Source organism: Marinimicrobium sp. C6131 (genome assembly GCF_026153455.1).
In the GTDB taxonomy this organism is placed as follows: domain Bacteria; phylum Pseudomonadota; class Gammaproteobacteria; order Pseudomonadales; family Cellvibrionaceae; genus Marinimicrobium.
On the sequence record NZ_CP110629.1, the window covers coordinates 288358 to 403700 of the forward strand.

Consider the following 115343-nt stretch of genomic DNA (forward strand, 5'->3'; position numbering starts at 1 on the left):
ATTCATATAAGGCAGCAAAATCAACCATTTTTATAATTTTAAAGAATTAAAACTTACGTTTTAATTCTAAATTTGTATTTTATGCTGGTCGAAAAACGGCTTGCTCCGTTGATTATGTATCCGGTTACATATATTCTTAACCTGAATTTGGTTGGTTAGGTAAGAGGGGTGATTACCATCTTTCCTGCCCAAGCAGTTAATTCTCATAAAAATACAGCAGGAGTCTTTAGTATGAGCCGAACAAATAAATACACTCCCCGGCTTTTGAGTTCAGTGATCGCTGCCGTCGTAGCATCCGGCGCTTCCTCTTATTCAAATGCACAAGATCAAGGCTTGCTCGAAGAGGTTGTAGTAACCGGTATCCGGGGTGCGCAAGAACAATCAATTGATATCAAGCGGAACTCTGATGAAGTGGTGGATGCCATTACGTCCGAAGATATCGGCAAACTGCCAGATAGCACGATTGCAGACTCCCTGCAACGAGTAACCGGCATTCAGATCCAGCGGAGCGCGGGTCAAGGTGGCGTCGTTAGTATCCGTGGCTCAAACGAAGTACTGACGACTTTGAATGGTGAGCTGTTTCTAACCGCGCAAAACATTTTAAACAGCAACGCTGATTACCAAGATATACCGGCAAGCTTGATTTCAGGCGTGGTGGTGTCGAAATCCTCCAATGCAAAGCAACTGGAGGGCGGTATTGGTGGTACCGTGGATCTGCAGACCCGCAGGTCACTAATGTTGGATGAGGGGGTGACCTCCGTTGCGCGACTTCAAGCAAGCACTGGGAGCATAACCGAGACGACAGACCCCGAGGTCAACGGTTTGATCGGATTTAACAACGATGATCGATATGGTATGTCGTTGGCGTTTGCTTACGCTGACCAGTCCCTGGCCTCCAATCAAACCCAGACACGTGCGGGAGTTCAGAATCGGGCTGATGCACTAATGATGATGAACTGGGATGGTCCGGTTTCAACAAATTTTATCACTGAACGTGAACGGGTTGGGCTTAGCTACAATTTCAATGCCCAGCTTAGTGACTCGTTAGAGCTGAATATCGATTCGTTCTATAACAGCATGGACGAAAAGTCGGCGGGAAATATGTTCCAGTTTGATCTGGATTCTGTGGGCTGGGACTACGGTCGGATGCAACCAGAAGGAGTCAGGTCTGCGGGAGACGTTCCTGTAGCACAGGGCGCCTATGCGACAGGATGGACGGCAGATATGAACTCTGCAATACGTGCAGGTGTATCTTCCAATTTTCGTGAAACCTCTGCCGTAAATAACAGCGTCGAGCTTAAGTTCGACAATGGCGGTAACTTTACAGGTAGCGTGCGCTATATTAGCTCACAGGCTACGCGGGATGCAGACGTGTTGACTTTGGTTCAGCGTCCCTCGTCTCCGGGTGAAAATGGTCTGTTTGACGATCGAGGCTACGTCTATAACCTTGAGGGAGATTATCGACAGGTAAATCCTGGGTATCTTGGCGGCAATTACACTACTACCTTCCTGACTCATGATGATGGGGTTACTTGGGAATTTGGCCCGACATTTGCTCAAGAAATGACCGATAGCTCTGCTTGGTACATACACTCCAGCTGGCTCGAGGGAGAGCGCCACACAGCTAATCTTGATGTCTTGCGTGCTGACGGTACCTATCGGTTTGGCAATGATGGGATAACCTCTATGGATTTCGGTATTAGGGAGAGTACACGAGGCATAGAACGAGATTCTCATCATTACTTCATGCCTACTGGAATAACTGCGTATGACCCGGCAGATATGCAGCCGTATGACATGCTGGTTAAGTACCATGAAGCAGGTTATGTGTACGGAACCGGTCAGGGTAACGACGGCACCAGTGGTACCTATCTCGTAGAAACTCCGGAAGGCAGCTTGGTTGAGCTGAAAGAAATAGGCCTTGAGCCTGTTCGGGGGCTGAACTTGGATGACTCGGCCTTGCAGGGGTATATCCATCAAGTGTCAGATTTCGGCGAAACCGTAAAATCGTTTAACTCCTCGCTTCCAATGATCAATGTTGACAGGATCGATAACAATCTGACCTTCATCGATGACATCTATGATGCGGATCATGTCAGAAAAAATCGACCTGATCAGTCTTATGTGATCGATGAGGATCGCCAGTCACTGTACTTCAAGTTCAATTTCTACAAGGATCTTACCAGCTTCGTTACCCTGAGTGGTAATGCTGGCGTGCGACGCGTTACGGACACTTTGACTATCAAGCAGAATGTTTACGATAGCAATCGCCTTGGCCGAGATGTTTTTGCGGGAAGCGATCCAAATCACACCTATTATGTAGATTCGGGTGACAAATATACAACAGTTACTCACTCGTCGTTCCTTCCAAGTCTGAACGCAAACGTATCTTTTGGCGACGACTATAAGATCAAAGTTTCATACGATGAAAGAACATCACTTCAGGCGTTAGATCAGTTTGGGCAGGGAACGTTTACCTCTTGGCAGAGTGAGCAGGTGGACCCTAATACAGGAAATCGCTATCAAGCAATTAGTGAAGTTCGGTTGGGGGGGAATCCTAATCTCCAGCCTTGGAGCGCCAAGGTCTATAACGTCGCAGGTGAGTGGTATCCGTCTGATAATGCGTTAATTGGTCTTACTGCATTCTATATGGATATCGGTGGCTTCACTGAGGAGGTAAGAACCACTGATCTTACCCTTCCCGATAGTGATGGCGTAGTTCGCCGCGGCGGAACGGTTATTGAACTTCGCAATGGGTCAAATGCGAGTGTAGAAGGCGTTGAACTTTCATATCAGCAAAGTTTCGATTTCTTGCCTGGGTTTATGAGTAATACAGGTATGACCTGGAACTACACATATTCTCCGAGCACTCGAGAAGGCGTTACCTTTGCCGCTGATGGTGAAGATGTACCATTTAATGCGACTGCAGAAGATCAGTCCAATTTGGTGCTTTGGTATAGCAGTGATCTCTTTGAGCTCCGTGCTGCTGCCAACTACCTCGGCCCGCGTTACAACGGGACTCAAACCGCAGCAATTCAGAGTGATGACGAAAGTGTTCTCGGAGGCCTGCCTGTATGGGATGAAGAGACCCTCTATGTTGATCTGAATGCGGTTTATCACATGAATGACGCTATAGATGTAACGCTAAACTTTCAAAACTTAACTGAAGAGGGCGCGAACAAGTACATGCACTGGAAAAACTTCCGGCAAGAGTACAACGCATTTGAGCGTCGTATCTCAGTAGGAGTTAGCGCGAAGTTCTAAGCCCACCAAAAGGGAGCGCTGCTTGGTAAGTGGCGCTCCCTATCAGCTTTCGGGTCAAAGTTGTTATGAAAAGCCACGGTATAAAATCATTAGTTGTGGTTGGAGGCGGGTCCGCAGGCTGGATGGCTGCTTCCTACTTTGCCAAGAAGTTCATGGGAACTGACCTTGAGATTAGCCTGGTTGAGTCATCTGAAATTGGTTCGGTCGGGGTCGGAGAGGCTACAGTTCCAGCTATCAAGTATTTCCTTTCTGAGCTGGACATTGATGAGAAAGAGTTTGTCCGGTCGACGAACGCTACGTTCAAACTCGGTATCGATTTTAAAGGTTGGTGCAACCAAAAAAGCAGATTCTTTCATCCGTTCGCCAAGTTTGGGTGCCGGATCGGATCTGTCGATTTTATCAATTACTGGACGAAAGCTCGTTTGTCAGGGTGCTTGGAACCCATAGATGCATACTCATTGCCAGCGCAGATTGCCAGGTATGGCCGGTTCGCGATTCCTAAGGCAAATGCGGAAAGTGATGGGATGCTGAACTTCAATTATGCCTACCATTTCGATTCCTCTCTATTTGCAGCCTATTTAAAATCAATTTCCGTGAAAATGGGTGTCAAGTCAATTGATGGAACCATCAAAACGATTGAGAAGTATGAAAGTAATGGGGCGGTAAAAAGTCTGATTTTGGAGGATGGTTCAGAAATATTTGGAGATTTTTATATTGATTGTTCAGGGTTTTCGGGACTGCTCATAAACTCTCTTGATTCCGAGTATGAGGATTGGAGTGACCTCCTTCCGTGTGACAGTGCATGCGTTGCACAAACTAAAACGTGTGATGATCTTGGTGCGTATACTACGTCTACTGCGATGAGTTCAGGCTGGCGCTGGTCGATCCCTTTACAGAACAGAGTCGGAAACGGGTATGTCTACTCCAGTAAATTTATTGATGATGAGCGGGCCAAGAATGAGTTTCTCGACTCTTTGGGAGAGGATCCTATAACTGGTCCAAAGGTAATCAAATTTAGGCCCGGACAGAAGAAAAGAGTTTGGGTTGGAAATGTTTTTTCTGTTGGTCTTTCAAGCGGATTTCTGGAGCCACTCGAATCAACAAGCCTGTATTTGGTGCAATACAGTTTACTGGTTCTCTTCAACAATTTTCCCTCAGATGTCAGAAATGACTATCTCTCAAGGAAAGTCAACGATCAAGTATATCGCCAAGTTTACAATATGCGGGATTTTCTAGTTGCGCACTATTGTAATAATGATAGGAATGGGGAGCCGTTTTGGGATTACTGCCGGAAGAACCGTCTTCCTGAGTCATTGCTTAGTCGAATTGAGGAATTTAGGGAGGGCGGATCAATTGATGTCGGTAAAGATGATTTTTTCAAAGAGAATAGCTGGGTTGCCATTTTAACCGGCATGGGTGTTGTTCCTGAATATTTTCATCCAAAGTTGTCGTTTCTTGGCGGTGAGGCTGTGAGAGCCGAGCTTAGATCTATGAAAGAGGCGATTGATGAGATTGTTCCAAAGCTGCCAACTCACAATGAGTTCCTCAAGAATAACGTTATATTTTAGTTTGGGTTTCAACGTGGATTTCGTTTTGATTCCAGGTTCTTTGATGATCAGTGTTGTGGTTTTAAGACCTTAGAGTGAGTTATATGTTTATTAAAAGTATTCTTAGAATGGTAGTTCTTGTCTCATTTTCAAGTTGCATTGTTGGCTGCTCTTCTTCAGGTGTTCGCTCTGTTTCGTTGGAAGCCACGGAGGTAGATCAGTATGAGCTTTTAGTTGTAGATGTGGATCTTAGGGCTGATTGGGAGTCTCCCTTTTCCTCGTCGGATGTTGCGCTGAATGCGCATATAAGTACTCCGTCGGGCAAAAAAATTGTTCTTCCGGGGTTCTATGTGGACGGGGAGAGTGGCTCCTTATCTAGTTGGCGCATAAACTTCGCACCAAGAGAGGTTGGTCAGTATGAGATGACGGTGGTACTGGAAGGTCAGGGTGTTGGAGGCGACTCAGCCAGGAAAGTGATGTTCGAGTCCCGCGCCGGGGATAGAAAAGGCTACCTTCATGGAAATGACCTTTGGACATTGCAATTTGACAACGGTGAGCTCTTTAGGGGGTTGGGTATCAATTATGGCTGGGAACCAAGAGACGAAGATGACTCCAAGCACTTTTCAGAACTTCATGAAGATTCACGATTTGAATATCAAAATTTCATTCCGAAGATTAAGGGTGAAGGGGTCAATCTGATCCGCACATGGATGATCTACTGGAATTTGCCTGTCGACTGGAAGACTGTCAAGAATGCCTCAAGATATGCAGATTCCTCCGATCGCTTTAATAGGAGCGGTATTGAAAGGATGGATGATTTGATCGGTCTGGCAGAGAGTAATGACATTTATATTATGCTCGTTCTTGATAGTCACGCAGGATTCATCGGTGATGGATGGAGGATCAATCCGTATAACAAGAAGAATGGAGGGGTGGCCGAGACTCCCGAGGAGTTCTTTTCAAGTGAACTGGCGCGAAACCATTACAAAGACAAGCTGCGTTACATGGTCGCACGCTGGGGTTACAGCACGAAGATTGCCGCTTGGGAGCTCTTTAATGAAGTAGACAATATTATCTATGCTGACGAAGAAAATAGAATACCGGACCAAGTAGTGACGGAATGGCACCGTGAGATGAGCGACTACTTGGCCTCAATCGACCCTTACGATCACGTCATCACTACGAGTGTTTCTCACCGTGATGTTTCCGGTTTGAACTCATTGGAGAACATAAATGTAAACCAGCGTCATATGTATAAGGTGACGGATCAAATACCGGACACTTTGCGGAGATATACGGATGATTTTGATAAGCCGTATGTTATTGGAGAGTTTGGGTATGAGTGGGACTGGCAGCTTGACTTTGATGAATTCCGGGATGAGAAGGTACAAGATTTCAAGAAAGGGCTGTGGTATGGCGTATTTTCGCCAACACCCGTTTTGCCTATGTCTTGGTGGTGGGAGTATTTCGATGAGCAGGGCGCCCTTTCATATTTGTCCTGCGTGAAAGAGATTAATGATCATGTTCTCTCTACCGCCAGTGGGTCGTTGAGGTCAGAGAGTGTAAGTGTAGAGAACAAAGCTTTGACTGCTATGGGTATTTCCAATGGCGAGAAAAGATTTGTTTACGTAGGCAATCACTCGGATAGCCGGCAAGAGGTTAGTCTTCGTTCGATTTTGGGGAATAAGGGGAATAGCGATACCGTTCATAGGTATGAATGCCATTCGAACAAAGGGTCGTATAGCCGGATTGATGCTCCCGAGGCAGGCTCGGAGGAAGGATTGTATTTTGGAGCTAATACAAATGTTGTGTTCATTATTGATGACTGAGGTTGAGGAGGTATTACGAATAAATAGTGTCAATTCATTGTATGTGAACAATTTTAATAATGAGGTCTGTCATGAAACGTGTAATTTACTTTTTGCTTTTGACGTCTGTGGCATTTTCTGTAAATGCTAAAGAAGGTCCGCACAAGACGCTGAACCTTCTTTATTCAATCCAAGGGGACTATACCGTCAGCGGGATGCACAATAAGGAGCCAAACTCTGATCCACAGCGGTACACAAGAGATTTGGTTGATATTACGAATCGTTACCCTGGGTTGCACAGTGGTGACTTCCTGTTTGCTTCGGTCGATATAAACAATCGACAGACGATGATCAACGAAATTATTGCGCAATGGAATTCTGGTGCGCTGGTCAATCTGATGTGGCATGCCTGCAGCCCGGTAGGGAGTAGTCCTTGTCAATGGGAAGGAGGTGTTATTGCTGAGCTTTCTGATGGGCAGTGGAATGACCTTATTACAGATGGAACGGTTCTGAATGGCCGCTGGAAAACCAGGGTAGATGAGGTCGCTGGTTTTCTTCAGCAGCTGGAGGACGCCGGCGTCGAAGTTATGTTCAGGCCCTTCCACGAGATGAATCAAGGAAAGTTTTGGTGGGGTGGTCGCCCCGGGGAAAATGGCACCGCCAAACTGTACCAGTTAACTTACGATTATCTAGTTGAAGAGAAAGGACTAGAAAATCTGGTCTGGACCTGGAATCTTCAAGATTTTGATACGTTAGCTTCGGATATTGAGAGCTACGACCCGGGGCCAGAGTACTGGGATGTTCTGTCGTTGGATATGTACTGGAGCGACGGTCAGGGCTATACCGAAGAAAAGTATAACTTGATCCGAGATAAAGCGGATGGTCGGCCCTTTGCGATTGGTGAGGCGGAAGATCTCCCTAGCCCACCTCTGTTTGAAAATGGTCAGAGCGAGTGGACCTTCTTCATGGGATGGAGTGAGCTGGTTTTCAATAACTCGGATTCAAAACTGAACGAGATATACAGTTCGCCGTTGGTTCTCACCAGAGACGAGCTGCCAGGTTGGGATGATGTTTCATCTGAGGTGTTTCAAGCGGAGGATTACACTGGTAACTCTGCTGGAGTTCAGGACCAAACCGTCGAAGGGGCCTCAACGGAAGTGGTGTACATGGATCCTTGGGAGTACACTTCCTACGCGCCCTTCGAGGTTCCGTCAGATGGGGAGTACATCTTATCGTTCAGGGTCTATACCGATGCCGGTACGGTTCTCACTGTTGAAAGGGCTGGCGAGGGAGTGATGGATACTGTTGAGGTTCCCGCGACCGGAGGGAAGTGGATTACGGTGTACAAGGCGTTTGATTTGACTGCAGGTCCGTTAGCGCTAGCACTTAAACCCACGGGGGATAATCCTATTAGCGTTGATTGGTTCGCTGTTCCCTCTCTGATCGAAGTTCTTGAGATTGGCTCATCCAGCTCGTCTTCCAGCTCAGAGAGCAGCTCATCAGTGGGCGCGGTGGGATACCCCTTCACCATTGAGGCCGAGTCTTTTAGCAATATGGACGGAGTTGTTGTTGAAGGCGGTGTCGTCACGATTTCTGAGTGGCAGTGGATGAGCTATCCAGCGGTAGAGCTTCCGGCATCCGGAACGCACGAGATAAGCTACCGCGTAAAAAGCTCGAGTGCTTCGGCTTTGCAGCTTGAGCAAGCCGGTGCCGGCGTTATTGATACAGTAGATATCCCGAATACCGGGGATGAGTGGCAGACAGTTACCCAGCCCGTTGATCTGGATGGGGGTGAAATAGCGTTTGCGCTTAAGGTTCCACCGTCATCGGCGGCGATTTCGATTGATTGGTTCAGTGTTGACTGTTCAGAGTGTTCTTCATCCTCATCCTCAGAGTCGTCAGAGTCCTCCAGCAGCAGTTCATCGTCGGATGAAAGCTCCAGCTCCAGTAGTTCAGAAGCATCGTCTTCTATCGGGGAGCCAGGAGAGTCGGGTGGGGGTTCATCATCGATTCCGTTCATGGTGATGTTGCTACTTCTGCTTTTCAAGCTGGTGCGCATTAAAGACGGATCTCGCTAGCAATTAGTCTGTTGACCAAGAAAGGGAATTCTTGGTCTTACGGTTTCTAAGATCATATTGATCTGCCGGAACACTCTATAGGTGATCACTCTCCCAGGCTACAGCGTTAAGGGTTCCTTGAGCTGCATTTTTCTGAATTTTAGGTTGTATTGCTGCCGATAGATCGACACTGATGATCTGGCGATCATGCTTCGGAAGCTCTAAAAGTAGGAGGTAAGATCTCAGGTAAATTTCACAGCAACAAAAGAGAGGAAAATCATGAAAATAATTAACAATTACTTATGTTTAACGATTTTTTTGTTTCTTTCACTAGTGGCAAGCGGTTCAGTGGCACAGACACAGTTTAAGACGTTAAATTATCTGTACTCTATTCAGGGGCAGAAGACGTTAGGTGGAATGCATAATCGTCAGCCTAATTCAAATCCCAATCAGTATAGTCAGGAGCTTTACAACATAACAGGAGTCTGGCCAGCATTTTATAGTGCAGACTTCCAGTTTGAACCTCAAGAAATTGCCAGCCGTCAAACCATGATTGATCAGGTGGTCACTGAGTGGAACAACGGAGCAATGATCAACCTCATGTGGCATGCCTGCAATCCGGCCCAGTCTAGTCCTTGTTACTGGGATGACAGTGGAGTGCTGAGTCAGATGTCAGATTGGGAGTGGGATCAGTTGTTGACGGATGGCACCCCTATTAATCAATCATGGAAGGCCATGATGGACGACGTCGCATTTTATTTGCAGCAGCTGGAAGATGCCGGTGTTGAGGTCCTTTTTCGGCCGCTGCATGAAATGAATCAGGATATGTTCTGGTGGGGCGGTCGACCAGGTTCAAACGGTACAGCGGAGTTGTATCGGCTCACTCACGATTATTTCACTTATTCGAAGGGGCTGACAAATCTGGTGTGGGTATGGAATCTACAGGACTTCAGTTCGTTGGCGTCAGATCTCGACAACTATGATCCAGGCGGTCAGTACTGGGATGTTCTTACATTGGATATGTACTGGTCTGATGGCCAAGGATACACCCAGAGCAAGTACAATTCCATCTTGAATAAAGCTAACGGGAAGCCTATAGGAATTGGTGAGACCGAAGATTTACCTTCTGTGGCTCTTTTGGAGCAGCAGTCTCAGTGGACGTTCTTTATGGGGTGGTCTGAGTTGACATTTAGTGGTAACTCAAATCAGAAAATTCAGGATATTTACTGGTCAGACCGTGTGTTAACGCTTGGGGAGATGCCCGGCTGGGATAATGTTGAAGGTGGCTCTTCCGGCGGAAACGGAAGCTCCTCTAATGAGCCAACCTATATCCAAGCCGAAAGTTACAGCAATATGAGTGGTATTGTAACGGGACCGGCGAACGATGGTGAGGGGGATGTTTCGGTTGGCTCTATCGATACCAATGATTGGTTGACATATGATGGGATCGAAATCCCGACCACGGGTTCATATACAATAGCGTATCGTGTCGCGAGCCCCAACGGAGGTTCTCTACAGCTTGAAGAGGCTGGTGGAAGTACAATTTATGGTGGCCTTGATATTCCGGCAACAGGCGGGTGGAGCAACTGGACAACGATCTATCACACGGTGAATTTATCCGAGGGTGTGAATGATTTTGGGGTCAAAGCCGTGCAGGGTGGTTGGAACTTCAATTGGTTTTCAATCGTTGCGAATTGAAGTCACCCGGTACTTCGGTGACGATTGCAATTTCAAGGTTTTGTCGGGGGCTTGGCCCCCGATTAGATAACTTGCTCCCACAGCGCAGCAACAATCGGGCTCTGTAGCCGGCGTCTCAGCACGCAGATGCCCGTTTCGAAAGGCCCCAAATCCGGCTGCTGCGGCAGCGGTTTAACCCGCTGGCGCAGGGGGCTGTTTCTGAGCACAATCTCTGGCACCAATCCGACCCCGAAACCGAGGCTCACCATGCTGACGATTGCCTCATTGCCTTTGACCTCGGCGTAAATGTCGGGTGTCAGCTGCTGTGCCCGGCACCAGCCGTCAAAGCGCTCCCGGGCAATACCCTCCTCCGGGATGATGATCGGCCAGTGTCGCCAATCCTGCTCGGAGCCGGCCTGATTGGAGAGTAACGCCGGGTCCTCGGGGCCGATGAACACCAGGGGTGACTCGGCAATGGACTTGAACTCCAGGCTCCCCGGGAGACGGTCGGGGCGAGCGGCAATCGCGATATCCTCCTGTCCCGCCAGAATGCGCTGGACCGCCTGGGCGGGGTCCCCCGTGTGCAGTTTGATGGCGATGCCGGGGTAGCTGCCCCGGAACTGGGTCAACAGGTCGTGCAAAAAGCTGTAGCTGGCGGTCACCGAGCAGTAAATACTCAGTTGGCCGCGCAGCTCGTCGGCGCCCTGGTGCAGAGCTTCCTGAAAGGTTTCCCATTGTTGAAGGCTTTCCCGGGCAAACCGCTGAAATCGTTCGCCCTCGGGCGTCAGGTTCACCGACCGGTTATCCCTCAGCATCAGAGTTACACCCAGTTCCTCTTCAAGCTGCTTCAGGTTGCGGCTGATGGTGGAAGGGCTGACATGACACTGGGTGGCGGCTCGGCCAAAGTGGCGTGTAGCGGCGAGCGCCAGGTAGAGGCGAAGCTTTGTGGCATCCATCGGGATCTCCGGCGGTCGATTGCTGTTGCATTATATGCAATATCAAGTTGCGAATATATCATTTTACGTTATGAATGTTTTTCCTTAAACTGCCGGCCGATATTTAAGTACCCTCTGATCAATTCCCCGCCGTCAGGCGACTATTCAGGAGATGAACATGCACGTTTATTACGACAAAGATTGTGATCTTTCCATCATCAAGGGCAAGAAAGTAGCCATTCTGGGCTACGGCTCCCAGGGCCACGCGCACGCCAACAACCTGAAAGACTCGGGTGTTGAAGTTGTGGTCGGTCTGCGCGAAGGCTCTGGCTCGGTCAAGAAAGCCGAAGGCGCTGGCCTGAAAGTGGCCAATGTGGCCGAGGCGGTGAAAAGTGCCGATATCGTCATGGTTCTGACCCCGGACGAGTTCCAGTCCGCGCTCTATAAAGACGAGATCGAGCCCAATCTGAAGCAGGGAGCCACCCTGGCTTTCGCCCACGGCTTTGCCATCCACTACAACCAGATCGTGCCCCGTCAGGATCTGGATGTCATCATGGTGGCACCCAAGGCTCCGGGTCACACCGTTCGCACCGAGTTCGTCAAAGGCGGCGGTATTCCGGATCTGATCGCGATTTTCCAGGATGCTTCCGGCAAGGCCAAAGACGTGGCACTGTCCTACGCTTCCGCCATCGGCGGCGGTCGTACCGGTATCATTGAAACCACCTTCAAAGACGAAACCGAAACCGACCTGTTCGGTGAGCAGGCGGTGCTGTGTGGCGGTACCGTTGAGCTGGTCAAGGCCGGCTTTGAAACCCTGGTGGAAGCCGGTTATGCCCCGGAAATGGCCTACTTCGAGTGTCTGCATGAGTTGAAGCTGATTGTTGACCTGATGTACGAAGGCGGTATTGCCGACATGAACTACTCCATCTCCAACAACGCGGAGTATGGTGAGTATGTGACCGGTCCCCAGGTCATCAATGACGAGTCCCGCGAAGCCATGCGTCAGGCCCTGCGCAACATCCAGAACGGTGAGTACGCCAAGCGCTTTATCAGCGAAGGCGCTCTGAACTACCCGGAGATGACCGCCCGTCGTCGTCTGAATGCGGCGCACCCGATCGAGCAGGTAGGTGAGCGCCTGCGCGCCATGATGCCCTGGATCGGTTCCAACAAGATCATCGACAAAACCAAGAACTGAGTTCTTGCGCAAAGGCCCGTTGAGGCCCTGAGCATCCGCTCAGCCCGCTGTGGGGTCACCTGCAGCGGGCTTTCGTGTACCATGGGGGCAGGAAATTCAGTGTTGAGGTGGCTATGACGAACAATGATCAGGACTCCCGTCTTCAGGAAGGCGATGAAGGGTTTCTTCCCTTCGATGAGCATGTAGAGGAGGTGTCAGAGAACGGCAAGAAAGTCCGACATCGGGGGGTGTATTTTTTGCCGAACCTGTTCACGACCGGGGCACTCTTTGCCGGGTTCTACGCCATCATCTCCGCTATGCATGGTAATTTTGACAGTGCCGCAATCGCCATTTTCGTTGCCATGGCGCTCGACGGCCTGGATGGGCGGGTTGCCCGCCTCACCAACACTTCAAGCGCCTTCGGCGAACAATATGACAGTCTGTCGGATATGGTGTCGTTTGGCTTGGCTCCGTCTCTGGTCATGTTCAGCTGGGCGCTGTCGGATCTGGGTAAGCTCGGCTGGGCGGCCGCCTTTGTGTTCGCCGTATGCGCCGCCTTGCGTCTGGCCCGGTTCAATACCCAGATAGGGGTGGTCGACAAAAAGTACTTTGTCGGTCTGGCCAGTCCGCCGTCGGCGGCGATTCTCGCTTCCATCGTCTGGACCGGCCATAGCGGCGATGTGTCCGTATCCGTTGCGGTGGCCTCGGCACTGATAACCACCATCGCCGGGCTGTTGATGGTCAGCAACGTCCGCTACTACAGCTTCAAGGATATCGACTTCCGCGGTCGGGTGCCCTTTGTTGTCATGCTTATGGTGGTCGGGGTTTTTGTGGTGGTCAGCATCAACCCGCCGGTGGTGCTGCTCTGCATGTCGGTCACCTACGGTCTATCGGGACCGGTCATCTGGTTGTGGCGTCGTCGCGCCTCCCTGGTGGGATGGGCGAATAACGGTAAAGAGCGTGGCGAGGACTCAGAAAGCCCGGATCAGCGCCCCTCTGAAACAGGCGACTCGGGTGCCTCCGAGGAAGTCCGGCGAGAGCCGTAAAATTTTTTCAAAAAGTACTTGCGCGCCCCGGATCATATCCGTATAGTTCGCGCCTCTTCCGGAGTGAAGGGCAAGCCAAAAGGACGAGGCGCTGCTTGAAAAACTTTTTGAAAATTAAGGGTTTACAAGCAAAAGTTAAAGTGTATAATGCGCAGCTCCTGACGGATGAGGAGCGAATCACGAAGGCCGCGAAGCGGTGTTTGGGTTCGGCGTTTTGAGAAGGTTTTTGAGGCTCTTCGGGGCCGGCAAAAAAGTTTCAAAAAACGCTTGCAGAAACGGATTTGATGCGTATAATTCGCATCCCACGGTTGAGGCGCTGCCCTCGCCGAGAGTTCTTTAAAAGTGAGATCAAGCAATGCGTGTGGGCGCTTGCGAGGCAATCGGCGACACAAGATTGTCAGACGCAAGTGACTCATCAATTCATCAGTAATGATGTTTTAAGGTTAACGAGCGTCTGAGCCAAAATTAAGGTTCTTGAGGTATCCGGTCAGTAGTTTGTAGTTGTCCGGAATAAGAACCGCAGTGATTTAAACTGAAGAGTTTGATCATGGCTCAGATTGAACGCTGGCGGCAGGCCTAACACATGCAAGTCGAGCGAGAAAGCCCTTCGGGGTGAGTACAGCGGCGGACGGGTGAGTAACGCGTGGGAATCTGCCCAGTAGTGGGGGACAACAGCCGGAAACGGCTGCTAATACCGCATACGCCCTACGGGGGAAAGCAGGGGATCTTCGGACCTTGCGCTATTGGATGAGCCCGCGTCAGATTAGCTTGTTGGTGGGGTAATGGCCTACCAAGGCGACGATCTGTAGCTGGTCTGAGAGGATGATCAGCCACATCGGGACTGAGACACGGCCCGAACTCCTACGGGAGGCAGCAGTGGGGAATATTGGACAATGGGGGCAACCCTGATCCAGCCATGCCGCGTGTGTGAAGAAGGCCTTCGGGTTGTAAAGCACTTTCAGCGAGGAGGAAAGCCTGATGGCTAATACCCATCGGGGGTGACGTTACTCGCAGAAGAAGCACCGGCTAACTCCGTGCCAGCAGCCGCGGTAATACGGAGGGTGCAAGCGTTAATCGGAATTACTGGGCGTAAAGCGCACGTAGGCGGCGAGTTAAGCTAGCTGTGAAAGCCCCGGGCTCAACCTGGGAACTGCAGTTAGAACTGGCTGGCTAGAGTACGGTAGAGGAGTGTGGAATTTCCTGTGTAGCGGTGAAATGCGTAGATATAGGAAGGAACATCAGTGGCGAAGGCGACACTCTGGACTGATACTGACGCTGAGGTGCGAAAGCGTGGGGAGCAAACAGGATTAGATACCCTGGTAGTCCACGCCGTAAACGATGTCTACTAGCCGTTGGGAGCCTTGAGCTCTTAGTGGCGCAGCTAACGCACTAAGTAGACCGCCTGGGGAGTACGGCCGCAAGGTTAAAACTCAAATGAATTGACGGGGGCCCGCACAAGCGGTGGAGCATGTGGTTTAATTCGACGCAACGCGAAGAACCTTACCAGGCCTTGACATCCTTGGAACTTAGCAGAGATGCTTTGGTGCCTTCGGGAGCCAAGTGACAGGTGCTGCATGGCTGTCGTCAGCTCGTGTCGTGAGATGTTGGGTTAAGTCCCGTAACGAGCGCAACCCTTGTCCTTAGTTGCCAGCACGTAATGGTGGGAACTCTAAGGAGACTGCCGGTGACAAACCGGAGGAAGGTGGGGACGACGTCAAGTCATCATGGCCCTTACGGCCTGGGCTACACACGTGCTACAATGGGCGGTACAAAGGGTTGCCAATCCGCGAGGTGGAGCTAATCCCGAAAAACCGTTCGTAGTCCGGATTGGAGTCTGCAACTCGACTCCATGAAGTCGGAATCGCTAGTAATCGTGAATCAGAATGTCACGGTGAATACGTTCCCGGGCCTTGTACACACCGCCCGTCACACCATGGGAGTGGGTTGCACCAGAAGTGGCTAGTCTAACCTCGGAGGACGGTCACCACGGTGTGATTCATGACTGGGGTGAAGTCGTAACAAGGTAGCCCTAGGGGAACCTGGGGCTGGATCACCTCCTTAAACGATACGCCGTTTCGCTTCGTAAGCGTCCACACGCATTGCTTGATCGACTGGATTAGCAGTAAGACTCTGCAAGCTACACGCCTCGCTGCAAGTACCAAGGTTTCATGTTGCTTGCAGTATTAAGTTCTAGGCCTGTAGCTCAGCTGGTTAGAGCGCACCCCTGATAAGGGTGAGGTCGGCAGTTCAAGTCTGCCCAGGCCTACCACTTTTCCGCCAGGCGGCGCTGCGCAAAAGCTCACGTGTTGTTAACACGCTACGCTTTCACGCACCACCACCTGACGAAAAAGCCATTTCCTTGCCTGGAAATATTTTGGGGCTATAGCTCAGCTGGGAGAGCGCCTGCCTTGCACGCAGGAGGTCAGCGGTTCGATCCCGCTTAGCTCCACCATTTACAGAGTTGTTTAGGTGGAAAGGTCAGCTGGGAGAGCGCCTGCCTTGCACGCAGGAGGTCAGCCCGGGGTCGCGCACGACTTCGATCCCGCTTAGCTCCACCACTTATTTTTCTTACTGCTAATTGATAGAAGTCAGTCAATTGACTTTTTGTCTGAGCCCGCCAGGGCTTGTTCAAAGAAGTTAACTGACTGGTTTTTACGCCAGATGCTCTTTAACAAGGTGATACAGTAAGTTGTACATTGCTGATTAATTTGACGATTGTGTATCTCTACACAAAAGTCCGGCGATCGCAACGACTTGCATTGAAACGTGACAGTTTACTGTGACGGTTTGATTGAGCGTTGTGATGAATCGTAAAGCAGTCGTTTGTGTTATATGGTCAAGCGACTAAGCGCACACGGTGGATGCCTAGGCAGTTGGAGGCGATGAAGGACGTAGGAGCCTGCGATAAGCGCGGGGGAGCTGGCAAACACGCTATGATCCCGCGATTTCCGAATGGGGAAACCCACCCGTCGTAAGTCGGGTATCCCATACTGAATACATAGGTATGGGAGGCGAACCCGGGGAACTGAAACATCTAAGTACCCGGAGGAAAAGAAATCAACCGAGATTCCCCTAGTAGCGGCGAGCGAACGGGGACCAGCCCTTAAGCAACTTATGTCTTAGTGGAACCTTCTGGAAAGTTGGGCGATACAGGGTGATAGCCCCGTACACGAAAAGGCATTTGTTGTGAAATCGAGTAGGTCGGGACACGTGTTATCCTGACTGAATATGGGGGGACCATCCTCCAAGGCTAAATACTCCCAACTGACCGATAGTGAACCAGTACCGTGAGGGAAAGGCGAAAAGAACCCCTGTGAGGGGAGTGAAATAGATCCTGAAACCGTGTGCGTACAAGCAGTCGGAGCGGACTTGTTCCGTGACGGCGTACCTTTTGTATAATGGGTCAGCGACTTATTGTCTGTGGCAAGGTTAACCGTATAGGGGAGCCGTAGGGAAACCGAGTCTTAATAGGGCGTCCAGTCGCAGGCAATAGACCCGAAACCCGGCGATCTATCCATGGGCAGGTTGAAGGTGCCGTAACAGGCACTGGAGGACCGAACTCACGTATGTTGAAAAATGCGGAGATGACCTGTGGATCGGAGTGAAAGGCTAATCAAGCCGGGAGATAGCTGGTTCTCCCCGAAAGCTATTTAGGTAGCGCGTCATATCTCACCCACGGGGGTAGAGCACTGTTTGGGCTAGGGGGTCATCCCGACTTACCAACCCCATGCAAACTCCGAATACCGTGGAGTGCAATTATGGCAGACAGACGGCGGGTGCTAACGTTCGTCGTCAAGAGGGCAACAACCCAGACCGCCAGCTAAGGTCCCCAATACCAGTTAAGTGGGAAACGATGTGGGAAGGCACAGACAGCTAGGAGGTTGGCTTAGAAGCAGCCATCCTTTAAAGAAAGCGTAATAGCTCACTAGTCGAGTCGGCCTGCGCGGAAGATGTAACGGGGCTCAAACTGGTAACCGAAGCTGCGGATGCAACTTGTTGCATGGTAGGGGAGCGTTCTGTACGCCTGCGAAGGTGAGTCGAGAGGCTTGCTGGAGGTATCAGAAGTGCGAATGCTGACATGAGTAACGATAATGGGAGTGAAAAACTCCCACGCCGGAAGACCAAGGGTTCCTGTCCAACGCTAATCGGGACAGGGTTAGTCGGCCCCTAAGGCGAGGCCGAAAGGCGTAGTCGATGGGAAACAGGTTAACATTCCTGTACTTCTCTTTACTGCGATGGAGGGACGGAGAAGGCTAGGCCAGCACGGCGTTGGTTGTCCGTGTTTAAGGTGGTAGGCTGAGATCTTAGGTAAATCCGGGATCTCAAGGCCGAGAACTGATGACGAGTGCTCTTTTTAGAGCGCGAAGTGGTTGATGCCATGCTTCCAAGAAAAGCTTCTAAGCTTCAGGTAAAGAGGAACCGTACTCGAAACCGACACAGGTGGTCAGGTAGAGAATACCAAGGCGCTTGAGAGAACTCGGGTGAAGGAACTAGGCAAAATGGTACCGTAACTTCGGGAGAAGGTACGCTGCTGATGGTGATGGGACTTGCTCCCTAAGCTGTTGGCAGCCGAAGTGACCAGGTGGCTGCGACTGTTTATTAAAAACATAGCACTCTGCAAACACGTAAGTGGACGTATAGGGTGTGACGCCTGCCCGGTGCCGGAAGGTTAAATGATGGGGTTAGCTTCGGCGAAGCTCTTGATTGAAGCCCCGGTAAACGGCGGCCGTAACTATAACGGTCCTAAGGTAGCGAAATTCCTTGTCGGGTAAGTTCCGACCTGCACGAATGGCGTAACGATGGCCACGCTGTCTCCACCCGAGACTCAGTGAAATTGAAATCGCTGTTAAGATGCAGTGTACCCGCGGCTAGACGGAAAGACCCCGTGAACCTTTACTATAGCTTTACACTGAACTCTGAGCCTATTTGTGTAGGATAGGTGGGAGGCTTTGAAGCGCTAACGCCAGTTAGCGTGGAGCCAACCTTGAAATACCACCCTGGTATGTTTGGGGTTCTAACGCCGGTCCCTTATCGGGATCGCGGACAGTGTATGGTGGGTAGTTTGACTGGGGCGGTCTCCTCCCAAAGAGTAACGGAGGAGCACGAAGGTTGGCTAATCCTGGTCGGAAATCAGGAGGTTAGTGTAATGGCACAAGCCAGCTTAACTGCGAGACTGACACGTCGAGCAGGTACGAAAGTAGGTCATAGTGATCCGGTGGTTCTGTATGGAAGGGCCATCGCTCAACGGATAAAAGGTACTCCGGGGATAACAGGCTGATACCGCCCAAGAGTTCACATCGACGGCGGTGTTTGGCACCTCGATGTCGGCTCATCACATCCTGGGGCTGAAGCCGGTCCCAAGGGTATGGCTGTTCGCCATTTAAAGTGGTACGCGAGCTGGGTTTAGAACGTCGTGAGACAGTTCGGTCCCTATCTGCCGTGGGCGTTGGAGAATTGAGAAGAGCTGCTCCTAGTACGAGAGGACCGGAGTGGACGAACCTCTGGTGTTCGGGTTGTGATGCCAATCGCATTGCCCGGTAGCTACGTTCGGACGGGATAACCGCTGAAAGCATCTAAGCGGGAAGCCTCCTTCAAGATAAGTTCTCCCTGGAGCTTCGAGCTCCCTAAAGGGCCGTGGAAGACTACCACGTTGATAGGCTGGGTGTGGAAGCGCTGCGAGGCGTTGAGCTAACCAGTACTAATTGCCCGTGAGGCTTGACCATATAACAGAGACGACTGAATACGACAGCCGGACTTCTGTGCAGAGACAGACACAATCGACACAGCCTTGTACAACTTACTGTATCACCCCCCTATTTGAGAATGGCGGCGCTCCACCAGTGAGTTAATACTGGCATCGTTCCAGACGATGCTCAGCATACACTCCACCCCTGGAGATAAGACCAACCCGGACTCAAACCAGTTTGCTTGACGATCATAGCGAGTTGGAACCACCTGATCCCATTCCGAACTCAGAAGTGAAACGACTTAGCGCCGATGGTAGTGTGGGGTTTCCCCATGTGAGAGTAGGTCATCGTCAAGCTCTTAAATTAAAACGCCCTGTCGGTAACCCGGCAGGGCGTTTTTCTTGTGTGCCAGAAAAGTTCCTCTCCGCTATACTGATCCCTACACTGATAAAACGTCTTTCAAGGCTGGAGTCTCTATGCAATACGACGTTGTGGTGGTTGGCGGTGGTATTCAGGGGGTGGGCGTTGCGCAGGCGGCGGCGGCTGGCGGCTACTCGGTTTTACTGTTGGAAAAAACCGCCTTGGCGGCCGCCACTTCCAGTGCCTCTTCGAAATTGATCCATGGCGGGCTTCGCTACCTGGAATCGGCCCAATTTGGCTTGGTTCGCGAGAGTCTGAAGGAGCGGGCTTTGCTGCTTGAGCTGGCGCCGGAGTTGGTCAAGCGTATCGATATGCATATCCCGGTCTATCGCTCTTCGTCCCGCTCTTCCGGAAAGATTTCCATCGGCTTGTGGCTCTATCGGATGCTGTCCGGCTTCGATGATGATTCGGAGTTTTCTCGCGTGCATCGCAGTCAGTGGTTAGCACTGGATGGCTTGCGGACGGATGATCTGCTGGCGGTGTTCAGATACCGGGAAGCCCAAACCGACGATGCCGCTTTGACCCGGGCGGTCTGGGCTTCGGCGGAATCTCTGGGCGCGGAGCTGGCCATGCCGGCGGAACTGGTATCGGCGGAGTGTCATCCCGCCGGCTGTGAAATCTTCTATCGCCATGAGGGGAAGGAGGTTTCTGTGGAGGCGGGAGTGCTGGTGAACTGTGCCGGTCCCTGGGGAACAGAGGTCATTAACCGGGTCACGCCTGCCATGACCGGGCCCGAGGTGGACCTGGTTCAGGGAGCCCACCTGCTGCTGCCCCCTGATCTGAAACACCACTTCTATCTGGAAGCCCCGGATGATCGACGGGCGGTTTTCGCTCTGCCCTGGAATAACCGGTTGCTGGTCGGCACCACAGAAACGATGCATAAAGGGGATCCTGCGAAGGCGGCCTGTACGCCCGAGGAGCGTGATTATCTGCTGCGGACGCTTCAGCATTATTTCCCGTCGCTGAACACCCGGACCTCCGATATCGAGTCGTTTGCCGGCTTGCGAGTGCTGCCCAGAGCCGAGGGCAGTGCGTTTGGCCGGTCCAGGGAGGTGCTTTTCCATGCCGACAATGAAGAGCAGCCCAGGTTGTTATCCGTGATGGGAGGAAAACTGACGACGTATCGCGCAACCGCGGAACAGGTCGTTGAACGCCTGGCTCCCAGCTTGCCGCGTCGCCGCCCGGTGGCGAACACTCGGGAGCTGCCGCTCACTCCTTCCTGATTCGGGTAAACTCTATCTCGTATTTACCCGGGATGGGAGCGGCCTGGAATAGTTTGGTTTCCGGATAACGGTCCCGCAAAAGTCCCAGAAGACGCTGACGGGCCTCGCGGGGCATGAAGGCGCCAAAATAGGCGGCTGAAAGGTCGTTTTTCTCAAAGGGGCGGTCGTCGTACCACAGGCTGTCGTCCGCCTCACGGCTGCTGGCCTGGTCCGTTGCATGATAGAACGCGCGCCACTCCTGCTCGGCTTCGGAAATGGATGGCTTAATCAGGAATTTGTCGGGAAAGCGGGATTGGGCATTGACCTTTTCCTGATGCAGGATCGCGTTTATCTGCTCTTTGAAAGTGGTGATTTCCGGCCGGTTGAGACTGTACTCCACCGGTTTTGGGTCGGCCAGGGTGGTGTATTCACCACACCGGAAACGCAGGGCGATACCCCGGTGGCGGTCGGCAAAATGCTGCCAGGAGGGAAGGTTCTCGACCCTGGCACTGAAACAGCAAATCCGAAGCTCCCGTGTAAACTTGCGCCAGTCGGCCATGAGCTCTTCAATGGCGACCTGACGCTGGTCAACCATGCGGGACATCAGTTCCTTGAGAACCTCTTCAGCCTCTTCCGGAGACGCGAAACGCTCCTCATCCCGCCAGCGTCGAATGACGGTGGCCAGTGGGGAGTTGCTGCGAGGTGCCTCGCGGGAAAAAATCATGCTCGTCGCACTGCGAATCACGCCGTCGAGCAAGGTTAAGGGGTCGAAGGACAGCGGGGTCTGGTGTGTCAGCTCGAAAGGGTCGGACAATAAATGAGGAGCGCTCCAGCGCAGGCGCTGGGAGCTGAGAATTTGCTCGGCTGTCTGAGCTGAGCAAAATTTCGCCAATGTGTCAGGATAATCGGCCACAGAGGTTCCTTTGTCTTCGAAGTGGTGGTTCGCAGGCGGAGTATAACCAAAATCCCACCGGCTGATCAGGTTATCGGCCAATTCCCCCATTTTTGAATGGCTCGGGAGGCGCTATACTGAGCGGCAGCTTCAACACACCGCCTAAAGGATCCTCCCGTGAATTTTACCGGTTCGCATATTCTCTCCATCCAACAGTTTGAACGCCCCGATATTGAGCGCATTTTTACCGTGGCGGATGCCATGGCCCCATACGCCCTGCGACGTCGGGTGACTCGCGTGCTGGAGGGCGCCATTCTGGGCAACATGTTCTTTGAACCCAGCACCCGGACACGGATCAGCTTTGGTAGCGCGTTCAATCTGCTCGGGGGGGAGGTGCGTGAAACCACCGGCATCGAGACATCGGCACTCGCCAAAGGGGAGTCGCTGTACGACACGGCGCGTGTGCTCTCGGGTTTCAGTGACGTGATCTGCATGCGCCACCCGCAGTCGGGATCGGTGGCGGAGTTTGCGGAGGCCAGCCGGGTGCCGGTGCTCAACGGAGGGGATGGTGCCAATGAGCACCCGAGTCAGGCGCTACTCGACCTCTATACGATTCGCAAGGAGATGGAGTCCCGCGGGCGGGGCGTGGATGGTCTGCGCATCGCAATGATTGGAGACCTGAAATACGGCCGTACGGTGCACTCACTGTGCAAACTGCTATGTCTGTACAACGGCGTTCACGTGACCCTGGTGTCTCCGCGTGAGCTGGCAATGCCTGAGTCGATCGTCGAGCAACTGCGGGAGGCGGGGCACTCGGTGACCGTGACGGAAGATCTGCCCAGCAGTATCGCCAGCGTTGATATCGCCTACTCTACCCGAATTCAGGAAGAGCGGTTCGATACCAAGGAAGAGGCGGACCTCTACCGGGGGCGTTTCCGGTTGAATCAGGCTATTTATACCCAGTATTGCGAACCCAATACCGTCATCATGCACCCCTTACCGAGAGACTCCCGGCAAGAGGCGAACGAGCTGGATAACGATCTGAATCAGAACCCCAACCTGGCGATCTTCCGTCAGGCGGATAATGGGGTGGTGGTGCGCATGGCGTTGTTTGCGTTGGTTCTGGACGTGGTTGACCAGGTGGACCGGTATTCCCGTGAGGTCAATTGGTTCAATTCGTTGCGTCGCCCCTGACAGATTGGCCGTCAATCCAGAAGCAACTGCATTTTGGTGCGCAGTTCTGCCGTTGTGAATGGACATTGAAGCCAGCCCATCGGGCCCAGGCCTTCCAGGTCCGAGAGGATATCGGGCCGCTCGACGTCTTCCGTCACTACCAGTATCGGAGTGGATGCGGACTTGGAGCTCTGGGCTAAAAGCCGAAACAGTGCGTTATCGCCGGCGAAGGCGCTTGCTCCGTCCGCGATGATCACATCGGGCAGGACGTCGCTGGCGATCTCCAGACACTCCTCCGGGTTGTCCGTCGTCAGGATATTGCAGTGCTGTTGTAGCGGTTCACTGATCTCTCGGGTCTGGTTGGTGCTTTGAGCCACAATCAACACGGTTTTATGCGTGGCGACCTCTTCAATCAGGGCTGCGTCGCGCCCCTTGCGCTTGACCTTGTAGAGCGCTCGATCAGCACATTTGATGACCTCTTCCAGGGTGTGACCCATCGAGTGGTGGCAGGTGGCGCCACCAATGCTCACCGTGACGCAGTCAGCGACCGGCGAGTGTCGGTGCTCAAGCGACAGCTCACGAATCGCCTGGTTGATGCACTGGCCCATGTGACGGGCGCCGGCCAGGTCGGTCTCCGGGAGCAGGGCGATGAATTCTTCGCCTCCATAGCGGCCCAGCAAATCAGAGGGGCGCTGCAGGCAGCTCTTTATCGCCTGCGTGATCTGCTTGAGACAGCGATCGCCGGCCGGATGGCCGTAATGGTCGTTGTAGGGTTTGAAGTGGTCCACATCAATCATCAGCACGCTGGTGGGGGTCTGATGACGCACCGCGAGTCGCCAGTGCTGGTTGGCCTGGTCATTGAAGGTCCGGCGGTTTAGGATCTGGGTCAGACTGTCGAGCTGGCTGAGTGCTTCCAGCTCCGCATTCAGTTGGTTGAGCTGGTCGCGCATCTCGGCAATACGGGCCATGGCCCGTATTTTGGCTTTGATGATGACGGGGCTGACCGGTTTGATCAGGTAGTCGTCACCTCCGGCTTCTATCCCCTCCCGGTAGCTCTCATCTTCGTTCTTTCCGGTCACAAAGATGATCGGTACCCAGTGTCCACCAAGCCACTCCCGGATGAGGCGTGTGGTTTCGAAGCCGTTCAGGCCGGGCATCTCCACATCCATAATGATCAGATCAACCGGCGTATCTTCCAGAAGCTGCAGCGCCTCTTCACCACTACGGGCAATGAGCGGGGTGTGCCCCGCCTCGCTGATGTACTGGGACATGGCGTGACGCAAGGTGGCGCTGTCTTCGACCAGCAAAATTTTCATGAGCTGACGACTATCTCGCTTGTTATTGTTGAATGGACTTTTATGATCCTCTGTCCCGCGAATAAGTTTACGGGTTTACGGCGGCAGGGTCGATCATCTTCGGCGGGAATTTCGACCTGGGTCACGGCCCGGAACTGGCTTTTTAGCGGGGTTTTCGGTATGTTGTGCGACCATTTTCCCCGTTGCCGCTCCGGCCTCGATTCAACCTGATTCTACAAACGGCCTGTGATGAACCAGTTCGACGATATTCGTCCCTACGAAGACCATGAAGTTCGCCCCACCCTGGAGCGATTACTGGCCAACCCCGAGTTGGCAGACGCCGTCGCGCGTCTGAAATACCCTCGAGTGGCGGGCCCACTGGGCTGGCTGATACGGCCACTGGTACAGCATGCCATGCGCCGGCAGATGCGCGGTGTCGATACCGTTCTGGGCTTTCAGGAAGTGGTCAAAGGCTACATGCAGCGGATGATCAACGATACCACCACGGGTTTGACCACCTCGGGACTCGATCGGCTGGATCCGAACGGCGCCTATCTGTTTGTCAGCAACCATCGGGATATCGCCATGGACCCGGCGTTTGTCAACTGGACCCTTTACCATGGTGGCTTCAACACCTTGCGCATCGCCATTGGTGACAACCTGCTCACCAAGGACTATGTGTCGGATCTGATGCGTCTGAACAAGAGCTTCATCGTCAACCGCTCGGCCCGGGCGCCACGGGAGAAACTCAAGGCCGCGAAGAAGCTGTCCGCTTACATTCACCACTCGATCGCCGAAGATCGCGCCAATATATGGATCGCTCAGCGGGAGGGACGCGCCAAAGACGGCAAGGACAGAACCAACTCCGCCGTCGTTGGGATGTTCAGCCTCAGCCGTCCCAAGAGTCAACCCTTTGCCGAGTATGTTCGCGAGCTGAAGATCGTGCCCGTGTCGATTTCCTACGAGTGGGACCCCTGTGACGCCGCCAAGGCCCGTGAACTGTATCAACAGCGTACCAGCGGAGGCTATCAGAAGGCCGAGCACGAGGACGTCAAGAGTATTGCCATGGGTATCGCGGGTCAGAAGGGGCATGTCCATGTCGCGTTCGGGGAGGTCCTCGACGGTGACTTTGAAGACACCGACGCCGTTGTGGCGGAGATCGATCGGCAGATTATGAACAACTATGTCTTGCATGCGACCAACTGTCTGGCCTGGGAGCGCCTCAACGGGGACCTGCCGGCGATCGAATACGGATTTCCGCCCAAGCGCTACTCCCCGGACGCCCTGGGTGAAGTGCGCCAGCGGTTTGAACTGCATCTGGCCAATATTCCGGCGGATCACCGCCCATTGGTGCTGGATATGTACGCCAACCCGGTAGCGGCCAAGCTCAACCGGCGCTGAGTATGCTCACCGACGCGGTCAAACAGCAGATTCAGACGGCCTACCGCCAGTTTCTCCAGAGCCGGGAGCTGAATGCGCGCTACGGCCAGAAGCTGATGATCGCCGAGATTGCCCGCACCCTCGGCGGTATCGAGCTGAATGATGAGGGTGAGCGCGAGAGCCGGGGGCATGTCTGTGTGATTGAGGCCGGCACCGGTACCGGGAAGACGGTGGGCTATCTGTTGCCCGCACTGATCATCGCCAAAGCGTTGGGCAAGAAGCTCGTGGTGTCTACTGCGACGGTGGCGCTGCAGGAGCAGGTGGTCAATAAAGACCTGCCGGAACTCAAACGTCACAGTGGGCTGTCCTTCAGTTTCACACTGGCCAAGGGCCGCGGACGCTACGTCTGCCTGAGCAAGCTCGATAACCTCCTCAGCACCATCCACGAGGGCCTGGACCCGACCCGCCCATTGTACGAAGACGAGCTGCCCGCCGTGGATGAGCGTGCGGTCAAAATCTATGACTCCATGGTCGACGCCCTGGCTCAGAACCGCTGGGATGGTGAGCGCGACAGTTGGCCCGACGGCATTGAGCAGGAGGACTGGCAGCGGGTGACGACCGATCACCGCCAGTGCACCGGGCGTCGCTGCTCCAATGTGTCGGTGTGCAGTTTTTTCCGGGCCCGGGAGGCGCTGCACACTGCCGACTGCATTGTGACCAATCACGATCTGGTGCTGGCCGACCTGGCGCTCGGTGGTGGGGCCATTCTGCCCAGCCCCGAAGACAGCATTTACGTATTTGACGAAGGCCACCAACTGCCCACCAAGGCGCTGAACCACTTTGCCCATCACAGCCGGGTGGTCAGCACCGTGCGCTGGCTGGATCAGTGCAACAAGGCGTTGGGGGCCATGTTCGGCCACATCAGCGGGGCGGGCAATGTCGATCGCTTTGCCGAACAACTGCCGGCGGCCCTGATGGATTGCAAGCAGCGCCTGGAGCAATTGCACCCAGCCCTGGACGCGCTGGCGCAGGAGGTGGCGCTGGATGACCGGCAGAGTCACTACCGTTTTCCCGGCGGGCGGTTGCCGGAATCCCTGGTGTTGCCCTCGGTGGAGCTTTACCGGGGCTTTGACCGACTGGCCGACCTGCTCGACAAAATGGTCGCGGAAATCAGCGAAGCCATGGAGGATGCGCATTGCCCGGTGCCCAAAGTCGACCTCGAACAGCATTACCCGGCACTGGGGGCCTGGCAGGCCCGGGCCGAGGCCAACCGGGAACTCTGGTTCAGCTACGCCACCCCGGATGACAAAGACGAAGTGCCGCGGGCCCGCTGGTTGACCCCGGTGGATGCCGGAACCGGCATCGATATTGAGGTCTGTTCGAGCCCGATTCTGGCGGCGGGTACCCTGGCGAAGAGCCTGTGGTACCGCTGCTGCGGCGCGGTGGTCACTTCGGCCACCCTGGCGGCTCTGGGGCGGTTCGACCGGTTCCAGATGCGCGCTGGCACGCCCGGGGACAGCCAGTATGCCCAGATGCCCAGCCCGTTTGACTTCTCCCAGGCGACCCTGGAAGTGCCCGCCTGTGCGGTGGAGGCCGGCGATGCGCTGAAGCATACCGAGTCGTTAGTGACCGGTTTACCTGAACTCCTCAACCCGGATGAAGCCAGCCTGGTGCTGTTTTCCTCCCGTCGGCAGATGTTGGACGTTTACGATCAGTTACCGAATGCATGGCGAGAGCGCATTCTGGTGCAGGGTGACAAGTCCAAGCAGGCCATGCTCGATACCCACCGGGAGCGCATTGATGCAGGGCAGGGCAGTGTGCTGTTTGGCTTGGCCAGTTTTGCCGAGGGGGTGGACCTGCCGGGCGACTACTGCCGGCACGTGGTGATTGCCAAGCTACCCTTTTCCGTGCCGGATGACCCGATCGAGGCGGCCCTGGCCGAGTGGGTGGAAGCCCGCGGTGGCAACGCTTTTATGGAGATTACCGTTCCGGACGCCTCACTTCGCCTGATTCAGGCCTGTGGGCGACTACTGCGCAGCGAGAGCGACAGTGGCAAAATTACGCTGCTGGACCGGCGCGTGGTCACCAAACGCTATGGCAAAGCACTGCTCAACTCATTACCGCCTTTCAAGCGAGTGATTGCATGACGGATATACACAAAGAATTGGCCGAAGCCCTGTTTGAGTTGGAGCGCGAATTGCGTGCGCTCGCGCTGTGGGATGAGGAACCACCTGCCCCTGACGCACTGGCCAGTACTCAACCGTTTGCCGTGGATACGCTGGAGCTGTACCAGTGGCTCCAGTTCGTCTTTATTCCCCGGCTGTACCGGTTGGTGGAGCATCGGATGGGGCTGCCGGCGAGTTGTTCGGTCTCGCCCATGGCGGAAGAGTATTTCCGGCCTCGCCCGGAGAGCGGCGAGGCCGTGATCGCGGTGCTGGAGCGGATCGATATTCTGGTTACATCTGCTCCATAACGTCAATTCCCAGAAGCTCCAGCCCCTGCGCCAGAGTGCGCGAGACCAGATCGCACAGTCGCAGCCGGCTGGCGCGCAGTTCGGCGGGAACGCCGTCTTTCTGTACCGGACAGGCTTCGTAGAAGCGCATGTACAGGCTGGCCAGGTCGTACAGGTAGGTGCACAGCAGGTGCGGCATCGCATCCCGCGCCACCTGGTCCAGCGCCTCGCTGAATTGCAGCAGCTTGATCGCCAGTGCCCGTTCTTCGGCCTGTGCCAGTTGAATCGCCTCTGACAGGCTACCGGGCTCGACCCCGGCGCGCCGGAAGATGCTGCGCACCCGCGTATAGGCGTACTGAAGGTAGGGCGCGGTGTTGCCGTCAAAGCTGAGCATCGCATCCCAGTTGAAGACGTAGTCATTGGTGCGGGTTTTGCTCAGGTCCGCGTACTTGACCGCTCCAATACCCACTTTCCGGCCGATCTCGGCCATGGCCTCCGGGCTCAATTCGCTGTTTTTCTCCCGGACCAGCGCCGCGGCCCGCTCGGCCGCTTCATCCAGCAGTTCAGCGAGCTTGACCGTGCCGCCGCTCCGGGTTTTGAACGGTTTGCCGTCCGAGCCCATCATGGTGCCGAAGGCGTGATGCTCCAGGCTGACGTTCTCATTGACGAAGCCGGCTTTGCGGGCCACGGTGAACACCTGCTGCATATGCAGGGACTGACGGGCGTCGATGAAATACATCAGCCGGTTGGCACCCAGCTTACCGACGCGAAAACGCAGGGCCGCCAGGTCGGTGGTTGCGTAGAGATAGCCGCCACCCTGTTTCTGGATAATGACCGGTGAGGGGTTACCCTCTTTGTCTGCCAGCTCTTCCAGAAACACGACCTTGGCGCCCTGGTCTTCCACCGCAAGCCCTTTCTCTTCCAGCTCGGCCACCAGGGGAGCCAGGTCGTCGTTGTAGAAGCTCTCGCCGCGCACGTCCTCCGGGCGGAGCGTGACGTTCAATTTCTCGTAAATCTCCTGACTGTGGTCCAGGGATACCGAGCGGAATTGCTCCCACAGCGCCAGCACCTCGCTGTCCCCCGACTGCAGCTTGACCACGTAGTCCCGGGCCTTATCGGCGAACGCCGGGTCCTCGTCGAAGTGCCGTTTGGCCTGTTGATAGAATACTTCCAGGTCGCTCAGAGCCATGGTGGCCTCGCGATTCTCCGCCAGTTGCTCCTCGAGCTCGGCAATCAACATGCCAAACTGGGTACCCCAGTCGCCCACGTGATTTTGGCGGATGACCTTGTGGCCCTGAAAGCTCAACAACCGGGCCAGGGCGTCCCCGATGATGGTAGAGCGCAGGTGGCCCACGTGCATTTCCTTGGCCAGGTTGGGCGAGGAGTAATCCACCACCGCCGTCTGTGGTTCGGCCACGGGGGCAATGCCCAGCCGGCGGTCATCGGCTGCCTTACCAAGCTGTTGGCTCAACCACTCCGGCGCCAGGTGAATATTGATGAACCCGGGGCCGGCAATCTCCACCTTCTCCGCAATACCGTCCAGCTCTAGATGACGCATGATTTCGCCCGCGAGCTCTCGGGGATTGGTTTTCATGGCCTTGGCCGCGCCCATAGCGCCATTGGCCTGATAATCGCCAAAGCCGGGCTTCTTGCTCGGCGCGACCATCGGGGGATGCTGGAAGGGGATATGAGCAGACAGCATGGCCTGCTGGACCTTGTGGTTCAGTAAATCGCGAATATTCATAGTCACTGTGTGTGGTTTGGGCGAACGCGGGATTGTAACCGGCCAGCTCGGCGTGTGTCATCTATTGCTGCTACTATTCAGGCATAAATCGGTGGGTAAGGCATAAACCGGAGGGAGACTCCCGATGACTGAACGAACGACCGGCCAAAAAGGCTGGGCACCCACGGTCCTGGTGGTAGGGGGAACCAGTGGCATCAACCGGGGTATTGCCGAGGGCTTTGCTCGGGATGGGGCGCGTGTCGCCGTGGTCAGCCGCTCCAAAGACAAGGTGCACGCCACCCTGGAGGCGCTGCGAGCATTGGGCGCCGAGGCCGAGGGTTTCACGGCGGATGTCCGTGACCCTGAAGCCCTGCAGCAGGGGATTGCCGGGCTCTGCGACCGGTGGGGGCCTCTGGATGTGGTGGTCTCCGGTGCGGCGGGTAACTTCCCGGCACTGGCCTCGGGTATGTCGGCTAATGCCTTTCGCTCGGTGGTGGAGATTGATCTTCTGGGCAGCTTTCATGTACTTCAGGCGGTCTACCCCCACCTGCGCCGTCCCTCATCGGTGATTCAGATCTCAGCCCCCCAGGCGGTACTGCCCATGGTGGGGCAGTCCCATGTCTGTGCGGCCAAGGCCGGCGTGGATATGTTGACCCGAACCCTGGCCCAGGAGTGGGGGCCGGAAGGAATCCGAGTGAACTCGGTGCTCCCCGGCCCGATTGAACATACCGAAGGCATGAAACGTCTCGCCCCTTCGCCGGCGCTGCAAGACCAGATTAAAGCCTCTGTTCCATTGAAGCGCTTGGGGCAAGCAGAAGATATTTATCGGGCTTGCCGGTTTCTGTCGTCGGCCGATGCCGACTTCATCACCGGCGCGGTGTTGCCGGTCGATGGCGGTTGGTCGCTATCGGGAGCCTCCCGGGTGGGGGATACACTGGCCCAGGCTCTGACGGGCTGAGCGAGTTGTGTCCGCTCCGCTCGCCATGTGAAGATGGAGGCAAATCGCCCGGTCGGCGCAGGAATGCGGGGCCGATGCGGATTAACCACCCCTTTTTAGAGGAGGTATTCAATGAGTGATTTAGCCAACCAGACCTGCGAGGCCTGCCGGGCCGATGCCCCCCGGCTATCCGACGCAGAGATCGCCGAGTTGCGACCTGAGGCACCGGAATGGGAACTGCTGGAAGTGGACGGCGAACGACGTCTCAGAAGGGTATTCAAGTTCAAGAATTTTGCCCAGGCCCTGGCATTTACCCAGCGCGTCGGTGACCTGGCCGAAGCGGCCGATCACCATCCGGCGCTGTTGACCGAGTGGGGCAAGGTCACCGTTGATTGGTGGACCCACAAGATCGGCGGCCTGCACCGCAATGACTTCATCATGGCCGCCAAGACAGATCAGGTTTACCAGTAGCCGGAGGCCGTCAATTAGGCGCCAGACGCCACTTTCCGGGACGGCGGAATTATAGGGGTTCCCCTGCTGATCGGCTTTGCACCGTGATAGTGCACACTTTTGCTCTTGTGTTGTAATATGTGCCACTCAGCCGGTGGCGAGAGCCGGTCCGTTCAATCATGGGGACCTCCGGAGGTCGGCTATGTGGCGAGTTGTGGGGCAAGTGGTCGGTGTGGCGGCACTCTGGGTGAGCCTTGCGGCGCCGTCTCAGGCTCGTGAGTTGCTGCATATGGTGTCCCGCGGTGATCACAATGCCCGCTACACTGAAACCATGATCCGTCTGGCTCTGGATAAAGCCGGTTACGCTTATACGCTGAACATCCACCCCGGTGACCTGACCGCCGCCCGGCAACAGCGGGATACCCGGGAAGGTCGCATCGACATCATGTGGTCGGCGACCTCCCGTGAGCTGGAAGAAACGTTGTTACCGGTCCGTATTCCGCTTTACAAGGGACTGATCGGGCACCGGATATTCATCACCCACCCCGACAATATCGAGCGACTGAACACCGTTGAAACACTCGACCAGTTGCGAGCGTTCAGTTACGGGCAGGGCGTTGATTGGCCCGACGCCCGGATTCTCAAAGACAACGGTTTTGATGTGCGCGAAGAGAGCTTCGACCGCCTGATAACAATGGTCCATGCCAAACGTTTTGAGATATTCCCCCGGGGTGTGCATGAACCCTGGAGTGAGGTGAGCAACCGGCCGGGACTCGAGCTGAGCATCGACGCCCGTATTATGTTGGTCTACCCAATGCCGTTTTACCTGTTTGTGACTCCCGAGCACCCGGAGCTGGCCCAGGCCCTTGAGCGGGGTTTGATGCGCGCCATTGAAGATGGCAGTTTTGATCGACTGTTTCGAAGCAGCCCCATGGTGCAGGCGGTCATCAACCGGGCAGGCGTAGGTCAGCGCAAGGTTTTCTTCCTGGAAAACCGGGCGCTTTCTGATCAGACGCCGCTCGAAGACCCGCGCCTGTGGGTGTCTCTGGAAGAGTTGGCGCCATCGTCTTGAACGGCGTTTCGGGAGGCGCCTCCCGAAACGGAAAACGCCGCGCGAGCGCGGCGTCTGATCAGGATAGCAAGGGGGGGGGGAGATCAGTCCGCAGCCGTTTCGGCATTGAGTAGCCGATCGGCCGCCAAAGCCAGGAACATGAAATTGCTGGCCCCGCCACCGAGTACATATTCCGATTGTTGCCAGAGGTAGGGAAACTCCTTCAACTCAGGGAAGTCCGGCTGGATCAGTGCTGTACCCACAATCACACCGCCGGGAATATAGCTGTAGTCCATGCGGTTCAGACCGTAGGCGGCCCGTTTGGATTTGGCGCCCACGCCGGTGGCATAGGACTGGGCATTGGCCCCGGGGTTGGTGCCCAGCACATAATGCAGAATGTTCAGCAGATACTCTTTACCGAATGCCTCGGGGAAGGCCTTGTGCAAAAAGTACTGGGCCACGCCTTCGTGCTGCAGGGTCCAGCCCCGTCCCCACAGCTGCATTTCAAAATCCAGACCGTAGGGCGTGGCGTTCATTTTCTGCTGCAGCTCCCGATGGTACTCGGCGGCGGCGTTGCGCATGGCGTCGGTTAGCGCCGGGTCGTCCAGTTCGTGAACCACCCGGGCCACCGCCCAGCCGATCTGACGGAACTGGTCCAGGATGTGGTCGCGATGGTTCAGCAGAAACGACCGGTATTCAGGTTTGCCTGTGGTGCGAAACAGCTCGACGGCGGCCCGGATCTGTTCATTGCGCTGTGCCGTACTCTCCACCGCTCGCTCAACGCGCCACAGGTCCTCGGCCGCGGCCAGGGTGCGCTCGGCCAGATCGTCGTCATAACCGCGCATCGGACCGACGCTGGCCGCGATGTTGGCGATGGCGTCGAATTCCCGGGCGGGATTCTCCTCAGTGAAGACCCACCGGTCATCAGGTAGCCCCGAGTGGGTGGCGGTGCGCTCCTGTCGGCCCAGTGTCTTGTCGTAGATCAGGTTGTCGGTCTGGCCGGAGAAGTCCCCACCCATGACGTATTGCGTGAGGGTGGGCACAATAATGCCCCGGTACAGGCGGCCGAGCGCTTCGTAGCCGCCCACAACGGTCAGCAGGCCGTGCTCAATCTGCTGCAGAATGTCTGGCAGTCCGTCGGGCTCGCGCAGTTCGGTCAGGCGCAGTTCCTGATTGATGAGCGTGTTGTCATGCTGAATACCAAATTCGTCGTAGGCGGCACTCAGAATAAAGACTTCACCGGATTGCGACTCGATACGGAAATCTTCATCCCCCGCGTCGTACCAGCCACCGCGGGTCAGCCCCGGGACATGCTCGCCGGGGGCAAAGTCCGTCAGCGTGCTGCTGCCCTGGACATAGCCGTCAAAGTGGTTGATATCCGTTGGTGCCATCAGGGCGTCGTCCCGGTGGCTGTCATCGTGCCAGAGCTTGTATTTTTCCTTGACCCGCATATGGCCCATCTGTATCGGCAGGAAGTACTCCAGGGTGGGCTGCCAGACGTTCTGGTCGTACACATTGCGGGCGATGCGGAACGGGTGGCTGCGGGTTTCGCCGAGTGCCAGCTGATACAACCCCTCCTCCTGCACTGAGGAGAAATCGAACTGGTAGTAGCGGTAACGCAGAAAATCGCCCCACAGGGTGGGGGTCTGAGCGATGACTTCACGGGCGCCATTGGCATCCAATTGCAGCAACCGCACGGGGTCACCCAGTGGCGCGTCCGGATCGGTTTCAATCACGGCCACTTTTTCCTGCTGGGGGTGATAGCCCACCATGGAGTGCTGGATGACCGGCTCGCGGACCCAGCCATCCACCACGTTGGGGGTGATTCGCCAGGACACAGCATTGGTGGTGGCTCCCGCCTCTATTGGGCTGCGCAGGGTGAACCAGCCGTTCTGGTGCTGAACCCGGCCATCGAGCAGTTGCAGCTCCCCCTTCAGGCTCTCGATTTGCAGCCGCATCCGCTCGGATTCGGGGGCAACGGTCAGGGTCTGGCCGCTGGCCAGTGGGGCGGGCTGAGCGCGATGGTGATCGAGTGGGAGCAGACCGGCGCGCTCACCGTCGGACACAATCTTTGGGTTGGGCGTTGAATCGGCCGGGACGCTAACCGCATAGGGCTGGCGCGGGAAAATACCGGTGGCGTCGTCCATGATCCAGCTTTTTCCAAACAGGTCGGCGGGGTAGAGCTCCAACTGAAAGCCCACCTTTCCGGCCCACTCCTCGGGAAGCGGCGACTTGAGATCGACCTGAACCCGAAGGTCGTCTCCCTCGGCGCGAACCCGCAGGTCGTACTCCAACTCCAGGTCCGGGTAGTCGAGCGGATTGAAGCCGGTGCGATGTTGGCGCTCATCCGGGTATTTCAGCGTCGCCACGATTTCGCCTTTTTCCCGGTCCACCGTGCGATTCAGCAGGCGGGGCACCGGGGACCACTGCCCCGGGGTGAGCTCCAGACGCAGGTCGCCATTGGACGCCAGGCGGTTGTCGTGACTGACCAGAATCAGTCCGCTCTGCCGACTCTCGGGCGAGGTGTCCTGGAACACCATAAGGCCGACGCCCTGTTGTTCGAAGTAACCCTGGTCATTGAGTTCGAAGCCGCGCTGGGACGGTGCCGGGGTGTCTGAGGAATTGCCGCAGCCGCTGAGCGCCGTGCTCAGGGCCAGACCGAATAGAATCTGCCGGGCATGCATGGGAATGGGTCTCCGGTTATTGGAATTATGAGTGCTTGGGAATAGTGTAGTTGTCATTGCGAACATAAGGCAGCTTTGGCGCGCAAGTCAACCCGGCCCGCTCCGTGACTGGCCCCCAGAGCACGTGTCACTTGCTAAGTTGGCGTATTTCGCTAATATCCCCGTCACTACCAGCGATGTATCCAGGGGGTTGAGTGAAGTCAGACGTTTCGGCAGAAGAAGTATTCCGGCAGTTGGCTGACAGTCTGGCTCTCAACGACTCGCCCGATTTTTTTCTGAACCTCTCTCAGCGTTTGACCGAGCTCCTGGGTGTCGATCACGCCCTGATCGCGGAAGTCTTTCCCGACCTCGCGCAGGCGCGTACTCTCGCTGTCTGGTCTCATGGTCGGGCCATTGAGAACTTTACTTACGATCTGGCGGGCAGCCCCTGTGAAACGGTGATTGGGACCAGTGCCTGCGTTTACCCCGCCGGTGTGTGCACCCGCTTTCCCGAAGATGAACTGTTGCAGAAGATGGGAGTGGAAGGTTATTTCGGGTTTCCCATGACCGCCCGGGATGGCCGGGCTCTGGGGTTGATTGCCCTGATGAGCGACCAGCCCCTGGTGCTACCTGGCGTCGCCGAGGAAGTGCTGCGTATCGCTGCCGCACAGACCGGGGCGGAGCTGGGGCGACGCAGAGCCGAAGAGTCACTGCAGGAGAGCGAGCGGAGGCTGCACACTCTGATGAATCACCTGCCTGGTATGGCTTACCGCTGCCGTAACGACGCCGACTGGACCATGGAGTTCGTCAGTCAGGGGGCGCGCGAGCTGACCGGTTACCCACCGGAAGCGTTGATTGAGAGCAAGCTGATTGCTTTCGCCCAGCTCGTTCACCCGGCCGACCGGGCCAGGGTGGATGCCGAGGTTCAGGCATGCGTTACCGCGGGCAAGCCGTACCGGGTGATTTACCGGCTGATCAATGCCCAGGGTGATGTCCGATGGATGTGGGAACAGGGGCAGGGAGTGTTAAGTCCGGATCGCGGCGAGGTCCTATTGGAAGGGTTTATTTCCGATATTACCGAACAGCATGAGTCCGAGCGGGTCCAGGAAGCCGTGGTGCAAACGGCAATGGCTATTACCAGTCGATTGGGTGCAGACTTTTTTCAACAGTTGGTTCTTCACCTGACGCGGGCTCTGGACGCCGATATCGGGTTTGTCGCGACGCTTCAGGGCCAAGATCAGATGGAAACCCTGGCGAGGGTGGTGGCGGGTCAGCCGGTGGAGAATGTTCAGTACCACCTGAAAGGTTCTCACTGTGCGGAGGTGCTGTCCGAGGGTGAGAGTGTCGGCTGTTTCGAACCTCCGATACCCATTCCCCATCCGGGTGGCGGCGAACCCTTGGTGGCCCGAAGTTATGTGGGACGGCGCCTGGACAGTGCCAAAGGCGAGCCCATAGGCACCCTGATGGTGATCTACAGTCACTCCGCGCCGGATCTTAACCTGGCGACGTCCGTGCTTCGAATTCTGGCGGCGGGGGCGGCTGGGGAGCTGGAGCGTCAAACCAATGATCGGCGGATTTACCAACTGGCCTACGTCGACGGAACCACCACTCTGCCCAACCGCATTCATTTCATGGAGCGCCTCGGTAGTGCGTTGCTGCACGCTGAGCAAGCGGGTGAGTCCCTCGGTCTGGTGTTTCTCGACCTCAAGCGCTTCAAGGAAATCAACGATGTCCTGGGACACGATACGGGCGACCAACTGCTGGCAGCGGTGGCCCGTCGTCTGGAGCAGGTCTGCCGTGTCGATGAGTTTCTGGCGCGCCTGTCCGGAGATGAATTCGCCCTGTTGGTCCCCAATCTGGGCGTCGATGGCTTGCCGGCGGTGATTGATCGTTGCCACCAGAGTCTGGCCCGGCCGGTGTATGCCGCAGGTCGTGAGTTCTCTCTGGATGTAAACATAGGCGCGGCCTGCTATCCGGTCGATGCAATGACCGCAGCCGACCTGTTCCAGTGCGCCAGTGTGGCCATGCATGAGGCCAAGCGCAGTGGCGGCAATGCCTGTATTTTCGATGTGTCTATCGCGGAGGCTCTCAATCGTCGCCGGGCGTTGGCCGAACGCTTTGCCCGTGCCCTGGTGGAAGATCGCCTGAGTTTGCATTATCAGCCGCAGGTCGACCTGGTGACCGGTGCCCTGGTGGGAGCGGAAGTGCTCTGCCGTTGGAAGGACGATCATTGGGGGTGGGTGAACCCGGCGGAGTTTATCCCGCTGGCCGAGGAGCGCGGCCTGATCAATGACCTGGGGCAATGGGTGCTCCGCTCTGCGAGTCGGCAGTGGGTCGTCTGGCAGAAGCGGGGTTTGCTTTTCCCGGGGCGGCTGTCCGTGAATATCTCTGCACTGCAATTCACCGATCTTGCGCTGGCCGATGAGATCCGGGGCTTGGCGGCGCCGGTCCCCCCCGAGGCGATTGGTCTGGAGTTGACCGAGAGTGGCTTTATGCGTGACCCAGAACTTGCGGTTGAAATCACTGAACGTTTACGTCAGGCCGGCTTTGGCCTGTCGATTGATGATTTTGGCACGGGCTACTCGTCGCTGAGTTATTTGCGCCGTTTTGCGGCCGACACGCTCAAAATCGACATGTCCTTTGTGAGTGACATGCTCGACAATCAGAGTGACTATACGATCGTGACCACGATTGTCGCCATGGCGCATAGTCTGGGCATGATGACGGTGGCCGAGGGGGTGGAAACTCAGGCTCAGGCGGAGGCCCTTACCCGGCTCGGGTGCGATCGGGCTCAGGGTTTTCTTTACGACCGCCCTCTGGACAGCCAGCGTTTCACCGAGCGCTGGCTGATGCAGGCCGAATAGGCGCGGGTTCAGATCATCCGGTAGCGCTCGTCAACCTGATCGATGCCGGTGATCGGTTTCATCAGGTTGCGCAGGATGCCGTCTTCAATACTGTAGATCCAGCCGTGAACGGTCAGTTCCTGACCGCGCTTCCAGGCATTCTGGACGATGTTGGTGTGGGAGACATTGGCCACCTGTTCCATGACATTCAGCTCGCACATCCGATCAAGACGTTGGGTATCGTCGGCAATTTCATCCATCGCGTCCTGATGTTTCAGGTACACCTCGCGGATATTGCGTACCCAGTAATCCAGCAGGCCATACTGTTGGTTGGCCAGCGCTGCTTTGACGCCACCACAACCGTAATGGCCGGTGACCATAATGTGTTTGACCTTCAGGTATTCAACGGCAAACTGCATGACCGAAAGGCAGTTCAGGTCGGTCTGAATCACCAGATTGGCGACATTGCGGTGGACGAACAGTTCCCCCGGCATCAGGCCGACGATTTCGTTGGCCGGTACCCGGCTGTCCGCGCAGCCGATCCAGAGATATTCCGGTGCCTGCTGCTTGGACAGGGTGGCAAAAAACTGCGGGTCTTCCGCCTTGATCTGGTCCGCCCAGGCACGGTTGTTCTGAAAAAGCGCTTCGAGTTCGGGCATGCAGCCTCCTTTACGGTCGTTCGGCGGATTATAGCAGCCGGTAGGCCTGAACGGTGCCGGGTGGTAGAGTGTGGATGAATTCTGGTGTGAGGAGCCTGGCGGTGAGTGAGTCCAAAACCCTGTATTGGCACGATTATGAAACCTGGGGCGAGGTTCCCGCCCAGGATCGTCCCAGCCAGTTTGCCGGCGTTCGCACCGATGAGCACCTGAACATCATCGGCGACCCGCTGATGCTCTACTGTCGGCCGGTGGCTGATTGCCTGCCCAAGCCGGAGGCCTGCCTGGTCACGGGCATCACGCCTCAAATGGCGCTGGAAAAAGGTGTTCCCGAACCGGAGTTCATTGCCACCATCATGGCCGAGCTGGGCCAGCCCGGCACCTGTGGTGTGGGTTACAATTCGATCCGCTTTGATGACGAGGTCACCCGCTATACCCTGTACCGCAACTTTTACGACCCCTACGAACGCGAGTGGCGCAACGGCAACTCGCGCTGGGACCTGATTGATGTAGTCCGCATGACCCGGGCACTGCGCCCCGAGGGAATTGAGTGGCCGGATTACGATGACGGTAAACCCTGCTTCAAACTGGAGAGGCTGACCGAGGCCAACGGCCTGGATCACGCCTCCGCCCACGATGCACTCTCGGATGTTTACGCCACCATTGCCATGGCCCGTCTGGTCCGGGACCGGCAGCCCAGGTTGTACGACCACGCCTACCGTCTGAGGGACAAACGGTTCGCCGCCGGGTTTATTGACATCGACGGTCATCGACCGCTACTGCACATTTCCGGCATGTACCCCGCCGAGCGGGGCAATGCCGCGCTGGTGCTCCCGCTGGCGTTGCACCCGGCGAACAAAAACAGTGTGCTGGTGTTCGACCTGTCGGAATCGCCCGAGGATCTGTTGTCGGCCTCTGAAGATTCCCTGCGTGAGCGGTTGTTTACCCGCTCAGAGGACCTGCCGGAAGACACGCGGCGACCAGCGCTCAAAGAAGTACACCTGAACAAGACGCCAATGATTGCCCCGGCAAACACGCTGGATGATCGCACCGCCCGGCGGCTTGGCATCGACAAGGCGCAGGCGGAGGCCCATTGGCGGCAACTGGCTGATCTGACCCTCAGTGAACAGCAACAGCTGCGGGCCAAGCTGCAGGCCATCTACCGGACCCCGGGCTTCGAGCCGCGCACCGACCCCGACCAGCAGCTGTACGAGGGCTTTTTTGATGATCATGACAAAAAACTGATGACCGAGATTCGCCGCACTCAGCCTGAAGGGCTGGCCCGTGCCAACTTTGATTTTCACGATAAGCGCCTGCCGGAGCTGTTGTTCCGGTACCGGGGGCGACATTTCCCGGACAGTCTCTCGATCGAGGAGCGTCGGCGGTGGCGCGACTTCTGCCACCGGCGCCTGACCGACCCGGCCGCCGGCGCCGGGCTGACCTGGGACCAGTTGCGGGAGCGGTTGGCGGCATTACGTGCCGGGGGCGTGGACGCGGAGCAGGAGCAGATACTGGCATCGCTGGAGACTTACGCGCGCGATCAACTGGCAGCCGTGGCGCAAGGCGTCTAACCCTCGGCTTCCTTGAGCCACTCAAGTTGCAGCGCAACGCTGCCCGTCTCGCTGGACACCCAGATGTCCTGCTCGCTGATGTTGAACTGCAGGGTCATGGTGCGTTCGACCAGCCCGGCGAGCTGCTGCAGGGCGTCATCCGGCAGGGCCCGGATGCTGAGGTTCCGGTAGCGTGACAAGGCTTTCTGCTGTTGCTGCCACCAGACCCGGACACTGTTGCTGCCATAGGCGAACACCTGCACCTGCCTGGCGCGATTGCAGGCCTTGCGCAGCCATTTCTCATCCGGTGTGCCGAACGCCACCCACAGCTCGATGTCACCGACCAGATTTCGGCGGGACAGCTCCGGCTCCTCATCGTCCGAGCTCAGGCTGCTGGAAAAGGTGAGTGTGTCTGACGCATTGAGGGCGAAGGCCAGCAGGCGGACCATCAGACGCTGGTCATTTTCCGACGGGTGCCGGGCCAGAGTCAGGGCGTGGCTGTGATAGTAGTGCCGGTTCATGTCGGCAATCTCAAGGCGTGCCTTGATGACGGTTGCATTGGTGGCCATGGGGCTCTCACTGTCCGGGCGCGGGATTAGACCCGAAAGTGTACACGCTTCCCGGTTCAAATGCGGTGAAATCGCGGTAAGGGCTATGGGATTTCAGCGCGATCACGGGTACAATATGCGCCGCTTTGAGGCCGTCCCCAGGGCGTGAAACCTCCATGAAGTACTGATTCTCAGCGGGAGCACACTATGTCATCCATCAAGAAAGTGGTGTTGGCCTACTCCGGTGGCCTGGACACCTCGGTCATCGTCAAGTGGCTGCAGGAAACCTACAACTGTGAAGTGGTGACCTTCACCGCCGATATCGGCCAGGGTGAAGAAGTGGAGCCCGCGCGGGCCAAGGCCCAGGCGCTGGGCGTGAAGGAAATCTACATCGACGATCTGCGCGAGGAATACGTGCGCGACTTCGTCTTCCCGATGTTCCGCGCCAACGCCATTTACGAGGGCGAGTACCTGCTGGGTACCTCCATTGCCCGGCCGCTGATCTCCAAGCGCCTGATCGAAATCGCCAATGAGACCGGTGCTGATGCCATCTCCCACGGCGCCACCGGTAAGGGTAACGATCAGGTGCGCTTCGAGCTGGGCGCCTACGCCCTCAAGCCCGGCGTCAAGGTCATCGCCCCCTGGCGCGAGTGGGACCTGAACTCCCGCGACAAGCTGATGGCGTACTGCGAAGAGCACAATATTCCCGTGGACTTCTCCAAGGGCAAGAAAAAGTCGCCTTACTCCATGGATGCCAACCTGCTGCACATTTCCTACGAGGGCGGCGTGTTGGAAGACCCCTGGACCGAAGCCGAGGAAGATATGTGGCGCTGGAGCGTCTCCCCGGAAGCGGCCCCGGATCAGCCCACCTATATTGACCTGACTTACGAGAAGGGCGATATTGTGGCCATTGATGGCGAGCGCCTGTCGCCCGCCACGGTTCTGGAGCGTCTGAACAAGGTGGCCGGTGACAATGGTATCGGTCGTCTGGATATCGTCGAGAACCGTTACGTGGGGATGAAGTCCCGTGGTTGCTACGAAACTCCCGGTGGCACCGTCATGCTCAAGGCCCACCGCGCCATCGAATCCATCACTCTGGACCGCGAGGTGGCCCACCTGAAAGATGAGCTGATGCCCAAGTATGCCGAATTGATCTACAACGGCTACTGGTGGAGCCCAGAGCGTCAGGTGCTGCAGACCGCCATCGACCAGACTCAGGAGCATGTCAACGGTGATGTTCGGCTCAAACTGTATAAAGGCGGCGTACACGTCGTGGGGCGTCGCTCGGCAGATAGCCTGTTTGACGAAAAAGTTGCCACGTTTGAAGACGATGCCGGCGCTTACGACCAGAAAGATGCCGAGGGCTTTATCAAACTGAATGCCCTGCGTATGCGAATCGCCGCCAACAAAGGCCGTAAACTGCGTTAATTTGCCGGTGCCATTGCCCCGGAGCGCCCCGCTCAGCGGGGCAACCCACCATTAATAACAATTCCACAGACACTGACGAACCGTGTTTTTTTGACTGAGGTCAAGAAGGCTGGCTGTGCTTTGGGCGACAATGCCCGCGCCAAACGCCTGCCCGAGTTATCGGCTCGGTGCCAGCGTGCGTATACGCAGGGTGGAATAACGATTTGATCTGCAATAATGGGAAAGACCTATGAGTAGTAATCTGACAGCGGCCGGGGATCATCCGGTGTACGACTACAAGGTCGTGCGTCAGTTCTCCATCATGACGATTGTCTGGGGCATCGTCGGCATGGGAGTTGGCGTATTGATCGCAGCGCAACTGGTGTGGCCGGCACTGAATGATCTGGTGCAACCGTTCACTCATTTCGGCCGGTTGCGGCCCTTACACACCAATGCGGTCATTTTTGCATTTGGTGGCTGCGCCCTGATGGCGACCTCCTATTATGTGGTCCAACGGACCTGTCAGGTTCCCTTGTTCGGAGGCTGGTTGGTGCCCTTCACGTTCTGGGGCTGGCAGGCGGTCATCGTTCTGGCCGCTATCACCCTGCCCATGGGCTTGACCAGTTCCAAAGAGTATGCCGAACTGGAGTGGCCGATTGATATTCTGATTGCCGTGGTGTGGATCAGCTACGCCGTTGTGTTCTTCGGCACCATTGCCAAGCGTAAAACGTCTCACATCTACGTGGCGAACTGGTTCTACGGTGGCTTCATTCTGACGGTCGCGGTGTTGCATGTCGTCAACAGCGCCGCCATCCCCGTGGCCTGGTTCAAGTCCTACTCGGCGTACGCCGGCGCAGCGGATGCCATGATCCAGTGGTGGTACGGCCACAACGCGGTCGGTTTCTTTCTGACGGCGGGCTTCCTCGGCATGATGTATTACTTCGTGCCCAAGCAGGCCAATCGACCCATTTACTCCTACCAGCTGTCCATCGTGCATTTCTGGGCGTTGATTTCCGTCTACATCTGGGCGGGTTCGCACCATCTGCATTACTCGGCGCTGCCGGATTGGGCCCAGAGCCTGGGCATGGTGATGTCCCTGATTCTGTTGGCGCCGAGCTGGGGCGGTATGATCAACGGTATCATGACGCTGTCCGGTGCCTGGCACAAACTGCGCACTGACCCGACCCTGCGCTTCCTGGTGGTATCGCTGTCCTTCTATGGCATGTCCACCTTTGAAGGGCCGATGATGTCCATCAAAACCGTGAATGCCCTGTCGCACAATACCGACTGGACCATTGGCCATGTGCACTCTGGTGCTCTTGGCTGGGTGGCCATGATTTCCATCGGTGCCATTTACCACCTGCTGCCGATTCTGTTTGGCAAGAAAGAAATGTATAGCGTCAAGTGGATCAACATTCACTTCTGGCTGGCGACCATTGGCACGGTGCTCTACATCGCCTCCATGTGGGTCAACGGCATCATGCAGGGCCTCATGTGGCGAGCGTTTAATGCCGACGGCACTCTGACCTACAGTTTTATCGAATCGGTGATTGCCAGCTACCCGGGGTACTTCGTACGCTTCATGGGGGGTGCAATTTTCCTGTCGGGTATGGTGCTGATGGCCTACAACGCCTGGCGCACTGCGGCGAGCTCGACCTCTGTGGCGGGTGAAGACAACCTGACTCAGCCTCAAGCGGTTTAAGGGAGCGGTTCATGAAATATCACGATATTGTTGAAAAAAATATTGGCTTAATGACCGTACTGATGGTTGTTGCCATCAGCTTCGGTGGTCTGGTTCAGATTGTGCCGCAATTCTTCCTCAAGGAAACCACAGAGCCGGTGGCCGGGCTGAAGCCGCTGGCGCCGCTGGAGCTCGAGGGACGGGATATCTATATCCGCGAAGGCTGTCACGTCTGCCATACCCAGATGGTGCGTCCCCTGCGCGCCGAAGTGGAGCGCTATGGACACTACTCGGTGGCCGGCGAGCATGTCTACGAGCACCCCTTCCTGTGGGGGTCCAAGCGGACTGGTCCGGATCTCGCGCGGGTTGGCGGCCGTTACTCCGACGATTGGCACAAGGCCCATCTGTACAATCCGCGTACCGTGGTACCCGAGTCCAATATGCCGGCCTTCCCCTGGCTGTATGACAACAAGCTGACCGGCGAGCACACCGAAGCGAAGATGCGCGGATTGCGCAAAGTGGGTGTGCCCTATACCGACGAAGATATTGAAGGTGCCGGCGAAGCGGTCAAGGGCGTTACCGAAATGGACGCCCTGGTGGCCTACCTGCAGCAGTTGGGTACCTTGCTGACCGAGAAACGGTGATTTATGGATCAGGGTACTTTGGGCGCAATTTCAACGGTTCTGGTAACGATCGCCTTTGTAGGCATTTGTTGGTGGGCCTTCTCGCCGCGTCGTAAAAAGCGATTTGATGACGCGGCCAACTTGCCCTTTGCCGATGAAGACCAGAACAAACAAGCTTCGGAGTCGCCCGACTCTGACGAACAGAATGAACAGGCGGATCATCACGCCGGTGATGAGACTGACAGGCGGAACTGATTATGAGCACATTTTGGAGCCTTTGGATTATTGTCCTCACCCTCACCAACCTGGCGTTGCTGTTGTGGGTATTGCTTGCCAATCGCAAGGTTGCGGTGCGGGACGACGAAGATCCGGAAAACCGGACCACCGGACACGTGTATGATGGTATCGAAGAATACGACAACCCGCTGCCTCGCTGGTGGTTCAAGATGTTTATCGCAACCTTCATCTTTGCGGGCGTTTATCTGATTCTTTACCCCGGTCTTGGCAGTTTCCCGGGCGTGCTGGGTTGGACCCAGGAAAAAGAGCTGCGCGGTCATCAGCAGCAGGCTCAGGCACGTTTTTCCGAGCAGTTCGGTGAATATGCGCAAACGCCGATTGAAGAGCTCGCTCGCGACCCTCAGGCCATGAAGATGGGACTGCGCCTGTTCGCCAACAATTGCGCCGTCTGTCATGGCTCGGATGGCGGTGGCAACTGGGGCTTCCCGAACCTGACCGACGATGCCTGGCAGTGGGGCGGAGAGCCAGAGCGTATCAAGCAGACCCTGGTGCAAGGTCGCAAGGCGGCCATGCCGGCCTGGAGCGGCAGCCTGGGTGAGCAGGGTATTGCCGAAGTGACCGAATACGTCCTGAGCATGGGCGAGCGCGAGCATGATGCCGAGCTGGCGGCGGCCGGTGAACAGAAATTCATGCGTAATTGCGCCGCCTGTCACGGTGCCGATGGCACCGGCAATATCAACCTGGGCGCACCCAACCTGACCGATGATGTCTGGCTGTACGGCGGAGAGCCGAGTGATATTCGCCAGACCCTGCGGGTCGGTCGTAACGGGGTGATGCCCGCTCAGGGCGAACTGCTCAAGGATGACCGGATTCATATTCTGGCCGCCTACGTTTACAGCCTGTCAATGAACTATGACGAAGAAGAGTAAGCAAGCGGAACAGGATCAGGATACAGGGATACGCTATGTAAACCTCTATGAGGCCGACGACAAGGTATATATGCGGCGCATAACCGGCTTCTACCAGAAGCTGCGCCGCTATACCGGTATGCCGTTGTTGGCCGCCTACCTGTTGATGCCCTGGTTGGTCATCGACGGTCGCCCCGCCATGCTGTTCGATCTGCCCGAGCGGCGCTTTCACGTGCTGTGGCTCAGCTTTGGGCCGCAGGACGGTATGTTTCTCGCCTGGCTGTTGATCATTGCCGCCTTCATGCTGTTTACCGTCACGGTCCTCGTCGGTCGTGTCTGGTGCGGCTTTACATGCCCGCAAACGGTCTGGACCCAGATGTTCATCTGGGCGGAATTTCTGTGCGAAGGCGATCGCAATAAACGGATGAAACTGGATGCGCGTCCCTGGGGGCCGGAAAAGGTGGTCCGAAAAGGAGCCAAACACGGGATCTGGCTACTGATTGCGCTGGTTACGGCACTTACCTTTGTAGGCTACTTTGTGCCCATACGGGAGTTATTGGTGGGGTTGGCTACCATCGATGTTCATCCCGCCGCGGCTTTTTGGGTTTTCTTTTTTACGGCCGCCACCTACATGAATGCCGGCTTTTTACGTGAGCAGGTGTGTAAGTACATGTGCCCCTACGCCCGCTTTCAATCGGTGATGTACGACAAAGACACCCTGACGGTGTTTTACAACTACGTTCGCGGCGAACCGAGAGGGCCACGCAAGCCCACCGACGACCCCGGGGAGAAAGGGCTGGGCGATTGCATCGACTGCTCCTGGTGTGTTCAGGTATGCCCCGTGGACATTGATATTCGCGATGGTCTGCAGGCCGACTGCATCGACTGCGGTCTGTGCGTGGACGCCTGTAATCAGGTGATGGATCGCATGGATTACCCGCGCGGTCTGATCAGTTTCACCACCGAGGATGCCATTGAAAAAGGCCACACCAAAGTGTTCCGCCCCCGGCTCCTGGGTTACGGTGCGGTCTTGTTGGTCATGCTCAGCGTGTTCACTTATGCGCTGAGTGCCCGTCTGCCCGTTGGCCTGGATGTGTTGCGCGACCGGGGAATGCGGATGTACCGGATCAGTGGTCCCGACGTGGAAAACGTCTATACCCTGAAAATCAACAACAAGGATCGCGACACGCACATCTACGATCTCTCCGTCAGTGGTGATTACCCGTTTGAGCTGGAAGGTTATCGGCCCTTGCCCGTGAGCGAAGGGGAAGTATTGACCTTGCCAGTGCGGGTGGTTGTGCCCAGAGAGGCGCTGGATACCGTGAAAACCTCGGTGACTCTGCGAGTCGAGGCGCGGGAAAACCCGGAGATTTATACCGAACACACCACCACGTTTATTGGCCCGGCACTACGCGACCAGTAGTGTCCACCTCAACGCTAAGGTTGACTATGACCGACAATACCCCCGAAGCCCCCTGGTATCGACAGCCCTGGTTCTGGTTTGTCATGTCACCACTGATCGTTGTGGTCTGCGTGTCCCTGAGTTTTGTGACCGTTTCCGTGTTTCATGCAGACGATCGGGTGGTGGATAATTACTACAAGCAGGGACGTTCCATCAACCAGAGTTTTGAACAGGAAGCCCGGGCTCGGGCCTTGAACCTCAAGGCCGACGTGGAGTTTGATCCGGTTACCGGGGAAATTCTGTTGAACCTGACGGGCAATGGTACCTTGCCGAATGTGCTGCACCTGTTGATTGGGCACCCGGTCAATGCGGACCAGGATCAACGCGTGTTGCTACAGAAGGTTCGGGATGGCCGATATCGCGGAGATCTTACCCGCGCACTCAGTCATCGTCGTTACCTGACACTTCTGCCGGAGCATGACGCTACCCAGATGCGCTCCGCTGAGTGGTTGCTGCGTGGCGAAATTCATTTTGATCAACGCAACCGGATTGAGCTTCGGCCGAGCGATCGTTCGCCGTAACGCTCTTTTCGTCCACCCCGAGTCGTATCCATGAGCGAGAGTCCCTGCTTTCACTGCGGCCTGCCCGTGCCCGAAGCGACAGACTTTACCGTGACCATCAACGGTGAGCGTCAGCCCATGTGCTGCCCCGGTTGCCAGGCAGTGGCGACGGCGATTGTGGATGGGGGGCTGGAACGGTTTTACCGGTACCGCTCGGAAGCCAGTGAACGACCGGATGAAACGGCGGCCGTCGCCGCGGAGTGGCAGCTTTACGATAACGAAGCGTTACAAGCGGATTTCGTCAGCGCCGGGGAGGGCAGTGAGCGCCGCGCCCAACTGCTGCTCGAGGGGATGACCTGCGCGGCCTGCAGTTGGCTGATTGAAACCCACCTCAAGCGCAGCCCTGCGGTCCGGCAGCTATCGGTCGATGTCACCTCGCACCGTTGCACCCTCACCTGGAATGCCGATCAGCAGCCGTTGAGTGAATTGATGGCCGAGCTGGCGCGCATTGGTTATCGCCCCCGCCCGGCCACCGACGAGGCTCATCGTGCCCTGGCGCAACAGGAAAACCGTCAGGCCCTGCTGCGCCTGGGGGTGGCCGGGTTTGGCATGATGCAGGCGGGCATGGTGGCGGTGGGCATGTACACCGGCGCCGTGGATGAGTGGAAACTGTTTCTGCGTTGGCTCAGTTTCCTGGTGGCCACGCCGGTGGTCTGGTTTTCGGCGGCGCCGTTTTTTCAGGCCGCCTGGCGCAGCCTCAAGGCCCGGCAACTGATCATGGATGTGCCGGTGGCGCTGGCCATCGGGCTGGCCTATGGCGCCAGTGCCTGGGCCACCATCACCGGGCGAGGGGATGTCTACTTTGAATCCATCGCCATGTTCACCTTTTTTCTGCTTGTGGGGCGCTACCTGGAGATGCGCACCCGGCATCGAAACCGCCTGGCCTACGGCAATCTGGCGCAGCTGATGCCGCTCAGCGCCCGGCGACTCGAACAGGGTAAAGAGGTGTCGGTGCCGGTCAAAACTCTGGTGCTCGGAGACCGTGTCAGGGTGAAAAGCGGGGAAACCTTTCCCTGTGACGGACGGGTGATTCACGGACACAGCGATGTGATTGAAGCACTGCTGACCGGGGAGTCCCGGCCAGTGCCCAAAGGTCCGGGAGACCGGGTCGTTGGCGGTACCCTCAACGGTGAAAGCGATCTCGAGCTGGAAGTCACGGCGGTGGGCGGTGATACCCAGCTCTCCGCCATCGAACGACTGGTGGTCCAGGCGGAGGCCGAAAAACCCCGGCAGGTGGCACTGGCGGACACCGTGGCCCGCTACTTTGTGGCCGCTGTACTGATGGTGTTTGCGCTGGTCTGGGGGGCCTGGATGGTGATCGACCCGCAACGCGCCTTCTGGGTCGCGCTCTCGGTGTTGGTGGTCACTTGTCCCTGTGCGCTGGCTCTGGCCATGCCCACGGCGTTGACGGCCGCGACGGCCAACTTGCGGCGGCGGGGCTTTTTGATCGCGCGCGGCCATGTTCTGGAGACCCTGGCCAGCGTGGACCGGGTAATTCTGGACAAAACCGGCACTCTGACTCTGGGGCAGTTCTCGTTGCAGTCGCTGGTGAATGTGTCCCGGGGTGACGAGCACCGGCCCGACGAGTACTGGTTGGGTGTTGCCGGCGCGCTTGAGGCGCCAGCGAGACACCCGCTGGCAATAGCGTTTCGTCCCTGGTTCGACCGCTACCGGGCGCGGGATACCCGCCAGTTCACGGCGGCCGGGGTTGAGGGCAAGGTGGAGGGCGAGCGCTATCGGCTCGGTAATGCCTTGTTCGCCGGCGCGCTCTACGGGGCGACCGAGGTGCCTGCGGCCCCGGATGACGAGACATTGTGGTTGCTGCTGAGTAATACTCGCGGACCGATTGCCTGGTTCTCACTGGAAGATCAACTGCGTCCCGGCGCTCAGACGCTGGTGTCGACGCTGCGCGCCCGGGGCTTGGCCGTTGAATTGCTCAGTGGCGACTCATCGGGCGCAGTGGCCCGCCTGGCCGATACGCTGGGAATTGATACCTATACCGCGGGAGCTCGCCCGGAGGACAAGTTACGGCGACTGCAGCAGGCTCAGGCGCGAGGGGAAAAGGTGATGATGGTGGGCGACGGGATCAACGACGTTCCGGTGCTTTCCTCCGCGGATGTGTCCGTGGCCATGGCTTCCGCATCGGACCTGGCCCAGACTCGGGCCGATGCCGTGTTCCTGCATCCGGATCTGAGCGTGTTGGCGGGCATTTTCAGCCTGGCTCAGCGCACCCGGCGGGTGATCCGGCAGAACTTGCTGCTCTCTCTCGGTTACAATGTGGTGGCTCTGCCCCTGGCCGCTGTCGGCCTGGTGCCGCCCTGGCTGGCCGCCATCGGCATGACCAGCAGCTCCCTGGTGGTGGTGTTCAATGCACTGCGCCTGCACCGGGCGCCCGCTGAGCCCAGCCCTCACACAGGAGGTTGATGTGGAGAGTCTGTTTCTATTGGTCCCCATTGCGCTGATTTTTGTCGCCATTGCCCTGAAGGTGTTTTTCTGGGCGATCAAAAGCGGCCAGTACGACAACCTGGATACCGAAGCGCACCGGATTCTGTTTGACGATGATGAGCCCATCGATGCGTCGCGGTCTGCCTCAGACGCCAAACGCCGATCCCCGGAGTCCGATGACCCGACCAACGGGCACACCTCATGATGGGTGCCGAGGTATCGGTTTGGGGAGCCTGGCTGGCGGCCTGGATGCTGGGGTTGTTCAGCAGCGCCCACTGTGTGGGCATGTGTGGTGGTATCATGGGCGCGCTGTCCGCCGCGATTCCGGCCGAGGCTCGGGGGCATCGCTGGCGACTTCTGTTCGCTTACAACGTCGGGCGCATCACCAGTTACACCCTGATGGGCCTCTTGGCCGGGTTGCTTGCCGGCGGCCTCACACCACTTGACCCAGTGTTGCGGTTGGTCGCCGGGCTCCTGCTGATTGCCATGGGCCTGTACCTGGCGGGCTGGTGGCGTGGTTTGACCTGGTTGGAGCGGGGCGGCGCGGTGGTGTGGCGTCGCCTGCAACCGCTGGGCAAGTCACTGCTTCCGGTCCGGCGACCGCGCCAGGCGCTGCTACTGGGTGCGCTGTGGGGTTGGTTACCCTGTGGCCTGGTGTACACCGCCCTGGCCTATGCGCTTGCTCAAGGCAATCTGTGGGTGAGCGGTGGGACCATGTTGGCGTTCGGCCTGGGCACCTTGCCCGCGGTGTTGGCCGCGGGCGTGATGGCGCTGCAACTGACCCGCCTGTTGCAGCGGCGGGGACTGCGGATATTCATGGCCCTGGCCATCATTCTGTTCGGGCTTTGGACCCTGTGGCCCGCGGTCGGTGGTGGCCACGCGGCCTCATCTGGTACCCCTTCTTCCCACCATTCTCATCACCACTGAGCGCAGCGCGCAACCTGCGCGGTTTTTTGCGGTCCAACCCGGTAAGTTCAGGCTCCGTTCCTGTCCGGTCAGTTTATCCGTGACGCTGCGGTTTCTTCCGGTATATGATGGGGCCTCATGTGTAATGGATGCCTCGGGCGGCATCCCGGTGGGCGAGAATTATAATTGTTGTGAAAAGATGGATGCCAGGTTGTCACCGTTTCTCATTTGAGCCGGGCCGCGCCGCCCCCAGTCTTCATCGGCTGACGTGGTTGCTGTGCTGTCTCTGTCTACCCGGTCTCGCGCAGGGGGAGCCGGTGAGCACCGAGTCAGTGCAGGGAGAGGGCGGCCAGGCCTGCGAACACTATCAGTATGAGTATCGGGATCTGGCCGAGCAGCGCGAGAGTCGCCTGGTATTCGATGCCTTTGCGGGGCATGAAGGCAAGACCATTCGCCGAATCGACTATGTCAGTCGCTCGATTTTTGATGAGTCGGACCCCGCCGAGAACAACTGGCTGTACCGTGGTTTCAACCGCCTGCATATCAACACCCGGGAACCGATTATCGCCAGCCAGTTGCTGTTTGACGAGGGCGACTCGTTGCGTGAGCGGCTGGTCGCCGAGTCCGAGCGGATCCTGCGCAGCCGCAATTACCTGACCAGTGCCTACATTGTCCCCGATGTGGTCTGTCCGGATTACATTGACCTGATGGTCATTACTCGCGACTCCTGGGTCACCGAGCCGGAGCTGACCTTCAAGCACGAGGGAGGAGAAACCGAGTCCGGGATTGGTCTGAAAGACGGCAACTTTCTGGGGACGGGCGATGCGATTGCGCTACGCTACTCTCAGGATATTGAGCGCTCCAGTGTCGGGTATGAGTACCGCACCGATCACTTCATGCAGACCCGCCTCGCCACCCGCCTGTACTACGCCCAGAAGAGCGACGGTGAGGACAAAGCCTTCAGTCTTGAGCGTCCGTTCTACTCGCTGGAAACACCATGGGCGGCCGGTGGCTTTACGGAGGATGTCGCCGAAGTTCGGACCATTCGTGAGGGGGGCGATGATATCAACGAATTTCGGCACCGCACCCGCGACAGTGAGCTTTACTTCGGGCTGGCGGCCCGGGCCGATGAGCGGTTTACCCGGCGCTGGCGCCTGGGTATCACCCGTGAAGAAGATATCTTCAGCGCCACGGATGAGACGGTGTTGGGGGTTCCCGACAATCGCAAGGGCAATTATGGCTGGGTGGGGCTGGAAGTGATTGAAAACCGGTTTGCCACTTACAAGAACCTCAATCAGATCCAGCGCACAGAAGACGTCGCCATGGGCGTCAACTACCGGATGAGGGTAGGCTACGGAGGTACCCGGCTTGGAAACGCCCGGGACCTGATTCGTTACCAGGCGTCATACAGTAATGTCATCGGTGTGGGTGAACACCACATTCTTCGTCTGCAGGGCGATGTGGACGGCCGCCACTACAAAGGCCCGAACCCCATCGACAGCGGGGTGCTCGGGCTTGAGGTCAACTACAACTGGTTTCGTGATGACCAGAACCGTTGGTACTTGAACCTGCGCTATGACATTGGCGAGAATCTTGAACAGTTTGAGCAACTGACACTGGGAGGCGCCAATGGTCTGCGTGGCTATCCGGTGGATTATCAGCGCGGTAATCGTCGCTATCTTCTGAATATCGAGCGCCGTTATTTTTCCGATCTGCACCTGTTTAACATCGTCCGCATGGGCGCGGTGGCGTTCTTTGATGCCGGACGGACCTGGGGAGGGCAGATTGACAACGAGCCCAACCCACACCTGTCCAACGTGGGAATTGGCCTACGATTCAGCTCCAGTAAAACCAAAGTGGGCAACGTTCTGCACATCGATTTTGCCGCGCCGCTGGCCGAGCGAGGGGGGCTGGACAGCACGCAGGTGCTGATCAAGGCCGAGGGAGCGTTCTGAAGCCTTTCCCGGGACTGCCACGGTTCTGTCTTTTTATTGAAAACAGTGTGAATTAAGTGTAACCTCTGTTTCTAAGACCACTTTCTCAGGGTGGTTTTTGATATTCAGCAGAGTTAATAATAATGGATCATTCGCAACTGTTTCTGTCAGAAGCCGGCATGTTGCTCGGCGCCTCCAGGTCGTTCAGGGCCCGCTGTTTCGGTGTTGCCGCCCTGTTGTTCTGCACCTGCTCGCGGGCCGACCCCGCGATTGCCGTGGTTGACCTCACCGATGCCGTATTTGCGACCAATGTGGCTGTCGCCCGAATGGAGGCGCTGCGCGACAGTCCGACCTACCAGCAGTACCAGTCCGCCCTTGAAGGGGCCGAAGCCGATCTTCAGAACCTCGAGCGCCGAGCGCAGGCACCCGGGCTGAGCGCACAGCAGCGGGAGATGGTGCATGATCGGGCAGAACACATCCAGCAGGAAATGATCGACACGGGGCGCGCTCTCGAACGATGGTTGCAGGCACAGAAACAGGCCATCTTCGAGGAATTGTCTCCGCTGGCCCGAACGGCGCTGGACGAACTTGCCCGCGAGCGTCAACTGGATCTGATTATCGCCGAGGACGCGATCATTTACGCTCAGGGGCGGTGGGTGTTGACGCCGTCGTTGACTGAGAGAGTTGATCTGCACACGGCGCCCAACGGCGCTACGCCTGAGCTTTCTGACGAGTAGGGTCCGAGTTATGCCTAAAGCCTATCTGTTGTGGGGCCTGGTAGGGGTCAGTGTACTTTGCCAAGCACAATCTTCGGTTGAACTGATTGACTCCGAACCCGGAGCTGAACCTCAGGTCGAGGCTTCGGCGGAGGCGCTGCCAAAGGAACCGGAGCAGGTGCTCAAGGTGCTCAGGCAGCGGGTCGATGCACTGGGGCTCAGTGAGGAGCCAGCGCCGGTGGCAGGCTCGACGGCCTCCGAGGGCGCTCTGTTTGAGCTGGGTAAACAGTTGTTTTTCAGTCAGTCTCTGAGTGAACAACGGGATGTCGCCTGCGCGTCCTGTCACCACCCCTTGCTGGGTGGTGGGGATGGTTTGTCGCTGCCGGTGGGTGTCGATGCCATTGATCCGCAACTGATTGGGCCGGGCCGGGTTCACAATGGTAATCGGGCCCGGGACCCGCTGGCCGATGGGGGCCCGAATGTTCCCCGCAACTCACCGACCACCTTCAATTTGCATGTTTATCAGCGGCGGCTGTTCTGGGATGGGCGGGTTGAGGTGGCGGACTATCACAACACCGGAGACGGACAATCGGTGCCCATCCGCACTCCTGACAGTCTGCGCAATTTGCCGGATCCTCACGCCGGCAATGATTTGGCGGCCGCCCAGGCGATGTTTCCCCTGACATCCGCCAATGAAATGTTCGGTCGTGACGCCGACAAGGTATTGAGCAACCAGGACAAGCGTCGAATCCTTGAGCGGCGTTTGCAAGGCCTGGAGGCAGGGACGGACACCGGGGCGGAAGATGGCAGCCCCTGGCTGCCACTTTTTCAGACAGCCTTTGATGACCCCCGAGAGAACCCCGAGCAAGTGGTGACCATGGAGCGGGTCGGTTTGGCGCAAGCCCACTATCAACGCTCACAAGTGTTTCTTGATAATCCCTGGTTCAGATTTCTCGATGGCGATGACGGCGCCATTTCCGAAGACGCGCGCCTCGGTGCCTTGCTGTTCTATACGCCGCTGAGTGAGGGTGGTTATGGATGCAGTCAGTGCCATGCCGGGCGTCGCTTTACCGACGAGTCGTTTCACAACCTCGCGGTCCCCCAGTTTGGACGCGGTAAGGATCGTCACGGATTTGATCTGGGGCGAATGCTCGAGAGCTCTCACCCCGATGACCGATACGCGTTTCGTACGCCCTCGTTGCTGAACGTCTCGGTAACCGGCCCTTGGGGGCACACCGGCGCCTTTCTTACCCTGAGCCAGGCGATCCGCCATCATATGGATGTGGAAACCTCGGTGCTCGCCTATGACTACAGCCTGCAGAGCAATCCGCAGTTCAAGGGTATTCCAACCGACCGGGAGCGCTACCGGAATCGCTCCCTGGAGGCACTGGAGCAGGCCAGGGACAGTGGCAGTTGGAAGTACCTGTCTCACCGTCGTTTTGACCCGGTGCATGCCCGGTATCTCGAAGCTTTTCTGGAGACCCTGACCGATCCCTGTACCACGGACCCCGAGTGTCTGGCACGCTGGCTGCCCGACGCCGATGATGATGGCCCGGATGGCGAGCGGCTATATGCCCGCACCGGATCGTTCGTTGGGCAGCCCGTGACTTTCCAGCCCGCGTTGCCGTCCTCTGTGCAGACGGCGACGCGGGACGAGCCTGAGCCGATGCGGGAACCCTGGTTTGTGGATGCGACCGTAATGACGGGACTGGATTATTCACTGCCGGTCGTGGGTAATGGCGACGAGCAACACCGGGTCTCGGGTGGGATAGCGGTGGGTGACTACGATGGCGACGGCTGGGATGATCTGTTTATCAGTCATTCTGTGTTGCCCGGAAAACTGTATCGCAACCAGGGTGATGGCACCTTTGAAGAAACGACCGAGCTTGCCATCGGTACATTGCGCAGTCAGCAGTTCGGTGCACTCTTTTTTGACTATGATCAGAATGGACACCGGGATCTCCTGCTCGTAGAGGACAACCGTCACGATGATTTCCTGAGAGTCTATCAGAACCAGGGAGACGGCTTTTTTCTGCCGGATCCTTTCAAAGCCGGTATCGGATTCAATCGTTTTACGCACAGTCTTTCCGCCGGTGACTTCGACCGGGACGGTCGGATTGATCTGTACGCGGCGCACTGGGGGTTCACGGCCGGTGCGGACAACAGTGGGTATTTATGGCGCAATAAGGGCGAAGGTCAGTTCGCGGATGCCAGTGATCTGTTGCCTCCCACCCGGGAGTCTCCCCAGACGGGGAAGCTCGGGCTCGTATTTACCGCCGCGTTTACGGATCTCAACAACAATGGCTGGCCGGATCTGTTACTGGCTGGAGATTTTCTGACCAGTCAGGTGCTGATCAACGAGTCGGGCGCAGGGTTTGTCGATCGGACTGATGCGGTGATTTCGGATGAGAACGGCATGGGAATGGCGGTTGGAGACTACGACAATGATGGCGACCTTGACTGGTTTGTGACGTCGATATGGAACCCTCTTGAGCACAAGGCTTACGTTGGAGGAGAGTCCGGCAACAGACTTTATCGGAATGATGGCCAGGGGCGCTTTGATGACGCCACCGACAAGGCGGGTGTGCGCCCCGGATTCTGGGGGTGGGGTGCCTGTTTTGCTGACTTCAACAATGACGGTTGGCTGGATATTTTCCACACCAACGGCATGACCAGTAAAAATGTCGCCAATGAAGCCATCTTTGCCCAGTTCATCCACGACCCCAGCCTGCTGTATATCAACAATGGTGACGGCACGTTCACGGAGCGGGCACTGGAGGTCGGGCTGAATCATACACGGCAGGGGCGTGGCGTCAGCTGTTTTGATTACGACCGCGACGGTAAAGTGGATATTTTTATCAGTCACAGTGGTGAACCCGTGACTGTATTTCGCAACGTCGCCCAGACGGGGCATCACTTCTTCACCGTGAGGCTTCGTGGTGGGCCGGACAACCTGGACGGTATCGGGGCCAAGGTCCATGTGCGCAGCGGCCAGTTGTCACAAGTGAGAGAGATCCGATTGGGGTCCAATTATCTGTCTAACGATCCGCTGGTGGCCCATTTCGGGCTGGGCGAGAGCCAACAAATCGACGAATTGAGAGTTGTCTGGCCGGACGGAACAGAGCAACGGTTGGGGGCGCTCGATGTGGATCAATATCTGGTTGTAGAAAAGCCCGGTTCGTTGTGAGGTGACATGAGAAGGGGCGCCGTTTGGCGGCGCCCCGGAGAACTATGGTTTTTCGTTGAAGATATGGAGGTCGCGCTGGGGGAAGGGGATGCTCATACCGTTCGCTTCCAGCTCCACCTTGATTTTCTCGGTCATGTCCCAGTACACCGGCCAGTAATCCTCGGTTTTCACCCAGGGCCGCACGATGAAGTTGACACTACTATCGGCCAGGGCCGATACGGCAACGTTCGGTGCGGGATCCTGCAGTACCCGCTCGTCCGATGTGAGCGCGGCCATCATGACTTCCTTGGCTTTTTTCAGATCGTCGCCGTAGCTGATACCAAATACCATATCCACCCGCCGGGTGTCCCGGGCGGAGTAGTTGATGATATTCCCTCCGTAAATGGCGCCGTTGGGGATGGTGACTTCTTTGTTGTCTGGCGTACGCAGAATGGTCGAGAAAATACTGATCTTTTCCACCATTCCCGCCGTGCCAGCGGCCTCGATATAGTCTCCGGCTTTGAACGGGCGCAGCACCAGCAGCAGGAAGCCAGCGGCAAAGTTCTGCAGCGATCCCTGCAGCGCCAGGCCGATGGCCAGGCCGGCCGCACCGAGAACGGCAATCAGGGAAGTGGTGTTCACACCCAACTGGTCCAACGCGGCCACGATGACAAAAATGAGCAGCAGCACTTTGGCAATGGTTTGGGTGAACTCAATCAGTATGCTGTCCAGCTTGGTGCGACCCAGCACCTTACCGAGAATACCGACGAGGATGCTGATGATGATCCGGCCGATAATGAAAATCAGCAGGGCCGTGACAATGTTGATGGCCCAGGGTATGACGTAAAGACTGATCAGTTCGTTGATCTTTTCGGTGTCGAGCATAGACGTATCCCTCGGTAGGTGATGAACGGTAGACTCTAAGTCTAACGGATATTTCATCACTCTGCCGAGAGATTGCCTATCAGGGGGGTTAGCTGATATTCCCGGTGGTACGTACCCGTTTGCTGCCTTTGACCGGCTTGGTGCTACGCGCGGCTTCGCGTCTTTTCAACTGAGCGTCAACACTGTTTTTCAGCGCAATCAGAAAGCCGGTCACGATAAAGGCGCCGGGGGGAAGCACGGCCACGAGAAAACCCGGATAGTGCTCGAAGGGTTGCCAGGTCCAGTCGCGGGCGCCTTCGCCCAGCAGCAAGTGCATGTCATCGAATAAAGTGCCGTTACCGAGCAGTTCACGCACTGAGCCCACGGCCAGTAGCACAAACATGAAGCCCATTCCCATCATCAACCCGTCGGCGGCTGACGGCAGCACCGGGTTTTTACTGGCAAAGGCGTCGGCCCGCCCCAGAATGGCGCAGTTGGTCACAATCAGCGGAATGAAAATCCCGAGAATGGTGTACAGCTCGTAAGTGAATGCTCGCATCAACAGTTCGATGCAGGTGGTCAGGGCTGCAATGATCATCACGAAAGCGGGCAGGCGCACCGCATCACTGACGCCTTTGCGAATCAGGGACACAATAATGTTGGAGCTGGTCAGTACCAGTAACGTAGCCAGTCCCAACCCCAGCGCGTTGACCACAGAGCCGGTCACCGCCAACAGCGGACACAGGCCAAGCAGTTGTACCAGCGCCGGGTTGTTGGTCCAGAGGCCGTTTTTGGAAATCGCTTGATAGTCGGCGGCTTCACTCATTGCGTCGTGCCTGTGTTTTCAGAAGTTTCAGGGGCTTTCTCGGGGACGTCGTCCGGGAAGAGCACCGTGTGGTACTGGTCCACAAATTCCAGGACACGTCGAACCTGATGCACCACCGCTCGTGGGGTGATAGTGGCACCGGTAAACTGGTCGAAGGCGCCTCCGTCTTTTTTCACGCGCCAGTCTTCCGCTGCCGGATTCCCGAGGGAGCGGCCGTGAAAGCCCAGTATCCAGTCGCTTTTTTTCAGGTCCACCTTATCACCCAGGCCCGGAGTTTCATTGTGGGTGAGCACCCGCACACCGGCAATTCGGCCATCCCGGTGAACGCCCACGATCATCCGGATATTTCCGCTGTAGCCGTCGGGCGCGACGGCGGGAATGATCACCGCTTCAACCTGCCCGTTCTGGCGGGCCAGGTGAATGGCCTCTGGCTGGCGCAGGCCCAGGGTGTCCAGCGCCTCCTCCGGCACGGCTAAGGTGTCGGTCAGCAGGTCGTTATCATGCTGATCTTCCGGAATGATTTCCAGTAGAGCGGCGGCGGCCGCCTGCCGCTCGGCATCCGCGATCTGATCCCGGGTGGCCTGGTAGGTACCGGCAAGCACACCGGCGGTTACCAGTGCAAAAGCCCCCAATAACAGGCTGTTTTTACCAATCGACCAACCGAACATCTAGTGTTCCTCCTTTTCGGTCGCGCGGCGCGCCTTGGTATGACCGTAGGTGCGGGGCAGCGTGTAATAATCGATAAAGGGCGCGGCAAAATTGGCCAGCAGTACCGCGAAGGCGACCGCATCGGGGTAATTGCTCCAGGCCCGCATGACGTACAGCAAAATTCCGATCAAGGCGCCATAAATCAATCGTCCCCGGGTGCTCACCGCCGAACTGACCGGATCGGTCACGATAAAGAAGGCCCCGAACATGGTGGCCCCGGACAACAGATGAAAGACCGGAGAGCCGTTGCTGGCCGAGCTACCATCAAAGAATAGTACAGACATCACCGCCAGGGCGACCAGCATGGCCACCGGGGCGTGCCAGGTGAACACCCGCTGATACAGCAGGAAGGCGCCGCCGAGCAGGAAGCCCAGGTTGACCCATTCCCAGCCGGCACCGGCCAGCCAGCCGGCATTCAGGGTCGGATCGCTGGTGTAGAGATCGGCCATGGTCTGACCGGTGTTCTGCTTCATGACATCCAGCGGGGTGGCTGCGGTGTAGCCGTCCACCGGCACGCCAGCGAAAATCTGCTTGAGGCCCTCAGTCAACCCGACCAGGCTTTGACCTTCGGCCAGGGTCGCGGCCGGAGCGGCCCACTGGGTCATGTCCACCGGGAACGAAATCAGCAACACCACATAGCCGACCATGGCCGGGTTGAACGGGTTGTAGCCCATGCCGCCATAGAGCTGTTTGGCCAGGATAATGGCAATGCCGCTGCCGGTCACCACCAGCCACCAGGGGCAGTAGGGCGGCAGCGCCAAACCGAGTAGCACACCGGTGACCAGAGCGCTGCAATCACGCAGATAAAACATCACCGGACGCCCGCGCAGCTTCATGACCAGTGCTTCAAACGCCAAAGCGGACAGACTGGCCAGCAGCACATTGAACAGGCTGCCCCAGCCAAAAGCCAGGGTCATGGCGACCAGGCCGGGCAGCGTGGCGAACACCACCAGGCGCATCAGTTGCCCGGTACCACGGGTACTGTGTGTGTGGGGGGAGGTGACCCTCAACATCGCTTACCGGCCCTCGGTCAGTTGTTGCAGTTTGTCTTCCAGCTTGGTGAGGCCGGTGCGAAACGCGTCCACGTTCTCGTCCTGCTCCGCCTCGGCTTTTTCCAGTCGCTGGCGGGCTTTCTCAATGCGGGCTTTGAGTGACTCGATCTGGGCCCGTTGTTTATCTTCGGCACTCATGGTTCCCATCGCGGCGGCTTTCGCTTTCGCCCGCTCGATCGCCATACTGGCCACATCGTCGGTATGGCGTGAGGCCGAACTGGGTTCGGCCACCGTGGACGGCGCCAGTTCGGACAGCTCCTGCTGGGTGTCGGCAATTTTCTGCTTGAGCTTGTCGACGCCCTGTTGCAGGGCATCGGCTTTGTCGTCGCCGGATGCGCGTGCGGCGTCGGCTTTTTCCTCGGCTTTCGCCAGGCGCTTGTACAGCGATTCCAGGCTGGACTTCAGTTTGTCTTCCGGGCTCATGGTCATCTTGGCCTGAGCGCGGGCGATAGCAGCGGATACCGGGTCGTCCGCCGGCTTTGTTTCGCTGTCATCTCGCGCCTTGGTGGCACCGCTGCCTTGCTCCAGCTGGTGCAATTTGTCTTCCGCTTCACGGACTTTCAGTTCCGCCTGCTTGATGCGTGCTTTCTGTTTCTCGCGCTGCTCGTCGGTAACCTCGGCACCCGGCTCGCCCGGTTCAAGGGGGCGTTGGGCTTTTTCCAGACGGTCCTTGGCCGCCGCCAGGTTGCGCTCCAGTTTGGCCCGCTGCGCTTCGGGAGATTGCTGTCTGGCCTGCGCTTTGGCCAGCGCATCCGCCACCGGGTCGGCTTTGGCCGCCGGCGCATCGCTTTTCTGCTCGGCCAGTTTGCGCTTGGCTTCCTCGGCCGCCTTTTTACGGGCTTCACGCTTGGCGGCCTTTTCGGCTTCTTCTTTGGCGATGCGTTCCTGACGGAACTCAAAACGGCGCCGGGCCCGGTCGGACTTCTCTTTTTCCTGTTGTTGCTGGCGGATCGCCCCTTTTGAAGCCCGATAGTACTGCACCAGCGGAATATGGCTGGGGCAGACGTAGGAGCAGGCACCGCATTCAATGCAGTCGAACAGGCTGTGCGCTTCGAGCTTTTCGTAATCCTCCGCCTGGGCGTACCAGAACAGTTGCTGCGGTAACAGGCTCGCCGGGCAGGCCTCGGCACACAAGCCACAGCGGATGCAGGCTTGCGCCGGCTGGGGTGGCGGCAGTTCTTTTTTCGTGGGTGCCAGAATGCAGTTGGTGGTTTTGATCACCGGCACACTGGGCTCCGGCAGGGCAAAGCCCATCATGGGGCCGCCCATCACCAGGCGCGAGGCTTTCTTTGCGTCGAAGCCGTGCTGCTCGAGAAGAAAGTCGATCGGTGTACCGAGTAACACCTCCACATTGCGCTGGGTTGTCAGCGCCTCACCCACCAGGGTCGTGATGCGGGATACCAGTGGTTCGCCGTAACGCACCGCCCGATAGGCGGCCACCGTGGTGCCCACGTTCTGGCACACTACACCAATGCTGGCGGGTATCTGGCCGCTGGGGACCTCTTTGCCCGTCAGAATCTGGATCAGTTGCTTTTCACCCCCGGAGGGGTATTTGGTGGGAAACGACACCACCTGCACCGGCGTGCCCTCGGCCGCCTTTTCCAGCGCGGCAATGGCCTTGGGCTTGTTGTCCTCAACGCCGATCAACAGCGCCTTGGGATGGTCGAGCAGCTTGGCCAGCAGTAGGGTGCCGGCGACAATTTCGTCCGCCTTGACCTGCATCAGCATGTCATCGGCGGTGATATAGGGCTCGCACTCGGTGCCGTTAATGATCAGGGTATGAATGCGGTGGTCGGCGCGTGGGCTCAGTTTCACCGAGGTGGGGAAGCCGGCACCGCCCAGCCCGGCGACACCCGCACTGCGTATTTTGCCAAGCAGTTCGCTCTTGTCCAGCGCATCATAGTCGTCGCACCGCTCCAGCGGTATCCACTCATCCTTGCCGTCCACATCAATGACGATACAGGGTGCGGAATAACCGGAGGGGTGGGGAATCAGGCGGTCCTCAATGGCACTGACGACGCCGGACGTCGGGGCGTGCACCCGGGCGCTGAAAACGCCTTCGGCTTCAGCCACGAGCTGGCCGCCCAGAACCCGTTCGCCCACGGTAACCACGGGTTTGGCGGGTTTGCCGATGTGTTGATTCAGGGGCAGTGTCAGCACCGGAGGCAAGGGCATTCTGGCCAGCGGTAACTGCAGAGATTGCGCCTTGTTCTCCGGCGGGTGAACGCCACCGGGAATGTCCCACACTTTGATTAAACTACCCATTAAGCCGCTTCACCTGTGGTGTCTCGATCAGTGGCAATCAGGTTGATCGCCTGCGCTTCGGCCGGAGCCGGTTTCGCCCATTTCCACTCGTTGAGGCCGGTTTCGATGGGCACCATATCGATGCAATCGACCGGGCAGGGCTCGACGCACAGATCGCAGCCGGTGCACTCATCCACAATCACCGTGTGCATCTGCTTGGCCGCCCCGATAATGGCATCCACCGGACAGGCCTGAATGCATTTGGTGCAGCCGATGCACTCGTCTTCCCGGATGTACGCCACCTTTTTTACTTCGGACTCTTCGCCATGTTCAGCGTCCAGTGTCGGCGCTTCCACATCCAGCAGATCCGCCAGGGCGTTGATGGTGGCCTGACCACCGGGAGGGCACTTATTGATCGCATCGCCATTGGCAATGGCCTGGGCATAGGGGCGACAGCCCGGATAGCCGCACTGACCGCACTGGGTCTGGGGCAGGAGGTCATCAATCTGCTGGATGACCGGGTCTTCCTCCAGACGAAAGCGCACGGCGGCATAGCCCAATATGGCACCGAAAATAAGCGCCAGGCTACCGAGCGCAATCAGCGCCGAGGCAATCGGATTTTGTATGATCAGGTCCAGCATAAGTCGATGCGAGTCAGTCGGTGAACGGTCGGTTCGGCGCTAGACCAAACCACCAAAGCCCATAAAGGCCAGGGACATCAAACCGGCGGTAATCATGCCGATGGCGGCGCCTTTGAACGGTGTCGGCACATCGGCCACGGCGAGGCGCTCGCGCATGGCGGAGAACAGAATCAGCACCAGCGAAAACCCCAGTGCCGCACCAAAGCCGAAGACCGTGGACTCAAAAAAGCCGTGATCCTTGGTGGTGTTCTGCAAAGCCACGCCCAGCACCGCGCAATTGGTGGTGATCAGGGGCAGAAAAATACCCAGCACCCGATATAGCAGTGGGCTGGTTTTCTCAATGAACATTTTGGAGAACTGTACTACTACCGCAATCACCAGAATGAACGAAATGGTGCGCATGAAACCGATGTCCAGCGGCATCAGTATCCAGGTGTTGATCAGGTAGCTGCACACCGAGGCCAGGGTCAACACAAAGGTGGTGGCCCCGGCCATGCCGATGGCGGTTTCCAGTTTGTTGGACACGCCCATAAACGGGCACAGTCCCAAAAACTGAACCAGTACGAAGTTGTTCACCAAAATGGCGCTCAACAATATGATGGCGAATTCGGTCATGCCTGTCCTTACCTGGGTAGTGCGCCGGCTGAGGCGCACATTATCGTTAACCAGCGGGAACCCTTCAATCTAAAAGCCCCCGTTGGTTAGGCTGTTTCAGCATATGCTTATGCCGCAGCAGGTGCGGTGTACCCCGCATCCGCCTCAGTGCCAAAGCCTGCGTAGGGTGGATAAGGCGCGCAGCGCCGTCATCCACCATTAATTCACATCACCCTCTGGCCCGGCTTGGCACCGCTATGGGGCTCCAAAATATGAATGTCTTTACCGCCGGGCCCGGCCGCCAACACCATGCCCTCACTCATGCCGAACTTCATTTTACGCGGCTTGAGGTTGGCAACCATGATGGTCAGCTTGCCCTGGATATCTTCCGGGGCATAAGCACTCTTGATGCCCGCAAAGACATTGCGGGTTTCGCCGCCGAGATCCAGGGTCAGGCGCAACAGCTTGTCGGCGCCCTCGACGTGCTCGGCCTTGGCAATCAGCGCCACACGCAGATCCACTTTGGCAAAATCGCCAAATTCGATTTCCTCGGCAATGGGCTCATCCGCCAGAGGGCCGGACGCTTTCGGGGCCGGGGCGGTTTCTTTGCTGGCTTCGATCATGGCGTCTACGTGCTCCTTCTCCACCCGGGTCAGTAGGGGCTTGAATTTCTCGATGCTCTCACCGCCACGGAAACGCAGTGGCTGACTCCAGTCCAGAGTCTCGCTCAGGAAGGCTTCGGCCTTCTCCGCCAGTTGCGGCAGTACCGGTTTGAGCCAGGTGACCAATGCGCGGAAGCAGTTCAGGCCCTGGGTGCAGATGGCCAGCACTTCGGCCTCGGTGCCTTCCTCTTTGGCCAGTTTCCAGGGCTCTTTCGCGGCAATGTATTCGTTGGCGACATCGGCCAGGGCCATGATCTCGCGCATGGCTTTGCTGAATTCGCGGTTCTCGTAGTGCTCGGCGATGCTCGCTTCGGCATCTACAAACCGCTGCCAGAGCTCCGGCTCGGCGATCTCGTTCGCCAGCGTGCCGCCGCTTTTCTGGACAAACTTCGCGGTGCGGCTGGCGATGTTGACCACCTTGCCCACCAGGTCGCTGTTGACCCGCTGGATAAAGTCATCCAGATTCAGGTCCAGATCGTCCACGGCGCCGGTCAGCTTGGCGGCGAAGTAGTAGCGCAGGTATTCCGGATTCAGGTGGTCCAGATAGGTCTGGCCATTGATAAAGGTCCCGCGCGACTTGGACATCTTCTTGCCATTGACGGTGACAAACCCGTGCACGCAGATTTTGGTCGGTGTGCGGAAGCCCGCCGAGTGCAGCATGGCCGGCCAGAACAGAGCGTGGAAGTTGATGATGTCCTTACCGATGAAGTGGTACACCTCGGCGTCGGAATCCGGCTTCCAGTAGTCGTTCCAGTCCTTGCCCTGGGCATCCAGCAGGTTTTTCAGGCTGGCGATGTAGCCGATGGGGGCGTCCAGCCAGACGTAAAAGTATTTGCCGGGCTGGCCGGGAATTTCAAAACCGAAATAGGGCGCATCCCGGGAGATATCCCACTCGTGCAGGTCAGAATCCAGCCATTCGGACACCTTGTTGGCCACTTCGTCCTGCAGATGGCCGGCACGGGTCCACTGTTTCAGGAAGTCGGCAAATTCGGGCAGCCTGAAAAAGAAGTGCTCGGACTGCCTGGGTACCGGTGTGGCACCGGACAGGGCAGAGACCGGGTCGATCAGGTCCATCGGCGAATAGGTGGCACCGCAGGCTTCGCAGTTGTCGCCGTACTGATCCGGCGTTTTGCACTTGGGGCAGGTGCCTTTGATGTACCGGTCGGCCAGGAACAGCTCCTTGACCGGGTCAAACGCCTGGGTAATCTCGCGCCGGGCGATATGGCCGTTGGCGTCCAGTCGGGTGTAAATCAGTTCGGCCAGCTCGCGGTTTTCCGCCGAGTGGGTGCTGTAGTAGTTGTCGTGGTGGATCAGAAACCCTTCGGACACGGCTTTATGGGCGGTGTGCATCCGCTCGATGTGTTGCTCGGGGCTCAGGCCCAGCTCTTCGGCCTTGAGGGTGATGGCGGTGCCGTGGGCGTCGTCGGCACAGACGTAGAGGCAGTCGTGGCCGCGCAGTTTCTGGAAGCGCACCCAGATGTCGGTCTGGATCTGCTCCATGAGGTGCCCGAGGTGTAGGTCGCCGTTGGCGTAGGGGAGGGCACTGGTCACGAGGATTTTGCGGGCGGCTTGGCTCATGGTCTCTGCGATCGTCTGATGGTGAAAAAAGGAGGCGCACTATAGCAAATTTTGCCCGTTTCTTCAGGGGGTTAGCCGGAAAAGTTGACTACAACACTTGGTTTTTCCCGTTTCGATGCAATAATGTGGGCATTGAACCTTTTGTTACTGCAGTAACCGTGGGTGACTGAACGTCCGGCGAAAGCGGGAGGAAGGGGGTTTGGAAACCCGCCGTGAACCCATCCATGGGGGCTTCTCGTCGGCTCCATGCCTCCGAGAGTTTCCAAACCCCCTTCCTCCCGCTTTCGCCTCAGTGCCATTTGAGCCTCTGGTGGTATTTTGCTGGTACAACTATGGATGTGTGCCTGTTTTAAGCCATACATCGGCGTAGGGCGGTCGGTCCGACGCTTCGGAGCGCAAAGCGCGTACCCGCCGTAACCCAGCGTTGAAGTTGCTGCTCTACCGTGCTGCCAAATTGGCACTGAGGCCTCGGCAGGGGATACCCCATTGGAGACTCTCGGAGGCAGGGAGCCGACGAGAAGCCTACAGGGATGTATTCACGGCGGGTCTCCAATGGGGTATCCCCTGCCGAGGCCGGACTACCGGCTATCCACCCAAGCCCAAAGGAATTCGAAATATTATGTCTGAACAAGCCAAAAGTGCCCTCGAAAACGCCGTAAAAGCCGTCAAAGACCCCACAACCGGTCTGTCTTTGGGTGAATTGGGGGTGACTCCCGAAGTTCACCTGGACGCTGGCGAAGCCGAAATCTCTCTTACCCTGGGCTACCCCGCCGAAGGTGTCGCGGAGGAACTGGCGGGCGCAGTTAATGAGGCCGTGTCGTCAATCGATGGCGTGGACTCGGTTGCGGTCAATCTCGACTGGGCCATTCCCGCCCGGGGCGGCGCCAATACCGGAGGCGAAATCCCCGGGGTGAAAAACATCATCGCCGTCGCCTCCGGCAAAGGTGGGGTTGGCAAATCCACCACCGCGGTCAATCTCGCCCTGGCCCTGGCCGCCGAGGGGGCCCGGGTGGGTATTCTCGATGCCGATATCTACGGCCCCAGCCAGCCCAAAATGCTGGGCGTGGGCCAGCGGCGGCCCGAGGTGGTGGATGTCGATGGCAAGCAGATGATGGTGCCCATCGAAGCCCACGGCATCCAGTCCATCTCCATGGGTTACCTGGTCACCGAGCAGACCCCCATGGTCTGGCGCGGCCCTATGGTCAGTGGCGCGCTGCAGCAACTGCTGACCCAGACCCGCTGGGACAATGTCGACTACCTGATTGTCGATATGCCCCCGGGCACCGGTGATATTCAACTGACGCTGTCCCAGAAAGTGCCGGTTACCGGTGCGGTGATTGTCACTACCCCCCAGGATATTGCTCTGTTGGATGCCCAGAAAGGCATTGAAATGTTCCGCAAAGTGAAGGTGCCGGTGTTGGGCGTAGTGGAGAACATGGCGGTCCACGTCTGCTCCAACTGTGGTCACGAAGAACACATTTTCGGGGCCGGTGGCGGTGAGCGTATTGCCCGGGATTACGATACGCGGCTCCTGGGGTCGCTGCCCCTGGATCTGTCCATTCGGGAAACCACTGACGGCGGCACGCCCACGGTGGCTGATGATGCGGACTCGGCGATCAGTCAGCGCTATCGCGCTATTGCCCGGACGCTGGGGGCTACCTTATGGCAGCAGTCCGGTGGCTCGGGCGGGCCCGAGATAGCCGTGGTGGAAGATTAGTGCGAGGAGAAAACCTGTCCGGCGACCTACGTCACCGGACAGGCAGGTGGGACCCTTTAAAGGGAGGTTACTGACAGATACCGGTGCTGTTGGCGCTGTCGAAGGTCAGTGTTGTGTCGGCAACGTCGCTGACACAGAAGTTGACCGTGACACCGCCACTGGCGCTGGTGCTGGTAGTAAAGCTGGCTACGCCATTGGCATCGGTGGTGGCGGACTGGGTCTCACTCCAGGTGCCGGAGAAATTACCGGTTACGGTCGCGCCGCTGACCGGATCGCCCAGATCGTCCGCAATGGTCACGGTGGCGGTGCCAAACTTCTGGCCGCGTCCGGCGCTTTCGGTGCCGGTGCTGACGCTGCTGACCACCACGGAGCTGGCCGCTTCATCACCACCGCCGTCACCGGTCGAACCGCCCGCGCCCAGGATCGCAATGTTGTCGATCACATAGGTGTCGGAAGTAAAGGCATCGGGATCAATCAGGAACATGATCGAGTCGACGTCGGTGTTGGTGGTTTCGCCATCGATGCGATCAGCCAGGCGGAAACGCAGGGTCTGCCAGCCGTTGGCATGCTCAACGAAGGCTTCATACTTGCTGTGCCGTCCGGTGGGGTAGTTGTCCGCCGTGGCGGTCGCGGTATTTTCCAGTTGAACCAGGATCTGCTTGCCCACCAGGTTCGGATCGGTGTTGTTGACGTCCATGACGAAGGCTTTATCGCCGGTCAGGAAGGGCGCAACATCCGGCAGAGCGCTGGTGGTGGTCGCGATCACATCCCACTGGCTGGCGCCGTCGCGGGTGTAGGTCAGAACACCACCGGTGGTGTCGAACGTACCGGTATAGCTGGTGTAGGTCAGTGCGCTGTTGCCATCGAAGTCGTCCAGAACCGTCTCCACACCGTGATCCGGCTCAATGAACACCGGGATGTTGAGGGTATGGGTGCCGCAACTGTTGGAAACCTCTACCGACAGGTTACCCGACGTCGCACCCGTGTAATCCACTTGCGCGGTAGCCGTACCCTGGCCAGTCAGCGTGGCCCCGGCCGGGACGCTCCAGGTGTAGGTGCTGTCGGTGCCGACTTCGCCCACCAGGTCATAGGTGGCCGATTCGTTCGGTGCGACGATGTGGGGACCGTCGATGGCCGGTTGACCCTGGTCATAGACGCGGACGTAGTCCACTTCCATGGAAACCGGGAAAATGCTGTCATCGGGCGTACCGCCCCAGGTGCCACCCACCGCGACGTTCAGCAGGAAGTGATACTGGTAGTTCTCGAAAGTCCACCAGCTGCTGTTTTCTATGTCTGATGAAGTGATGGTTGAGTACAGAATGTCGTCGACATACCAACGCATTTCATAAGGCGTCCACTCAATGGCGTAGGTATGGAAACCGTCGGACCACTTTTCCGGCTGGCTCAGGATGTGGGCGCCGGTAAAGGAGTTGTCGGGCCAGGCCTCGCCGTAGTGGATGGTGCCGTGGGCTAGCATGGACGCCTGGCCGGTAGATTCCAGGATGTCGATCTCACCGCTCATCGGCCAGCCAACGTCTGGATCGGTGGGTAGCATCCAGAACGCGGGCCACAGGCCCTGGCCTTCCGGCAGCTTGATCCGGGCCTCAAACCGGCCGTTGGTCCACTGGCCGCTGTCCGGCATATTCGCGGTGCGAATGCGCCCGGAGGTGTAGTTATTGGCCTTGACCCGCTCCTTGCGGGCGGTGATCTTCAGTGTGCCGTTGGACACTTCGAGGTTGTTGGCGCTGTAGGACTGCAGCTCGTTGTTACCCCAGCCACAAATCCCGTAGTCGCAGCCGTCACCTTCCTGGATATCCCAGACGTTGGTGTTCAGCGCGGAACCATCAAATTCGTCGCTCCAGACCAGATTTTGGCACTGCTGGGCCTGGGCCGAGCCTGCGGAAAAGGCCAGAATGCCCGCCAGCGCGGCCGACAGCCCCAGGCGTCGCTTGACCGATGGTGTGTTGTCACGACCTTGGGAGTCGGGGACCGGTGTCTTATGGTTATATCTCATGCCGTTGTACCTTTGTTATATATAAAAATGGTATCGCGGTCGTTGTGCGGCCCTGCTCAAAAACCGCAGTGTCAACTTACGCTTCGGCGGGTAGGGGGTCGTCCCACTTTGGCGCATGAATCAAAGAGGGACATGGCCCGGCGTAAAGTGGGACGCCGATTATTCCCGCGAGGGCTGTGTTTCCGGGCACCGGGTGTGGCGCCGATCCGAAGAGGCCTTGCAAAGGTGGGATTTGTGCGTGAAAACCGCTATGATGCGCCCCCTCCAGTTTCAACCGAATGGCCCTCTGTGGGAGAACCCGATGAGTATCAAGTCTGACAAGTGGATGCGCCGCATGGCGGAGCAGGAAGGCATGATTGAGCCCTTTGAACCGGGGCAGGTGCGCTATGATGCAAACGGCGAGCGGATGATCTCCTACGGCACTTCCAGCTATGGCTACGATGTGCGCTGTGCCGACGAGTTCAAGATCTTTACCAATGTCTACTCATCGGTAGTCGACCCCAAGAACTTCGACGATAACAGCTTTGTCGACGTCAAGAGTGATGTGTGCATCATTCCGCCCAACTCCTTTGCTCTGGCCCGGACGGTGGAGTATTTCCGGATTCCGCGCAATATCCTGACGGTGTGCCTGGGCAAATCGACCTATGCCCGCTGCGGCATAATAGTCAACGTGACTCCGCTGGAGCCCGAGTGGGAAGGCCATGTGACCCTGGAGTTCTCCAACACGACGCCCTTGCCGGCGAAAATCTATGCCAATGAAGGCGTGGCTCAGATGCTGTTTTTCGAGTCCGACGAGGTATGCGAGACGTCCTACCGGGACCGGGGCGGTAAGTACCAGGGCCAGCGCGGCGTCACTTTGCCGAAAACCTGATACCGTCGTTCTGCGCTGCATAGTAGCCCCGCACAGCGCGGTAATCTTTCAGTAGCTGATCGACCGTGAACTGATAGTGACCGCGCTCATCCCGCTGGGGCTTGAACACCGCCTGCAGTTGCCCCCGGGGGTTGAGCAAAAACAGCATCAATCCGTGCTCAACGCCTTCCGGGCGGACCCGTCCCACCATCCCCAATCCCTGCTCAAAGCTCTTGTGCTTCCGACGGCTCTGTTCTGCGCGCGTCAACCCGATGAATTTGGGGTGGAAGTAGGGCACATACTGCGCAAGTACCTCCGGCCGGTCCCGTTCACCGTCGATACTGTAAAAGAGCACTTGCAGGTCGGTGTAGGTCTGCTCCTGCTCCAGCCGGTCCAGCATCCCGGCCACCTTCACCAATGTCAGGGGGCAGATATCAGGGCAGTGCGTGTAGCCGTAGGACACCAGGTGCCATTGCCCTTTGAGGTCCGCTCGACTGAACGGTTCTCCCCGGTGGTCGACCAGGGTAAAAGGCTCCAGCTTGCGTGCCGGTTGCAGGTAAGCGCCCTGCACGGCAGGTGGTGGAGCGTAATGCGTCAGGATGTAATAGGCCGTGGCGCCAGACAGGAGTAGTAACAGGCAAGTGGCGACCAGAATCCAGCGGCGCATGGTCAGGGCGTCCCACGGATCCACCCGAAACTGAGAAACGTCAGGCGGCTCCAGTCAATGTAGCTCGCTTCGATAGCCATCAGGGCAATGAAAATCAGGATGGCAAACAGTGGCACAATGATGATGAACTTGAGCGCGAAACGCTCCCAGGCAAAATGCATGAATATCGCCACAATCAAGCCGGCTTTGAGCATCATGAACAACAGAATCAGAGACCAGCGCAGCGCGCCTTCCAGTTGAAAATAATCCACCAGGTAAGAAAACAGGCTCAGCACAAACAACAGCAGCCATACCTTGAGGTAAAGACCAATCGGGTGCTGTTGGCCGACGGTTTCCACATCACTCATAACTCACCTCACCACAGATAGAAAAAGGCGAAAATAAACACCCAGACCAGATCGACAAAGTGCCAGTAGAGCCCGGCGATCTCGACAATTTCGTAGCCTTTTTTCTCATAGTCTCCGCGCCTCACTTTGCGTGCGACGATGGTCAGATAGATGACGCCCCCGGTGACGTGCAGGCCGTGGAAGCCGGTAATCATGAAAAACACCGCGCCGAACTGCTCGGCACCGAACGGGTTGCCCCAGGGACGAATGCCCTCTTCCACGATCAGCTTGGTCCACTCAAACGCCTGTAATCCGACAAAGCTTGCACCCAGCAGTGCGGTCGCCATCATGAACAGAAACGTTTTCTGCCGTTCGCGTCGATACGCCCAGTTCACCGCCATGGCCATGGTGCCGCTGCTGGTGATCAGAATGAACGTCATGATGGCAATGAGTAACAGCGGAAGGTGGGCGCCAAACAACTCCATGGCGAAGATTTCGCTGGCCGGCGGCCAGGGCTCCGAGGCCGACATGCGTACCGACATGTAACCGATCAGAAACAGACTGAAAATGAAGGTGTCACCCACCAGAAACACCCACATCATCAGTTTGCCCCAGGGCATGTCGAACGCCTGCTTGTCGGCTGACCAGTCGACGACCAGACTGTCCCAGCCAGAGGTGTCGAGATGAGTGTCGGGCTTATCGGTGTTCATGGGACTAGGCCTCCAGTCCGCACAGGATCGCCAGGGCTCGATAGGTATCCGCCGAGCGGGTCAGCAACCAGAAAAGCATTACCCAGACCGCCAGCAGGTAGTGCCAGTAGAGCGCGCACAGGCGCAGACTGTCGATGATGGTTCGTGCCGCCGCGGCCCGCCACATGTGCCGCAGGGGACGGTACAGGACGCCAAGCCCCACCAGCAGGTGGATACCGTGCACCCCGGTGAACAGGAAGAAGTAGCTGCTGGCGGGGTTACTGCGCACGCCATACCCCATATCGCTGAGAATCTGCCATAACCACAGCTGGGCGATCAGGAATTGCAGCGCCAGAAAGCCGGCCCCGAGTAACGCCGCCAGGCTCAGACCGGGCTGGCTGGCCCGGGCCGCGTTCAGCGAGACCTGCATCAGCACACTGCTGAAGACCAGAAGACCCGTGTTTACCCAGAGCCGCGTCGTGTTGCTCAGGGGGCGCCAGGCGTCCCCGGCCAGGGCTTCAAAACCGGGATATTGGGAGTGGGTCAGAAAAGTCACGGCGAACAGGGAAAACAGTACGGTGGCGATCGCCAGAAACAGCGTCAAGGCGATGCGACGACTCTGAAATTCCCGCTGCGGTGAATCAAACGGGGCATTGGCTGGCACGGATTCTTCGAGCCAGGATTTTTCCGTCAGTGCGTGCCAGAGTCTCATGACGACGCCTCCTGTGTTGGACGTTTGCGAACCTGATCCGGGGGCAGATTCTGGGGAATGTAGTCGTCTTCGCAGTCCGGAACGCTGTAGGCGTAGGCCCAGCGGTACACTTTCGGACTCTCGGGTCCCCAGTTGCCGTGCCGGGGCGGCAGGTCGGGGGTCTGCCATTCCAGGGTGGTGGCGTGCCAGGGGTTGCGTTCGGTGGGGGCGCCCCGCTTCAGACTCCAGAACAGGTTGATGATGAAAATCAGTTGGGCCAGGCCGACGATCAGCGCCGAAACGGTGATGCCTGCGTTGAGTGTCTGGGCGGAGTCCGGCACGAACCCGGTCTCCCCCATGGCGTAATAGCGGCGGGGCACGCCGAGAAAGCCCAGGTAGTGCATGGGAAGGTAAATCGCATAGGTCCCAAGAAAGGTAACCCAGAAATGCAGCTTCCCCAACCCTTGATGCAGGGTGCGCCCGGTGATCAGCGGGTACCAGTGATAGATCGCGGCGAACAGGACCATGATGGGAGAGACCCCCATGACCATATGGAAGTGCGCCACCACAAAATAAGTGTCAGACAGGGGCAGGTCGACCACCACATTGCCGAGGAACAGGCCGCTCAGGCCACCGTGCGTGAAGGTGAAAATGAAGCCGATGGCGAACAGCATGGGCACCGTCAGATGAATGTTGCCCCGCCACAGGGTCAGTATCCAGTTGTACACCTTGATGGCGGTGGGCACGGCGATAATCAGGGTGGTGGTGGCAAAGAAAAACCCGAAGGTGGGGTTCATACCGCTGACGTACATATGATGCGCCCAGACCACGAAGCTGAGCAGTCCGATAATGACAATGGCCCAGACCATCATCCGGTAACCGAAAATGTTCTTTCGCGCGTGAGTGGCAAGAATGTCGGACACGATACCAAAGGCGGGCAGGGCGACGATGTACACCTCTGGATGACCGAAAAACCAGAACAGGTGCTGGAACAATAAGGGGCTGCCGTCGGTGTAATCCAGGCTTTCTCCCAGCGATACCAGAGCGGGCATGAAGAAACTCGTCCCCACGGTCTTGTCCAGGAGCATCATGATGGCGCTGACCAGCAGGGCGGGGAAGGCCAGCAGGCCCATGATGGTGGCGATGAAGATGCCCCACAACGTCAGTGGCATGCGCATCAGGGTCATGCCGGCTGCTCGGGCCTGCAGAATGGTGGTGACGTAGTTGAGTCCGCCCATGGTGAAGGCGACGATGAAAATGGCCAGCGAAGCGAGCATGCAGATGATGCCCCAGTCATAACCCGGTGTGCCCTGCAGGATGGTCTGCGGTGGGTAGAGTGTCCAGCCCGCGCCGGTTGGCCCCTCTGGCACGAAAAAGCTCGCCAATAACACGATGACGGCCAACAGATAGGTCCAGTAGCTGAGCATGTTGAGGTAGGGAAAGACCATGTCACGGGCGCCAATCATCAGCGGAATCAGATAATTGCCGAAACCGCCCAATAAAATTGCCGTCAACAGATAGATGACCATGATCATCCCGTGCATGGTGACAAACTGCAGGTAGGAATTCGGGTTGATGAAGTCAAAGGTGTCCGGGAAGCCCAATTGCAGTCGCATCAGAGCCGACAGCACCAGCGCCACCAGACCGACAAACACCGCCGTCAGTGCGTACTGAATGGCGATGACCTTGTGATCCTGACTCCAGATGTATTTGCTGATAAATCCGGTGGGCTCGTGGGTGGCCACCGGTTGATCGGCCAGAGCGGTGTATTTCATACCGGATCCTCGGACAGTGCTCGGTTTACAGTTGATTGATGTAGGCCAACAGGTCATCAATGGCCTGATCGTCGTGCAGGGTCCTGGCCATCAATGTCATCTGGGTACCGTAGTAATCGCCCTCGTGGCTGCCGCGTACCCCCTGCTTGAAATGCTCCAGTTGGCGACGCAGATACCAGTCGTACTGACCGGCAAGCGCCGGCGCATTGGTGGCGTAGTTCCCCTCGCCCTGATCACCGTGGCAGTTGCTGCAGTTGCGATACAGGCGTTGGCCCCGCTGCGCATCGCCGGTCACGGTGGTGTCGGGAGGCTCGCTGGTCAGGGAATCGATATGCGCGGCTACATCCCGCATCGCCTGTCGGTCCGGCAGGGTGGCCATCATGCCGGCCATCTGTTGGCCGAAGCGATCCTCTTCGTGGCTGCCGCGCACGCCGGTCTTGTAAAACTGCAACTGCCTTTCGAGATACCAGGGGTCGAGGTGGCTGAGCCGGGGGGCATTCATGTCCGCGTTGCCGCCGCCATCCGGACCGTGACAGCTGGCACACACACCATACAGTTGGGCGCCCCGCTGTGGATCGGCGCGATCCTCGTTCTGGGTGTCGGCAAACGTTGGATGGCTGGCCAGCCAGCGGTCAAAGTCTTCGCGCGGCTCGATGACCACCTGACCGCGCATGGTGTGATGGGCCATGCCACACAGCTCCATGCACAGAATGTCGAAGCGCCCGTCCCGGGAGGGTTCGAACCACATATAACTCACCATGCCCGGCACCATGTCCATTTTGACGCGGAATTGGGGGACGCCGAAGTTGTGCAGCACATCGCGGGAGCGAAGCAGGGCCTTGACCGGCTGGTTGACCGGTAGGTGGAGCTCGTTGTTGAACACCAGCCGATCGTCCTGCCCGGCCGGATCGTCGGGATCCAGGCCAAAGGGGTTCTGTTCGCTCATAAAATGAGGATGGGTGCGGCCCAACTGGCCGTCCTCGCCGGGGAAGCGAAAAGTCCAGTGCCACTGCTGACCGAGCACCTCAAAGTGAGCGGCATCGTCGGGGGGATCGACAAATTTGGCCCAGACAAACAGCCCGGGCGCCAGCATGGCCGCCACCCCGATGCTGGTAATGACGGTCAGCCACAGCTCCAGGGGCTTGTTCTCGGGTTCGTAGTGCGCTTTGCGGTCCTTGCGGAACCGGTGCCGAAAAATGGCATAGGCCATGAACAGGTTGACCGCAATAAACACAAAACCGGTCACCCAGAACGTGATTTCTACCGTACTGTCAATGTTGCCCCAGTTGGACGCCAGGGCGGTGAACCACCAGGGGCTGACGAAGTGAAACAGCAAGGTGCCCGCAACCAGCAACACCAGAACGATTACCAGAACCATGGAGGTGCTCCGCTGCCTTTGTTATCGGTTGGGGCGACTGACAGTCCGGGGGCGTCTGTCGCCCGCCTGTGGCGGCGCCTTCGGGAAGGCGCCGAGGTATGGGTATCAGACCTTCAGGGCGCCCAGCGAACAAACTTTTGCCACTGCTTTTGCGCGCCGACCAGCCAGCCCGGTACGGGCTGGCCCAAGCCCATGTCCTCGACGTTGGGGTGATCGGCTATGACTTTCAGTAGCAGTTTCTCCTGTCCGGGATCCACGTCCACAATCAGCAGGTGTCGTCCGGAATTGATGGCACGCTCGAACTTCAGGTACTGATGGTTGGGGCGTTGGATGCCGATCAGTCCGCCCTCCCAGGTACAGAAGCCCAGCAGGATGATGGACAGAAAGATCACCGGGATCCACAAATAGCTTTCGCTCAGGCCCACGATATAGGCAATGACGAGCGGGATGGCGGCGGCCACCAGCCCGATCAGAAAGCCGATTTTGCCGGAGTGGATCACGTCCTTGCGCAGCAGCGATTCCACCTGGTGGAGGTGGTGGGACTCCAGTCCGGCATCGTTGTTGCTGAGGATATGGATCTGTGGACGGGCAATACCCCGAGCTTCCAGGTCGCTTTCCAGTCGCTCGAGGTCATCCAGGTCGTCACTCAGGTAAAAATGGCGTCTCATGCGTGTCACCTCTGGTTCAGGTATGGGCGGGCACTGGCCCGGGGCTGACAGCTTGACGGCCTCGACTGAAGTATAGCAGTGGTGCTGGTGGGTGATTTTAACGCCTCAGGCTGTGGCTGGGAGGTGTGAATAAGAGGGTATATCGAATGGGTGGGGTTACACCGAGTAGTTATAAAATTTCGCTCTGGGGGCGGTTTTTATGATGTGGGTTTGTTAGCAGCCCAGTGTTTATGAAAAGATCGTCTAGGTGGGCCCTGGTTGAGGCGATATTAAAGTTTTCAGCGCCCTGGCCGCCAGAATCAGTGTTAAGAACGTTCTTTATAGATATCGGTGATAACCAGCCTAATTGATATAAGCGGTCGCTGAAAAATGGCTGGGAATACGCTATAGTTGGCCATAAGTGTGACGTTAGCGGTTGTTTTTTGCGCTTATTCGTGATCTCCGAGGATCAACTGGTACGTCAGGCCCGACAAGAACGAGACATCGGTACCCGCCAACCGTGTTTGGCGGCGCGTCAATTCAAAAGTGCAGGAAGTTCGAGAGAGGAACGGTGAAACGTAGAGATTTACTGGTTGGCTTTGTATCCGGGGTTGGCTTTACCGCCGGCAACGCGTACCTCTGGCAAATGGCGGAGAATAGCAGCCAGGCTCGTGAGATGCTGGCGGAAGACGGCTACGACCTGGATGGGGATCCGTTTGCCCTCGTTGACGGTGAAGAGGGGATCGGTGCGCCGGTGACGCCCCCGGCCTCGCGGGTTCGCGCCACGGTGGCCGATGCCGTTGATCTGCCGTCACTGGATGCATTGACCGAAGAGCGCTCGATTCAGAGCAGCTCCCTCGTGGAAGCGGTCGAGCAGAACCTGGCCCAAGCGGACCGCGAGAGCTGCTGTAATGACCACAATCACGCGAGCGCCGGGTCGGGGCAGATTGCCGAAGGCGACGCACACGCTCGGGTGCTGGAAAAAGTCCGGAACTTCAATGGCGATTTCATTGACGATATCTTCCTGACCGAAACGGAAAAGCCGGTTCTGCATTCGCTGTTTGTGCGGCTGAAGCGGGCCGAGCGCCTGGTCGGGCACGGCAACTACAATCTGCTGAGCTTTGACGAGCTGTTCAAATACGGTAAACGGTTTTCGGAAGTGGGAGCCTTCACCCCCGCCGAGTTCCAGATGATTGAAAAGCTGTTCTTCACCGAGGCCAAAAAATACGGCTTCTATGGTGAAAAAGTCACCACAGAGCTGACCGCCAAGATCCCTCCACGAGAAACCATCAAGATTCCCTATTCCGGCCACTATTTGTTGCGGGGTGACTCGGAGGCTTACTACGACAAGCTGCGCCGGGACATTGGAGACAGTGTCATCCTGACCTCCGGGGTGCGGGGCAACGTGAAACAGATGCACCTGTTCGTGGCCAAGTGCCTGGAGTCCAATTACAACCTCTCCAAGGCGTCGCGCTCACTGGCGCCGCCGGGCCACAGCTACCACGGAATCGGCGACTTTGATGTAGGCCGGGTGGGGTGGGGCTACTCCAACTTCACCGACAAGTTCGCGGAAACCGATGAGTTCAAGCGAATGCAGGACCTGGGCTACGTACAGATCCGCTACACCAAGGACAACCACTACGGCGTCCGCTTCGAGCCCTGGCATATCAAGGTCGTGTGACGGTTGTAGTCGAGCCGTCGTAGACAACAAAAAGCCCCTGAACGCCTGGCGCCAGGGGCTTTTTTGTGGGGCGCTACCTGCACCCCGGCACTGAGCGGTTGCCGCTTAGTGCTCGTGACCTTCCGGGCCGTGAACGTGGCCGTGGGAGATCTCTTCTTCGGTGGCGTCACGTACTTCGGTCACTTCCACGTCAAAGTTCAGGTCCACGCCCGCCAGCGGGTGGTTGGCATCGATAGTCACGGTGTCACCTTCAACGGCCGCTACGCGGACGATCTGGGTGCCCTGTTCGGTTTGGGCCTGGAACTCCATGCCCACTTCCACCTTCTCAACGCCGGTGAACATGTTGGCCGGCAGTTCCTGAATCAGGTTATCGCTGCGCTCGCCGTAGGCTTCGGCGGCCGGTACCTTGGCGGTCAGTTTGTCACCCACGTTCTTGCCTTCCAGCTGCTTCTCCAGGCCGGGGATGATGTTGCCAGCGCCGTGCAGGTAAGTCAGCGGACCACGCTCGTCATTGGACTGGTCCAACTGCTTGCCATCGCTGTCGGTCAGGGTGTAGTGAAAGCTGACGACGCTGTTGTTGGAAATGCTCATAAATTAACCTATTGGTTGCGGGTGAATGAAAACGCGTTAGACGTTGATGGGGACGGGGAGGCCGGAATACAACCGCCCGCGACCCAAAAAATGCTCGAAGATTCAGAATGATTTGATCTTTTTGCCGTTAACTCGGGCTTTATCGATGTTGATCGTGTGTGAGTCGCCGTCTTCCTGCTGCTCCAGACGGACCAGCAAATAGTCCCATTTTGGCGCCAGCCAGGCGTAGGTCACCCGGTCGTCATCGTCGCGGCTGCGCATGACCTTGACGGTATCCACTTTGCCCATAGGGGTATTCAACCGCTCTTCGCCGACAATTTCAAATCGGTACTCCTTCATCTGGCCACCGTCGGCGATGGCATACTCCAGGTTGTTCCGGCCTTCAATCAGGTCTTTCTGAAGCTGGATCTGGTAGCTCAGCTTATCTTGCACACGCTTGCGGATGTCCATGGCCCAGCTTTTACCCTGCACATCGTTGATCACCCGCTCCTTGTCCCAGTTGAAGGTCAACTCGGCATCCCGGTCGCGGCCCAGGCCGCGGCGTTTATAGAAGTATTTGCGTGGCTGGACCACGCCGTCGACCCAGTCAAACTGGGAGATTTCCTCGATATTCCCGATCCAGGAGTCGGCCTCGAAGCGCAACTGCTGGCCTCCGTCCTCAAGATCCGTCAACTGGTGAGTGACGGTGACCTTGATACCGAAAATACGGGTGGAGTATTCGTTTTCGAAGCTTCGGGGCATCTCCGCGCTGACGCTCGCGGCGAGCAGAACGGTCAATCCGACAGTGGCTAGAGTGCGCAGCAAAACGTGCGTGAGGGGCATAAATGGCTCCTGAGCGTCCTGTTTAAGACTGGGTTGAGTCCATTAGATACCCATTTGGCCCTAAAGGTTCGTTATTCAATAACGCCTGGCCGGACTCCATGCGCAGTCGCCCCTCGGCGAACCACTTTACGGCCAGGGGGTAGATCACGTGCTCCTGGCGCTGAACCCGCGCCGCGAGCGACTCGGCGTCATCGTCCGCCAGCACGGGAATCCGTGCCTGAACGGCGGGCGGGCCGCCGTCGAGTTCGGCGGTCACGAAGTGCACGGTGACACCGTGCTCCTTCTCTCCGGCCTCCAACACCCGCTGATGGGTGTGCAGGCCCTGGTACTTGGGCAGCAGTGAGGGGTGAATGTTGAGCATTCGACCCTCGTAGTGCCGAGTGAAGGCGGGCGTCAAGATACGCATGAAACCCGCCAAAACCACCAGCTCCGGTCGGTAGTGGTCGATGCGCTCCCGCAGCGCGGCGTCAAAGGCCTCGCGGGAGTCATACCGGGTGTGATCGAGCACTTCGGCGGGGATGCCGGCGTGTTCGGCCCTCAGTAGCCCGCGCACGGCGGGCCGGTTACTGATGACCGCCACGATATCAATCGGTAACTGGCCGCTCTGTTGACCCTCGATCAGGGCTTGCAGGTTCGAGCCGCTGCCGCTGATCAGCACTACGACCCGTGTCGGCTGGGCTGAACTCAAGCGTCGCTCCCCTCTAAGGAGGTCAACTCAACGCGGGCTTCGCCCTTCTGCGCGTCGGCAATCTGCCCGACCACAAAGGCCTCTTCACCGGCCGCCTTGAGCAGCGCCAGGGCGTCGGCTTCCTGCGCCTTGGGCAGGACAATCACCATACCCACGCCGCAGTTGAAGGTCCGGTACATTTCCCGGGGCGCCACGCCACCGGTCTTCTGCAGCCAACGGAAGACCGCGGGCAACTGCCAGCTCCGGGTGTCGATCACCGCTTTACAGTTTTCCGGCAGAACCCGGGGGATGTTCTCCAGCAGGCCGCCTCCGGTAATGTGGGAGAGGGCGTGGACATCCAGCTCGCGGATCAATTTGAGCAGCGGCTTGACGTAAATACGGGTGGGCGCCATCAGCGCTTCACTCAGGGGCTGACCGTCGCAGTCCTGGGTCAGGTCGGCGTCGCTCACTTCAATGATTTTGCGAATCAGGGAGTAGCCGTTGGAGTGCGGTCCGCTGGAGGCCAGGCCAATCAGCGTGTCGCCCGTCGCCACCTTTGAGCCATCGATAATTTCCGACTTCTCCACCACGCCGACGCAAAAGCCGGCCAGGTCGTAGTCATCGCCTTCGTACATGCCCGGCATTTCGGCTGTCTCGCCGCCTACCAGGGCGCAACCGGCCTGCTCACAGCCGGCGCCAATGCCGGTGACCACATCCGCCGCCACGTCCACGTTCAGCTTGCCGGTGGCGTAGTAGTCCAGGAAAAACAGTGGTTCGGCCCCGGCCACCACCAGATCATTCACACACATGGCGACCAGGTCGATGCCAATGGTGTCGTGCCGCTGGAGGTTCATCGCCAGGCGCAGCTTGGTGCCCACACCGTCGGTTCCGGATACCAGCACCGGCTCGCGGTAGCCTTTGGGCAGCTCGCACAGGGCGCCAAAACCACCCAGCCCGCCCATGACCTCCGGGCGACTGGTGCGTTTGGCCACACCTTTGATGCGGTCTACCAGGGCTTCACCCGCGTCAATATCGACGCCGGCATCTTTGTAACTCAGTGACGGTTGCGCGTGTTTTTCAGTCATGAATGGGCTGTGCTCTTGATGTGCTGTCGGGATGACGGCAGCTCGCTGCCGCACTGGACGGGATTTTTCCGATTCGATGGGCGCGTATTCTATCAGTTTATGGTCGAAATGCGAGCGAGTCCCGGTTTGAGGATCAACGGGAACCTTTCGCCATTTTGACAGCCTGCTACAATGCGGGCTTTTACCCGCCATCCAGAGCGACAGCTGTAACCCGACAACGAGCAGACAGAGGCGAAATCTTGAGGCGATTATTGGCAGTATGGCAGACAGGACTCCGGGCACTGGTGATGGGTGTGGTGCTCGGTGGGTTCGCAGGTCCGACTCAGGCAGAGCAGGTCGTGGATCTATACACGGCGGAGGTGTTGGTGGCCTCCCAGTCCGCCGCCGAGCGCCGCCGCGGGGCGAGCGAGGGGCTGGAGCAGTTGATGGTGAGAGTGTCCGGTGACCCGGAGGCGAGCGATCACCCGGCCGTACGGGAGGCACTGACCCGGGCCGAGGACTTCATCTATGAGTTCAACTACGTCTCTACCGACGACACGCTGGAAGTCGACGGTGAGGAGCGTCCGGCCAGCCGATTGATCATGAAGTTTTCCGCTCCGGAGCTGGAAAGATTGTTGCGCTCCGCGAGCCTCTCGTTGTGGCCGGCCAATCGCCCCGCCGTTCTGGTCTGGATGGTGCGTCGCGACAGCGACGGCCTGCAGCGAGTGTCCGATTCCGAGGAACGCGGGTGGCTCCGGAATCGCGCTCAGGCCCGAGGCTTGCCGCTGATCATGCCGCTGGATGATCTGGAAGACCGCCTGGCTCTGTCGGCCCGGGAGCTCTGGGCGCTGGATGAGGAAACCATTCGCAAAGCGTCGCGGCGCTATGATGCCGAGGCGATTCTGGTGGGCCGCTACAGTGAAACCTCCGCCGGGCAGTGGCGCTCTGATTGGCAGTTGTACCATGATCTGGGCAACCCGACGTTTTACCTGCGAAGTGAATCCGTGCGCGAGCTGCTGGCGGAGGCCGTCGATGAAACCGCCAACCATTTTGCCGGGCTCTACGCCATCGTGCCCCGGGAAGAGGGACCGGATGCCGTGCTGATTGAAATCGGTGGAATTGACGGCTTTGGCGATTACAAGGCGGTCGAGCGCTACCTGGAGGGCTTGGCGCTGGTGCGCCGTGCCGAGCTGGTCTCGCTTCGCCCGGGCGTTCTCACGCTACGACTGGTGACCGAGGGCGAGCAGACGCGCCTGCTGGGGACTCTGGAGCGTGACGGCCGGCTGGTACCATCCGGCGATAGCCACCGGGTCAGCCTGACTGGCAATCGCTTCATGCCCGAGGGAACCCAGGCCAACCCACTGGTCTACACCTGGCAATAACCGCCGTCCAGGCGATAACAAGAGAATGAATCAAGGCCATGCCCACGCCTCAACAGCTTTCATTGAGCGTCAGTCTTAACGACGATGCCACCTTTGATAACTTCTATGCTCCGGCAGGGGCGGCCAATGCCCGCACCCTGGCGTTGCTGAAGGAGCAGGCAACCGGGGATGGGGAGCCCTTCATCTACCTGTGGGGGCAGCCGGGGGTTGGGCTCACCCACTTGTTGCAGGCCGCGGGGCACGAAGCGCAGGATGCCGGCCTGAGCATTCAGTATCTGCCGCTGCGGGAGTTGGTGGGTTTTGCGCCCCATGAATTACTGGAAGGGCTGGAGTACCTGGATCTGGTCTGTCTCGACGGACTGGAAGTGATCGCGGGCAAGCCGGACTGGGAAGAAGCACTTTTTCACCTGTTCAACCGTCTGCGCGATGCGCAGAAGCATCTGCTGGTGGCGGCCGTGCAGGGGCCGCAGGAACTGCCGGTGGCCCTGCCGGACCTGCGCTCGCGCCTGCAGTGGGGCGTTACCTGCCAGGTGCAGGCGTTGAGTGATGACGACAAGCAGAACGCGCTGCGTCACCGGGCGCGCGCCCGTGGGCTGGAGCTGAGTGAGGAGGTGGCCCACTATATTCTGCAGCGAGTGCCCCGGGACATGAATGAGCTGTTCTGCTACCTGCAGCGACTGGATCACGCCTCACTGGCGGAGCAGCGCAAGCTGACCATCCCGTTTGTAAAGAAAGTGTTAAACCTCTGAGTCGATCCTGACGGGCGAAGTGGAATAGGGTATTCTTGGCACGCTAACAGTCTTTTGAACCATAACGGGCCGGAAGGCCTGTGCCGGACTGTGGCATCGGTCAATACCCAAACCATAACCAATAAAAGCCTGTGAGGTGTTTCCATGTCCCACACTGTCTATCGCACACTGGCGCTATCCGCGCTGATCAGCGCACTGGCCGCCTGCCAGTCAGACCCCGCGCAAACAGAAACTCCAACTGAGCCGGACGCGTCGTCAGCCATTCAGGTCAATCAGCTTGGCTTCTACCCGCACGCCTCCAAAGTGGCCGCGGTACCGGCCGGAGCCGCATCGGACTTTGAGTTGGTGGATACCGCCACCGGCCAGGTGGTTTACCAGAGTCGACTGGGAGAGGCAAAAGTCTGGCCGGTGTCGGGCGAGGCGGTCCGGTTAGCCGACTTCTCTGACGTCGAAGCGCCCGGTCGCTATGTGGTGCGGGTCGATGGTCTGGCCGATTCGGCCCCACTTGAAATTCGCGACGCGGTATACGGCGAGCTGAACGATGCCGTCATCAAAGCCTACTACTTTAACCGTGCCAGCACGGAGCTGCTCGCCGAGCACGCCGGTGACTACGCGCGTCCCATGGGCCACCCTGACGACAGTGTCACCATTCACGCCTCGGCGGCCTCTGATGTGCGTCCGGAAGGCACCGAGTTGAGCAGCCCCAAAGGCTGGTACGACGCGGGCGACTACAACAAGTACATCGTCAACTCCGGCATCAGCACCTATACCCTGCTGGCCGCCTATGAGCACTTCCCGGCGTTCTATCGCGATCGTGACCTGAACATCCCGGAAAGCGGCAACGCCGTACCCGACCTGCTGGATGAGTCCATGTGGAACCTGAGCTGGATGCTCACCATGCAGGACCCGAATGATGGCGGTGTGTATCATAAACTGACCACCCTGAACTTCTCCGGCAAGGTCATGCCCCACGAGGCGACCGAGCCCCGCTATATGGTCCAGAAAGGCACCGCGGCCGCCCTGAACTTTGCCGCCACCATGGCGGTGGCCAGCCGTGTATATGCCGACTATGAGGCCGAATTCCCGGGCTTCTCCGAGCAGGCGCTTGCCGCGGCGAAGGCCGCCTGGGATTGGGCCAAAGCCAATCCCGATGTCATCTATCGCAATCCGGAGGATGTGCGCACCGGCGAGTACGGCGATGATGAATTCTCGGACGAGTTTGTCTGGGCTGCGGTGGAGCTGGCCCTGACCACCGGTGATGAGCGTTACTGGGACGAGGTCAACCTGGCCGAGGCCGCCATTGAGGTGCCGAGTTGGGCCGACGCCGTCGGTCAGCCCTGGATGTCCATGGCGCACCACCTGGAACAGGTGCCCGAGGCGCTGCAGGCGCCGGTGAAGGACAAAGTGGCCGGTTTGGCGCAAGACCTGCGTGATGAGTGGCGGGCATCGGCGTCCGGTGTTCCCATGCGCGCACAGGACTTCGTCTGGGGCAGCAACGGTGTGGCCATGAATATGGCGATGATGATGCTGACCGCCCACCAGCTGAGCGACGACCCCGAGAACCTGCAGGTGGCACAGTCCCTGATGGATTATGTTCTGGGGCGCAATCCCACCGGCTATTCCTACGTGACCGGGTTTGGTGCGCGCACCCCGCAGCACATCCATCACCGCCCCTCCGAGGCCGATGCCGTGGCCGCGCCGGTTCCGGGCTTCCTGGCCGGTGGTCCTCACAGCGGTCAACAGGACGCCGGTGACTGTCCGGTCGCTTATCCGTCGGACAAGCCCGCCAAATCCTATCTGGATCACTGGTGCAGCTATGCGTCCAACGAAATCACCATCAACTGGAACGCACCGCTGGTGTACGTTTCCGGTGCATTGGAGGTATTGAGCGAGCGCCGCTAACAGCCTGGTGGGTGGCAGGCATTGCGGGCTTTCCGTATAATGTCACCCAACAACGCATTCGAATAAAAACCCACCTCAACCCCCTGGCGATTACCACGCCCGGGGGCGGTGGGTTTTTTTATGGCTGCGCGATTGACCGACAGACGTAACCGGAGATGTTTATGCGCCGTTTATTGCAGTTTTGCTGGGTTCAACACCGGGTCATTACCCGAGGCAAATTGATCGGTGGAATGAATATCGAAGGACGGCGCAGTGACAGCTTCTGGTTCTGACACAGTGACCGCTCCCTCACAACACAAACCCCGCGCAACGCGGGGTTTGCTGTTTTTACGGGCCGACAATGCTAGTCTTCGCAGTGCTTTTATCACCCTTTGGATAACACAGGATTCGTATTTCACTATGTTTCAGCGCTCACTGAAAAAGGGCTTGTGGGTCAGTGCGGTACTGCTCACCAGCGCGTTGGCAGCCCTGGTCCGGGCCGAGGATTATGCGGCGGTGACCCCCGATGGTCGCGGCGCCGTCGCCACCGTTCAGCCGCGAGCCACCGAGGCGGCCATGAAGGCTTACGCCGAGGGCGGTAACGCGATCGACGCCGCCGTGGCCGCCGCCTTGACGCTGGGGGTGGTGGACGGCCACAACTCCGGCATCGGCGGGGGGATTTTTGCCGTGGTGCACTGGGCCGACGGTCGGGTGGAGGCCATCGACGGCCGGGAAATGGCCCCGGGCAAAGCGCACCGCACGATGTACGTGCGCGATGGCGATTATCGGCCCGAGTTGAGCAAAAAAGGCCCGCTCGCGGTGGGGATTCCCGGCGCCGTGGCCGCCTACGATTACATGATGAAAAAGGGCGGTAAGGCCCGCTTTGCCACGCACCTGGAGGCGGCGGCGACCCTCGCCGACGAGGGCTTCGCCATTGACGGCATTTTTGCCCGCCGCCTGGCGCGCCACGCGGAGGACCTGCGGGAGTACCCCGGCTCGGCGGCCATTTTCCTGACCCCCGAAGGTGAGCCCTGGCCGGTGGGGCACCGCATCCGCCAACCCGACCTGGCCCGCACCTATCGTGCGATTGCCAGCGAAGGCCCCGAGTACTTTTACGGCGGGGCCTTTGCCAAAGCTGTCGGCGACTGGATGGCCGACCACGGTGGCATCGTGACCCGGGAGGACTTTGCGAACTATGAGCTGCTGCGCCGCCAGCCGGTCGTCAGCGACTATCGAGGTTATCGGATTTACGGCTTCCCGCCGCCCAGCTCCGGCGGCGTGCATGTGGCCCAGATGCTCAATATTCTCGAAGGGTTTGACGTCGATGCGCTGTCCGAGGCGGACCGCTACCATCTGCTGGCGGAAGTCATGCGCCTGGCCTTTGCCGACCGCGCCTACTGGCTGGGCGACCCGGCTTTTGCGGCGGTGCCCAAGGGCCTGGTCAGTGAACGCTATGCGGACAAACTGCGGGAACGGCTGTCATTGACGTCGGTGGCCGAGGTGACGGGCCACAGCACACCGCCCAAGTCCCGGGAGGAGTTGTTCGGCAAACACACCACCCATATCGCCACGGCGGATCAGGATGGCAACTGGGTGGCCATTACCGCTACAGTGAATACCAACTTCGGCTCCAAGGTGGTGGTGCCGGGCACCGGGGTGATTCTCAACAACCAGATGGATGACTTTTCGGCCCAGCCCGGCGAACCCAATGCCTACGGCCTGTTGGGGGCGGAAGCCAACAGCATTGCCCCGGGCAAGCGGCCGCTGTCCAGCATGAGCCCGACAGTGGTGACCCGCGATGGCAAACCGGTGCTCACTCTGGGGGCGGCCGGTGGCCCCACCATCATTACCCAGGTGGTGCAGGCGCTGGTGAATCACATCGACCTGGGCATGCCGCTGGGGGATGCGCTGGTAATGGACCGCATCCACCACCAGTGGCGGCCCAATCAGTTGTTCGTGGAGAAAACCCTGATTACCCCGCTGCGCACCGCGCTGGAGGAAAAAGGGCATCAGTTGCGCCGACTGGGCGATTACGGGTCCACCCAGGCCATTGGTCTGGATGAACAGGGGCGCTTTATCAGCGTGGCCGAGCCCCGTCTGGAGGAGCGCAACAAGGTCGATTGATAAACGTCTGCTCAGGCCGCCTGGCGAAAGGCGGCCTCAAAGCGCGCCGGTTCCCGCTCGCGTTTGATCTGCTCAAAAAACGTGGCCGCCTCCGGGTACTGGCGTTGCAGATACATCAACCACTGCTTGATACGATTGCCACAATACTTGGAGGCGTTTTTGGAGCCCCAGTGAGGTTGGCTCATCCGGTAATACCGGTGCAGCATCTGACAGACCTCGCGCCAGGGCATGGGGGTGTAGTCTTCCCCGGCCGCCCGTGCCTTGATGGCCCGCGCCAGATCTGGCCGCGCCAGTAACCCCCGTCCCAGCATAAACCGGTCGCAGCCGGTCACCGCGCGGCAGCGCTCAAAATCCTCCGGGCTCCAGATCTCCCCGTTGGCGATCACCGGCATCGCCACCGCCTCCCGAATGCGGGCAATGTACTCCCAGTAGGCCGGCGGTCGGTAACCGTCCCGTTTGGTGCGCGCGTGTACGGTCAGCTCGTTGGCGCCGGCCTCGTAAACCGCCAGGGCGTTGTCGAGATAGCGGCTGGCGTCATCAAAACCGAGCCGGATCTTGGCACTGACCGGCACGGTGTCGGGCAGCGCGTTGCGCACGGCGGCCACAATGGCGTGCACCCGCTCGGGTTCGCGCAGCAGGCAGGCTCCGCCATCACTTTTGTTCACGGTTTTGGCCGGGCAACCGAAATTCAGATCAATGGCCGTAGCGCCAGCGGCCACCGCGCGCTGGGCATTACGGGCGACCGGCTCGGGTTGCCCACCCAGCAATTGAACTTTCACCGGGGTGCCGCTGGGCGTCAGGCAATGCTGTTCGATCTCCGGGGCGTAGCGCAGGAACACCCGCCGGGGCAGGCTGCTGTCGGTTACCCGGATAAACTCGGTGACACAGCCATCCAGCCCGCCCAGCGCGCTGAGCAGGTCCCGAACCTGATAATCGACGACGCCCTCCATCGGGGCGAGAAACAATTGCATGATTGGGCAGAACTCCCGGTGTGAAAAAAGGCGGCCATTTTAACGGCATGTGGGCGCCATTGCAGGCCCATTCCCGCCCCAATTGCAGCCATAAGTTGTAAGTTTATGAAAGATAAGAGAAAATGGCCGGCCGTTTTGCGCTTGGCAAAAGCTCCTGGAGCCACCGCCAAGGGCAAAAAATGTGACGCAGTTGCCACATTTTGGGAATCAGGCTACATTGGCGCGCCTCGTTTTACCGGACCGGGGTGGCGCGGTGCGGATCCGTTCCGCCGTAGCCAATGACTTATCGTACACAGGGTGCCCGATATGAGTGACACACTGATGCAACAAGGCGTAGACCTGATGCTGTATGGCATGGGCTCCGTCGTGGTGTTTTTGACGCTGCTGGTGATTGCCATGGTGCTTATGAGTGGCAGCATCAACCGTTGGTTCCCCGAGTCCAAAGCGCCTCTGGAACCCCGCAGCCGCAAACCCTCCAGCGCCGCCCGCCCCGCCGCGGGCAAGGTCGATGACAAAACCCTGGCCGCAATCAAGGCCGCCATTGAGCAACATCGCGCCCGTCGCCGATAGCCGATGGTTCCGCGAACGCTAACTGTGAGAAAGGTACAACGCCATGAGCGATGCTAAAAAGCCGTTGGGCATTACGGAGCTGGTACTGCGGGATGCCCATCAGTCCCTGCTGGCCACCCGGATGCGCCTCGACGACATGCTGCCCATTGCCGAGAAACTGGATCAAGTGGGTTTCTGGTCTCTGGAAACCTGGGGTGGAGCGACTTTCGACGCCTGTATCCGCTACCTGGGTGAAGACCCCTGGGAGCGCATTCGCGAGCTCAAAAAGGCCATGCCCAAAACCCGCATGCAGATGCTGCTGCGCGGGCAGAATATTCTCGGCTATCGCCACTACGCCGATGACGTTGTCGACAAGTTTGTCGAGCGCGCCGCCACCAATGGCGTGGACGTGTTCCGCGTGTTCGATGCCATGAACGACATGCGCAATATCGAAACCGCCATGAAAGCGGTCAAGAAGCAGGGCAAGCACGCTCAGGGCACCATCTCCTATACCATCAGCCCGGTGCACGACATCGAGTTGTGGGTGGATCTGGCCAAGCGCATCGAAGATATGGGCGCTGACTCCATCGCCATCAAAGACATGGCCGGCCTGCTCAAGCCTTATGTGGGTTACGAGCTGGTGACCCGCCTGAAGGAAAGCTGCTCCATCCCGATTCACATGCAAAGCCATGCCACCACCGGCCTGGCCCACGCCACCAACCTCAAGTGCGTGGAGGCGGGCATCGACAATATCGATACCGCCATTTCCTCCATGTCCATGACCTACGGACACAGCCCCACGGAGACCATGGTGTCCATCCTGGAAGGCACCGATCGGGATACCGGGCTTAACCTGGAACTGCTCGAAGAAATCGCCTCCTACTTCCGCGATGTACGCCGCAAATACGCCAAGTTCGAAGGCTCCCTCAAGGGCGTCGACTCGCGCATCCTGATTGCTCAGGTGCCCGGCGGCATGCTGACCAACATGGAAAATCAGCTGCGTGAGCAGAACGCGGAAGACAAATTCGACGCGGTGCTGGAAGAAATTCCCCGCGTGCGCAAGGACCTGGGTTACATCCCGCTGGTGACCCCGACTTCACAGATTGTTGGCACCCAGGCGGTGATGAACGTGCTCACCGGTGAGCGCTACAAAACCATCACCAAAGAAACCGAAGGTGTGCTCAAGGGCGAGTACGGCGCTACGCCGGCCGAGGTCAACAAAGAGCTGCAACAGCGCGTCCTGAACGGTGGTGAGCCGATCACCTGTCGCCCGGCGGATAAGCTGGAGCCGGAAATGGACCGCCTGGCCAAAGAACTGGAAGAAGCGGCCAAAGAGAAAGGCATCCGCCTCACCGAGGGTGAAGGGCGTATTGATGATGTGCTTACCTACGCGCTGTTCCCTCAGGTCGGCCTGAAGTTCCTGGAAAACCGGGGCAACCCCGACGCCTTTGAACCGGCACCGACCGGTAAAGAAGGCAGCGCGGTGACCACCGACAGTGGCGAAGAAGTGTACACCGTCGACGTGGAAGGCCAGAAGTACACCGTCACCGTCAGCGATGGTGGCGATGTGACCGGTCTGGCCCCGGTGGGCGGCAGCGCCACCAGCGGTGGCGCAGAGGCCGCACCCGCCGGAGACGGCGAGCCGGTTCCGGCGCCGCTGGGCGGCAACATTGTGAAAATCATGGTCAAGCCCGGTGACCAGGTGGAAGAGGGCGATACCCTGCTGATTCTGGAAGCCATGAAGATGGAATCCGAAGTGGCCGCTCCCCGTACCGGCACTGTGACCAGTGTGCATGTGCAGGCCGGAGACGCGGTGACATCCGGCGATCCGCTTCTGGATCTGGCGTAATCGCGAACCGCCTGGACCACTACTTCCAGCAACACTGTTGAGAACGTTTTATGCAGAACTTTATTCGATTGTGGCAGGAATCGGGCATTTACCAGATGGAGTGGGGCACCTTCACCATGATTCTGGTGGGGCTCTTGCTGCTTTTCCTGGCCATCCGCAAAGGATTTGAGCCGCTGCTGCTGGTGCCGATCGGCTTTGGCTGCATCATGGCCAACATCCCCGGTGCGGGGCTCGCCATGTCGGCCACCCAGCAGGCCATTGATGTGGGCGGCGTGAAAGTGCTCGCGGATCTGGCCGAAGTCTTTGGCGTCGCCGCCAGCACCTCGGCGGAAGAACTGCTCGCGCTGTACAAAACCGCCTCGGCTTCCGAGCTGGCGGCCGCGCACAAGGTGGCCCTGGATTACGGCTACACCAACGGCATGATCTACAACTTCTATGAAGTGGCGATTGGTTCGGGTGTTGCGCCGCTGGTCATCTTTATGGGCGTGGGGGCCATGACCGACTTCGGTCCGCTACTGGCCAATCCAAAGACCCTGTTCCTCGGCGCCGCCGCCCAGTTCGGCATTTTTGCCACCGTAATGGGCGCGGTGGGCCTGTCGGTCATGGGCCTGATGGATTTCTCCATTGCCGATGCCGCCGCGATCGGGATCATCGGTGGCGCGGACGGTCCGACGGCCATCTATGTGTCCAGCATCCTGGCGCCGGATCTGCTGGGTGCCATTGCCGTCGCGGCCTACTCCTACATGGCACTGGTGCCCCTGATCCAGCCGCCGATCATGCGCGCGCTGACCAGCGAGTCCGAGCGGAAGATCAAAATGGAGCAACTGCGCCCGGTCAGCCGTCTGGAGAAGATTGCCTTCCCGGTGATTCTGCTGATTCTCGTGGCCCTGTTCCTGCCCTCGGCCGCGCCGCTGCTGGGTATGTTCTGCTTCGGTAACCTGATGCGCGAATGTGGCGTGGTGGAGCGTCTGAGCGATACCGCCCAGAATGCCCTGATCAACATCACCACCATTTTCCTGGGCCTGGCCGTGGGCTCCAAACTGGCCGCTTCCGCCTTCCTGGATACCAAAACGCTGGGCATCCTGCTGCTGGGTATCGTTGCCTTTGCCATCGGTACGGCAATGGGGGTTCTGGTGGCCAAGTTCATGAACCTGTTTGTCCGCCACAAGATCAACCCGCTGATCGGTTCCGCCGGTGTATCCGCCGTGCCCATGGCTGCGCGGGTGTCCAACAAAATCGGGCTCGAGTCCGATCCTCACAACTACCTGCTCATGCACGCCATGGGGCCGAACGTCGCCGGGGTGATCGGTTCCGCCGTGGCCGCGGGCGTTATGATCTCCATCGTGTCATCCATGTAAAACCCTTTTGCCGGGCGCCCGACGCGCCCGGCAAAATCCCCCTCCCGCTTTGTCTTTTCCGGTTCGCTGCATCAAAAGCATTGACCCTTCGATAAAAAGCACCTACTATTTTTGGTAAGCGCTGATTCACCAGTGCGTTTGTCACCCACCTGCCAAGAGGAGGAGCCTGCCAACAGAACATGTCGGGGCGCCTCTGTCACCCCGAAAATCGCGTTACCTTTTGAGTCTTACAGGGCCGGGCCCTTGGCCATCCGTAGCGTTGCCAGCCCGAGTTGTCCCTGTTCACCTGGAACCTGATGGGGATTTATCCATGGCGAAACGATCTCACGCGAAGCGCAAAAGACATCAGAACCACGCCGCTGAAGAGCGGTTCCACCAAGACGACCGCGGCCGACACCGGGCACCCCCCAACGGCAACATCGTCGAAATCAATGCCTCCCGACAACTGCAGACCGCTTACGCTCCACCCCGCGCCAACAAACCCCTCACCGCCTACACCACCGCCCAGCAAGACTACATCGACGCTATCCAGCGCTACCATCTGACCTTCGGTATCGGCCCCGCCGGTACGGGCAAGAGCTACTGCGCCGGTGCCATTGCCGCCGAAGCGCTGGAGTCCGGGCGAATTGAGCGGATCATCCTCACGCGGCCCGCCGTGGAAGCGGGGGAACAACTGGGCTTCCTGCCCGGCGCCCTGGATGAAAAGTTCTCGGTTTACATCGACGCGTTTCGCGAAATCCTCGCCGAACGACTCGGCGCCGGTACCGTAGACTACTGCCTGCGCCACGGTCGAATCGTCGCCGCGCCCCTCGCGTTTATGCGCGGTAAAACCTTCAACAACCGAACCTTCGTCATTCTCGATGAAGCCCAGAACACCTCACCCGCACAGATGAAGATGTTCCTGACCCGCATCGGCGAAGGCTGCAAAGTGGTCATCAACGGGGATATCGAACAAAGCGATATTCGCGGACACAACGGCCTGGCGGATGCCGTGAACCGGCTCGGTGATCTACCCAATGTGTATATCCATCAATTCGAACGAGCCGATATTGTGCGCAGCGGGCTGGTTCGGGATATTATGGACCGATACGAGCTAGTATAATAAGCATAAGCCCTGCTGCTTTGCAGCAGGGCGAGCTGAATGTTTCCAGGATGTTAAATAATAATTTAAGGGCTTAAGATGTCTTTAGTCTCTGTTGAAGTCAAAAATCTTTTGTCGTTTGAGCATGTAACGATACGAAGACTCAGTGACATTAATTGCATTGTTGGTGAAAATAATGTTGGTAAGTCAAATTTTTTGAAACTATTAACATTTTTCTATCAGTGCTTAGGGGGCGAGATGCATCCTCCTCCCTCTCTTAATTCTAACTACAGTTCTTTTGGGGAAGTTTCTCTAAAGTTTGATTTAGAAAGAATTGCAAGAATCGTTACTGCGGAAAAGAATAGAGAAAACAAGTTTTTCAGGCATATATATAACGTTTTAAGAGATGAAGACCCTTTGTTGGTGGCAAGAGGTGTATCGTTGGATCACCAATTAGAACTAACTTTAAAAGTTAGTTCTAATAGATCTGTCGTATGGTCTATAAAAAATGATCAACTTAGGAAGATAATATACTATCTATTTCCTTTTTTTTATGTCTCCTCGAGACACATGAGTCTCCACAACTGGGATGATTTGTGGTACGTGGTTAGCAGGCTCAGATCTTTTGGAACTGAGAAAGTTAATCTAGAAGAAATAAGAGATTTTTTTGATAATATGCTCTCTAGCAAGAGTGGCGCATATAAGGAATACATCCAAATAATACAATCATCGGTTAATACATCAAGCTACGATTATCGAGAGAAATTATTGAACTTTGTAAAGGCTGGTCTTGATGGGCAGGAGTTCATCATAGATGGAATGCCGTTGAATATGCAATCTGATGGGACGAACTCATATGGCTATATTTACCTTTTTCTTGATTTAATTATTTCTCTAACAAGAAGGGATTATGTTAATCCAGTCGTATTTATTGATGAGCCTGAAATCGGACTTCATCCAAAATTAAATGAAGAGTTGATCGAGAATTTATCTAAGGTATATTACAAGTTTAAAAAAACAAAAGTCGATAGGGAGTTGGGAAGATACGCTACTCCGTATCCGACAATTTTTTTTGCTACACACTCTCCAAATATAATTAAGAAAGTAATAGTTCTATTCAAGGATGATCAGAAAGTTTTTCATTTTTGGAAGAGTGGTTCTGGATGTACAAGGTCTAAGGAAATGGTCTCCAGGTATTCTGACAGAAGGTTCGTTAATATATTTAGCGATAATGAGGCAAGATTATTTTTCTCTAAGTTTATACTTTTTGTTGAGGGAGAGACGGAGATTGAAATATTTAGCAATTTGATGCTAAAAAAGGTATTTCCTTTTTGTGCCAATATAGATGTATACAAGTTTAATTCGGTAACATTGGGTGCTCTAAACCCGAGCTATTCTAGCGCTTCAGTTCCGTTTTTAGTGTTGTATGATCTGGATAAAATATTCAGTTTTGATTGCAAGAACAAAAAAATAAATTTTCGGAATGAGGTGGCGGACTTAAAGGCTCTTGAGAAAAAATATATGTATTCGTATTATGGCTCTGAAGAATACGGTAGAAACATCGATTTATCAGGGTTGAAGAGGGATTTCTCTGGCGGAGAGGTTAAGTTCGGGAGTAACGGTCTGGTAGTTGATTCAGTTTCGGGATCAAGTTATGACGAAATGCTGAACAGAACAAATAAATTTTTCACTGATTCTTGTAGATTTAAGTTTACTAGGACAACAGTGGAGCATATTCTTGTGTCTGAATATTCTTTGCGACTTCTTCTTGGTTGGTTAAAATTTCATGTGAGTTCTAATTTTGTCCCTAGAAAAAATAGGATTATTCCAGCAAGAAAAATATATCATAAAGAGGGTGTCCAATCGATTGTTAAAGTTTTTAATATTGCTTTTGGTGGGGATGGGGAGTTAGTTGAGGATGACGAATTCACCAAGTTTATCAAAAGACAGTACATTATTTTGGTGGTTAATCTGTGTAAGTCTTTTGAGACTAGAAAAGAGTGTGCAACAGCATTACGGTTATTGGTTGGCGGTAAGTCTGAGTCTCTTATCTCTTTAAAGAGTTCTTCGTATGGATCATTTGTAGCTAAAGATTTTCGAGACAAGTTTGATGAGCTTAAAAATGTACTCTCTCCTTTATCTTTTATGCTTCAGAAAACTGGAGGTTGGGTAACGTTATTTTTGGATTACTCAATAAGTTCTCTGTTAGAAAGGACTAAAGATAAGTCTGAGTTTTATGATAAATTTCGGTTTTATTTTAAAGATTTTTATGATATTTTGAGGTCGCTTCGGTCGTGATAGCCATTGGGGGCCCTTGGGTTTGCGCTGGTCGCAACTAGCCCCAGGAACTGCTTGACTCTGCTCGCATCGTTGCAGTCAACATGTGCTCAACGTTACACTTCCGTGTGGAGCTGTTCATTGTATCACGACCGAAGCAACTACTAATTTATGAAGCCTGTCGGACCTAAAAAATTTTTTGACATCATAATTCGTTCCGGAGGGAAGGGCCCTGATTTGGGGTTGGGCCCTACGTCTGAGCTCGAAGTTGTTGAAATTCCATCCTTAAAAGGTTCTTTTTTTTCATTGTCACCCCTTTCTTATAAGCATAAGCTACAGTCAATTCTTTATGATAAATTTTTATCTAGAGTGGAGCTGAATGATGCTGCTAAGGCGTTCAGGAAGAACTTCTGTTATCTAAACTTTCTGGAGCCCCATCTTGGGAGCTATAATTTTGCGCGTTTCGATATTAGAAATTTTTTTCATAGTATTTGTATAGATCGGTTAAGGGAGGTCTTGTCTTCCTACTTCTCAGATGACTATGTGGAAAAGTCAAGTAAACAAACTTTGCTTGATGCTGTTATAGAGATTGTAACTTATAGGGTTCCAGAAGGGGCGAATGATAGAAATGTCGCTGGTAGACGTATACTTCCTGTTGGGTTTAAAACGTCCCCAGCGATTAGCAATATTTATTTTAGGCAAATCGACATTTTGATTCAGAAGTTTTGCTCTCAGCGAAATATTCGCTATACGAGATATGCGGATGACATGCTTTTTTCATCCGCTATGGGCGATAATGTTATATTCTCTGATTTTTTTGAAAAGGAGTTGAGAGTTCTTTTGTCAGTCGGTGGATTGAAGATAAACAGTAGTAAAACAATAAAGGCAAAGAACACGATTTCTATAAATGGTTATGTTCTTCAGTATGGAGGGCATACAGTTTTTGATAGCAAACCTAGCGAAATTAGAGTTTCAAAGAAAAAGTTAGATGTGATATGTAAGTTTGTATATTTAGTTAATAGGTCTCCCGCTGCTTGTCATTCTTCTTTGAAAAAAGTGTTTGGATACAAAATTGAGACGAAGTTTCCGGGGAAAACATTATCCTCCAAAAGGCGAGAATATATGGCAAGAGTGCAGGCTAGAAACAAGTTGGCCGGGTACAGATCTTACTTGATTCATTTGAAAAAATTTGGATTGCAGTTCCAGTGTACAAGTGATGAGGTGTTAAGAAAATATGGCCGTATGATTCTTGAAATAGAAAATGCTTACAGTCGTATTCCTTAGCCTCGACTACTACAAGTTATGTGTGTGCCGCGTTGCGCAAGCCCAAGTGCTCTACGAAAGGTAGGAAATCTTTATCTGAGAACAATAAAGGGAGGTTGTGCTCAATACAGTACGAAGCAATGATGACGTCCGCGGTTTTCCGTATCGTTATACCTTTCTTGCGGAGCTTTCGGAAATTATCCGCGCTCTTTATCGCCATCTTTTTCCCGAGAAGCTCAAATACCGTAAGTTCTTCCAGCAGATTCTTGGCAACTTTATAGTCCTTTTCGTGCCGAAACCCTTGAAGTATTTCCGTGAGTATCAAGTCGCCAATGGCAACGGCACGATTGCCCAACGTGCGGTCGAGAAAATCGGCTTCTGCGGAGTCGTTACCGATGAAGTAGTCAATCCAGACGCTGGAATCCACAAGGATCACGAAGCGTGCCTCATGTCGTCCAGGTCGCCCGACCACTCCAGCTTGCCTCTGAAGCGCTTGATGCCCTCCTGTTTTTTCAGTTTAATCAAGGCCTTAAGTCCTTGCTCTACGGCCTCTTTCTTGGTTTTCAAGCCCGTGACTTTAAGCGCATCGCTCATCAGTTTGTCGTCAATTTCAATATTGGTCCGCATGATTTTAACCTTCGCAATGTGTATATTTTTTAGTATAGGTACACATGGCAGCTGCGTCAATCCAGACAGGATGACGGTTGACGCTCCAGGCCAGCCCCTTACGCGAGGTGCTGCAACGTTTTGGTGGTAACCTTGATCCACACAGGTTGACTGCCGGTAATCGTGCTCTATGCCCAACACTCGACTCTTCTTCATCTCCCTGCTCGCCATGGTGGCCTTCGCCGGCAATTCCCTGCTCTGCCGGGTTGCCCTGGCCTCCGGTGAAATTGATGCCGCCAGTTTCACAACCATTCGCCTTGTATCGGGGGCGGCCACCCTTGCTGCCTTGGTGAGCTATCGGCGTAAGCCGCGTACTGTTGGGGGAAGCTGGCTGTCGGCGTTTGCGCTGTTTGCCTACGCGGCGGGCTTCTCATTTGCCTACCTTGATCTGTCCGCCGCCACGGGCGCGTTAGTGTTGTTCGGTGCAGTGCAGGCCACCATGATCGGTGTTGGAATCTGGTCTGGCGAGCGTCTTAATGGCCTTCAGATCCTCGGTGTCCTGGCGGCGGTGGCTGGTCTGGTGGCGTTGCTGTTGCCGGGGGTAGAGGCGCCGCCGCTGTCAGGGGCGCTATTGATGCTCGGGGCTGGTGTCGCTTGGGGTGTGTATTCCCTGCGCGGGCGCGGCCTCGGTGATCCGACCCATGAAACGGCGGGAAACTTCATTCGTGCGGTGCCGATGGCCGTGGTACTGAGTGTGTTGTTTTACTCAAGCGTGGAGATCGCGCCCCTTGGGGCGCTTTACGCGGTGGCGTCGGGGGCGTTGGCCTCTGGCCTGGGGTATGCGATCTGGTATATGGCGCTGCCCCATCTAAGGGCCACGACGGCGGCCACGATCCAGCTGAGTGTGCCGGCCCTGGCGGCGGTCGGCGGCGTGATCGTTTTATCGGAGCCGGTGACGCTGAGGTTGGCTGTGTGTTCTATTGCCATCCTGGGTGGCGTGGGGCTGTTTATTGCCAGTAAGCGAGGCACAACAAGCTCTTAACGTGCTGGCAAGGTCCGGCCACAGGGGCTTGTGGCCGGACAGGTCTGCGGGTTTTATTCGGTTGCGTGGTCTTCGGCGCTACCGACAAAGAAGGGCACGTTGGCGGCCGCGGCCCGGTTGTGCTCCGTGGTCACGTAGGCGAACAGCCGGTAGGGACCACGTGTGTCCGGGGCAGTGAAACGCATGGTGCCGTTGCCCTGGTCTTCCACGATCAGGCCCGGAACGCTCTCCGGCCGGTCCTCCCGGTCGCCACCGGATTTGATGTCGGTGCTCTCCGGCAGGAGCTCCCAACGGATGCTGAAGGGTTCGTTGTCCGGATGCGTGGCCTCCAGGGTGACCTCGTAGGTTTCACCCGGCTGAAGGTAAATGCTGTCATACGCCGTCTGATCGTCGATCCGAAAGGACTGGATGCTCGGCGCGCGGTGTTCGGGCCATTCGCCGCTCCACAGGTGGTGCATGGTATCGACCACTTCGGTGGCGTGGCCGGACTCCAGGAACAGGCCGTACCAGGTGGGTGTGGTTTCCTGTTTTTGCCCCCACAGGAAGGCGTAGGAGCCCAGCCCTTTTTCCTCGTCAGCGAGAATGGCGGATTCATAGCGCTGCCGGTAGGCGGCAGCCTTTTCGGTGCTGGTCTGCTCGATGGGGACACCCCAGGCGGTGTTGGCAATTTCCCAGTGCCCGGTGGGGCCCCATTCGGTGACGGCGTAGGCGCCCGGCCAGCCGACGTCCCGTACCTTCTGGGGCAGGGTGTCGAGTTCGCCGTAGGTGTTGATGCTCAGGTAATCAATGCTGGGTACCCGCTCCTGGATCAGGTCGGACTTTTCCTGATCAATGCCGGCGGTCACGGTGGTGATCAGGTGGTGGGGGTCCAGCTCCCGAATCATCCGGGCGATGTCTTCCACCGCGTACCAGACGTTGGTGTCGGTGTAGAACAGGTCCAGCTCGTTGCCGATGCCCCAGGTGAGCAGGGCGGGGTGGTCTTTGTAGCGCAGTACCTGCTCCCGGATTTGCGCTTTCTGTGCTTTCACCGCCTCTTCGTCACTGTAATCAAAGCCGTGGCGTTCTTTGCCCATGCGCAGCCCCAGCATGACCGTCAGGCCGTGGGCCTGGGCTTCGTCGAGAATGCGTTCGGCGTTATCGGTGTCCCAGGTGCGTACCGAGTTGGCACCCGCCTCGGCCAACTGCTCCAGGCGACTGGTGCCGCCCGCACCTTTGATGAAATAGGGTTCACCTTCCCGATAAATCGAGTAGTGGCCGCGCTCGTCCTGTTTGAGGGTCGCGGGGACGGCTCGGGTGTCGGTGGATGGCTCGGTAGTGTCGGTTGGACCGCAGGCGCTCAACGCCAGAAGGCCGCTCAGCAGCAGAAGCGCTTTTGTATTCATTCGGTATCTCTCTTGTTATGGCATGACCGGATCGGTTTCCGTCGGGCAATTGTTACGGCAGATGGTCAGAGTGACAAGAGATGGGCGCAAAGTGGGACCTGAAAGCCGCAAGGTGGGAAGTGGGACGCGCGTATGAGGGGTAGATAGGTCAGTCTTCGACCCATTCCCAGCGGACCGGCTGCCCGAAATCGTCCAGAATCACTTTCTTTCGGGGGCGCTTGGGTTTGGGACGCTTGGGCGCGGGGATGGGATGCTTGCGGGATTCCACCGCGGCGACCACTTCGGTCATCGGCGTCCGTCCGGCGAGGGGGTTTTCGCTGGCGCGGGGTGTGAACAGCGGGGTGAGCGGCCCTTTCGGATCGATGCGACCACTCAGGCCGCGCGGCACTTCCTTCACCTTGCCGCCGGAGCGCAAATACTCTTCCAGCTGTTGGTCGAGCTCGGCGCGGATTTCACGTTTGGTCTTGGTGGGTTTCATAACACTCGCGGCAGGAAAATCGGGCCAATCAACAAGAATACCAGCCTGCCGCCGGGGCGGCAAACCCGGCGGGCTCGCATCTGTAGCGGCCTTTGGGTAAACTGCCCGCTGTTAAAGCCCCCGTCAGCGCCACCGGCCCGGAAGTTCATGACCGACGACAGTCTCCGCATTACCGAAATCTTTTACTCCCTGCAGGGCGAGGCCCGGACCCTGGGGCGCCCGACGGTGTTTGTGCGCCTGACCGGTTGCCCCCTGCGCTGTCAGTACTGCGATTCCGAGTACGCCTTTCACGGCGGCGAGCGCCTGAGCCTGGCAAGCATCCTGGAACAGGTGGCCGGTTACCGGCCCCAATACGTCTGTGTGACCGGCGGTGAGCCCCTGGCCCAGCCGAACTGCCTGCCGCTGCTCACACAGCTGTGTGATGCCGGTTACTCGGTATCCCTGGAAACCAGTGGCGCCATGCCGCTGGATGAGGTGGACACGAGGGTCAGTCGGGTGATGGATCTGAAAACGCCGGACTCCGGGGAGCTCGACAAAAACCGCTGGGAGAACATCCCCCTGCTGCAGCCCCACGACCAGGTGAAGTTCGTGCTGTGTAGCCGGGGCGATTATGAATGGGCCAAGTTCAAGCTGGATGAGTACCGCCTGGCCGAGCGGGTCGATGATGTCCTGTTCTCCCCGAGCTTCGGGCAGCTCGAACCGCGCCAGTTGGCCGACTGGATTGTCGAGGACAACCTGCCGGTGCGTTTCCAGATCCAGATTCACAAGCTGCTCTGGGGCGACGCCCCGGGGTACTGATTGAGGAGCAGCCATCATGGCGAACCCGAAAGCGGTCATTCTGGTCTCCGGTGGCCTCGACTCCACCACGGCACTGGCCATCGCCCGCAGCGAGGGCTACGACTGTTACACCATCAGCTTCGACTATGGCCAGCGTCACCGGGCCGAACTGCTCGCCGCCGAGCGTACCGCGCACGCTCTGGGTAGCCTGGAGCATAAAGTGGTCCGGCTGGATCTGCAGAGCATCGGCGGCTCCGCGCTGACCGACGAGTCCATCGCGGTGCCGGAAGCCGAGGGAGAGGGCATCCCGGTCACTTATGTGCCCGCGCGCAACACCATCTTCCTGTCCATTGCGCTCGGCTGGGCCGAGGTGCTGGGCGCCAATGACATCTTTATTGGCGTCAATGCGGTGGATTATTCGGGTTACCCGGACTGCCGACCGGAGTACGTAGCGGCTTACGAAACCATGGCGAACCTGGCCACCAGGTCCGGCGTGGAAGGGCAGAAGCTGCATATCCGGGCACCGTTGATGCGCTGGTCAAAGGGCGAGATCATCCGCCAGGGCCAGGCATTGGGTGTGGATTACGCGCTGACGGTGTCCTGTTATCAGGCCAACGAGGCCGGCGAAGCCTGCGGGCGCTGCGACAGTTGCCGGTTGCGGCGCGCCGGGTTTGAGGAGGCCGGGGTTCCGGATCCGACCCGCTACCGGGCGGAGTAAGCCGGGAAGCCGGGTTAAGCTGTTGGTTTGTTTGGCGTTTTTTTGCCTTTTTCTTTCAAAAGCGCTTGTTTTTTTTGTCCGAATCTTTATCATACGCGCCTCTTTGGGTCGTTAGCTCAGTTGGTAGAGCAGTTGGCTTTTAACCAATTGGTCGCTGGTTCGAATCCAGCACGACCCACCATCTTCGAAAATCCGGATGCCGCCAGGCATCATCTCGCCAGTTTTGGGTCGTTAGCTCAGTTGGTAGAGCAGTTGGCTTTTAACCAATTGGTCGCTGGTTCGAATCCAGCACGACCCACCATTTTCTCCCCTTCGACGTTTAATTTTTTGGTTCTTCAGTAGCATGTCGTCCGGCCCGGGGTGGGGTATACCAGTTGTAGACCCGCCGTGAACCCATCCATGGGGGCTTCTCGTCGGCATCCATGCCTCCGAGAGTCTACAACTGGTATACCCCACCCCGTGCCTCCGTGGAAATAGCAACCTTTTATGCCTGGTATCCTGACTCCATAAATACGAAATTCGTTATTGTCCAAGAACGCTCCGACAAAGCCATCGGAGAGAAATCTAGAACTCGTGCCGTTCTTTGCTGCGGAGTATTAGCCAAAGGTGCTATTTCCCGAAACTGTAATCTGGCACAGCGGAGAGAAGGTAGGGGGCTTCGGGACCGTCACCCGCCTGGACGGCGGGTGATGAGCCCCCAGGGATGGGTTCACGGCGTGTCCCGAAGCCCCCTACCTTCCCGCAGCCCTCGGATTCGAAGCACTTGGAATAAAGGAATGCAGAGGGCGGAAGGGTGTCAAAAGAAGTAGCTTTGGGGCACTTTTCTTCCCTGTGGTATTATGTCGCCCCAACCCGCTGTAGGGGGACTTGTGAGGTGATTCTATGACCGCGGACAACGTAATCGTGACCGAAACCGCCCGGAAAACCCCGGAAGAGCTGGTTCGGGAACACCTGGACCGCGCCTGGAGTGCCCCCCGGTATACCCCCGAACAGGAAGAAGCATACCGCGAGCGTATTAAAGCGTTGTTACAGGAACACAACGCCGTGCTGGTGGCCCACTACTACACCGACCCCATGATTCAGGCGCTCGCCGAAGAGACCGGGGGCTGCGTGGCCGACTCCCTGGAAATGGCCCGGTTCGGCAAAGAGCATCCCGCCCAGACCCTGATTGTGGCCGGAGTGAAGTTCATGGGCGAAACCGCCAAAATCCTCACTCCGGAAAAGCGTGTGCTCATGCCCACGTTGGAAGCCACCTGCTCCCTGGATCTGGGCTGTCCCGCCGATCAGTTTTCCGAATTCTGTGATCAGCACCCGGATCGCACCGTGGTGGTGTACGCCAACACCTCGGCGGCGGTGAAAGCCCGGGCTGACTGGGTGGTGACCTCCAGTATCGCGAAGGATGTGGTCGACTATCTCGACCAGAAGGGCGAGAAGATTCTCTGGGCGCCGGACAAGCATCTGGGCGACTACGTGCAGCGCGAGACCGGGGCCGACGTCTTGCTCTGGGATGGAGCCTGCATTGTGCATGAAGAGTTCAAGGCCCGTGGCCTGGAAGACCTCAAGGCACTCTATCCCGAGGCGGCGGTGCTCGTACACCCGGAGTCGCCGGAGCCGGTGGTGGCGCTGGCGGATGTGGTGGGGTCCACTTCGCAACTGATCAAGGCCGCCCAGGAGCTGCCCAATCAGGCGTTCATCGTGGCGACGGACCAGGGCATTTTTTACAAGATGCAGCAACTGTGTCCGGATAAGACGTTCCATGTGGCGCCCACCGCCGGCAGCGGCGCGACCTGTCGCAGTTGTGCCAACTGCCCCTGGATGGCGATGAACGTACTGGAAAACCTGGCGAGTGTCTTCGAACGGGACGATAACGAGATTCATGTGGACCCGGAATTGGCCCGCAAGGCCATGATTCCGCTGCAGCGGATGCTCGATTTCCGGAAATGACCCCGGAAAGGGCCGGAATCCGGGCGCGCCGCTTGTGTCGTGGGGCGCCCCTCAGTACCATTGCGCCTTTGTATTTCCCGCCCATGCCACGGTAACCGGCGCTCCGTGCGAACCCTCGGCAGGCGATGAAGTCAGAACCTACTCATTACAGTCAAGCTATTGGAGCTCCCGCGCATGATACAAGGCAGCATGGTCGCCCTGGTCACTCCCATGACCCCCGACAATTCCCTGGACTGGCCCGCCCTGCGCAAATTGGTGGACTGGCACCTGGAACAGGGCACCAATGCGCTGGTGGCGGTGGGCACCACGGGTGAGTCGGCCACGCTGGATATCGACGAGCACCTGGCGGTCATCAAAGCGGTGGTGGAGCAGGTGGCCGGGCGGATTCCGGTCATTGCCGGAACCGGCGCCAACTCCCTGACCGAAGCGCTGGAGCTGACCCACGGCGCCAAGGCCGCCGGGGCCGATGCCTGCCTGTTGGTCACGCCTTATTACAACAAGCCGACCCAGGAAGGTCTGTACCTGTTCCACAAAACCATCGCCGAGGCGGTGGATATCCCCCAGTACCTGTACAACGTGCCGGGCCGCACCGGGGTGGATATGTTGCCGGAGACGGTATTGCGGCTGGCCACCATCCCCAATATCAAGGGCATCAAGGAAGCCACGGGGGATATGGTGCGGGCCAAAACCCTGATTGAGCAGTCGCCGGAGGACTTCATCATCATCTCCGGTGACGATGCGACCGCCGTGGAATTGATGCTTTTGGGTGGCAAAGGGGATATTTCTGTCACAGCGAATGTCGTACCCCAGGCCATTGCGGAACTCTGCGCGCTGGCCATTGCCGGCCGGGCCGACGAAGCCCGGGCATTGAACGAACGGCTGATGCCGCTGCACCAGGCCATGTTCGTGGAAGCCAACCCGATTCCGGTGAAGTGGGCGCTGATGAAGATGGGACGGATTCAGTCCGGCATCCGCTTGCCCATGACGCCGTTGTCCGAGCGGTTCCACGAGCAGGTCACCGAGGCGCTCCGGGAGGCGGGCCTGGTTTAAGTGGTGTCCAAATATAGATAACAGAGGTTCGCACAACTCACTGGAGAGTCTGGAATTTTATGCGCATTGTGTATTGGTTGTTGGTCGGGTTCAGCTTCACGCTGTCCGGCTGTAGTGCCCTGTTTGGGGAAGAGGGCTATTTCCGGAATCGTGAGGATGACTACCTGAAGGCGGCCAGTCTGAAGCCGTTGGAGGTACCGGGCCATCTCAATTCAGATGCGACCGGGCAGCTCTATCAGGTCCCGGAATTGACCCAGGAAGATGTCGCCTATGCACAGGACACCGAGGAGTTTGAGGCTCCTCGCCCGGAGGCCCTGTCGGCAACGGCGTTGGTGGAACGGGTAAAAATCCAGCGTCTGGATGACGACCGCTGGATTCTGGTCAACGTCGACCCGGCGGAACTCTGGCCCCGGATTCGGGCCTTTCTGGCGGACAACAACCTGCAGGTGGCGTCCACGGATACCGACCTGGGTCTGATGGAAACCAGTTGGTTGTCGTTCAAAGATGACCCGGATCGTATCGACCGCTATCGCATTCGAATTGATCGTGGGGTTCAGCCGGATACCAGTGAGATTCACGTGCTGCACATGAGCCTGGATCGCGAGGGGGCCACTCAGGCGCAGCTCAGCCAGTGGCCGGCATCGTCCAGCAGCAAGGAGCGTGAAACCTGGATGGTTGACGAGCTGGCCGCCACCCTGGCCGCCGAAGAGCTCGGCGCGGCCGGTGGCACTTCCCTGATTGCCCAGAATATCGGTGGCGCGGTAAAAGCCCGCATCGTCAGTGTTGATAGCGAACCGGTGCTCGAGCTGGAGTTGGCCCGCAGTCGGGCGCTGGCCACCTTGACCCACTCGGCCCAACAGGAAGGCTTTACCATTTACGACAGCGATCCGGCCTCGGGCGTGTTCTATCTGGGGTATCGTGAGCCGCCGGAGAGCCCGCCGGGCTGGCTGGCCCGTCTGTTCGGTGCGGAGGAGAACCCCCAGCCGCCCGAAACGCCTTACAGCCTGGCCGAGTTGCGGGACGTCTTACCGGACAACCTGCTGACCATGCCGGCGCAGGCGGAGGCCGCCCGGGAGCGGGCGCCCAAGGCTCCGGGGCATCTGTTGATCTTTACCGAGCAGTCGGATGGCCTCTATCACGTGCGTCTGCGCACGGCCTATGGGGAGCGGATGTCGGCGCGGAAAACCCGGGAAATGCTCTCGGTGCTTCGTAAGAACCTGATCTAAACGAAGACCGATTCACGGGCCGCTGGCAACAGCGGCTGGTGAGCCCTCAAAAACGCCAGCGAACCGGTTTCGCTGGCGTTTTTACTGGGGCTTGCTTATTCTGAAAGAAAGCCGTACAACAGAATAATTGATTATTTGGGCATAATGGCTCGCGCCCTGCGCCCACCGAGAACCTCCGGCGATTGGCGACGGCGCAACCGGGGGAGGTTCGGGGTGGTCGCCCACCTCGGCATTGACAGGAAAAGGAGCTCACCGTGATTGATCGTCGGCAATATGAGCGGACCTCCGCCAGCATACGCGTGGAGATGACCCACCCCAGCTTCGGCACTATTGTGGGCTTTACCCAGGATATTTCCGATGGTGGGGCGCGGGTATTGATTGAAAACCAACCCAAACCACCGGTGGGAACCCTGGTGATGGTCCGGTTTCGCAAAATGGTGGGGCCGATCAATGATGAGCCGGTGCAGATGCGGGTGATGCATCAGTTGCGCAACACCGTGGGCCTGATGTTCGACACCGGCAACTGAATCCCTCCGACTGTTCAGCCCGTTAACGCGCCTCGGTACAGTGGTCGGGCAGGCGGACTTTCCCTTCCACATTGTCGGCCAACTGCCGGGCATCTCCGCAACCGAGCGCCACATTTCCCCGCAGGTCCACCTCCTTGAGACGCAAGAGCGAGAGCAGTGGCTCGGCCGATTTGATCTGATTGTCTTTCAAAAACAGGGTTTCCAGTCTCGACAGCGATCGCAGAGTGTCAATCTCCTCGAGCCGGTTGTCATTCAGACTGATGGCCCGCAGGGCCGTGAAGGTCGACAGCCCCACCAGCGACCGGATGCCGGCGCTGCTGCAGTTGAGTTGCGTCAGCTGTGTCGCCTCGGTGACCTGTCGGTCTTCAATGGTCTGCTGTACACAATCATGAAGCGCGGGATCGGGAATGCGAAAGTCGGTAAACAGCGTCGGTGGCTCATACACCGGGTTGTCGTTGACGCTTACCGTGTAACCGGAGCAGGCGGTTAATGTCGCGGCTGTCACGGAAATCATCCAAATGCGAAAAGTGTGCGCTAGACTGTTGCTGTGAACCATGGCTCTGCCTATAGTGTCGAAACCTGAACTGCAATCAATGATGGCAGCTGGAGGCGGGAAAAGCTACCGGGTTCCCGTCGGTCTGAGTCTCCCCACAGGGTAGACTTATACGCTTTGGAATTTATCGATAGAGGAATAGCAATGAAACGTTTGCTGGCTTTGTGTGCAATCTTCACTCTCGCAGCTTGTACTACAACCGATCCCTACACCGGGGAGCAAAAAACCAGTAATACCGCCAAAGGGGCCGGCATTGGTGCCGTAGCGGGTGCCATTATCGGTGCGGCCTCTTCCAGCAAGAGCGATCGCAAGAAAGGCGCCTTGACCGGCGCGGCGGCCGGTGCGGCGATCGGCGGTGGGGTTGGTAACTATATGGACCGTCAGGAAGCCAAGCTGCGCGAAGAGCTTCAGGGTTCCGGTGTGCAGGTTCGTCGTGAAGGTGATCGTCTGTACCTGATCATGCCCGGTAACATCACCTTTGCCACGGGTCGTTACGAGATCCGCTCGGACTTCTACAGCGTGCTGGATTCGGTCGCCAAAGTACTGGCCGAGTTCGATCAGACGGCGATCAAGGTCAGTGGTCACACCGATTCCACCGGTGGTGATCAGCTCAACCAGACCTTGAGTGAGCAGCGCGCCGCCAGCGTGCGCGATTATCTGATCCGCCGTGATGTGGCGGCCGGTCGTATCCAGGCGTACGGCTATGGTCCGCGCTATCCGGTGGCCAGCAACAGCACCGCTGAAGGCCGGGCCGCCAACCGCCGGGTTGAGCTTGAATTGCTGCCCATGCAGTAAGCGAGTCTGAAGGGCGCAGGGACGCGCTCCGCACTCCCTATTGATCTGATGATGTGTGCCTTTTCCGGCACAGTCCTGCCCAGTTTTCTGCCCTGATGAAGCGACTGCCATGAACACCTCTTCGGCGACCTGGCCGCTGGTTGTTATTGCCCGGTCTTCCGACTCCCGAGCGGAAGCGGCGGCGACCGCCCGCGAGCTGGACGTCCCCCTGCTGATCAATGTCGATCCGGAACAGCTGTCCGAGCCACCCTTTGCCCTGGTATATGCGGACACTGGTCTGGCCTTGCATCACACGGGACGCAAGGCCCCCGGGCCGGTCCAGGTGGACTTCCTGGGCGGCGCGGTGGATCACCGGCGCCGCTTCGGGGGCGGCAAGGGACAGATGATTGCCAAGGCGGTGGGGTTGAAGCCCCACGTTTATCCGCGTGTGCTGGATCTGACCGCGGGACTGGGGCGAGATGCTTTTGTGCTGGCCTCTCTGGGCTGCAGGGTGCAACTGTGGGAGCGTTCGCCTGTGGTCTATCGGCTGTTGGCGGACGGTCTGGCGCGCGCCCGGCGGGGCGCCGAGCAGAGCGGTGACGGCGAGCTGATGGACATTCTCGGGCGCATGTCTCTGCAGTATGGCGATGGTGCAGGTTATCTGGGCTCGCTCTCCGAGGACGATCCTGAGCGTCCCGATGTCATCTATCTGGACCCGATGTTTCCCGAGCGCCAAAAATCGGCCGATGTGAAAAAAGAGATGCGGGCGTTCCATACGCTGGTGGGGGCGGATGCCGATGCCGATGAGCTACTGGCGCCGGCGCTGGCCAAGGCGCGCTACCGGGTGGTGGTCAAGCGACCCCGCAAGGCACCGGATCTGGCCGGGCGTGCGCCCGGCCACCGGATTGAGGGCAAGAGCAGCCGGTTTGATGTCTATGCGCTGCACAAGCTGCCAGAGCGTCTTCATGACGAATAGCCAGAGCGTCTCAATGACGAAAAGCCAGAACGTTCGGAATAACTGTCAGCCGGTGCGGGCCGGAATGATCGGTCGCTAGGCCTCTTCCACCGACAATCGCATCGACAGGTCCAGCGCTTTGCAGTGTTTGGTCAGGGCCCCAATGGAGATGTAATCCACGCCGGTATTGGCCAGGGTGGTCAGCGTCGCGTCGGTCACATTGCCTGACGCTTCCAGTTTGGCCCGGCCGCGGTTGCGGGATACCGCGACGGTCAGGTCCTCGGGCGAGAAGTTGTCGAGCATGACAATGTCGGCACCGGCCGTCAGGGCCTGTTCCAGTTGCGCCAACGACTCCACCTCCACTTCCACGGGTGTCTCGGGCGCGATTTCCCGCGCTTTGCTGACCGCCGCGGCAATACCACCGCAGGCGGCGATGTGGTTCTCCTTGATCAGAAACGCATCGAATAATCCGACCCGGTGATTCGCACAGCCGCCGCAGCGCACCGCGTATTTCTGCGCCAGACGCAGGCCGGGCAGGGTTTTGCGGGTATCGAGCAGGGTGACCGGCGAGTCCTTGACCCTTTGGGCATAGGCGGCACTGGCACTGGCGGTACCAGACAGTGTCTGCACGAAGTTCAGTGCGGTGCGTTCACCGGTGAGCAATACTCTGGCGTTGCCCGTCAACTCGAACAGCAATTGGTCCGGCTCTACGGTATCCCCGTCCTGAACATGCCAAGTCACCTGCGTACTCGGGCCGAGCTGGCGGAACACTTCATCCACCCAGGGACGACCGCAAAAACAGCCGGCCTCGCGGGTGATGACCCGGGCATGGGCGGTCCGCTCGGCGGGGATCAGAAGGGCGTTGATGTCGCCGCTGCCAATGTCCTCGGCCAGCGCGGCACGGACATTGGCCTCTATGGCCCGTTGCAGCTCGGGGTTGAGTTCAATCATGGGGTCAGTCACCTTGGTAACGCAGAGTGAGGCGGTCGCCTTGCTGGCGGAATTCTACCTGCCCGAGGGCGCTCATGCCCAGCAGTACCTGGTCTCCTCCCATGGCGGGGTTGATACTGGCGCTGACATCCTGCAGCTCGATGGAGCCGAGTTTCAGACGTTTGAGTCGGGTGGCGCGTACTTCAATCCGGCCGTTGGCGGTCATGGCCCACTGGCGGGCTCCGGCGCGCAGGCCCGCACGCTCGGCCAGATCCTGGCTGACGACCACGTCCGTGGCACCGGTATCGAGCAGAAAGGTGGCGTCCTCGCCGTTGATCTGCCCGGGAACCACATAGTGCCCCGAACGGTTGCGGCGCAATACGACCTCCTGAACGCCATTGACGACCTGGCCCTGGATCGAGCGGTTGGGGTTGTCCTTGCGGTCTTCCCAGACGCCGAACGCCCAAGTGAGCAGCGCGAGCCCGATGACCCAGGCCGCAATCAACATACCGCGTCCGGCCTGTTGGCCGGGCATTGGCTCCTGTGTCATAGCCGTCCTGTGATGAGGTGTTCTGTGTTCATGAAAATGTCACGTTTTTTATACCCGCAACGCCCGGTTTTTTCCGTTTGGCAGCCAAATTTTTCTAAGCAAAAGAAGCTGTTAGCTCAAATTGTGATAGGCGTCTCGATATTATCATTTGTCACTGGGATGTGTCCTGATCCTCGTTATACTAATCATCGTAACTGTAAATAGCCTCGACAGTGACCACCCTCAGGAACATCACCATGAACGATCCCGTGCAACCCCAGCGCGAAAATGTCGTCCCGCTCAACCCCGAGCGACGTCAGACGGCGACCGTGCCACTGGCACGCCTGCCGGCGGCCATGCACAGTGTGCGCGACCGGGCGCGGCAAACCCTTCAGGGGTTGTTGCGGGATCTGTTCGACAAAGCGGACGATTCGCTGTTCGAGCTGGCGGACCAGGCGACCAGCAATCAGGAGCAGAACCTGTATTTTGACTCCATGCGTGAGGTTCGCCTGCAGCGGCGCGCGCTGGAGCAGGCGTTCTTCCTCAAGTTGGATCAGGGGTTTGCCGCACTGCTAGAGCCTGGCGAGAACGCCCGGAGCCGGAGTGAGGATGATGTATCCCTGGAGGAGTTGACGCTGGTTCAGAATGATGAGCTGGAACAGCTCGTGGCGACCGAGAGCATGGTCAACAAGGCGAACGAGCAATTCGCCGAGGTGGTGCAGCACCTGACCTTGCGAATGGATCAACTGGTACCGGTGAAGGTGTACCAGAAAAACAACCCCCTGGGTGCGGACGCCATCTGCACCGGATTCACCGAAGCGGCCAAGGCGCTGAAAATTGACGTCAAGGCCAAGCTGGTGTTGTTCAAGCTGTTTGACAAATGGGTGGTGTCACGGCTCGGCAAAATGTACGAGAGCCTCAACCAGCAGTTGATTGACGCGAACATTCTGCCGTCCCTGAGAGCTGGGGCCCCTGCGAATCGGCGTCGGACCACGGCGGAGCGGCCTTCCCAGGCGGCCAGAACCGAGCGTGCCCAGCGGGAGGATGAATCCAGTCAGGTGTTGCATACCTTAAGGGATCTGTTGTCCAGTCAGGGGGGCAGTACCGGGGGGCCGGAGGAGGCTTTGGGCTCTGAGGATCTGGTGCACTTGCTGTCCCAGGCGCAGCAGCAGGACTGGTCCGGCCTGGATCAGGGCGCCGGCGCTGTCAATGTACCGCAGCTGGTTCGCGGCCTGGTCAAAAATACCCGCCGGCAATCACTGAATCAGGTGGATGAGGATGTCATCAACCTGGTCAGTATGATGTTCGAGTTCATTCTCGATGACCGCAACCTGGCCTCGCCCATGAAAGCGCTGCTGGGCCGGTTGCAGATTCCACTGATCAAAGTGGCAATTGCCGACAAAAGTTTCTTCAGCAAAGGCGGGCATCCCGCCCGTCGCCTGCTCAACGAGTTGGCCATGGCCGCGCTGGGTTGGCAGGACTCCGGGGAAGAGGGGCGTCGCAAGGACACCTTCTACCAGAAAGTGGATCAGGTTGTTCAGACAATCCTGGCGGACTTCGAGAGTGATGTCGGCATCTTCGATCGAATGCTGCTGGATTTCCGCGCCTATCAGGAAAAAGAGCGACGCCGGGCTCGAATTCTGGAGCAGCGCACACTGGATGCGGAAGATGGCAAGGCCCGTGCCGAGCGTGCCCGGGCCGAGGTCGATGCGGCCCTCAAACGCCTTACCCAGGGACACAGATTGGCGGTGGCGGCCAATACGCTGCTGTATGAAGCCTGGTCCAAGGTGCTGTTTATCATCTGCCTGAAGCAGGGAACGGACAGTGAAGACTGGCAGCAGGCTCTGGCGTCCGCTGAGCAGTTGGTCTGGAGCGCCACAGCCCCCATGGATCGAGACAACCGTCAGAAACTGCTCAGACTGGTGCCTGAATTGTTGCCGCAGTTGCGGGCCGGTCTGGAGTCCATAGCCTATAATCCGTTCGAAATGAATCAGCTGTTCAAGCAGTTGGAGCAGTTGCATCTGTCCCGTTTGCGCGAGGCGAGCCAGCCGGCACCGGCACCGGCGCCGGATACCGAGCCCGAGCAGGCCGAGCCCGCTAAGGCCACTGACGAAGCGGAAACCAGCCGTCCGGATACAACCCCAGCGGCGGAGCCGGAGCCGGAGCCGGAGGCGGCGTTGGAAACGCCCGATCAATCAACCGTATTTCAGGTCGTGGACCCGGTCGAGGAGACTGTGCCGGAAGCGGAAAGCGTACCGTCTGCCGAGGTGTCTACGGACGCTGGTGATGAGCCGCTGCCGGCCTCGGACCCACATATGGCACTGGTGTCCAACCTGACCCAGGGCAGTTGGTTCGAGCGCCAGGATGACCAGGGGCAGGTATTCCGTTGCCGCCTGGCGGCGATGATCAAGCCCACTGGCAAATACATTTTTGTCAACCGCTCCGGCATGAAAGTGGCGGAAGAGACCCGTGAGGGACTCGCACTGGCGCTCAAATCCGGTCGGATGCGAATCCTCGACGATGGCATGTTGTTCGATCGCGCGCTCGAGGCGGTGATCGGCAACCTGCGCAGCTCCCGCGCCCGGTAACCCCGACCAACAGCGACAAAGGCTCCCGGCCCCTGTATCATTCACGCGATGAATGACTGGAGGGGCCCGTGAGTGTAACCATTCAGGACGGCTGGCTGACGTCGGCCAGGCGCTGTCTGTCTCCCAACCATAATGATCGTCCGCCAGGCGAGGCCATCAGCCTGCTGGTGGTTCACAATATCAGTCTCCCGCCCGGGCAGTTTGGGACTGGCTGCGTGGAAGACTTCTTCTGTAATCAGCTCGACATCAATCGTGACCCCTATTTTGAGCAGATCCGGGATCTTCGGGTGTCGGCGCACCTGTTCATTACCCGGGAGGGCGAGCTGGTTCAGTTCGTGCCTCTGGATCGACGTGCGTGGCATGCCGGCGCCTCTGAATTTGACGGGCGCACCGAGTGCAATGACTTCAGCATCGGCATTGAACTGGAGGGGTGCGATGACCTTCCCTACACCGAGCATCAATATCGGCGTTTGGCCGAGGTCGCCCGTCTGTTATTATCCCGCTATCCGGCTCTGACCCCGGAGCGCATCACCGGCCATTCGGATATCGCCCCCGGACGAAAAACCGATCCGGGACCGGCCTTCGACTGGCACTACTTTCGCTCACAGCTCTCGGAACGCTTATGACCTTCCTCAGTGTCTTTCTGGTTCTCGTCCTGGTGCAGTGGTGGGGCTCTGGCGCGCCTCTGCAAAAAGACGGGTGGTTTGACCGCTATCTGCACTGGCTGGAGCGGCGCCCCAGCCGCGCCTGGCCGAAGCTCCAACTATTGCTGGCGGTAGTGGCTCCGGCCCTGGTGTTGTGGTTGTTGACTTGGGCGGTGGCCGAAGGCCTCTCCGAAGGCTGGCTGATTTTTATGGCCGTCCCGGTGTTGCTGTACAGCCTGGGTCGGGGTGACTTTTCGGCCGAAGTGCAGGCGTATGTGGAGGCCAGTGAACGGGGGGACTCGGTGAGTGCCGCCCAGCACCTGGCGGCCCTTCAGGGTAATGCCGTGGAAGACGCCGACCCCGAGGATTGGGCGAGCATGCATCGCCAGACTCTCAAAACCATTGCCTATCGCGGTTGTGAGCGGATGTTCGCGGTACTTTTCTGGTTTCTGATCCTGGGCCCGGCGGGCGCGTTGATGTACCGTCTGAGTGTGCTCTACCGGGAGCGCTCCGGGTCAGCTCAGGTGCACCGCTGGCTCTGGTTGATGGAGTGGCCGGTGGTGCGGGTGATGGGGTTCACCTGGGCCATGGCGGGCAATTTCGATAGCTGTTTTTTCCGTTGCCAGCGAGACCTTGTCGATACCCGTCAGGGAACGTCGGTGCTGTTGTACGATCAGATGCTGGGTGCTTTGGGCAAAGCCGAGCCGGATCCCGCCGACTCGGCGGTGGACCTGGATATGATCCGCGCCAGCCAGCCACTGTATTCCCGTTCCCTGTTGTTGTGGGTCTGCGTGCTGGCGTTGATTACGCTGTTGGCCTGATCCTGAATTGATGAGAGTGAGGTAGTTCTATGCCGTCTTTTGATGTGGTGTCCGAGGTCGATAAGCACGTCTTGACCAATACCGTGGACCAGGCCAATCGTGTCGTGGGGAACCGCTATGACTTCAAGGGCGTGGATGCCCACTTCGAGCGCAAGGATTTCGTGGTGACGCTGACGGCCGAAGCGGATTTTCAGCTTCAACAGATGCTGGACATTCTGCAGGGTACGATGGTGAAGAACAATATTGATATTGCCTGCCTTGAGATCAAGGACCCGACCACCGTCGGCAAGCAGGCGCGTCAGGAAGTGATCGTTCGTACCGGGCTGGAAACCGAGCTGAGCAAGAGGATGGTCAAGCTGATCAAAGACAGCAAGCTCAAAGTGCAGGCCCAGATTCAGGGCGATCAACTACGGGTTACCGGCAAGAAGCGCGATGACCTGCAACAGGTAATGGCCTTGCTGCGCGGTGCCGAGGGCGTTGATATGCCGCTGCAATTCACCAACTTTCGAGATTGACGAGCTGGCGTCACTGGCTGCCCAGACGCTGTTTCTGGTCGCCAAACGCTGTCCCTGATCGAATGTACTGCGACCAACCGAGCGCTTCATGACCGATACCACTGAATCCCCGTCCCGCTCCTGGCGGGACTCGCTACTGATTTATCTGCACCCACGGGTCGCGTCCATGGCCTTTCTGGGCTTCTCGGCGGGTCTGCCTTACATGCTGGTTTTTTCCACGCTGACGGCCTGGCTGACCGAAGCGGGGGTGACGAAAGCAAGCATCGGGTTTTTCAGTTGGATCGGCATCACCTATTCGGTCAAGGTATTCTGGGCACCGGTCGTGGACCGGTTTCAACTTCCTCTGCTGGGTCGCTGGCTGGGCCGACGACGCAGTTGGATGCTCTTTGCCCAACTGCTGATCGCCGGCGGGTTGGTCGGCATGTCGATCACCGACCCGGTTCGGGAATTGGAGTGGATTGCGATTTTTGCGTTGGTGGTCGCGTTTGGTTCGGCCACCCAGGACGTGGCGATTGACGCCTGGCGGATTGAGGCGGTGTCCCTGGAGCGCCAGGCGGCCATGTCCGCCACCTACGTA

General features: G+C 57.7%; 92 protein-coding genes, 4 tRNA genes and 3 rRNA genes (1 of these 99 running past the window's edge). 64 read left to right on the forward strand and 35 right to left on the reverse strand.

Going from position 1 to position 115343, the window contains the following annotated elements; all coding sequences use genetic code 11:
• Positions 1–231 precede the first annotated feature (231 nt).
• The 5 genes from OOT55_RS01230 to OOT55_RS01250 all read left to right on the forward strand — a co-directional run bounded on the left by OOT55_RS01230 (position 232) and on the right by OOT55_RS01250 (position 10374).
• The gene (locus OOT55_RS01230; RefSeq protein ID WP_265367352.1) at positions 232–3264 is read left to right on the forward strand and encodes a TonB-dependent receptor; all 3033 of its coding nucleotides are present in this window, start codon (positions 232–234) and stop codon (positions 3262–3264) included.
• Positions 3265–3329: 65 nt separating this feature from the next.
• Positions 3330–4832 carry a tryptophan halogenase family protein gene (locus OOT55_RS01235; RefSeq protein ID WP_265367353.1) on the forward strand — a complete coding sequence of 501 codons (1503 nt, stop codon included), beginning with the start codon at positions 3330–3332 and terminating at the stop codon, positions 4830–4832.
• Positions 4833–4915: 83 nt separating this feature from the next.
• Positions 4916–6640 carry a DUF5060 domain-containing protein gene (locus tag OOT55_RS01240; RefSeq protein WP_265367354.1) on the forward strand — a complete coding sequence of 575 codons (1725 nt, stop codon included), beginning with the start codon at positions 4916–4918 and terminating at the stop codon, positions 6638–6640.
• A gap of 71 nt (positions 6641–6711) precedes the next feature.
• Positions 6712–8697 (forward strand): glycosyl hydrolase, encoded by a 1986-nt coding sequence (locus tag OOT55_RS01245; RefSeq protein ID WP_265367355.1) that lies wholly within the window; start codon positions 6712–6714, stop codon positions 8695–8697.
• Between the two features lie 258 nt (positions 8698–8955).
• The gene (locus OOT55_RS01250; protein WP_265367356.1) at positions 8956–10374 is read left to right on the forward strand and encodes a glycosyl hydrolase; all 1419 of its coding nucleotides are present in this window, start codon (positions 8956–8958) and stop codon (positions 10372–10374) included.
• Positions 10375–10436: 62 nt separating this feature from the next.
• On the opposite strand, the gene ilvY is transcribed toward OOT55_RS01250, so the two are convergent.
• Positions 10437–11309 (reverse strand): HTH-type transcriptional activator IlvY, encoded by an 873-nt coding sequence (ilvY, locus tag OOT55_RS01255; RefSeq protein ID WP_265367357.1) that lies wholly within the window; start codon positions 11307–11309, stop codon positions 10437–10439.
• A 157-nt stretch (positions 11310–11466) separates the two neighbouring features.
• On the opposite strand from ilvY, the gene ilvC reads away from it, so the two are divergent.
• The 8 genes from ilvC to OOT55_RS01295 all read left to right on the forward strand — a co-directional run bounded on the left by ilvC (position 11467) and on the right by OOT55_RS01295 (position 20838).
• Positions 11467–12483, forward strand: a complete 1017-nt coding sequence (ilvC, locus tag OOT55_RS01260; protein WP_265367358.1) for a ketol-acid reductoisomerase — start codon at positions 11467–11469, stop codon at positions 12481–12483.
• A gap of 113 nt (positions 12484–12596) precedes the next feature.
• The gene (pssA, locus tag OOT55_RS01265; protein WP_265367359.1) at positions 12597–13508 is read left to right on the forward strand and encodes a CDP-diacylglycerol--serine O-phosphatidyltransferase; all 912 of its coding nucleotides are present in this window, start codon (positions 12597–12599) and stop codon (positions 13506–13508) included.
• 529 nt (positions 13509–14037) lie between these two features.
• A 16S ribosomal RNA gene (locus tag OOT55_RS01270) occupies positions 14038–15569 on the forward strand.
• 131 nt (positions 15570–15700) lie between these two features.
• Positions 15701–15777: transfer RNA gene (locus tag OOT55_RS01275), tRNA-Ile, on the forward strand.
• Between the two features lie 107 nt (positions 15778–15884).
• Positions 15885–15960 (forward strand) — tRNA-Ala (locus OOT55_RS01280).
• Between the two features lie 382 nt (positions 15961–16342).
• A 23S ribosomal RNA gene (locus tag OOT55_RS01285) occupies positions 16343–19231 on the forward strand.
• Positions 19232–19435: 204 nt separating this feature from the next.
• A 5S ribosomal RNA gene (gene rrf / locus OOT55_RS01290) occupies positions 19436–19551 on the forward strand.
• Together the 16S, 23S and 5S rRNA genes with 2 tRNA genes alongside form the textbook arrangement of a ribosomal RNA operon.
• A gap of 120 nt (positions 19552–19671) precedes the next feature.
• Positions 19672–20838, forward strand: coding sequence for an FAD-dependent oxidoreductase (locus OOT55_RS01295; protein WP_265367360.1), 1167 nt, complete (start codon positions 19672–19674; stop codon positions 20836–20838).
• Here the strand turns inward: OOT55_RS01295 and OOT55_RS01300 are convergent.
• Positions 20825–21730 carry a DUF2971 domain-containing protein gene (locus tag OOT55_RS01300; RefSeq protein WP_265367361.1) on the reverse strand — a complete coding sequence of 302 codons (906 nt, stop codon included), beginning with the start codon at positions 21728–21730 and terminating at the stop codon, positions 20825–20827. The genes OOT55_RS01295 and OOT55_RS01300 overlap by 14 nt on opposite strands.
• Positions 21731–21886: 156 nt before the next feature.
• On the opposite strand from OOT55_RS01300, the gene OOT55_RS01305 reads away from it, so the two are divergent.
• Positions 21887–22903: an aspartate carbamoyltransferase gene (locus tag OOT55_RS01305; protein WP_265367362.1), complete on the forward strand. Its 1017-nt coding sequence runs from the start codon at positions 21887–21889 to the stop codon at positions 22901–22903.
• A gap of 11 nt (positions 22904–22914) precedes the next feature.
• Here the strand turns inward: OOT55_RS01305 and OOT55_RS01310 are convergent, their stop codons facing one another.
• Entirely contained in the window at positions 22915–24198 is a 1284-nt protein-coding gene (locus OOT55_RS01310) for a diguanylate cyclase domain-containing protein (protein WP_265367363.1), read from the reverse strand.
• A gap of 228 nt (positions 24199–24426) precedes the next feature.
• Here OOT55_RS01310 and OOT55_RS01315 point away from each other — a divergent pair, with 228 nt between their 5' ends.
• From OOT55_RS01315 to OOT55_RS01325, 3 genes are read left to right on the forward strand one after another with little or no spacing between them, the layout of a single operon-like run.
• Positions 24427–25578: a 1-acyl-sn-glycerol-3-phosphate acyltransferase gene (locus tag OOT55_RS01315; protein ID WP_265367364.1), complete on the forward strand. Its 1152-nt coding sequence runs from the start codon at positions 24427–24429 to the stop codon at positions 25576–25578.
• A gap of 2 nt (positions 25579–25580) precedes the next feature.
• Positions 25581–27704 (forward strand): ATP-dependent DNA helicase DinG, encoded by a 2124-nt coding sequence (gene dinG / locus OOT55_RS01320; RefSeq protein WP_265367365.1) that lies wholly within the window; start codon positions 25581–25583, stop codon positions 27702–27704.
• On the forward strand, positions 27701–28030 hold the full coding sequence (locus tag OOT55_RS01325; protein WP_265367366.1) for a YqcC family protein: 330 nt from the start codon (positions 27701–27703) through the stop codon (positions 28028–28030). The genes dinG and OOT55_RS01325 overlap by 4 nt, the downstream gene beginning before the upstream one ends.
• On the opposite strand, the gene argS is transcribed toward OOT55_RS01325, so the two are convergent.
• The gene (gene argS / locus OOT55_RS01330; RefSeq protein ID WP_265367367.1) at positions 28014–29753 is read right to left on the reverse strand and encodes an arginine--tRNA ligase; all 1740 of its coding nucleotides are present in this window, start codon (positions 29751–29753) and stop codon (positions 28014–28016) included. The two genes, OOT55_RS01325 and argS, sit on opposite strands and share 17 nt — an antisense overlap.
• 124 nt (positions 29754–29877) lie before the next feature.
• On the opposite strand from argS, the gene OOT55_RS01335 reads away from it, so the two are divergent.
• The 3 genes from OOT55_RS01335 to OOT55_RS01345 all read left to right on the forward strand — a co-directional run bounded on the left by OOT55_RS01335 (position 29878) and on the right by OOT55_RS01345 (position 32191).
• Positions 29878–30690: an SDR family oxidoreductase gene (locus tag OOT55_RS01335; RefSeq protein WP_265367368.1), complete on the forward strand. Its 813-nt coding sequence runs from the start codon at positions 29878–29880 to the stop codon at positions 30688–30690.
• Between the two features lie 111 nt (positions 30691–30801).
• Complete coding sequence (locus OOT55_RS01340) at positions 30802–31140, forward strand: 4a-hydroxytetrahydrobiopterin dehydratase (protein WP_265367369.1); 339 nt, start codon at positions 30802–30804, stop codon at positions 31138–31140.
• Between the two features lie 181 nt (positions 31141–31321).
• Positions 31322–32191, forward strand: a complete 870-nt coding sequence (locus OOT55_RS01345; RefSeq protein ID WP_265367370.1) for a diguanylate cyclase — start codon at positions 31322–31324, stop codon at positions 32189–32191.
• An 83-nt stretch (positions 32192–32274) separates the two neighbouring features.
• On the opposite strand, the gene OOT55_RS01350 is transcribed toward OOT55_RS01345, so the two are convergent.
• Positions 32275–34854 carry a glycoside hydrolase family 9 protein gene (locus OOT55_RS01350; protein WP_265367371.1) on the reverse strand — a complete coding sequence of 860 codons (2580 nt, stop codon included), beginning with the start codon at positions 34852–34854 and terminating at the stop codon, positions 32275–32277.
• 194 nt (positions 34855–35048) lie between these two features.
• On the opposite strand from OOT55_RS01350, the gene OOT55_RS01355 reads away from it, so the two are divergent.
• The gene (locus OOT55_RS01355; RefSeq protein WP_265367372.1) at positions 35049–37697 is read left to right on the forward strand and encodes a putative bifunctional diguanylate cyclase/phosphodiesterase; all 2649 of its coding nucleotides are present in this window, start codon (positions 35049–35051) and stop codon (positions 37695–37697) included.
• Between the two features lie 8 nt (positions 37698–37705).
• Here the strand turns inward: OOT55_RS01355 and can are convergent, their stop codons facing one another.
• Positions 37706–38335 (reverse strand): carbonate dehydratase, encoded by a 630-nt coding sequence (gene can, locus OOT55_RS01360; RefSeq protein WP_265367373.1) that lies wholly within the window; start codon positions 38333–38335, stop codon positions 37706–37708.
• A gap of 101 nt (positions 38336–38436) precedes the next feature.
• Between can and sbcB the strand changes: the two genes are divergently transcribed.
• Positions 38437–39903 carry an exodeoxyribonuclease I gene (sbcB, locus tag OOT55_RS01365; protein WP_265367374.1) on the forward strand — a complete coding sequence of 489 codons (1467 nt, stop codon included), beginning with the start codon at positions 38437–38439 and terminating at the stop codon, positions 39901–39903.
• Here the strand turns inward: sbcB and OOT55_RS01370 are convergent.
• Positions 39900–40451 (reverse strand): YaeQ family protein, encoded by a 552-nt coding sequence (locus OOT55_RS01370; RefSeq protein ID WP_265367375.1) that lies wholly within the window; start codon positions 40449–40451, stop codon positions 39900–39902. The genes sbcB and OOT55_RS01370 overlap by 4 nt on opposite strands.
• Before the next feature lie 186 nt (positions 40452–40637).
• Between OOT55_RS01370 and OOT55_RS01375 the strand changes: the two genes are divergently transcribed.
• The 13 genes from OOT55_RS01375 (at position 40638) to OOT55_RS01435 (ending at position 56496) form a co-directional block, all read left to right on the forward strand.
• Positions 40638–41858, forward strand: coding sequence for an argininosuccinate synthase (locus OOT55_RS01375; protein WP_265367376.1), 1221 nt, complete (start codon positions 40638–40640; stop codon positions 41856–41858).
• A gap of 229 nt (positions 41859–42087) precedes the next feature.
• The gene (ccoN, locus tag OOT55_RS01380) at positions 42088–43539 is read left to right on the forward strand and encodes a cytochrome-c oxidase, cbb3-type subunit I (RefSeq protein WP_265367377.1); all 1452 of its coding nucleotides are present in this window, start codon (positions 42088–42090) and stop codon (positions 43537–43539) included.
• Positions 43540–43550: 11 nt separating this feature from the next.
• The gene (gene ccoO / locus OOT55_RS01385; protein WP_265367378.1) at positions 43551–44162 is read left to right on the forward strand and encodes a cytochrome-c oxidase, cbb3-type subunit II; all 612 of its coding nucleotides are present in this window, start codon (positions 43551–43553) and stop codon (positions 44160–44162) included.
• A gap of 3 nt (positions 44163–44165) precedes the next feature.
• The gene (locus OOT55_RS01390) at positions 44166–44396 is read left to right on the forward strand and encodes a cbb3-type cytochrome oxidase subunit 3 (RefSeq protein WP_265367379.1); all 231 of its coding nucleotides are present in this window, start codon (positions 44166–44168) and stop codon (positions 44394–44396) included.
• A gap of 2 nt (positions 44397–44398) precedes the next feature.
• Positions 44399–45307: a cytochrome-c oxidase, cbb3-type subunit III gene (ccoP, locus tag OOT55_RS01395; RefSeq protein ID WP_265367380.1), complete on the forward strand. Its 909-nt coding sequence runs from the start codon at positions 44399–44401 to the stop codon at positions 45305–45307.
• A complete protein-coding gene (gene ccoG, locus OOT55_RS01400) occupies positions 45291–46709 on the forward strand; it encodes a cytochrome c oxidase accessory protein CcoG (protein WP_265367381.1) in 1419 nt (472 codons plus the stop codon). Before ccoP ends, ccoG begins: the two co-directional genes overlap by 17 nt.
• A 26-nt stretch (positions 46710–46735) precedes the next feature.
• On the forward strand, positions 46736–47269 hold the full coding sequence (locus OOT55_RS01405; RefSeq protein WP_265367382.1) for a FixH family protein: 534 nt from the start codon (positions 46736–46738) through the stop codon (positions 47267–47269).
• Positions 47270–47299: 30 nt separating this feature from the next.
• Positions 47300–49732: a heavy metal translocating P-type ATPase gene (locus tag OOT55_RS01410; protein WP_265367383.1), complete on the forward strand. Its 2433-nt coding sequence runs from the start codon at positions 47300–47302 to the stop codon at positions 49730–49732.
• Between the two features lies 1 nt (position 49733).
• Positions 49734–49958, forward strand: a complete 225-nt coding sequence (ccoS, locus tag OOT55_RS01415) for a cbb3-type cytochrome oxidase assembly protein CcoS (protein ID WP_265367384.1) — start codon at positions 49734–49736, stop codon at positions 49956–49958.
• A complete protein-coding gene (locus OOT55_RS01420; RefSeq protein ID WP_265367385.1) occupies positions 49955–50680 on the forward strand; it encodes a sulfite exporter TauE/SafE family protein in 726 nt (241 codons plus the stop codon). Before ccoS ends, OOT55_RS01420 begins: the two co-directional genes overlap by 4 nt.
• Before the next feature lie 296 nt (positions 50681–50976).
• Positions 50977–52614 carry a hypothetical protein gene (locus tag OOT55_RS01425; RefSeq protein WP_265367386.1) on the forward strand — a complete coding sequence of 546 codons (1638 nt, stop codon included), beginning with the start codon at positions 50977–50979 and terminating at the stop codon, positions 52612–52614.
• A gap of 122 nt (positions 52615–52736) precedes the next feature.
• Positions 52737–53330: an OmpH family outer membrane protein gene (locus OOT55_RS01430; protein ID WP_265367387.1), complete on the forward strand. Its 594-nt coding sequence runs from the start codon at positions 52737–52739 to the stop codon at positions 53328–53330.
• Between the two features lie 10 nt (positions 53331–53340).
• A complete protein-coding gene (locus OOT55_RS01435; RefSeq protein ID WP_265367388.1) occupies positions 53341–56496 on the forward strand; it encodes an FG-GAP-like repeat-containing protein in 3156 nt (1051 codons plus the stop codon).
• 42 nt (positions 56497–56538) lie between these two features.
• On the opposite strand, the gene OOT55_RS01440 is transcribed toward OOT55_RS01435, so the two are convergent.
• The 8 genes from OOT55_RS01440 to metG all read right to left on the reverse strand — a co-directional run bounded on the left by OOT55_RS01440 (position 56539) and on the right by metG (position 65644).
• Positions 56539–57360, reverse strand: coding sequence for a mechanosensitive ion channel family protein (locus tag OOT55_RS01440; protein ID WP_265367389.1), 822 nt, complete (start codon positions 57358–57360; stop codon positions 56539–56541).
• Between the two features lie 88 nt (positions 57361–57448).
• A complete protein-coding gene (locus OOT55_RS01445; RefSeq protein ID WP_265367390.1) occupies positions 57449–58165 on the reverse strand; it encodes an electron transport complex subunit E in 717 nt (238 codons plus the stop codon).
• A complete protein-coding gene (rsxG, locus tag OOT55_RS01450; protein ID WP_265367391.1) occupies positions 58162–58833 on the reverse strand; it encodes an electron transport complex subunit RsxG in 672 nt (223 codons plus the stop codon). Before rsxG ends, OOT55_RS01445 begins: the two co-directional genes overlap by 4 nt.
• The gene (gene rsxD / locus OOT55_RS01455; RefSeq protein WP_265367392.1) at positions 58834–59886 is read right to left on the reverse strand and encodes an electron transport complex subunit RsxD; all 1053 of its coding nucleotides are present in this window, start codon (positions 59884–59886) and stop codon (positions 58834–58836) included.
• Between the two features lie 3 nt (positions 59887–59889).
• Positions 59890–62190, reverse strand: a complete 2301-nt coding sequence (gene rsxC / locus OOT55_RS01460) for an electron transport complex subunit RsxC (RefSeq protein ID WP_265367393.1) — start codon at positions 62188–62190, stop codon at positions 59890–59892.
• Entirely contained in the window at positions 62190–62810 is a 621-nt protein-coding gene (gene rsxB, locus OOT55_RS01465; RefSeq protein ID WP_265367394.1) for an electron transport complex subunit RsxB, read from the reverse strand. Before rsxB ends, rsxC begins: the two co-directional genes overlap by 1 nt.
• 39 nt (positions 62811–62849) lie before the next feature.
• Positions 62850–63425, reverse strand: a complete 576-nt coding sequence (gene rsxA / locus OOT55_RS01470; RefSeq protein WP_024459490.1) for an electron transport complex subunit RsxA — start codon at positions 63423–63425, stop codon at positions 62850–62852.
• Positions 63426–63628: 203 nt separating this feature from the next.
• Positions 63629–65644 (reverse strand): methionine--tRNA ligase, encoded by a 2016-nt coding sequence (gene metG / locus OOT55_RS01475; protein WP_265367395.1) that lies wholly within the window; start codon positions 65642–65644, stop codon positions 63629–63631.
• Positions 65645–66263: 619 nt separating this feature from the next.
• Here metG and apbC point away from each other — a divergent pair.
• Positions 66264–67361 carry an iron-sulfur cluster carrier protein ApbC gene (apbC, locus tag OOT55_RS01480; RefSeq protein ID WP_265367396.1) on the forward strand — a complete coding sequence of 366 codons (1098 nt, stop codon included), beginning with the start codon at positions 66264–66266 and terminating at the stop codon, positions 67359–67361.
• A gap of 67 nt (positions 67362–67428) precedes the next feature.
• Here the strand turns inward: apbC and OOT55_RS01485 are convergent, their stop codons facing one another.
• Positions 67429–69375, reverse strand: coding sequence for a family 16 glycosylhydrolase (locus tag OOT55_RS01485; protein WP_265367397.1), 1947 nt, complete (start codon positions 69373–69375; stop codon positions 67429–67431).
• A gap of 301 nt (positions 69376–69676) precedes the next feature.
• On the opposite strand from OOT55_RS01485, the gene dcd reads away from it, so the two are divergent.
• A complete protein-coding gene (dcd, locus tag OOT55_RS01490; protein ID WP_024459494.1) occupies positions 69677–70246 on the forward strand; it encodes a dCTP deaminase in 570 nt (189 codons plus the stop codon).
• On the opposite strand, the gene OOT55_RS01495 is transcribed toward dcd, so the two are convergent.
• From OOT55_RS01495 to OOT55_RS01525, 7 genes are all read right to left on the reverse strand, one after another.
• Positions 70227–70892 carry an SCO family protein gene (locus tag OOT55_RS01495; RefSeq protein ID WP_265367398.1) on the reverse strand — a complete coding sequence of 222 codons (666 nt, stop codon included), beginning with the start codon at positions 70890–70892 and terminating at the stop codon, positions 70227–70229. The genes dcd and OOT55_RS01495 overlap by 20 nt on opposite strands.
• 2 nt (positions 70893–70894) lie before the next feature.
• Entirely contained in the window at positions 70895–71239 is a 345-nt protein-coding gene (locus OOT55_RS01500) for a cytochrome C oxidase subunit IV family protein (protein ID WP_265367399.1), read from the reverse strand.
• Between the two features lie 8 nt (positions 71240–71247).
• Positions 71248–71928 (reverse strand): heme-copper oxidase subunit III family protein, encoded by a 681-nt coding sequence (locus OOT55_RS01505; protein ID WP_265367400.1) that lies wholly within the window; start codon positions 71926–71928, stop codon positions 71248–71250.
• Positions 71929–71932: 4 nt separating this feature from the next.
• Positions 71933–72619, reverse strand: coding sequence for a cytochrome c oxidase subunit 3 (locus tag OOT55_RS01510; protein WP_265367401.1), 687 nt, complete (start codon positions 72617–72619; stop codon positions 71933–71935).
• Positions 72616–74373, reverse strand: coding sequence for a cbb3-type cytochrome c oxidase subunit I (locus OOT55_RS01515; protein ID WP_265367402.1), 1758 nt, complete (start codon positions 74371–74373; stop codon positions 72616–72618). The genes OOT55_RS01510 and OOT55_RS01515 overlap by 4 nt, the downstream gene beginning before the upstream one ends.
• Positions 74374–74398: 25 nt before the next feature.
• Complete coding sequence (locus tag OOT55_RS01520) at positions 74399–75751, reverse strand: c-type cytochrome (protein ID WP_265367403.1); 1353 nt, start codon at positions 75749–75751, stop codon at positions 74399–74401.
• Positions 75752–75864: 113 nt separating this feature from the next.
• Positions 75865–76419, reverse strand: a complete 555-nt coding sequence (locus OOT55_RS01525; RefSeq protein WP_265367404.1) for an NAD/FAD-utilizing enzyme — start codon at positions 76417–76419, stop codon at positions 75865–75867.
• 550 nt (positions 76420–76969) lie between these two features.
• Between OOT55_RS01525 and OOT55_RS01530 the strand changes: the two genes are divergently transcribed.
• On the forward strand, positions 76970–78079 hold the full coding sequence (locus OOT55_RS01530; protein ID WP_265367405.1) for a M15 family metallopeptidase: 1110 nt from the start codon (positions 76970–76972) through the stop codon (positions 78077–78079).
• 105 nt (positions 78080–78184) lie between these two features.
• Here OOT55_RS01530 and OOT55_RS01535 read toward each other — a convergent pair whose 3' ends face one another.
• The 4 genes from OOT55_RS01535 to purM form a co-directional block, all read right to left on the reverse strand.
• Positions 78185–78670 (reverse strand): FKBP-type peptidyl-prolyl cis-trans isomerase, encoded by a 486-nt coding sequence (locus tag OOT55_RS01535; RefSeq protein WP_265367406.1) that lies wholly within the window; start codon positions 78668–78670, stop codon positions 78185–78187.
• 102 nt (positions 78671–78772) lie between these two features.
• Complete coding sequence (locus OOT55_RS01540) at positions 78773–79492, reverse strand: DUF3108 domain-containing protein (RefSeq protein ID WP_265367407.1); 720 nt, start codon at positions 79490–79492, stop codon at positions 78773–78775.
• 22 nt (positions 79493–79514) lie between these two features.
• Positions 79515–80180, reverse strand: a complete 666-nt coding sequence (gene purN, locus OOT55_RS01545; protein ID WP_265367408.1) for a phosphoribosylglycinamide formyltransferase — start codon at positions 80178–80180, stop codon at positions 79515–79517.
• Complete coding sequence (gene purM, locus OOT55_RS01550) at positions 80177–81244, reverse strand: phosphoribosylformylglycinamidine cyclo-ligase (protein ID WP_265367409.1); 1068 nt, start codon at positions 81242–81244, stop codon at positions 80177–80179. The genes purN and purM overlap by 4 nt, the downstream gene beginning before the upstream one ends.
• A 239-nt stretch (positions 81245–81483) precedes the next feature.
• On the opposite strand from purM, the gene OOT55_RS01555 reads away from it, so the two are divergent.
• The 4 genes from OOT55_RS01555 to ggt all read left to right on the forward strand — a co-directional run bounded on the left by OOT55_RS01555 (position 81484) and on the right by ggt (position 87359).
• Positions 81484–82605, forward strand: coding sequence for a DUF2066 domain-containing protein (locus tag OOT55_RS01555; protein ID WP_265367410.1), 1122 nt, complete (start codon positions 81484–81486; stop codon positions 82603–82605).
• A gap of 38 nt (positions 82606–82643) precedes the next feature.
• Positions 82644–83354: a DnaA regulatory inactivator Hda gene (gene hda, locus OOT55_RS01560; protein ID WP_265367411.1), complete on the forward strand. Its 711-nt coding sequence runs from the start codon at positions 82644–82646 to the stop codon at positions 83352–83354.
• A 144-nt stretch (positions 83355–83498) separates the two neighbouring features.
• Entirely contained in the window at positions 83499–85256 is a 1758-nt protein-coding gene (locus OOT55_RS01565; protein WP_265367412.1) for a glycoside hydrolase family 9 protein, read from the forward strand.
• 399 nt (positions 85257–85655) lie between these two features.
• Entirely contained in the window at positions 85656–87359 is a 1704-nt protein-coding gene (gene ggt / locus OOT55_RS01570; protein ID WP_265367413.1) for a gamma-glutamyltransferase, read from the forward strand.
• Between the two features lie 11 nt (positions 87360–87370).
• Here ggt and OOT55_RS01575 read toward each other — a convergent pair whose 3' ends face one another.
• Positions 87371–88330 (reverse strand): tRNA dihydrouridine synthase, encoded by a 960-nt coding sequence (locus tag OOT55_RS01575; protein ID WP_265367414.1) that lies wholly within the window; start codon positions 88328–88330, stop codon positions 87371–87373.
• Positions 88331–88636: 306 nt separating this feature from the next.
• Between OOT55_RS01575 and OOT55_RS01580 the strand changes: the two genes are divergently transcribed.
• The 6 genes from OOT55_RS01580 to OOT55_RS01605 all read left to right on the forward strand — a co-directional run bounded on the left by OOT55_RS01580 (position 88637) and on the right by OOT55_RS01605 (position 96728).
• Entirely contained in the window at positions 88637–88900 is a 264-nt protein-coding gene (locus tag OOT55_RS01580) for an OadG family protein (protein ID WP_123636830.1), read from the forward strand.
• A 43-nt stretch (positions 88901–88943) separates the two neighbouring features.
• On the forward strand, positions 88944–90728 hold the full coding sequence (gene oadA / locus OOT55_RS01585; RefSeq protein WP_265367415.1) for a sodium-extruding oxaloacetate decarboxylase subunit alpha: 1785 nt from the start codon (positions 88944–88946) through the stop codon (positions 90726–90728).
• A 50-nt stretch (positions 90729–90778) separates the two neighbouring features.
• Positions 90779–92086, forward strand: a complete 1308-nt coding sequence (locus tag OOT55_RS01590) for a sodium ion-translocating decarboxylase subunit beta (protein ID WP_265367416.1) — start codon at positions 90779–90781, stop codon at positions 92084–92086.
• A gap of 310 nt (positions 92087–92396) precedes the next feature.
• On the forward strand, positions 92397–93188 hold the full coding sequence (locus OOT55_RS01595; RefSeq protein ID WP_265367417.1) for a PhoH family protein: 792 nt from the start codon (positions 92397–92399) through the stop codon (positions 93186–93188).
• A 78-nt stretch (positions 93189–93266) separates the two neighbouring features.
• Positions 93267–95465 carry a retron Eco8 family effector endonuclease gene (locus OOT55_RS01600; protein ID WP_265367418.1) on the forward strand — a complete coding sequence of 733 codons (2199 nt, stop codon included), beginning with the start codon at positions 93267–93269 and terminating at the stop codon, positions 95463–95465.
• Between the two features lie 150 nt (positions 95466–95615).
• Complete coding sequence (locus tag OOT55_RS01605) at positions 95616–96728, forward strand: reverse transcriptase family protein (RefSeq protein ID WP_265367419.1); 1113 nt, start codon at positions 95616–95618, stop codon at positions 96726–96728.
• 16 nt (positions 96729–96744) lie between these two features.
• Here the strand turns inward: OOT55_RS01605 and OOT55_RS01610 are convergent, their stop codons facing one another.
• On the reverse strand, positions 96745–97143 hold the full coding sequence (locus OOT55_RS01610) for a PIN domain nuclease (RefSeq protein WP_265367420.1): 399 nt from the start codon (positions 97141–97143) through the stop codon (positions 96745–96747).
• Positions 97140–97334, reverse strand: a complete 195-nt coding sequence (locus OOT55_RS01615) for a type II toxin-antitoxin system VapB family antitoxin (protein ID WP_265367421.1) — start codon at positions 97332–97334, stop codon at positions 97140–97142. The genes OOT55_RS01610 and OOT55_RS01615 overlap by 4 nt, the downstream gene beginning before the upstream one ends.
• Positions 97335–97503: 169 nt before the next feature.
• On the opposite strand from OOT55_RS01615, the gene OOT55_RS01620 reads away from it, so the two are divergent.
• Positions 97504–98355 (forward strand): DMT family transporter, encoded by an 852-nt coding sequence (locus OOT55_RS01620; RefSeq protein ID WP_265367422.1) that lies wholly within the window; start codon positions 97504–97506, stop codon positions 98353–98355.
• A gap of 53 nt (positions 98356–98408) precedes the next feature.
• Here OOT55_RS01620 and OOT55_RS01625 read toward each other — a convergent pair whose 3' ends face one another.
• Both OOT55_RS01625 and OOT55_RS01630 read right to left on the reverse strand, forming a co-directional pair.
• A complete protein-coding gene (locus tag OOT55_RS01625; protein ID WP_265367423.1) occupies positions 98409–99737 on the reverse strand; it encodes a glycoside hydrolase family 2 TIM barrel-domain containing protein in 1329 nt (442 codons plus the stop codon).
• Positions 99738–99885: 148 nt separating this feature from the next.
• Positions 99886–100215, reverse strand: a complete 330-nt coding sequence (locus tag OOT55_RS01630) for a hypothetical protein (protein WP_265367424.1) — start codon at positions 100213–100215, stop codon at positions 99886–99888.
• A gap of 147 nt (positions 100216–100362) precedes the next feature.
• Between OOT55_RS01630 and queE the strand changes: the two genes are divergently transcribed.
• The 8 genes from queE (at position 100363) to OOT55_RS01670 (ending at position 106457) form a co-directional block, all read left to right on the forward strand.
• Positions 100363–101013: a 7-carboxy-7-deazaguanine synthase QueE gene (gene queE, locus OOT55_RS01635; protein WP_265367425.1), complete on the forward strand. Its 651-nt coding sequence runs from the start codon at positions 100363–100365 to the stop codon at positions 101011–101013.
• Between the two features lie 16 nt (positions 101014–101029).
• Positions 101030–101710, forward strand: a complete 681-nt coding sequence (gene queC, locus OOT55_RS01640; RefSeq protein ID WP_265367426.1) for a 7-cyano-7-deazaguanine synthase QueC — start codon at positions 101030–101032, stop codon at positions 101708–101710.
• 105 nt (positions 101711–101815) lie between these two features.
• Positions 101816–101891 (forward strand) — tRNA-Lys (locus OOT55_RS01645).
• Positions 101892–101935: 44 nt separating this feature from the next.
• Positions 101936–102011, forward strand: a tRNA-Lys gene (locus OOT55_RS01650).
• Positions 102012–102592: 581 nt separating this feature from the next.
• Positions 102593–103654: a quinolinate synthase NadA gene (nadA, locus tag OOT55_RS01655; protein WP_265367427.1), complete on the forward strand. Its 1062-nt coding sequence runs from the start codon at positions 102593–102595 to the stop codon at positions 103652–103654.
• A gap of 174 nt (positions 103655–103828) precedes the next feature.
• Positions 103829–104704: a 4-hydroxy-tetrahydrodipicolinate synthase gene (gene dapA, locus OOT55_RS01660; protein ID WP_265367428.1), complete on the forward strand. Its 876-nt coding sequence runs from the start codon at positions 103829–103831 to the stop codon at positions 104702–104704.
• Between the two features lie 59 nt (positions 104705–104763).
• Complete coding sequence (gene bamC, locus OOT55_RS01665; RefSeq protein WP_265367429.1) at positions 104764–105930, forward strand: outer membrane protein assembly factor BamC; 1167 nt, start codon at positions 104764–104766, stop codon at positions 105928–105930.
• 254 nt (positions 105931–106184) lie between these two features.
• Positions 106185–106457: a PilZ domain-containing protein gene (locus OOT55_RS01670; protein ID WP_265367430.1), complete on the forward strand. Its 273-nt coding sequence runs from the start codon at positions 106185–106187 to the stop codon at positions 106455–106457.
• A 22-nt stretch (positions 106458–106479) separates the two neighbouring features.
• Here the strand turns inward: OOT55_RS01670 and OOT55_RS01675 are convergent, their stop codons facing one another.
• A complete protein-coding gene (locus tag OOT55_RS01675; protein WP_265367431.1) occupies positions 106480–106962 on the reverse strand; it encodes a leucine-rich repeat domain-containing protein in 483 nt (160 codons plus the stop codon).
• Positions 106963–107154: 192 nt separating this feature from the next.
• Between OOT55_RS01675 and OOT55_RS01680 the strand changes: the two genes are divergently transcribed.
• Together OOT55_RS01680 and OOT55_RS01685 are read left to right on the forward strand one after the other, a co-directional pair.
• Entirely contained in the window at positions 107155–107805 is a 651-nt protein-coding gene (locus OOT55_RS01680) for an OmpA family protein (RefSeq protein WP_265367432.1), read from the forward strand.
• Between the two features lie 109 nt (positions 107806–107914).
• Positions 107915–108760 (forward strand): class I SAM-dependent methyltransferase, encoded by an 846-nt coding sequence (locus OOT55_RS01685; protein ID WP_265367433.1) that lies wholly within the window; start codon positions 107915–107917, stop codon positions 108758–108760.
• 75 nt (positions 108761–108835) lie between these two features.
• Here the strand turns inward: OOT55_RS01685 and nadC are convergent, their stop codons facing one another.
• Together nadC and OOT55_RS01695 are read right to left on the reverse strand one after the other, a co-directional pair.
• Entirely contained in the window at positions 108836–109690 is an 855-nt protein-coding gene (nadC, locus tag OOT55_RS01690; RefSeq protein WP_265367434.1) for a carboxylating nicotinate-nucleotide diphosphorylase, read from the reverse strand.
• A 4-nt stretch (positions 109691–109694) separates the two neighbouring features.
• A complete protein-coding gene (locus OOT55_RS01695) occupies positions 109695–110219 on the reverse strand; it encodes a retropepsin-like aspartic protease family protein (RefSeq protein ID WP_265367435.1) in 525 nt (174 codons plus the stop codon).
• A gap of 236 nt (positions 110220–110455) precedes the next feature.
• Between OOT55_RS01695 and OOT55_RS01700 the strand changes: the two genes are divergently transcribed.
• The 5 genes from OOT55_RS01700 to OOT55_RS01720 form a co-directional block, all read left to right on the forward strand.
• Positions 110456–112786, forward strand: a complete 2331-nt coding sequence (locus tag OOT55_RS01700; RefSeq protein WP_265367436.1) for a DUF1631 domain-containing protein — start codon at positions 110456–110458, stop codon at positions 112784–112786.
• A 68-nt stretch (positions 112787–112854) separates the two neighbouring features.
• Positions 112855–113412: a 1,6-anhydro-N-acetylmuramyl-L-alanine amidase AmpD gene (ampD, locus tag OOT55_RS01705; RefSeq protein ID WP_265367437.1), complete on the forward strand. Its 558-nt coding sequence runs from the start codon at positions 112855–112857 to the stop codon at positions 113410–113412.
• Positions 113409–114251 carry a regulatory signaling modulator protein AmpE gene (gene ampE, locus OOT55_RS01710; protein WP_265367438.1) on the forward strand — a complete coding sequence of 281 codons (843 nt, stop codon included), beginning with the start codon at positions 113409–113411 and terminating at the stop codon, positions 114249–114251. Before ampD ends, ampE begins: the two co-directional genes overlap by 4 nt.
• Before the next feature lie 29 nt (positions 114252–114280).
• Entirely contained in the window at positions 114281–114766 is a 486-nt protein-coding gene (locus OOT55_RS01715; RefSeq protein ID WP_265367439.1) for a YajQ family cyclic di-GMP-binding protein, read from the forward strand.
• An 88-nt stretch (positions 114767–114854) separates the two neighbouring features.
• On the forward strand, positions 114855–115343 hold the beginning of the coding sequence (locus OOT55_RS01720) for an AmpG family muropeptide MFS transporter (protein ID WP_265367440.1). 867 nt of this gene lie beyond the right edge of the window; only the first 489 of its 1356 coding nucleotides appear in the window; it begins with the start codon at positions 114855–114857; its stop codon lies beyond the right edge, outside the window.

Excerpts from the sequence above, each read along its gene's own strand:
- rsxG (WP_265367391.1), bottom strand. The coding sequence starts at position 58,833 with ATGTTCGGTTGGTCGATTGGTAAAAACAGCCTGTTATTGGGGGCTTTT.
- OOT55_RS01410 (WP_265367383.1), top strand. The coding sequence starts at position 47,300 with ATGAGCGAGAGTCCCTGCTTTCACTGCGGCCTGCCCGTGCCCGAAGCG.
- OOT55_RS01605 (WP_265367419.1), top strand. The coding sequence starts at position 95,616 with ATGAAGCCTGTCGGACCTAAAAAATTTTTTGACATCATAATTCGTTCC.
- OOT55_RS01375 (WP_265367376.1), top strand. The coding sequence starts at position 40,638 with ATGTCATCCATCAAGAAAGTGGTGTTGGCCTACTCCGGTGGCCTGGAC.
- apbC (WP_265367396.1), top strand. The coding sequence starts at position 66,264 with ATGTCTGAACAAGCCAAAAGTGCCCTCGAAAACGCCGTAAAAGCCGTC.
- dcd (WP_024459494.1), top strand. The coding sequence starts at position 69,677 with ATGAGTATCAAGTCTGACAAGTGGATGCGCCGCATGGCGGAGCAGGAA.
- OOT55_RS01515 (WP_265367402.1), bottom strand. The coding sequence starts at position 74,373 with ATGAAATACACCGCTCTGGCCGATCAACCGGTGGCCACCCACGAGCCC.
- hda (WP_265367411.1), top strand. The coding sequence starts at position 82,644 with ATGCCCACGCCTCAACAGCTTTCATTGAGCGTCAGTCTTAACGACGAT.
- dinG (WP_265367365.1), top strand. The coding sequence starts at position 25,581 with ATGCTCACCGACGCGGTCAAACAGCAGATTCAGACGGCCTACCGCCAG.
- OOT55_RS01325 (WP_265367366.1), top strand. The coding sequence starts at position 27,701 with ATGACGGATATACACAAAGAATTGGCCGAAGCCCTGTTTGAGTTGGAG.
- nadA (WP_265367427.1), top strand. The coding sequence starts at position 102,593 with ATGACCGCGGACAACGTAATCGTGACCGAAACCGCCCGGAAAACCCCG.
- OOT55_RS01580 (WP_123636830.1), top strand. The coding sequence starts at position 88,637 with ATGAGTGACACACTGATGCAACAAGGCGTAGACCTGATGCTGTATGGC.
- OOT55_RS01510 (WP_265367401.1), bottom strand. The coding sequence starts at position 72,619 with ATGAGACTCTGGCACGCACTGACGGAAAAATCCTGGCTCGAAGAATCC.
- rsxB (WP_265367394.1), bottom strand. The coding sequence starts at position 62,810 with ATGCTGGACCTGATCATACAAAATCCGATTGCCTCGGCGCTGATTGCG.
- OOT55_RS01405 (WP_265367382.1), top strand. The coding sequence starts at position 46,736 with ATGACCGACAATACCCCCGAAGCCCCCTGGTATCGACAGCCCTGGTTC.
- can (WP_265367373.1), bottom strand. The coding sequence starts at position 38,335 with ATGCCCGAACTCGAAGCGCTTTTTCAGAACAACCGTGCCTGGGCGGAC.
- rsxA (WP_024459490.1), bottom strand. The coding sequence starts at position 63,425 with ATGACCGAATTCGCCATCATATTGTTGAGCGCCATTTTGGTGAACAAC.
- rsxD (WP_265367392.1), bottom strand. The coding sequence starts at position 59,886 with ATGTTGAGGGTCACCTCCCCCCACACACACAGTACCCGTGGTACCGGG.
- argS (WP_265367367.1), bottom strand. The coding sequence starts at position 29,753 with ATGAATATTCGCGATTTACTGAACCACAAGGTCCAGCAGGCCATGCTG.
- OOT55_RS01600 (WP_265367418.1), top strand. The coding sequence starts at position 93,267 with ATGTCTTTAGTCTCTGTTGAAGTCAAAAATCTTTTGTCGTTTGAGCAT.
- queE (WP_265367425.1), top strand. The coding sequence starts at position 100,363 with ATGACCGACGACAGTCTCCGCATTACCGAAATCTTTTACTCCCTGCAG.
- purM (WP_265367409.1), bottom strand. The coding sequence starts at position 81,244 with ATGACTGAAAAACACGCGCAACCGTCACTGAGTTACAAAGATGCCGGC.
- ccoG (WP_265367381.1), top strand. The coding sequence starts at position 45,291 with ATGACGAAGAAGAGTAAGCAAGCGGAACAGGATCAGGATACAGGGATA.
- OOT55_RS01235 (WP_265367353.1), top strand. The coding sequence starts at position 3,330 with ATGAAAAGCCACGGTATAAAATCATTAGTTGTGGTTGGAGGCGGGTCC.
- dapA (WP_265367428.1), top strand. The coding sequence starts at position 103,829 with ATGATACAAGGCAGCATGGTCGCCCTGGTCACTCCCATGACCCCCGAC.
- queC (WP_265367426.1), top strand. The coding sequence starts at position 101,030 with ATGGCGAACCCGAAAGCGGTCATTCTGGTCTCCGGTGGCCTCGACTCC.
- ilvY (WP_265367357.1), bottom strand. The coding sequence starts at position 11,309 with ATGGATGCCACAAAGCTTCGCCTCTACCTGGCGCTCGCCGCTACACGC.
- OOT55_RS01315 (WP_265367364.1), top strand. The coding sequence starts at position 24,427 with ATGAACCAGTTCGACGATATTCGTCCCTACGAAGACCATGAAGTTCGC.
- OOT55_RS01295 (WP_265367360.1), top strand. The coding sequence starts at position 19,672 with ATGCAATACGACGTTGTGGTGGTTGGCGGTGGTATTCAGGGGGTGGGC.
- OOT55_RS01625 (WP_265367423.1), bottom strand. The coding sequence starts at position 99,737 with ATGAATACAAAAGCGCTTCTGCTGCTGAGCGGCCTTCTGGCGTTGAGC.
- OOT55_RS01715 (WP_265367439.1), top strand. The coding sequence starts at position 114,281 with ATGCCGTCTTTTGATGTGGTGTCCGAGGTCGATAAGCACGTCTTGACC.
- OOT55_RS01695 (WP_265367435.1), bottom strand. The coding sequence starts at position 110,219 with ATGACACAGGAGCCAATGCCCGGCCAACAGGCCGGACGCGGTATGTTG.
- OOT55_RS01370 (WP_265367375.1), bottom strand. The coding sequence starts at position 40,451 with ATGGCCACCAATGCAACCGTCATCAAGGCACGCCTTGAGATTGCCGAC.
- OOT55_RS01440 (WP_265367389.1), bottom strand. The coding sequence starts at position 57,360 with ATGCTCGACACCGAAAAGATCAACGAACTGATCAGTCTTTACGTCATA.
- ilvC (WP_265367358.1), top strand. The coding sequence starts at position 11,467 with ATGCACGTTTATTACGACAAAGATTGTGATCTTTCCATCATCAAGGGC.
- OOT55_RS01340 (WP_265367369.1), top strand. The coding sequence starts at position 30,802 with ATGAGTGATTTAGCCAACCAGACCTGCGAGGCCTGCCGGGCCGATGCC.
- OOT55_RS01420 (WP_265367385.1), top strand. The coding sequence starts at position 49,955 with ATGATGGGTGCCGAGGTATCGGTTTGGGGAGCCTGGCTGGCGGCCTGG.
- bamC (WP_265367429.1), top strand. The coding sequence starts at position 104,764 with ATGCGCATTGTGTATTGGTTGTTGGTCGGGTTCAGCTTCACGCTGTCC.
- OOT55_RS01630 (WP_265367424.1), bottom strand. The coding sequence starts at position 100,215 with ATGAAACCCACCAAGACCAAACGTGAAATCCGCGCCGAGCTCGACCAA.
- OOT55_RS01335 (WP_265367368.1), top strand. The coding sequence starts at position 29,878 with ATGACTGAACGAACGACCGGCCAAAAAGGCTGGGCACCCACGGTCCTG.
- OOT55_RS01595 (WP_265367417.1), top strand. The coding sequence starts at position 92,397 with ATGGCGAAACGATCTCACGCGAAGCGCAAAAGACATCAGAACCACGCC.
- OOT55_RS01525 (WP_265367404.1), bottom strand. The coding sequence starts at position 76,419 with ATGAGACGCCATTTTTACCTGAGTGACGACCTGGATGACCTCGAGCGA.
- OOT55_RS01430 (WP_265367387.1), top strand. The coding sequence starts at position 52,737 with ATGGATCATTCGCAACTGTTTCTGTCAGAAGCCGGCATGTTGCTCGGC.
- OOT55_RS01520 (WP_265367403.1), bottom strand. The coding sequence starts at position 75,751 with ATGGTTCTGGTAATCGTTCTGGTGTTGCTGGTTGCGGGCACCTTGCTG.
- OOT55_RS01240 (WP_265367354.1), top strand. The coding sequence starts at position 4,916 with ATGTTTATTAAAAGTATTCTTAGAATGGTAGTTCTTGTCTCATTTTCA.
- ggt (WP_265367413.1), top strand. The coding sequence starts at position 85,656 with ATGTTTCAGCGCTCACTGAAAAAGGGCTTGTGGGTCAGTGCGGTACTG.
- ampE (WP_265367438.1), top strand. The coding sequence starts at position 113,409 with ATGACCTTCCTCAGTGTCTTTCTGGTTCTCGTCCTGGTGCAGTGGTGG.
- OOT55_RS01505 (WP_265367400.1), bottom strand. The coding sequence starts at position 71,928 with ATGAACACCGATAAGCCCGACACTCATCTCGACACCTCTGGCTGGGAC.
- nadC (WP_265367434.1), bottom strand. The coding sequence starts at position 109,690 with ATGATTGAACTCAACCCCGAGCTGCAACGGGCCATAGAGGCCAATGTC.
- OOT55_RS01310 (WP_265367363.1), bottom strand. The coding sequence starts at position 24,198 with ATGAAAATTTTGCTGGTCGAAGACAGCGCCACCTTGCGTCACGCCATG.
- OOT55_RS01435 (WP_265367388.1), top strand. The coding sequence starts at position 53,341 with ATGCCTAAAGCCTATCTGTTGTGGGGCCTGGTAGGGGTCAGTGTACTT.
- OOT55_RS01575 (WP_265367414.1), bottom strand. The coding sequence starts at position 88,330 with ATGCAATTGTTTCTCGCCCCGATGGAGGGCGTCGTCGATTATCAGGTT.
- rsxC (WP_265367393.1), bottom strand. The coding sequence starts at position 62,190 with ATGGGTAGTTTAATCAAAGTGTGGGACATTCCCGGTGGCGTTCACCCG.
- OOT55_RS01245 (WP_265367355.1), top strand. The coding sequence starts at position 6,712 with ATGAAACGTGTAATTTACTTTTTGCTTTTGACGTCTGTGGCATTTTCT.
- metG (WP_265367395.1), bottom strand. The coding sequence starts at position 65,644 with ATGAGCCAAGCCGCCCGCAAAATCCTCGTGACCAGTGCCCTCCCCTAC.
- OOT55_RS01250 (WP_265367356.1), top strand. The coding sequence starts at position 8,956 with ATGAAAATAATTAACAATTACTTATGTTTAACGATTTTTTTGTTTCTT.
- OOT55_RS01390 (WP_265367379.1), top strand. The coding sequence starts at position 44,166 with ATGGATCAGGGTACTTTGGGCGCAATTTCAACGGTTCTGGTAACGATC.
- OOT55_RS01700 (WP_265367436.1), top strand. The coding sequence starts at position 110,456 with ATGAACGATCCCGTGCAACCCCAGCGCGAAAATGTCGTCCCGCTCAAC.
- OOT55_RS01500 (WP_265367399.1), bottom strand. The coding sequence starts at position 71,239 with ATGAGTGATGTGGAAACCGTCGGCCAACAGCACCCGATTGGTCTTTAC.
- OOT55_RS01540 (WP_265367407.1), bottom strand. The coding sequence starts at position 79,492 with ATGCCCCTCACGCACGTTTTGCTGCGCACTCTAGCCACTGTCGGATTG.
- OOT55_RS01615 (WP_265367421.1), bottom strand. The coding sequence starts at position 97,334 with ATGCGGACCAATATTGAAATTGACGACAAACTGATGAGCGATGCGCTT.
- ccoO (WP_265367378.1), top strand. The coding sequence starts at position 43,551 with ATGAAATATCACGATATTGTTGAAAAAAATATTGGCTTAATGACCGTA.
- OOT55_RS01535 (WP_265367406.1), bottom strand. The coding sequence starts at position 78,670 with ATGAGCATTTCCAACAACAGCGTCGTCAGCTTTCACTACACCCTGACC.
- OOT55_RS01445 (WP_265367390.1), bottom strand. The coding sequence starts at position 58,165 with ATGAGTGAAGCCGCCGACTATCAAGCGATTTCCAAAAACGGCCTCTGG.
- ccoP (WP_265367380.1), top strand. The coding sequence starts at position 44,399 with ATGAGCACATTTTGGAGCCTTTGGATTATTGTCCTCACCCTCACCAAC.
- OOT55_RS01565 (WP_265367412.1), top strand. The coding sequence starts at position 83,499 with ATGTCCCACACTGTCTATCGCACACTGGCGCTATCCGCGCTGATCAGC.
- OOT55_RS01495 (WP_265367398.1), bottom strand. The coding sequence starts at position 70,892 with ATGCGCCGCTGGATTCTGGTCGCCACTTGCCTGTTACTACTCCTGTCT.
- pssA (WP_265367359.1), top strand. The coding sequence starts at position 12,597 with ATGACGAACAATGATCAGGACTCCCGTCTTCAGGAAGGCGATGAAGGG.
- ccoN (WP_265367377.1), top strand. The coding sequence starts at position 42,088 with ATGAGTAGTAATCTGACAGCGGCCGGGGATCATCCGGTGTACGACTAC.
- OOT55_RS01590 (WP_265367416.1), top strand. The coding sequence starts at position 90,779 with ATGCAGAACTTTATTCGATTGTGGCAGGAATCGGGCATTTACCAGATG.
- OOT55_RS01620 (WP_265367422.1), top strand. The coding sequence starts at position 97,504 with ATGCCCAACACTCGACTCTTCTTCATCTCCCTGCTCGCCATGGTGGCC.
- OOT55_RS01685 (WP_265367433.1), top strand. The coding sequence starts at position 107,915 with ATGAACACCTCTTCGGCGACCTGGCCGCTGGTTGTTATTGCCCGGTCT.
- OOT55_RS01680 (WP_265367432.1), top strand. The coding sequence starts at position 107,155 with ATGAAACGTTTGCTGGCTTTGTGTGCAATCTTCACTCTCGCAGCTTGT.
- OOT55_RS01230 (WP_265367352.1), top strand. The coding sequence starts at position 232 with ATGAGCCGAACAAATAAATACACTCCCCGGCTTTTGAGTTCAGTGATC.
- OOT55_RS01350 (WP_265367371.1), bottom strand. The coding sequence starts at position 34,854 with ATGCATGCCCGGCAGATTCTATTCGGTCTGGCCCTGAGCACGGCGCTC.
- OOT55_RS01485 (WP_265367397.1), bottom strand. The coding sequence starts at position 69,375 with ATGAGATATAACCATAAGACACCGGTCCCCGACTCCCAAGGTCGTGAC.
- oadA (WP_265367415.1), top strand. The coding sequence starts at position 88,944 with ATGAGCGATGCTAAAAAGCCGTTGGGCATTACGGAGCTGGTACTGCGG.
- OOT55_RS01345 (WP_265367370.1), top strand. The coding sequence starts at position 31,322 with ATGTGGCGAGTTGTGGGGCAAGTGGTCGGTGTGGCGGCACTCTGGGTG.